This is a genomic window from Nocardioides islandensis (assembly GCF_015352455.1).
In the GTDB taxonomy this organism is placed as follows: domain Bacteria; phylum Actinomycetota; class Actinomycetes; order Propionibacteriales; family Nocardioidaceae; genus Nocardioides; species Nocardioides islandensis.
This window is the reverse complement of record NZ_JADKPN010000001.1, coordinates 1,013,861-1,109,403: the sequence shown is the minus strand read 5'-3', so window position 1 is coordinate 1,109,403 and position 95,543 is coordinate 1,013,861. Positions and strand designations below refer to the sequence as shown.

The following is a 95,543-nucleotide window of genomic DNA, read 5'->3' as shown; positions in this document are numbered from 1 at the left end:
GTGCCGGCGCCCCAGCTTCAACGCCTCCTCGAGCACGCCGTGCATGCCCATCGCCTTGGCGTCCGCGACCACCTCGGGGAGGGAGGTACGGGCCTCGTCCCGCTCACCCTCCGCCAACAGCGCGGCCAGCAAGCGCACCCGAACCGGCAGGGCCACGCCCGCACCCACGTGACTGGCCGCGTCGTACGCCGCACGCCACAGCTCCACCGAGGGCTCACCACGGTGCTCGGCCCGGAGGGCGAGCGCCACGGACGTGCTGTGTCCCAGGAAGGAACGTCGTGCGTCGCCATCGAGCCCCGTTTCCGCGCGTGCCAGCAACACGTCGGCTGCGGAGACTAGGTGGTCGGCGGAGCCGGCTCCCGTCCTCTCCGCCGCTTCGATCGCGAGGTACGCCAGGTGGGCGACCAGGCCACAGCCGACTGGGCTGTCCGACTGCTCGAACATGTCCAGCCACTGCTCGGCCGAGGTCAGGGCTTCGTCGACCAGGCCGTTGGCCAGGAGAACCTGGATGTGGGGAACCATCCACTCTCCGTCAGGGGGGATGTTCGACGATCGGATCGATCGGATGCGCTCACGATCGAGATCCAGCGCCGCGACAGCGTCTCCACGCATGAGTCGCGCCCGCACCCGGGGATACATCACCTCGAGGCCGTCATCACGCAGGTGCCACTCGTCGACTGCCACATCCAGCGCACGCTCCGCCTCGTCGAGACGGCCGGCGTGGAGGAGTCCCTCGCCCAGCTCGAGTGCCGCACGTCCGGCGCAGTACACGAAACCCTGCCTGCCACTCTCGCGCATCGCCCACTCGGCAAGGTCCCTCCCTGCCGCCCAGTCCAACCCAGCCATCATGATCTTGGCCTTGGCCAGGCTGGCGAAGTAGTGGTCAGCCAGCACCCGGGACCGTGACACGGTCCGCGAGACACCGTCCATGCAGGCGGCCGCTTCGCGGAGGTCGCCCATCATCATGGCCAGCCACCCGCGTCCGAACCACGTGTAGCCCTCGATGACCGGCAGGTCGAGCGCGGCTGCCATCTCACCCGACCGCACCCGAGCCGCGTGGCTCAGCGCCATGTGGTGGAAGCGGTAGTGCCACTCTCCCAAGACGCAGATCGCGTAGGCCAGGTCACGGCTGGGCTCGTCCCCCAGGAGCTCGATGGCCCGCTCGATGGCCCGAGCCTGCGTGATGTACCCGTCCAGCGCGTCGTACAGCCCGGCGTACGTCGTGTAGACGCGGGCGGTCACGACCGGGTCGGACTCATCGGCCACCAGGTCAAGGGCCTCGCGGATGGCCGCCATCGGCCGGGCACGGTCGAGCTCCTCGACACCGGCCCGCGCCAGCTGGCGAAGGAGGTCGGCCTTGGCCGGCTCCTCGTCGGGCGGTAGGTGGTCCCGGAGCTCGATGGCGCGTTCCAAGAGGGCGATCGCGTCGGGCAGGCCGAGTGTGAAGGACGTGGTCCCGGCCCGGCTCGCCGCACGGCAGGCGCGGGCGACGTCGTGAGCCGCATGCCAGTGGAACGCGAGCAGGCTGAGCTCGCTGATCCCTGGGTCGTCACCGGCGAGACGTTCGAGTGCCTCGGCCAGGAGCGCGTGCGACTTCGTGCGCTCCCCTGGCAGCAGGTCGTCGTACACCGCTTCCCGCACCAGCCCGTGCCGGAAGTCGAGGCGTTCGCCCGCGCGGCGCACGACATGCGCCTCGATTGCCTCGGCCAGGACCTCGTCGAGGACCTCGTGGTCCAGAGCCGTCGCCTCGGCGAGGAGTGCTGGCCACAGGCGGCTGCCGTGGGCGGAGGCCAGCCGCAGCACCGCCCGCGTCCGGTCCGAGAGGGCGTCGACCCGCGCCAGCAGGAGGTCACCCAGGGCGTCGGGCAGACCTTCCCTGCCGGCGACGAGCAGCTCTTCGGCGTACAGGGGATTGCCTTCCGAGCGCGTGTAGAGCTCGTGCAGGAAGTGGCCGTCGACGCTGCCCGCCCGCGCCTCGACCAGAGCCCCGACTTCGTCGAGATCGAGGGCGGACAGCTCTGCACGCACCGAGCCCGGATGACGCACCAGCTCGGCCAGCGCGCCGCGGAACGGGTGCTTCCTCCCGATCTCGTCGCTGCGGTACGTCGCCACCAGGCAGAGCTGCCCAGTCGTGGTCCGGGCGACGGACGTGACGAGGTCGATGGTCGCCCTGTCCGCCCAGTGCAGGTCCTCCAGGACGACCAGGACAGGCTCCTCAGCGACCTGCTCGGCGATCGCGAGAGCGAGCTCGTCCACGCTGACGGCGTCCGCCTCCCCACGCAGGTACGGCGCCAGGCGTCGGGTCACCGGCGGCAGCCCCTCGTCGGGCCGGCCGGCGATCGCCTGACGCAGCGCCTCCCGCACCGGCCGCAACGCCACCCCGTCGTCGATGTCGAGGCAGTGACCCACCAGCACCCGAAAGCCACGTGATCGCGCGTGGTCGGCGACCACGCCGACCAGCGACGTCTTGCCGATCCCGGCGTCGCCCCCGACGAGGAGGACGCGCGGATCGCCGGACGCGGCAGCGTCCAAGGCCGCGTCGGCCTCCTCGATCTCGCGATCCCGCCCGAACAGCGTCGTCACTCGACCACCGCCAGGTCGCGGGCGACGGCAGCGGCCTCCGTGCGGTTGGTGACACCGAGCTTGGCCAGCAGGTTCGTCACGTGCACCGAGACGGTCTTCTCCGAGATGAACAACTTCTCCGCGATCGCCCTGTTGGTCGCCCCCGTCGCCAGCACGTCGAGCACCTCACGCTCGCGACTGGTCAGGATGTCCAGCTTCGAGGGCCGGTCGTCACCCGGTACCGGGATGCGATGGCGGCGTCCCAGCCTGATCGCGTCCTCGAGCACTCCGTTCATGCCCATCGCCTTGGCCTCCGCGACCACCTCGGGGAGCGAGGTACGGGCTTCGTCCCGCTTGCCTTCGGCCAGGAGCGCCCGGACGAGACGCCATCGGATCGGCAGCGCGACACCGTCGCCGATCGTCCGGGCTCCGTCGAACGCAGCCCTCCACCGATCCGCCGCCGGTCGGCCATGGATCTCGGCCCGCAGGGCCCGCGCGCACAAAAGCGAGAGGGACCACACCGTGATCGGCGTGAGCACGAGCGCGTCGTCCACCGATGCGAGAAGCGCATCGGCCCGCTCCACCAGGTCAGGAGCAGGGGAGCCGAGGACCCGTCCCGCCAGGGCAGACTCGTACGCCGCGTGCGCCAGCCCCGCAGCTGCCTGTGGGTTGTCCGAGCCCGCGAAGTCGACCAGGTGGTCGCGGACGACGGTGTGTGCGTCCTCGACGAGGCCGTTGGCGATGAGCACCTGGGCATGGAGCAGGAGCCACTGCAGGTCGGGGAGCACGTTCCACTGGCCGACCGCGCGCATCCGCTCGCGTTCCAGGGGCAGTGCAGCCTGGGCCCGTCCCTGGAGCAGGAGAAGCCGGACACGAGCCAGGTGACCACGGATCAGGTCCGGCGTGACGAGATCTCCGGACAACTCGTCCAACATCGACTCGGCCTGCCTCAGCTCGCCGGCACCGATGAGGCCATGGACCACCTCGAGACCGGCTCGAACGGCCTGGGCGGGAAGGCCGCGGGTGAGTGCCTCGTTGCGTGTCTCGCGAGCAAGGCGGAGACCCGCGGGGGGATCGACTCCCGAGAGGAGCATGAAGGCGCGCTCCATGTCGAAGATGAGAGCCTCGCCCTCCAGGCCGGCGCGACGGGCCGCGGCAGCCGCGGCCTCGGTGTCGGTGAGGCCACGCTGGTAGTCGCCCCGGTAGAAGTAGCCCCCTCCTCGCGCGCCCAGACCCTCGTACAAGACCTCTGGAGCATCCAGGGCGGTCGCGATCTCGATCGCGCTCTCGGCATCCGCGATGGCTGCCGTGAAGTGTTCGTGGTGCAGCTGCCACTCCGCCCTGATCGCGAACGCACGGGCGCGCTCGTGCGACGGTCGATTGCCGAGGCGCTCCAGGGCACGGTCCAGGGCGTCGAGATGGGTGAGGTGCCCGGGCAGTTCTTCGAAGAACACCGCGTAGGCCGTGTAGACACGGGCGGCCAGCTGTGGGTCGGTGTCGTCTCGCAGCTCGTCGAGGGCCTCGCCGAGCAGCCGACGCGTTCGATCGAACTCGAGATTGCGCTCACACGCGCGCGCCAACATCCACAACAAGTCGGCACGAGCCGGCTCCGCGCCGGGTACCTGAGAATGCAGCTCCAGCGCGAGGTCGAGGTGGGTGATCGCTTGGGCGATCCCCAGGGTCCGTGCTCTGAGGCCGGCCCGAACGGCCGCTCCATACGCGCGCGGCACGTCGTTGGCTGCGTGCCAGTGGAAGGTCAGCTGGCCGAGGTCTGCCATGGCGGGCCGGCTTCCGATGGTCCGTTCCAGGGCCTCCGCCAGGCGGCGGTGGGCCTTGGACCGCTCCCCCGGCATCAGGTCGTCGTACACAGCCTCACGGACGAGGCCGTGGCGGAAGTCGAGGTGGTCACCGACCCGACGGACCACGTTCGCGTCGATCGCCTCGCGCAGGCACGCGTCCACGGCATCGGCACCGAGTCCGGACGCCTCGGCCAGCAGCACGGAGTCCAACCGACTGCCGTGCGCGGAGGCCAGGCGCAGCAGTCCACGGGCCTCGTCCGACAGGGCGTCGGCCCGCGCGAGCAGCAGGGCTCCCAGCTGCTCGGGCAACCCGTCGGGACCGGCGGCCAGCAGCTCCTCGGCGTACAGGGGGTTTCCCTCGCTGCGCTCGAACACCGACCGCGTCACCTCGGCGTCGTCGAGCCCGCGGCTCGTCACGATGCCCGCGATCCCGTCGGCGTCGAGAGCACGCAGGTCCAGGCGGGAGGCGGACGGGCTGCGGCCCAGCTCCGCCAGCGCCCCGAAGAACGGATGCCGACGGGTCACCTCGTCGGCGCGGTGGGTCAGGACCAGACACAACGGACCCGTCGCGGTGCGAGCGACGGCCACGGCGAAGTCGACCGTCGACCGGTCCGCCCAGTGCAGGTCCTCGAGCACCAGCAGGATCGGGCCCTCGGCCGCCAGCTCGGCCACCACCAAGGCCAGCTCGTCCACCGTGACGGCGTCCGCCTCGCCCCGCAGGTACGGCGCCAAGCGTCGGGTCACCGGCGGAAGTCCCTCGTCAGACCGAAAGACGACGGCTTGTCGCAGCGCCTCCCGTACCGGGCGCAGCGCGACCCCGTCGTCGATGTCGAGGCAGTGACCCACCAGGACGCGGAAGCCACGTGATCGTGCGTGGTCAGTGACCACGCCGACCAGCGACGTCTTGCCGATCCCGGCGTCGCCGCCGACGAGGAGGACGCGCGGCTCACCGGACGCAGCAGCGTCCAAGGCCGCGTCGGCCTCCTCGATCTCGCGATCCCGCCCGAACAGTCCGCGCAGTGGTGTGCCCATCGATCCGCCTGCCCCGAGGGGTCTGCGCGTTACCGGGGCGCCTCAGTATGTCGCCTGTGCCCCGGCTGGGTCACCGAGTTGTCCGCCGCGCGCAGACGAGGGGCAACACGAAGGGGCCCCACCCGGGAAGGGGCCCCTTCGAGTCGGTCCCGCCTCGAGCGGGGCCACGTCTGTTGCCGGAGTCAGTCGACGAACGTCCTCCAGGTCTGGGTGACCGACCGGCCGTAGCCGCCGGCCTTCGGGACCAGCCCCTTCCAGTACCAGGAGCCGGTCCGCGGCGCGTAGACACGGGTGCGCCAGCGGCCCTGGGCGTCGGTCTCGACCTTCTTCACCAGCTTCCACTCGCAGCCCTTGCACAGCCGCTTGTAGACCTGCACGTTGCGGTGCTCCCAGCCCGGCTCCACGTCCCCCTTGAAGATCAGCCAGCCCTTGGCGTTGCGGAACACCTCGTCGTTCATGGCGCGCTTGGGGAGGTCGGCGGAGTACGCCGGGGAGAACCCGGTCACGAGAGCAGCGAGAAGCGCCGCGACGAGGAGGGTCGACGGGCGCACGACCCCCTCGTACCCGTCGCGTCCACGCCCCAAACCCGCGTCGGGAGCGATTTCTGGCGCTCGTATGCTCGCGGCGTGCCGCCGTCTCGTCAGGGCTTCCTGTTCGGACTGACGGCGTACCTGCTGTGGGGCGTCTTCCCGCTCTACTTCCCGCTCCTCGAGCCGGCCGGCGCGGTGGAGATCCTGGCGCACCGCATCCTCTGGTCGCTCGGGATCAGCGCTCTGCTCGTCCTCGGCCTGGGCAGGACGCGGCAGTTCCGTGCCCTGTTCGGCGACCGGCGGGTGTTCCTCCTGCTGTGCCTGGCGGCGGTGGTCATCACGTCCAACTGGGGCACCTACATCTACGGCGTCACCTCCGGCCGGGTCGTGGAGACGTCGCTGGGGTACTTCATCAACCCTCTGGTCACCGTGCTGATGGGCGTGCTGCTCCTGGGCGAGCGGCTCCGGCCCCTTCAGTGGCTGGCCATCGCGGTCGGCGCGCTGGCCTGCGTCGTGCTCACCGTCGACTACGGCCACCCCCCGTGGATCGCGCTGGTCCTCGCGTTCTCGTTCGGCACCTACGGGCTGGCCAAGAAGCAGGCCGGCGCGGAGGCCATCGAGAGCATGGCGCTGGAGACGATGCTGCTGGCTCCCTTCGCCGCGGCGTACCTCGGATGGCTCGTGGCACGGGGAGACTCGACGTTCGGGACCGAGGGCCCGGGCCACGCCCTCCTGCTCGCGACCACCGGACTGGTCACGGCCGTGCCCCTCATGTGCTTCGGCGCCGCGGCCATCCGGGTGTCGATGGTGACGCTCGGCCTCATGCAGTACCTGGCCCCGATCCTCCAGTTCTTCCTGGGCATCGTGTACTTCCACGAGGAGATGTCCGGTGGCCGGTGGGCCGGCTTCGGACTGGTGTGGGTGGCGCTGGCGATCTTCACCGTGGAGTCGATCCGGCACCGGCGCCGGGTGTTCCGACTGACCGTGGAGGCGGCGTCGGTCTGACACGATGACCGCGTGCCGACGTACCTGTCCTACGACCTCGCGGAGCTCGCGTACCGGGAGGAAGGCGCCGGCCTGCCCGTGCTCGTCATCCCGGGAGGACCGGCCCGCGACGCGGCGTACCTCGGCGACCTGAGCCCGCTCGCGTCGCTGCTCAGCCGCAAGCTCGTCATCCCGGACCTGCGCGGCACCGGAGCGTCGCAGCCGGACACCGACCCCGACAGCCATCGCGCGGACCGGCTCGCCGCGGACGTGGCCACCCTGGTCGACCACCTGCGGATGGCGCCGCTCGAGGTGCTGGCCCACTCGGCCGGCGCCAACGTCGCGTTGCTGCTCGCCGAACGGCGGCCCGACCTCGTCTCGCGGCTGGTCCTCGTCACGCCGGGCACCCGCCTGCTGGACCTCGGGCCCGAGGAGAGCGAGTGGGACGACGCGCTCGAGCGCCGGGCCGGCGAGCCCTGGTACGACGAGGTCCGGGCCGCCCTCGAGGCCGAGGAGCCGACGCCGGAGCAGGAGCTGCTGGGCGAGGCGCTCTTCTACGGCCGCTGGGACGCCCAGGCCCGGGCCCACGCCGCCTCCGACGGACCGCAGCGCAACCCGGAGGCCACGCGGTGGTTCCACGAGGGCGCCTACGACCCCGAGCGGTCGAGGACGACCCTGGCGCAGTCCAAGGTCCCGGTGCGCATCATCCTGGGCGAGCTCGACCCCTGGCCGAACGCCCGGGCCGGCGAGGAGCTGGCCGCGCTGTTCCCCGACGCGAAGGTGACGGTGTTGCCCGGCGCCGGTCACTTCCCTTGGCTCGACGACCCCGGCCGGTACGCGCTGGCCGTGCGTGAGGCCCTGCACGACTGAGGCGTGCTCGCGTTCGTCTGAGGTGCCCTTAGTCGCGCGCGACGTGCCGCCCGACGTCGAGGACAGTGACTTCGACCGATGTGCAGCCCCCTGCCTCAGGCGGAGCGTGGTGGTCACCGCAGCACCCGACCACCACCAGGAGCCCGAGATGAACAGCTACCACCACGAGACGATCGCCCGCCAGCGCATGGACGAGGCCGCCCGCGCCGCCCGCACGGCGTACATGTTCCAGCAGGGTGGCACCCGCCCCCGGCGCTGGTCGTTCCCCAAGGTCACCTTCCCTTCCCGGCCGCGCCCCAGGCTCACCCCTCGCCCGGTGTGACGCCTGCGCCGGATTAGGGAGTTCTGCCGATGCCGTACGGCGGTCCGTGGCGGGACAGTGGTCTCGTGCAGGACGACTCCCCCGCGCTCTTCGGGCGCGACCGCGAGCTGGCCGAGGCCGGGCAGGCCCTCGAACGCGCCCAGGACGGCACCGCGCAGGTGTTGCTGGTCGGCGGCGACGCCGGCATCGGCAAGACGACGCTGACGTCCGTGATCGCCGACGGAGCCCAGGCACGCGGCTTCACCGTCCTGACCGGGCACTGTCTCGACGTCGACCACGGCGCCGCGCTGCAGCCGGTGCGCGAGGCGCTGCGAGGCCTGGTGGCCGATCGAGCGGACGACGACCTGCCGCCCGCGACCCGACGACTGGCCCCCTTCCTCCGGGGTGGGCCGGAGACCGCGGCCCTCGACGACCTCGGGCTGGTCATCGCCGAGGCGGCCTCGGCGGCACCGGTGATGCTGGTCCTGGAGGACCTGCACTGGGCGGACCGTTCCACGCAGGACCTCGCGATCGCGTTGGCACACACGGCCGAGGGCAGGATCTGCGCGGTCCTCACCTTCCGGTCCGACGAGCTGACCCGGCGGCACCCGTGGCGGCAGGCGGCGCTGGACATCGGCCGCGGCGCGGGCACGCACCGGCTCGAGCTCGGGCCTCTCGACCGAGACGCGATCGGGGCGATCGTCCAGGCGCGTACGGGCCGCCGCGACCAGGCCCTCGTCGGCGCGCTGCTCGCCCGGTCAGAGGGCAACCCGCTGTACGCCGAGGAGCTGATCGCCGCCGGCGAGGACCGGGTGCCGGGTCCGCTCAGCGACCTGCTGCTCGCTCGCGTCGAGGCGCTCTCGGCGCCGACGCGCGACGTCCTGCGCACGGCCTCGGCGCACGGCAGCCGACTCCACCTGGCTCTGCTCGGCGAGGTGACCGGGCTGGCCCCCGGCGAGCTCGACGACCGCCTGCGCGAGGCCACCGACGCCCAGGTGCTGCGTGCCGCCGGCGACCACGTCGACTTCCGGCACGGTCTGCTGCGTGAGGCCGTGTACGACGACCTCCTCCCGGGCGAGCGCACGCGCACCCACGCGGCCTGTGCGGCGGGTCTCGAACGACTCGTCGGCGACCGGGCCACGCCGGCGGAGCTGGGGATGCTGGCCTTCCACTGGTACGCCGCCCACGACATCCCTCGCGCGTACTCGGCCGCCGTCCGTGCCGGTGTCGCGGCCAGGGCCCGGGGTGGTCCGGAGGCCATCGCCCTCCTCGACCGCGCCCTGGAGCTCTACGACCAGGTGCCGCACGACGACCCCGACGAGCCACACAAGGCCGACCTGGTGCGACTGCTGGCCGACGCGTGCCGCACCAACGCCGAGCCGGAGCGGGCCAACCAGCTCATGGCGGAGGCGCTCGACCTCGTCGCGGACCGTGTGGACCCGCGGTTGGCGGCGCGCGTGTGCACGTCGTACGCCACCTCCTGCGAGGAGCTGGACGGGTACCCGACGCACGCCGAGGCGCTCGAGGTGGCGGTGCGCCTGGTCGACGGCGAGCCGTCGGCGGAGCTGGCCCTGGCGCTGGCCGCGACAGCCGACCACCTTCTCCGGTTCTCGCGCTTCCGCGACGCGGTCGCGATGGCCGAGCGCGCCGTGGCCGCCGCGGCCGACGTCGGGGAGCTCCCCGATGTCGACGCGAGCGCCTGGCAGACGCTGGCCTGGTCGGAGTTCTCGATGGGACGGATGGGCGCCTCGGTCACGGCGTTCGGGCGCGCGGCACGGGCGGCCGTCCGGGCCGGCAACGTGGCGGAGGCCGGGTACGACGACATCGGCCTCGCCTACGTGCTCGGCGGGGGCGTCGACGTGGAGCGGGGACTGGCGCTCGCCGACGAGGCCGCCGCGCGGGCCCGCGGCCAGGGGCTGCCGCTCATCGCGCTGCGCACCGGTGGCATGAAGGTCCTCGCGCTGCTCACGGCCGGCCGTCTCGACGAAGCAGGCCTGCTGGTGGCCGAGCTCGTCGAGCAGGGGATGCATCCGCAGTCGCTCTTCCTGTTGCGGGCCCGGTCGCGCCTGCTCGTGCTGCAGGGGCGGCTGGACGCGGCGCTGACGCATGCGCGTGAGCAGCTGGCCGTCAACCAGACCATCGCCAAGCACCCCGACGCCGACGAGATCGATCTGCTCGTCGGCATGTTGCTGGCCAACGACCTGGTGGACGAGGCGAGGTCGGTCGCCGTCGAGTACGCCGAGCTGTACTCCGCCGGCGACAGCCCGCTGGCCCACGCCACGATGGCGAAGGCGCTCTACGCGGTGGCCCTGGCCGGCGGCAGCGACGACGCCGACCTGGCCGCGACCGCCGACGCCCTGCTCGCGCGAGCCCTGCACGACGTACCTCCCGACGCGACGACCCATTGGGACGCGCTCGACCTGGTGGTCGCGCCGGCCCTGCAACGGGAGGTACGGGGCGAGCCGGCCGCGGACGCCTGGGCGGCGGCGTACGACGCGGCCGTCGGCGTGGGCGCCGGTGCCGCCCTGCCCGTCCGGCTCGGACTGGTGCGCGCCCTGCTGGCCGAGGGACGACGCGACGAGGCCCGGACGGTCCTGCCGGAGCTCTGGGAGGAAGCCGCCGCCATCGGCGCGGGTGGCGTCGCGGCCGAGGCGCTCAGGCTCGGACGCCGGCACCGGATCCCGGTCGGCGACGCGCACACCTCGAGCCCGCTCGACGTGCTGACGGGGCGCGAGCGCGAGGTGCTCGACGTGCTGGCGACCGGCGCGACCAACCGCGCGATCGCGGAGCGGCTGTTCATCAGCGAGAAGACGGTGAGCGTGCACGTCACCAACCTGCTGGCCAAGCTCGGCGTCACCAACCGCACCGAGGCGGCCGCCCTGGCGCGAGATCTGGGATTCCTGCCGATGTGAGGGGTGACCCCTTAGGCGAAGAGTCGGAGACATCAGGAACCGACCCAGGAGGCCACCATGAACGACTACTCGCCCACCCCGCGCATCGCCTGGACCCACCAGCCCGTCGCCCGCCGGCGTACGACGCGCACCCACCGCCCGCTGTCGTGGCCGGCCTGGCTGCCGCGGCTCGCGCCCCGGGACGTCGCCGACGCGCCTCGGCTGAGGATGAGCGCCACGCCGACCGGCGGTGCGTGAGTGTCGGTTTCACCCGGGCGGCGGTGAGTGGTGGTCGATTGCACGGCCGGAAACCGACCTCATCCACCGCCAGCCGGGAAGAACCGACCCTCCCTCACCGCCAGACGGGCAGCAGCGAGCGCCGGTCAGGTGACGCGGGTCGCGACCAGGTCCGCGAAGCCCTCGAGGGCGTGGCGCACCGGGCCCTCGGGGAGCGCGGCCAGCAGCGCCTTGGCCTCGGCGGCCCGCGCCATCACGTAGCTGCGCGCCTCGTCCATCGCCGGGTGCGCCCGCAGCAGCGCCAGCGCCTCGGCGTGCGGGGCGTCCTCGGTGAGGTCGGAGGCGAGCAGCTCGAGCAGCCGCTGGTCCTCGGGCCGCGCGGAGGCCCGGGCCATCAGCACCGGCAGGGTGGGCACGCCCTCGCGCAGGTCGGTGCCCGGGGTCTTGCCCGAGACGCCGGCGTCCGAGGCCACGTCGAGGATGTCGTCGGAGAGCTGGAAGGCGGTGCCGACGACCTCGCCGTACGTCGTCAGCGCGCGCGTCACCTCGGGGGACGCGCCGCCGAACATGGCGCCGTACGTCGCGGACGTGGCGATCAGGGAGCCCGTCTTGCCCGCGACCACGTCCAGGTAGTGCTCGAGCGGGTCCTCATCGGGCCCGGGCTCGAGCGTCTCGAGGATCTGGCCCTCGACCAGCTTGGTGAACGTCTGCGCCTGGATGCGCACCGCGTCCGGGCCCAGCTCGGCGGTGAGCTCGGAGGACTTCGAGAACAGGAAGTCGCCGGTGAGGATCGCGACGTGGTTGTCCCAGCGCGCGTTGGCCGACGCGGAGCCGCGGCGCAGCTCGGCCTCGTCCATCACGTCGTCGTGGTAGAGCGACGCCAGGTGGGTCAGCTCGACCACGCACGCCGCGGTGATGACGTCGTCGACCTCGGGGTGGTCGCCGCACTCGGCGGCCACCAGCACGAGCAGCGGCCGGAACCGCTTGCCGCCGGCCTCCATCAGGTGGCTGGCCGCCTCGGTCACGAACCCGGCGCGGCTGCGCACGTGCCCGGTCAGCGCCTTCTCGACCTCGGCCAACCGGACCTGGAGACGTGCGGACAGCCGCTCGTCGAGGACCGGGAACGCGAGCCCGGACCCGCCACCAGCCCCCTTGTCAGTGGTCACCTGAGGAATTGTCCCGCAACCCCGGCGAGGTTCAGAACCGGGCCGGGGATGATGCCGAGCACGAGCGTCGCCGCCGCACCCACGGCGATGGTCGCCGAGGTCATCACCGACGGGTGCACGACGTACGCCGCCACACCCGGCTCCGGGTCACGGAAGAACATCACCACGATCACGTAGACGTAGATGTAGGCGGCGATCATGCTGCTGATCACGCCGACGATCACGACCGGCCACGCGCCCGAGGACATGGCGACCTCGAAGACAGCCCACTTGCCGATGAACCCGGACGTCAGCGGGATGCCGGCGAGGCCGAGCAGGAACAGGGCGAACACGCCCGCCACCAGGGGCGAGTGCTTGCCGAGGCCCGCCCAGCGGTTCAGCGCGCTCTGCTCGCCGGCCGAGTCGCGCACGAGCGAGACGACCGCGAAGGCGCCGAGTGCCGAGACGCCGTAGGTGACGAGGTAGAAGAGCACGGCCTGCATCGAGGTGAGCTGGCCCTTGCTGAGCTCGCCGGCGCTCTGCACGCCGAGCACGCCGGTGAGCAGGAAGCCGGTGTGGGCGATGGCGGAGTACGCCAGCATGCGCTTGACGTCGCGCTGGGTCACCGCGAGCACCGCGCCGACGAGCATGCTGAGGATCGCGACGACCCACATCATGGGCTGCCAGCTCCAGCGGTCCGCGCCGAAGGCGACGTAGAAGAGCCGCATGATCGCGCCGAACGCCGCCGTCTTGGTGGCCGCCGACATGAACGCCGTCACGGCGGTCGGGGCGCCCTGGTAGACGTCCGGGGTCCAGGCCTGGAACGGCGCGGCGCCGACCTTGAAGAGCAGGCCGACGGCCAGCATGCCGAGGCCGATCAGCATCAGCGTCTGGTTGGAGGCGTCGTTGCGGACGGCCTCGTTGATGTCTCCGAGGTTCATGGAGCCGGCGAAGCCGTAGGTCAGCGCGACGCCGTACAGGAAGAAGCCGGAGGAGAAGGCGCCGAGCACGAAGTACTTGAGCGCGGCCTCCTGGCTGAGCAGGCGGCGACGTCGGGCGAGGCCGCACAGGAGGTACAGCGGCAGGGAGAGCACCTCGAGCGCGACGAACATGGTGATCAGGTCCCCGGAGGCCGGGAACAGCATCATGCCCATCACGGCGAACAGCAGCAGCGGGTAGACCTCGGTGTGGTCCAGGCCCGCGGCCCGGCGCTCGGCCTCGGTGCCCGGCAGCGCGGCGGCCTGGCCGGCGAACGCCGACACCCCGCCCTCGAGCCGGCGCTCGGCGAACAGCAGGCAGCCGCCCAGCGCGAAGACGAGGATCAGGCCCCACAGGAAGACGCTCGGGCCGTCGACGACGACGGTGCCCATCGAGCCGACGATGCCGCGCGCACCGGCACCTGTACTGGCGTCGCCGTGCTCCTTGAGCTTGTAGGCGACCGCGATCGTGGCGGCCATGGTCAGCAGGACCCCGCCGATGGCGAGCGACGCCTGCACCAGGAAGCGGTGCTTGCGCGGCACGAAGGCCTCGACCAGCACGCCGAGGCAGGCGATCGCGAAGACGACGAGCAGCGGCGCGAGGTAGCTGTACTCGATCGTGGGCTTGGTGAAGTCGGTCATCAGTGAGACGCCTCCTCGGCAGGCACGGTCGGGCTGGGATCGTGCACGCCCACGTTGTCGAGGATGGTCGTGGTCGCGGGGTTGATCACGTCGAGCAGCGGGGCCGGGTAGAAGCCGAAGAGCACCAGCGCCACCAGCAGGGGTGCGAGCGCCCCGACCTCACGCCGGTCGAGGTCCCTGACCGGCTCGACGCCGGTGATGCCCGGGCCGGTGAAGGTCCGCTGGTACATCCACAGGACGTACCAGGCGGCCAGCACGATGGACGTGACGGCGATGGCGCCGACCCACCAGTGGTGCTGGAAGGCGGCGATGATCACCAGGATCTCGGAGACGAACTGCGACAGGCCCGGCAGTCCGAGGACCGCCAGGCCGGCGACGAGGAAGACGCCCGCCAGCACCGGGGCGGACTTCTCCACGCCGGTGATCGCGGAGATCGAGGCCGTGCCCTTGCGCTTCACGAGGTACCCGGCGGCCAGGAACAGCGCGGCCGTCGCGATGCCGTGGTTGACCATGTAGAGGATCGAGCCGGACGTGCCCTGGCTGGTGAACACGAAGATGCCGAGCACGATGAAGCCGAAGTGGCTCAGCGAGGTGAGGCCGATCAGCCGCAGCATGTCGTCCTGACCGATCGCGACCAGCGCGCCGTACACGATCGAGATCAGCGCGATCGTCACCACGAACGGCGTGGCCCACTGCGATGCGTCGGGGAACAGCCCGAGGCAGTAGCGCAGCATCGCGTAGGTGCCGATCTTGTCGAGGATGCACACCAGCAGGACGCTCGTGCCGGGCGTGGCCTGCTCGGTCGCGTCGGCCAGCCAGGTGTGCACCGGGAAGAGCGGTGCCTTGACCGCGAAGGCGAAGAAGAAGCCCATGAACAGCCACTTCTGGGTGTCCGGGTCGATGGTGATCTGCGAGAGCTCGCTCAGCAGGTACGTCGGGTGGCCGGCGTCGGCGGAGACGGCGTAGAGCCCGACGACCGCCGCCAGCATGACCAGGCCGCCGGCGAGCTGGAAGATCAGGAACTTCACCGCGGCCCGCGAGCGGCGCTCGCGGCCGAAGCCGCCGATCAGGAAGTAGCCGGGGACCAGCGAGGCCTCGAAGAGGACGTAGAAGAGGAACACGTCGGTGGCGGCGAAGACGCCGATCGACGCGGCCTCCAGGGCCAGTGCCCAGGCGAAGAACGCCTTGGTGTTGCCGTTGTCCGCGTCGTACCACGAGGCACCGATGACGACCGGCACGAGCACGACGGTGAGCAGCACCATGACCAGGCCCATGCCGTCGATCCCGAGGGCGTAGTGGGCGCCGAAGACGTTGATCCACTCATGGGTCTCGGTGAACTGGAAGCCGCCGGCCTTGTCGTACTGGGTCGCCATGACGCCGGCGAGCACGAGCGTGAGCAGCGAGAAGCCCAGCGAGATCTGCTTGGGACGGGCCCGGTCGCCCTCGTAGGGCATGGCCGCAGTGACCACCGCGCCGACGATCGGCACGAGGACCAGGACGGTCAGCCAGGGGAAGTCGTTCACGACAGGTTCACCGCCAGGAGGGCGAGCACCACGAGCAGGGCGCCGCCGAGGAGGGACAGGGCGTAGGAGCGGACGTAGCCGTTCTGCGCGCGGCGCAGGATCAGGCCGAGGCCGCCGATGCCGGCCGAGCCACCCTCGACCACGCCGTCGACGCCGACCTTGTCGATCGACGTCAGGCTGCGCACCAGCGCGCCGCCGGGCAGCACGACGAGGGTGTCGTTGATGGCGTCGCCGTACAGGTCCTGGCGCGCGGCCCGCGTCGCGAACGACACGTCGGTCGGTGCCGTGCGAGGCACGTCGCGCTTGCCGACGAGGAACCACGCGGTGGCCACTCCCGCCGCCACCACGGCGACGACGATGAGGGTCACCGCGATCGCCGGGATCGGCGGCTCCTCGTGGGCGGCCGTGCCGGTGACCGGGGCGAGGAAGTCGACGATCCAGTCACCCAGCAGCATCACGCCGCCGAGGACCGAGAGCGCCGCGAGCACGATCAGCGGCACCGTCATCACCTGGGGGGACTCGTGCGGGTGCACGCCCTTCTCCCAGCGCTTCTCGGTGAAGAACGTCATCAGCATCAGCCGCGTCATGTAGAACGCCGTGATGCCGGCACCGAGGATCGCCAGCACGCCGACCACCCAGTTGTCGGCCAGCGCGGTCTCGATGATCTTGTCCTTCGACCAGAAGCCGGAGAAGCCGGGGAACCCAATGATCGCCAGGTAACCCATCGCGAACGTCAGGAACGTGACCGGCATGGCCTTGTCCAGCGCACCGTAGTGGCGCATGTCGACGTCGTCGTCCATGCCGTGCATGACCGAGCCGGCGCCGAGGAACATGTTGGCCTTGAAGAAGCCGTGGGTCAGCAGGTGGAAGATCGCGAAGGCGTACCCCGCGACGCCGAGACCGGCGCCGAGCATCATGTAGCCGATCTGGCTCATCGTGGAACCGGCCAGCGCCTTCTTGATGTCGTCCTTCGCGCACCCGATGATCGCGCCCCACAGCAGCGTGACCACGGCGACGATCACCACGACCGTCTGGGCGTGCGGCGCGAGCTCGAAGATGAAGTTGCTCCGGACGATGAGGTAGACGCCCGCGGTCACCATCGTCGCCGCGTGGATCAGCGCCGACACCGGGGTCGGGCCCTCCATCGCGTCCAGCAGCCAGGACTGCAGCGGCACCTGGGCGGACTTGCCGCACGCGGCGAGCAGGAGCAGCAGGCCGAGGACGGTCAGCGTGGTCTCCGAGGCGCCGGCGGCGTTCTCGCTGATCACGCTGAAGTCGGTCGACCCGAACGTCGCGAACATGAGCGCGACGCCCAGCGACAGGCCGATGTCGCCGACGCGGTTGACGATGAAGGCCTTCTTGGCCGCGGCCGCCGCGGAGTGCTTGTGCTGCCAGAAGCCGATGAGGAGGTACGACGCGAGGCCGACGCCCTCCCAGCCGAGGAACAGCCCGAGGAAGTTGCCCGACAGGACCAGCATGAGCATCGCGGCGACGAACAGGTTGAGGTAGCCGAAGAAGCGGCGGCGCCGGGCGTCGTGCTCCATGTAGCCGATGGAGTAGATGTGGATCAGCGAGCCGACGCCGGTGATGAGCAGGAGGAACAGCGCCGACAGCGGGTCGTAGAGCAGGTCGAAGCCGACCTTGAGCCCGCCCACCTCGAACCAGTTCCACAGGTGCTGCGACACCTGGCGGTCGCCCTCGTCACGGCCGAGGAGCTGGAGGAACAGCAGCAGGCTGACGAGGAACGACCCGACGGGCAGCAGGGCGCCGAGCAGGTGGCCCCACTTGTCGACGGCGCCGCGGGTGAACGGCGCGACGGCCAGCAGCACCAGGGCGCCGAGCGCGGGCAGGGCGACGACCAGCCAGAGCAGGCCGAACGCGCCGTCCGCGGACGAAGGGTCGACGACCGGGATGGCGCCGCCTTCATGCCCGGCGAACAGCTGGGGCAACAGCTGGGGGAACATCATTCGCCTCTCAGAACTTCAGCAGGCTCGCGTCGTCGACCGAGGCCGACCGACGGGTGCGGAAGATGGTCATGATGATGGCCAGGCCGACCACGACCTCGGCGGCCGCCACGACCATCACGAAGAACGCCGCCACCTGGCCGTCGAGGTTGCCGTGCTGCTTGGCGAACGCGACGAGGGCGAGGTTCGAGGCATTGAGCATCAGCTCCACGCACATGAACACGACCAGCGCGTTGCGCCGCGTCAGCACCCCGACGCAGCCGATGGTGAACAGGATCCCGGACAGGACGACGTACTGGGTCATGTCAGGTCCTCCTGGTCGGTGACGGGCCGCTCGCCGGCCAGCTGGCGCTCGACGCCCTGAACGTCGTCGGCCATGGCGGGCGCGGACCGCACGGTGCCGCGGGCCGCGAGCACCCGCGAGACCGACGCCTCGGCGGCGGTGCCGTCGGGCAGCAGGGCCGGGGTGTCGACGGCGTTGTGCCGGGCGTACACGCCCGGCGGCGGCAGGGCACCGAGGTGCAGGCCGTGCTCGGCGTAGTCGCGGACCCGCTGGTTGGCCAGGTCGGTCTGCGACGGCTTGGGCACCAGGCGCTCGCGGTGGGCGAGCACCATCGCGCCGACGGCGGCGGTGATGAGCAGGGCGCTGGTGGTCTCGAAGGCGAACACGTAGCGGGAGAAGAGGATGTCCGCGACGGCCTGCACGTTGCCGCCCTTGTTGGCCTCGTCGAGGCCGACGACGGTGCCGAGCGTGAGCTGGCTGAGGGCGACGACGAGGACGACCCCGAGCACCAGGCCGCCGAGGATCGCCAGGACCCGCTGCCCCTTGATCGTCTCCACGACCGAGTCGGAGGCGTCGACGCCGACGAGCATCACGACGAAGAGGAACAGCATCAGGATCGCGCCGGTGTAGACGATGATCTGCACCGCGAACAGGAACGGCGCGTCGAGGACGGCGTACAGCATGGCCAGGCTGATCATCACCACGGCCAGCAGCAGTGCGGCGTGCACGGCCTTGCGGACGAACAGGATGCCGAGGGCCGCGAGAACCATGATCGGCGCGAGGATCCAGAAGGTCACGACTGGACCTCCTCGGGCGCCTGGTCGCTGTTCTGGGCCATGAACTCGCCGCGGTAGTAGGCGCCCTCGTCGTCGCCGAGACGCATCGGGTGCGGCGGCTGCTCCATGCCGGGCAGCAGCGGGGCGAGCAGGTCGGACTTCTCGTAGATGAGCTCGGCGCGGCTGCTGTCGGCCAGCTCGTACTCGTTGGTCATCGTCAGCGCGCGGGTCGGGCAGGCCTCGATGCACAGGCCGCACAGGATGCAGCGCAGGTAGTTGATCTGGTAGACGCGGCCATACCGCTCACCGGGGCTGTAGCGCTCGTCGTCGGTGTTCGACGCACCCTCGACGTAGATCGCGTCGGCCGGGCACGCCCAGGCGCAGAGCTCGCACCCGATGCACTTCTCCAGGCCGTCGGGCCAGCGGTTGAGCTGGTGACGGCCGTGGAAGCGCGGCGCGGTGGGCAGCTTCTCGAACGGGTACTGCTCGGTGACGACCTTCTTGAACATCGTCCGGAAGGTCACCCCGAACCCGGCGACCGGGTCCCAGAACTGCTCCTTGAGGGTCCTCCCCTGGGACTTGTCGTCAGCCATCGATGCGCTCCTCCATCGTGACGCCATCGCCACTGGTCGAGTCCCCCGCGACGGTCGCCGGCACCGGGTGGTCCGCCGGCCGGCCGAACTCCAGCGGTGCGGCCGCGCCGCGCACCGCGCCTCCGGTCGGCATCGCCGGCACCGGGAAGGCCCCGGCTCGCACCTGGTGGGCCTCGGCGTCCGCCGCGGCGCCCGCGTCGGCACGCTTCTCCTCGTCCTCGCCCACGAAGAACAACGCGAGGAACAGCAGGGCGAGCACGCCGATGCCGATCAGCAGGTACTTGCGGTCGATCTGGCCCTCGAGCGAGATCGAGCGGATCGTGCCGACGGCCAGGATCCACACCAGCGACACGGGGATCAGCCGCTTCCAGCCGAACGCCATGAACTGGTCGTAGCGCAGTCGCGGCAGCGTGCCGCGCAGCCAGATGAACACGAAGATGAAGAACAGGACCTTGCCGAAGAACCACAGCACCGGCCAGTAGCCCTGGTTCGCACCCTCCCAGACCTTGTCGATCCAGAACGGCGCGTGCCAGCCGCCGAGGAACAGCGTCGTGGCCAGCGCGGAGACGGTGGCCATGTTGATGTACTCGGCCAGGAAGAACAGGGCGAACTTCAGCGAGGAGTACTCGGTGTGGAAGCCGCCGACCAGCTCGCCCTCGGCCTCCGGGAGGTCGAACGGCGCGCGGTTGGTCTCGCCGATCATCGAGATCGTGTAGATCGCGAACGACGGCAGCAGGATCAGCCCGAACCACAGGTCGTCCTGCGCGGCCACGATCTCGGAGGTCGACATCGAGCCGGCGTACAGGAACACGGCGACCAGCGCGAGGCCCATCGCGACCTCGTAGGAGATCATCTGCGCGCTGGACCGCAGACCGCCGAGCAGGGAGTACGTCGAGCCGCTGGACCAGCCGCCGAGGACGATGCCGTAGATGCCGATCGAGGCGATGGCCATCACGAACAGGACAGCCACGGGCATGTCGGTCAGCTGCAGGGGCGTGCGGTGGCCGAAGAAGTTCACGACCGGTCCGAAGGGGATCACCGAGAACGTCACGAACGCCGGCACCGTCGCGATGACGGGGGCCAGGGTGAAGACGACCTTGTCGGCCGCGGTCGGGGTGATGTCCTCCTTGAGCGCCAGCTTCACACCGTCGGCCAGCGACTGCAGCAGCCCGAACGGGCCGTGCACGTTGGGGCCGATGCGGTGCTGCATCCGGGCCACCACCCGGCGCTCCCACCAGATGTTGAAGAGCGTGAGCAGCACGAGCACGAGGAAGATCAGCACGACCTTGATGAGGATCACCCACCACGGGTCGTGGCCGAAGTCCTTCACGGTCGGGCCGTCGATCGTCAGGGGGACGAGGCCCACCATGGCTGCGCTCACTCCTGGGCTCCCTTCAGGGTGACGGTGCTGCCGGGCAGGCCGACCTCGGCGAGCAGGCCGCGGCCGAAGGAGTTGCCGGGCAGCCAGACCACGTCGTCGGCGATGTCGGCCACGACGGCCGGCACGGTGACCGAGCCCCGGTCACCGGTGACCGTGACCGCCGGCCCGAGGGCGTCGTACACGGTGGCGCTGACGCGAGCGACGGGCATGCGGGCGGTGGCGCGGAGGTTGTCGTCGCCGTCCTGCATGGTGCCGAGGTCGAGGAGCTGCTTCCAGGAGGCCAGCGTGATGCCGGGGTCCGACACGTCGTGGGCCTGGACGCGGTCCAGCGACGCGCGGTCGCCGTCCCAGGGGCCCATCTCCTCCATCTGCGTGCGCGCCTCGGCGACCGTGCGGAACCCCAGCGACGTGCCGAGCTCCTCGGCGATGCCGGCCAGCACCCGCAGGTCGGGCAGCGACGTCGGCGAGGAGAAGATCGCGTCGAAGGTGCGCGGGCGGCCCTCCCACGTGACGAACATGCCCGCCTTGTCGGTGACCGGCGCGACGGGGAACACCACGTCGGCGACCTCCGTCACGGCGGACTCGCGCAGCTCCAGCGACACGACGAACGACGCGCGGTCGAGCGCCGCCCGGAACGCCGCCGGGTCGGCGGTGTCGTCGGGGTCCACGCCGCCGACGACCAGGCCGTGCAGGTCGCCGGCGTTGACGGCCGCCACGATCGCGTCGGCGTCACGGCCGGCGGTCTCGGGCAGCGAGTCGACGCCCCAGGCGGTGGCCGCGTCGACGCGAGCGGCGGCATCGGCGACGGGCCGGCCGCCGGGCAGCAGGTTGGGCAGGCACCCGGTCTCCACGGCGCCTCGGTCGCCCGCGCGTCGCGGCACCCAGGCCAGCTTGGCGCCGGTCTTGGCGGCCACCTCGGCGGCCGCGCTGAGCGCGCCGGGCGAGGTGGCCAGCCGCTCGCCGACCAGGATCACCGACGTGCCGTCGATGCCGTAGTCGGCGTGGCCGAGCAGGTCCTGCAGGGCCAGCGCCTCGCGGCCCGGCCGGGTGGCGACGAGCTGGCCGTCGAGCTTCTGCAGTCCGCGCGAGGCGAACGGCGCGATCGAGACGACGCGGGTGTGGCCCTTGCGGGTGGCCTTGCGCAGACGCAGGAAGATCGCCCCGGCCTCGTCCTCGGGCTCCAGACCCACCAGCACGACGGTCGCGGCGGCCTCGAGGTCGCCGTACGTCGCGCCCTGCCTGAGCACGACGTCGGAGGCGAGGAACGCCGTCTCCTCGGTCGACAGCGGCCGGGAGCGGAAGTCGATGTCGTTGGTGCCGAGGGCGACGCGGGCGAACTTGCTGTAGGCGTAGCCGTCCTCGGCGGTGATCCGGCCGCCGGTCAGCACGGCGGACGCGCCCGCGTCGGCCAGGCCGCGCGCCGCGACCGCGAAGGCCTCCGGCCACGACGCGGGACGCAGCGACCCGTCCTCGTCACGGACGCGGGGATAGGTGATGCGGTCGGGCGCCGTCGCGTAGTGGAACGCGAACCGGTCCTTGTCGGTGATCCACTCCTCGTTGACCTCGGGGTCGTTGCCCGCGAGTCGGCGCATCACCTTGCCGCGACGGTGGTCGACGCGGATCGCCGAGCCGCACGCGTCGTGCTCGGCGACCGACGGGGTGGAGACCAGGTCGAAGGGCCGCGAGCGGAAGCGGTACTCCGCGGAGGTGAGCGCACCGACCGGGCAGATCTGGATCGTGTTGCCCGAGAAGTAGGACTCGAACGGCTCCTTCTCGTAGATCCCGACCTGCTGGAGCGCGCCACGCTCGATCAGCGCGATGAACGGGTCGCCGGCGATCTCCTCGGAGAAGCGGGTGCAGCGGGCGCAGAGCACGCAGCGCTCACGATCCAGCAGGACCTGGGCCGAGATGTTGATCGGCTTGGGGTAGGTGCGCTTGACGCCGCCGGTCGCGGAGAAGCGGGACTCGCCGCGCCCGTTGGACATCGCCTGGTTCTGCAGCGGGCACTCGCCGCCCTTGTCGCAGACCGGGCAGTCCAGCGGGTGGTTGATGAGCAGGAACTCCATGATCCCCTGCTGCGCCTTGTCGGCGACCGGGGACGTGGCCTGGGTGTTGACCACCATGCCCTCGGCGACGGGCAGCGTGCAGGACGCCTGCGGCTTGGGGAACGGCCGGCCGTTGCCGGCGTCCGGGATGTCCACCAGGCACTGCCGGCACGCACCGACCGGCGCGAGCAGCGGGTGGTCGCAGAACCTCGGGATCTGGACGCCGACCTGCTCGGCCGCGCGGATCACGAGGGTGTCCTTGGGGACGGAGACCGCGATGCCGTCGACGGTGAGGTTGACGAGGTCGGTCTTCTCGGGGGCCTGCGTCATACGAGGGCTCCTGAGGTCGCGAAGAGGGTCGAGGCGGCGGGGTCGAACGGGCAGCCGCCGTTGGTGAGGTGCGCGACGTACTCGTCGCGGAAGTACTTGATCGAGCTCTGGATCGGGGCGACGGCGCCGTCGGCCAATGCGCAGAACGAGCGGCCGGCGATGTTGTCGCACTGGTCGAGCAGCAGCTCGAGGTCCTCCTCCGAGCCGACGCCCTGCTCCAGCTTGGCGAGCACCTGGACGAGCCACCACGTGCCCTCGCGGCACGGCGTGCACTTGCCGCAGGACTCGTGCTTGTAGAACTCCGTCCACCGCAGCGCGGCCCGGACCACGCACGTCGTCTCGTCGAAGATCTGCAGGGCGCGGGTGCCGAGCATCGAGCCGGCACCGCCGACGCCCTCGAAGTCCAGCGGGATGTCGAGGTGCTCGTCGGTGAGCAGCGGCGTCGAGGAGCCGCCCGGAGTCCAGAACTTCAGCTGGTGGCCCTCGCGGATGCCGCCGGCAAGGTCGATCAGCTCGCGCAGCGTGATGCCGAGCGGCGCCTCGAACTGGCCGGGGTTCGCCACGTGGCCCGACAGCGAGAAGATGCCGAAGCCCTTGGACTTCTCGGTGCCCATCGAGGCGAACCACCGGTGGCCGTGCTCGATGATGCTCGGGACCGACGCGATCGACTCGACGTTGTTGATGACGGTCGGGCTGGCGTAGAGGCCGGCGACGGCCGGGAAGGGCGGCCGCAGCCGCGGTTGCCCGCGTCGGCCCTCGAGGCCCTCGAGCAGCGCCGTCTCCTCGCCGCAGATGTAGGCGCCGGCGCCGGCGTGCACGACGACGTCGAGGTCGTAGCCGGAGCCGTGGATGTCCTGGCCGAGGTGCCCGGCGGCGTACGCCTCGGCGACCGCGGCCTGCACGCGGCGGATGACGTGCAGCACCTCGCCACGGATGTAGATGAAGGCCTTGTTCGCGCGGATCGCGAACGAGCTGATGATGACGCCCTCCACGAGCACGTGGGGGTTGGCCATCATCAGTGGGATGTCCTTGCAGGTGCCCGGCTCGGACTCGTCGGCGTTGACGACGAGGTACTTGGGCTTCGGGTTGTCCTGCGGGATGAAGGACCACTTCATGCCGGTCGGGAAGCCCGCGCCGCCACGCCCGCGCAAGCCGGATTCCTTGACCGCCTCGATGATCGAGTCGGGCGCCATGCCCAGCGCCTTCTTCAGCGCGCCGTAGCCACCGCGGGACTCGTACGACGGGAGGGTCCAGGCCCGCTCGACGTCCCAGTTGTCGGTGAGGACGGGGGTCAGGGTGTCCGTCACTGCTTCTCCTCCGCGGACTCGCTGGTCGAGGAAGGCGCGCCAGCGCCTGTCACGAGACCCGGTGAGCTGTCCGGGGCCTTCCAGTCGTTCTCGCGCGCGATGCCGAGACCGACCAGCGAGGCCGGCCCCGCGGTCGGGCCCTCGTCGGCCAGGCCGTCGGGGAAGCCGGCCAGCACGCGCTCGGCCTGGCGCCAGGTGACGATGCGCGGTCCCCGGGTGGAGCGCACCTCGGCTCCCGAGCGCAGGTCGTCGACGAGCCGGGTGGCCTTCTCGGGCGTCATGTTGTCCATGAACTCCCAGTTGACCGTCATCACCGGGGCGTAGTCGCAGGCGGCGTTGCACTCGATGTGCTCCAGCGTGACCTTGCCGTCGGCCGTGGTCTCGTCGTTGCCGACGTCGAGGTGGTCCTTGAGGCGGGAGAAGATGGCGTCGCCGCCCATCACCGCGCACAGCGTGTTGGTGCAGACCCCGACGTGGTAGTCGCCGACGGGACGGCGCTTGTACATCGTGTAGAACGTCGCCACGCCGCTGACGTCGGCGGCGCTGATGCCGAGGATGTCGGCGCAGGCCTCGATGCCCTCCGGAGTGATCCGGCCGTGCGCGGACTGCACGAGGTGCAGCATCGGCAGCAGGCCCGAGCGGGGCTCGGGGTACCTCGCCGCGATCTGCTGCAGCTCGGCGTACGTCTTGTCGTCGACTGCCCGATCGTTAGCCTGCGTCACCTGTCGACGCCTCCCATCACGGGGTCGATGCTGGCGATGGCCACGATCACGTCGGCGACCATGCCGCCCTCGCTCATCACGCTGGTGGCCTGGAGGTTGGTGAACGACGGGTCGCGGAAGTGCGCCCGGAACGGGCGGGTGCCGCCGTCGGAGACGACGTGCGCGCCGAGCTCGCCGCGCGGCGACTCGACCGGCACGTAGGCCTGGCCGGCCGGCACCCGGAAGCCCTCGGTCACCAGCTTGAAGTGGTGGATCAGCGCCTCCATCGACTCGCCCATGATGTGGCGGATGTGGTCGAGGGAGTTGCCCATGCCGTCGCTGCCGATGGCCAGCTGCGAGGGCCAGGCGATCTTCTTGTCGGCGACCATGACCGGCGCGCCCTCGAGCTGGCCCAGCCGCGCCGCGGCCTGCTCGACGATGCGCAGGGACTCCCACATCTCGTTCAGACGCACGCGGAAGCGGCCGTAGGAGTCGCAGGTGTCCCAGGTCTGGACGTCGAACTCGTAGTCCTCGTAGCCGCTGTAGGGCTGGGTCTTGCGCAGGTCCCAGCCGTAGCCGGTGCTGCGCAGGACCGGTCCGGTCATGCCGAGCGCCAGGCAGCCCTCGAGGTCGAGGTGGCCGACGCCCTCGAGGCGGCCCTTGAAGATCGGGTTGGCGTTGCAGAGGGCGGCGTACTCGGGGAGTCGCTTCTTCATCAGCTGGATGAAGTTCTTGATCTCATCCAGCGCCCCGCGGGGCAGGTCCTGGGCGACACCGCCGGGGCGGATGAACGCGTGGTTCATGCGCAGGCCGGTGATCAGCTCGAAGAGGTCGAGCACGAGCTCGCGCTCGCGGAACCCGATCGTCATCACCGTCAGGGCGCCGATCTCCATGCCGCCGGTGGCGATGCAGACCAGGTGCGAGGAGATGCGGTTCAGCTCCATGAGCAGGACCCGCATGACCTGGGCCTTCTCGGGGATGTCGTCCTCGATGCCGAGCAGCCGCTCGACGCCGAGCACGTAGGTCATCTCGTTGTAGAACGGGCTCAGGTAGTCCATCCGCGTGCAGAACGTGACGCCCTGCACCCAGGAGCGGTACTCCATGTTCTTCTCGATGCCGGTGTGCAGGTAGCCGATGCCGCAGCGGGCCTCGGTCACCGTCTCGCCCTCGAGCTCGAGGATCAGCCGGAGCACACCGTGCGTCGACGGGTGCTGCGGGCCCATGTTCACGACGACGCGCTCGTCGGCGACGCCCTCGTCGCTCAGGCCCTGGGTGATGGAGTCCCAGTCCTGGCCGGTGACGGTGAAGACCTTGCCCTCGGCGGTCTCCGCGCCGGGGCCGGCGTACACGTCCTGCGTCATGAGTACGACCTCCGCTCGTCGGGCGGCGGGATGGTTCCGCCCTTGTACTCGACCGGGATGCCGCCGAGTGGGTAATCCTTGCGCTGGGGGTGGCCGGGCCAGTCGTCGGGCATCAGGATGCGGGTGAGCGCCGGGTGGCCGTCGAAGACGATCCCGAACATGTCGAAGGTCTCGCGCTCGTGCCAGTCGTTGGTGGGGTAGGTGTCCACGATGCTCGGGATGTGCGGGTCGTCGTCCGGGGCGGTGACCTCGACGCGGATGCGACGGTTGTAGGTCATCGAGAGCAGGTGGTAGACCGCGTGCAGCTCGCGGCCGGTGTCGCCGGGGTAGTGCACACCGCTGACGCCGGAGCAGAGCTCGAAGCGCAGCGCCGGGTCGTCGCGGAGGGTGCGCGCGACGACGGGCAGGTCCTCGCGGCGTACGTGGAAGGTGATCTCGCCGCGGTCGATCACGACCCGGTCCACGTCGATCGTCGACTCGAGCGCGTCGGCCACCTCGTCGTACCACCCGCCGAACGGCCGCTGGGCCGCGCCGGGCAGGACGACGGGGGCGACGAGGCCGCCGTACCCCGAGGTGTCGCCGGTGCCGTGCGCGCCGAACATCCCGCGGCGTACGCCGACGGCCTGCTCCACCTGGGAGTCGGACCGGACGACGTCGGTGGACGGGTCCTGGGTCTTGGCCTCCGGCACCTGCGGCGCCTTCTCGTCACTCATCGCAGCAGGCCCTTCAGCTCGCTGGTCGGCAGTGCCTTGAGCGCGTTGGCCTCCAGCTCCTGGATCTGCTTGGCGCGGTTGGGGCCGAGCTTGCCGTGCTGCACCTGGTCGTGCAGCTTGAGGATCGCGTCGATGAGCATCTCGGGGCGGGGCGGGCAGCCGGGCAGGTACATGTCGACGGGGACGACGTGGTCGACGCCCTGCACGACGGCGTAGTTGTTGAACATGCCGCCGGAGCTCGCGCACACGCCCATCGCCAGCACCCACTTGGGCTCGGCCATCTGGTCGTAGATCTGGCGCAGGACCGGGGCCATCTTCTGGCTGACGCGGCCGGCCACGATCATCAGGTCGGCCTGGCGCGGGCTGGCGCGGAAGACCTCCATGCCGAAGCGGGCCAGGTCGTACTTGGGGCCGCCGGACGTCATCATCTCGATCGCGCAGCAGGCGAGGCCGAACGTCGCCGGCCAGAAGGACGCCTTGCGCATGTAGCCGGCGACGCCCTCGACGGTCGTCAGGAGGACGCCGGAGGGCAGCTTCTCTTCAAGACCCATCTGTCAGTCCCGCCCGTCAGTCCCAGTCCAGGCCGCCGCGGCGCCACACGTAGACGTAGGCGACGAACACGGTGGCGATGAAGACGACCATCTCGGCCAGCCCGAAGAACTTCATGGCGTCGAAGCGGACGGCCCACGGGTAGAGGAAGACGATCTCGATGTCGAAGACGATGAACAGCATCGCGGTGATGAAGTACTTCACCGGGAACCGCCCGCCGCCCACGGGCTGCGGCGTCGGCTCGATGCCGCACTCATAGGAGTCGAGCTTCGCCCGGTTGTAGCGCTTCGGTCCCGTCAGCGAGCTGACGACCACGGAGAACACCGCGAATCCGGTCGCCAGGAGGGCCAGCGCCAGGATCGGCGTGTACAGCTCCATGCCCTGCAGTCCTTCCACCAGCCTCAGCGGCTGCCCCGGTTGTGATCCCGGTCACGAGATTGTGACCTTGTGAACGGGTTCACGAGCAGCGCCGCGGCACAGTCTAGGACCCTCGCGGACCCGCCCGAAACCCGGGGTTCAGGACGCTGAGACCGGCCCTGACCTGGGCATTTAGCGCATGAGTACGTGTCGTAATTCGTTGAGTTGCGCCTCCGGTACGTCCGAGTTGCGCCCCCGGTACGACGAGGGCGTACCTGAGGCGCAGCTGACCGGTACCGGGGGCGCAACTCGCGGGTACCGGGGGCGCAACTCGCGCGTACCGGGGGCGCAACTCAACCCCGTCAGGCGGTGGCGCGGTGCAGGGCGACGACGCCGCCGGAGAGGTTGCGCCACTGGGGTGCCTGCCAGCCGGCGTCGGCGAGGAGGGCGGCCAGGCCGGCCTGGTCGGGCCAGGCGCGGATCGACTCGGCGAGGTACACGTAGGCGTCCGGTGAGGAGGAGACGCCGCGGGCGATCGCGGGGAGCGCCTTCATCAGGTACTCCAGGTACACGGTGCGGAACGGCGCGAACGTCGGGTGGCTGAACTCGCAGACCACCAGCCGGCCGCCCGGTCGGGTGACCCGGCGCATCTCCCGGAGCCCGGCGAGCGGGTCGACCACGTTGCGCAGCCCGAAGGAGATCGTCACCGCGTCGAAGGTGCCGTCCGCGAACGGCAGCTGCGTCGCGTCCCCGGCCGTGAAGGGCAGCGACGGCCGGGCCCGCTTGCCGACGGCCAGCATCCCGAGCGAGAAGTCGCACGGCACGACGACGGCTCCGCGCTCCGCGAAGGGCACGCTCGAGGTACCCGTGCCGGCCGCGAGGTCCAGCACGCGGTCCCCCGGCCCGGCGTCGACGGCCTCGAGGACGGCCTTGCGCCACCGCCGGTCCTGGCCCATCGAGAGCACGTCGTTGGTGACGTCGTACCGACGGGCGACGGCGTCGAACATCCGCTGGACGTCGGACGGCTGCTTGTCCAGGTCGGCGCGGGTCACGTCCGGAGCCTAGAAGAGCAGCCGACACAGCAACCAAATGCCCGGGATCGGCGTCTCCTCGACGTCAAGATTGAGACGTCGGGCCCTTCCCCGTTCGTCCGACCAGAAAGCGAGCAGGTCCATATCGGCCCCGTCCCACGTCCGGCGAGTCGTGGTCACCAGCATCGTCACCACCCTGCTCGCGGCCGGGACGGCGTACGGCGTCGGCGTGGCCGTCTCCAACGCCTCCCCCTCGGCGGGTCCCGAGCTCACGCCGCGAGTCGCGCGTCCGGCTCACGCCACGCCGACGGCCGACCCCACGCCGACGGCGACGCCGTCACCGGTTCCGGTCGCGCCGGTCGCGACGCCGACGCCGACCGAGACCGCCACCCCGCGGCCGCGTCCGACGCCCTCCCTGCCGACCGTCGTGCTCCGGCCGGGCGACAAGGGCGAGCAGGTCCGCGAGCTCCAGAGCCGGCTCTTCCAGCTCCAGTGGCTGCCCGAGGTCACGACCGGCACGTACGACGCCGCGACCAAGGAGGCCGTCCAGGGCTTCCAGGTGAGGCGGAAGCTGAAGCCCACCGGCGTCCTCGACCGCACCAGCTGGCGCCGCCTCAAGGCGATGACGAAGACACCGACGCACGACGCGATGTTCAACGTGTTCCACCCCGGCAAGCCGATCCTCAGGTCCGGCGACGAGGGCGACCAGGTCCGCGATGCTCAAGCGAGGTTGAAGCAGATCGCCTGGATCTTCGGCGACGTCACGGGCACGTACGACGCCGGCACGGTCAGCGCCGTCAAGGGATTCCAGGCCAAGCGCCAGATCCCGGTCACCGGCGAGATCGACCGGCGCACCCTCGACCGGCTGCACGCGATGACCGTGACGCCGAGCCACGAGGAGCTGTTCAACATCGAGCCGAAACCCGGCGAGCTGGACGCGCGCTGCCGTCACGGCCGGGTGCTCTGCATCGACAAGACCAGCCGTACCTTGCGCTGGGTGATCGACGGCAAGGTGCAGCTGACGCTGGACGCGCGGTTCGGGTCGACGATCAACGACACCCCGACCCGCGAGGGCCTCTTCCACGTGTACCTGATGGACGCCGACCACGTCTCCAAGCTCTACGGCTCGGAGATGCCGTACTCCATGTTCTTCTCCGGCGGCCAGGCCGTGCACTACTCCTCGGACTTCGCGACCGTCGGCTACTACGGCGCCTCGCACGGCTGCGTGAACATCCGCGACTACGAGGGCATCAAGTGGCTGTTCTCGCAGGTGCGGGTCGGGGACGCCGTCGTTGTCTACTGGTCGTGACGCAGTAGACAGGCCCATCGGTTCCGGTTCGCTCGGTGTCCCCGAGTAGGGTCGGCGACGTGTCGAGTCCCCTCGTCGTGCGGTCGGTCCCGCTCGACCTCTCCGACACTCTTGCGGACACCCCACTGCTCGACCTGCTGCCGCAGGACGCGCCGGTCGCCTGGCTGCGCCGCGGCGAGGGCATGGTCGCGTGGGGCGTCGCCGCCGAGGTGCGCACCCGCGGCGTGACGCGGTTCGCCGACGCCGACAAGTGGTGGACCGAGCTGGTCAGCCGGGCGGTCGTCCACGACGCGGTCGACGAGCCGGGCTCCGGCCTGGTGTGCTTCGGGACCTTCGCCTTCGCCGACGACCCGGGCGACTCCGTGCTCGTCGTGCCGCAGGTGATCGTCGGCCGCCGCGCGGGGACGACCTGGCTGACCACGATCGGCCCGGAGGAGACCACCGCACCGGACCTCGGCCTCGCAGACCCGGCCGCCGCCCCGGTCGACATCACGTTCGCCGACGGCGCCCTCGACGGTGAGCGCTGGATGGCCGTCGTGGCCGACGCGGTCGCCCGCATCAACGCCGGCGGCCTGGAGAAGGTCGTGCTGGCCCGCGACCTGATCGCCACCGCCGACGCACCGGTCGACGTCCGCTGGCCGCTCCAGCGGCTCAGCGAGCACTACCCGATGTGCTGGACCTTCCACGTCGACGGGCTGTTCGGCGCGTCGCCGGAGATGCTCGTACGACGCGAGCGCGGCCTGGTCACGTCCCGCGTGCTCGCCGGCACCATCCGGCGTACCGGCGACGACTCCGCCGACCTCGCCCTCGCCGCCACGCTCGCCCGGTCGTCGAAGGACCTCGAGGAGCACGAGTACGCCGTCCGCTCGGTCGCCGAGTCGCTCGAGCCGCACTGCTCGTCGATGAACGTCCCCGAGGCGCCGTTCGTGCTGCACCTCCCGAACGTCATGCACCTGGCCACCGACGTGGCCGGTGTCGTGCACGACGCCGCCACGGTCTCGTCGCTGGAGCTGGCGGCGTCGCTGCACCCGAGCGCTGCCGTCGGCGGTACGCCGACGCGCGTGGCCGTCGAGCTCATCGCCGAGATCGAGGGCATGGACCGGGGCCGGTACGCCGGCCCGGCCGGCTGGATGGACGCCGACGGCGACGGCGAGTGGGCCATCGCCCTGCGCTCCGCCGAGGTGCACGGCGCCACCGTCCGGCTCTTCGCCGGCTGCGGCATCGTCGCCGACTCCGACCCCGAGGCCGAGCTGGCCGAGGCGCAGGCGAAGTTCCTCCCGGTCCGCGACGCGCTCGCCGGCTCCTAGCCGAGCGTCAGTCCAGGTCCTGGCCGTCGGCCAGCCGGACGTACGACTGCGACTCCGGGAGCAGGCGCGAGAAGTGGCCGTCGACGATGCCGAGGCCGATCTCGGAGTAGACCTTGTCGTGGATGGCCAGGTTGCGCGGGGCGCCCACCAGCCGGGCGAAGTCGATGCCCTCGGCCGCCCGCATCCAGGGCGCGGAGACGACCACGCAGAGCAGGTCGACCGCCTCGTCCGGCGGGGTCAGCGCGTCGCCGGGGTGGAAGAGCTTCTGGTCTCCGGCCGTGACGACGTACCCGCTGTTGTCGAACCGCGGCAGGTCCGGGTGGATGACGGCGTGCCGCTGGCCGACTGCGCGCACCGGCAACCCGGCCGCCTCGAACGACTCACCCGGCGACACCACGGTGAGGCGCTCGGCGACGTCGGGCGCCTCCTCGCGGATCCGTTTCGTGACCGCCTCGATGGTCAGGACCGGCGCGTCGGCGCGGGCCAGGCGGCCGGGCTCGTAGTGGTCGGGGTGCTCGTGGGTGATCAGCACCGCGTCGGCGCCGTCCACCGCCTCCGGATCGGTGAACGCGCCGGGGTCGATGACCACGATGTGCCCGTCGTGCTCGACCCGGACGCAGGCGTGACCGAACTTCGTGATCCGCATGCCTGCCAGCCTAGGAGCGGGCCAGGCGCGCGACGACCGCGGTCGCGGCGTCGCGCAGCGAGTGCCCCAACGGCTCGCCGGCGCCGACGTCGTCCTGGTGCCGCCCGCCGACCAGCACCGGGAGCTCCGGGCGTACGGCGCCCAGCGCGGACACCGTGTCGCGCACGGCCGGCACGTCGTCGGCCGACGGCACGCCGATGACGACCGCGTCCGGCCGCTGGGTGGTGGCGGCCACGACCCAGCTGTCCGGGGGCAGGTCGCCGCCGACGTACACGACCTCGGCCCCCGCGCGGGCCAGCGCGATCGCGAACGCCAGGACCCCGAGCTCGTGCCGGGACCCGCGGGCCAGGCCGACCAGCACCCGGGGCGCATCGTCGGTGCCCGGGACGCCGTCGAGGACGGCCGCCAGCCGACGCTGCAGGGAGGCGCTGACGAAGTGCTCCCCCGCCACCGAGACCTCGCCCCGCTGCCAGGCCAGCCCGAGCTGCCGCAGCGCCGGCATCAGCCAGTCGTCGAGGAAGGTGTCGGCGTCGGCGCGGGCGAAGACCTCGTCGAGCTCCCGCGCCATCACGCGCGGGTCCAGGTCGCGGGCCAGTCGCACCAGGACCCCGAGGTCCCCCTCGTCCTCGGCGCCCTCGGGCATGGCCGCGTCCGAAGTCCGTCCCAGCGTTGTGCCCGAGGCGACCTGCTCGGCGGCCCGCCGCGGTGACCAGCCCGCCTCCACCAGGGCGTGCATCGCGGTGAGCCGCGCGATGGCGGCGTCGTCGTAGAGGCGGTAGCCACCTTCGCTGCGCGCCGGCGCCACCACGCCGTACCGCCGCTCCCACATCCGCAGCGTCTCGGCCGGGATCCCGGTCAGGACGGCGGCGTGCTTGACGGTGTACACGGGAGACACCCTACGCCCCACATTGGACAAAGACTGGACAAGTTCTCCTCGGCATGGTCTGATGGCCAACGTTGGACAAACATTGGACAAAGGAGTTCGTCATGACCCACTCCCGTACCCGCATCGGACTCGGGGCCATCACGCTCGTCGCCGCCGGCCTCGGCGCCGTGGCGACCGCTCCGTCCGCCTCGGCCGCGCCGGACACCGACTGCATGCGTGCCGGCATGAGCTTCCTCAAGGAGAACGGCCTCTTCGCCGCCGTGGCGAAGGGCGGCCTGCCCATTGCCACCGCGGTGTCGGTCGGCGTGACGCCTCGTGCGGGCACTGACGTCGCCTCGCTGCCCGACCCTCTGCCGCTCAGCGTGGTGCTGGCCGACCACCGGGCCGGCGACGACAGCCTCTTCCAGTACCCGTGGTGCTGATGCACCTGTCCTGACCTCCACCGGGTAAGGCGCGGCCGCCAGGGGCAAACCCCCTGGCGGCCGTGTCCTTGCTGCGGCCAGAATCACCGCGTGCTCGAGGTGCTCCTGTCCGGTCTCGTCACCGGCTGGGCCATCGCGATCCCGATCGGCGCCGTCGGTGCGCTGCTGGTCGCGCTCACGGCCCGGACCTCGATCCGCACCGGCTCGGCCGCGGCCATGGGCGTCGCGACGGTCGACGGCGGGTACGCCGCCGTCGCGGTCGTCGGTGGGGCCGCGATCGCCGACCGGCTGGAGCCGTACGACGGGTGGTTGCGCGTGCTGTCGGCCGTCGTGCTGCTGGGCATCGCCGCGCTCACCATCTGGCTCGGCCGACGCAGCACCGGCCGCAGCGCGGCGGCGCCCGCCTCGTCGCGCGACCTGTTGCCGTGGCAGGCCTTCGCCGCGTTCCTCGCGCTGACGGCCGTGAACCCGACGACGGTCATCTACTTCGTCGCCGTCATCGTGGGCAACCCGCACCTCGCCGACGGCTGGGCAGAGGGCGTGGTGTTCGTGCTCGCGGCGTTCGTCGCGAGTGCGTCCTGGCAGCTGACCCTCGCCGGCATCGGCGCCGCCCTCGGCCGCTCGGTGACCGGTCACCGCGGCCGCGTCGTGACGGCCTGGGTGTCCGGGCTGATCATCGCCGGGCTGGCCGTCCGCACCCTCCTCGGCTGAGGGCCGGCCCACAGGTGGGACACCACCCCGGCGGCTAGGCTGCCCGGCATCTCGGGTGGCGCGACCGGATCGAGCGAGGGAGTCCTCGGATGGGTTTCATGGACAAGGCCAAGGAGGCCGCCGACGACCTGCGGGCGAGCCTCGCGGGGGGCGACGCCCGCGTCTCCGAGCAGCAGTACCGCGACCTGGGCATGATCGCCTACCTCACCGCGACGGGCCGGCCCATCGACGAGGCCGACCGGCAGCGGCTGATCAACCAGCTCTGGTCCACCGAGCAGGCCGGCCGGCTGCCGGCGTTCCGGCTGCTCACCCCGCCCCCGGCACCGCCGCCGCCCGTCCCTCCTGTCCAGGCCGCCCCGCCCCCGGCAGCCCCGGCAGCCCCGGCAGCCCCGGCGCCCCCGGTACCTCCGGTGCCCGCCGAGCCGCCGGCGGCAGCCGAGCCGCCGGCCCCGGCCGAACCCGCCGAGCCACCCGCCGACGAGGAGAGGCCGCCGACCGCCTAAGCGGTCGCGTGGTGCACGTAGCACCACCGCCAGTCCTCCAGCGGCTCCGCCGACTGGATGACCGGATGGGTCGTCTCCCGGAAGTGCCCAGTGGCGTGCCGCATCACCGACGAGTCGCAGCAGCCGATGTTGCCGCAGGTCAGGCAGAGCCGCAGCGACACCCACGTCGTACCGCCGTCGACGCACGCCTGGCACACCGGCGGCGGCTCCTGGGCCACCTCCTGGACCGGCTGGGAGTCGAGGTGCTCGCAGGAGGCTCCGGTACGCCGGAGCCGTGAGTACTCCGTCTTGAGCTCCTCGCGCCGGCTTTGCGCGATGTCGATCATCGACTCCTCGACGTCGAGCATCGCGAGCACCTCGCTGACCACGTCGCTGGCCACCTGGCCGGCGTCGCGCACCTCGAGGACCCGGCCGCGCTCGGCCTCGATCATGGCCAGCCGCACGCGGGCGTACAGCTCGCTCGGCGTCTCCACGTCGGCCTGGGTGCCGAGGCGCTCCCAGGCCGCGAAGTTGCGTTGCTCGATGCGTTGCTTGACGAGCTTCACGACGCCCTGCGGGTCGTCGTACTCGAGGTCCTGGAGCACCTTGTAGCCGGCCTTGGACGCCTGCTGGAGCAGCGTGGCCCGGGCCAGCGCGTCCTCCATCGGGTCGGGTGCGGGGACCCGCAGCCGGCGCGCGAGCATCGGCAGCGACAGGCCCTGGACGAACAACGTGCCGGCCACGACGGTGAACGCGATGAGCAGCAGCACCTCGCGGTGCTCGGTCTCCTTCGGGATGACGAAGGCCGCGGCCAGCGTCACCACCCCGCGGATGCCGGCCCAGCCCAGGATCAGCGTGAAGGTCCACGGCGGCTTCTGCCCGGTGCTCGGGTCCGGCCCGGGGCGGACCAGCAGGTACCGCGCCACGAACACCCACATCATCCGCAGCACGATGCAGCCGGCGAGGACCGCGGCGCACACGCCGACGATGCGGCCGGTCGACAGCGTGCTCTGCTGGACGTCCTCCAGGATCCAGCCGGCTTGGAGGCCGATCAGCAGGAAGACGGCGTTCTCCAGGACGAAGGCGATCGTCCGCCAGTTCATCCGCTCGGCGATGCGGGACTGGGCGGTCTGCACGATCGGGGCCTTGTGACCCAGCAGCAGGCCGGCCACGACGACGGCGATGACGCCGGATGCCTCGATCTTCTCCGCCGCGATGTAGGTGCCGAACGGCACGACGAACGAGATCGCGGTGTCCAGCACCGGATCGGTGATCAGCTTGCGCAGCTTGGCGACGACGACGAACACCACGAACCCGACGGCGCCGCCACCGACGGAGGCGATCAGGAACTCCTCGCCGACGTGCATCGCCTCGACGCCCACGCCGGCGGCCGCGATGGACGTGCGCAGCGCGACCAGCGCCGTGGCGTCGTTGAGCAGCGACTCGCCCTCGAGGATGGTCACGATCCGTCGCGGCAGGCCGATGCGGCGCGCGACCGCGGTCGCGGCCACGGCGTCCGGCGGCGCGACGACCGCGCCGATCGCGAAGCAGACCGCCCACGAGATGTCCGGGATGATCGCGTGCACGATCGCGCCGACCCCCAACGTCGTGAACACCACCAGCCCGACCGACAGCAGCAGGATGGCCCGGCGGTTCGCGTTGAAGTCGACGAGGGACGTCTGGATCGCGGCGGCGTACAACAGCGGCGGCAGCAGGCCCAGCAGGACCATCTCGGGCTCGAGGTGGATCTCGGGGACGCCGGGGATGTACGAGCCGGCGACGCCCACCGCGATCAGCAGCAGGGGCGCGGGGAAGTCGACGCGATCGGCGAGCGCGGTGAACGCCAGGACCGCGACGGCCAGGGCGACGAGCAGGACCGCGATCTCCACGGTCCTTATCCAACTAGACCGCGCAACTAGGCGGGTTCGGCCACCCACCGCATGGGATCGCCCCAGCCGAGCTCCTCGACGCCGTGCTTGGCGAAGGCCAGCACGACGAGGGTGCGGCGATGCGCGGCGAAGGTGAGGACGTGGGCGATCATCCCCCCGTAGGTGAACACCTCGGCCGGCTCGCACAGCGCGTCCACGAACGTGTCGTCCACGCGGCCGTTGTCGGCGACGTCGCGCACGTGGGCGAGGTACGTCGGGCCCTCGGTCGCCAGCCGTTGGCGCATCGACGCCAGCGACTCGTGGTCCTCGACCGACCAGTCGTAGTCGCGGGTGGCCATCGCGGCGTTCCACATGCCCATCTGCCCGATGAGCCGGCTGACGAGCGAGCGGATGGACTGGCGGTCCTCGTCGACGTTCAGCTCGATCTCCTCGTCGAGCTGCTCGTCGGTCAGCCGCTCGGCCAGCCGCACCATCTCGCCGGTGAGCCAGACGTGGTGCTCGACCATCTTCGTGAGCAGCTCCATGGGCGTGACCTTGTCTCGAGCGGGCAGCCGGATGCTGCCGGGTGGGTGGAAGTGGACGTCGCTGGGAGCGGCGATCTGGATGTGCCCGGGCTTGCGCCGCCAGGTCGCCGGCGCGACGCCGTACGCCTGCTTGAACGCACGGGTGAACGCCTCGTGTGACCCGTACCCCGCCTCCACGGCGATGTCGATCAGCGGCGCGCGGGTGGTGATCATCCGGTACGCCGCCCGCTCGAGCAGGATGCGCCGGCGGAAGGCGGCGGGCGGCTCGCCCGCGACGGACTTGATCATCCGGTCGAAGTGGAAGCGGGAGAAGTGCAGGCGGAGGGCGAGCTCCTCGCCGTTCGTCTCGTGGTCGTCCAGCACGTCGGCCAGGGTGTCCACGAAGTCCGCGAACATGTCCCCACGATGCCCTGCCGGGTCACCAACGGTGGTTGCGGCGGCCATGGGTCAAAGGTCCTATCTAGGGTCACCGGCTGCTTGATCGGACTTGCTGACGAGTGCGCGGATCCTCTGGTCGAGGTCGCGGCGGTTGTCGCGGCGCACGCGCACCTCGACCACCTCGATGCCGCCGTTGGGGCTGGCCAACGCCTGCTCGAGCTCGGGCAGCGAGCCGACCGCCCAGTGCGGCGTGCGCGTCGCGGCGCAGAGACTCGCCAGGTCGACGCCGTGCGGCGTGCCGAACAGCCGGTCGAAGCGGTCCGCGTGCTCGGGCGCTCCCTGCTCGAGCGTGGCGAAGATCGAGCCGCCGTCGTCGTTGACCACCACGATCGTCAGGTCCGGCTCAGGGTCGTGCACGTCGTGCACGAGCCCGTTGGAGTCGTGCAGGAACGTCACGTCGCCCATCAGCGCGAAGGTACGGGTGGAGTCGCGGCCGAGCGCGGCACCCACTGCCGTGCTGACGGTGCCGTCGATGCCGGACAGTCCCCGGTTGGCGATGGTCTTGCGGCGGGTACCGACGTCGTACCTCGGCACCATCAGGTCCAGGTCGCGCACCGGGTTGCTCGCCCCGACGACCAGCAGGCCGCCGGCCGGAAGCGCGCGGGCAACCGCGCCGGCCACCTCGTGCGGGGTCACGCCCTCCTCGTCGGCCAGCAGCCGGTCCAGGGCGGCGGAGACCCGTGCGTCCTCGGCCTTCCAGCGGTCGAACCAGTCGCTCTCGTCGGGGGCCTGGACGCCGGCACGCGCCTCGATGTACGCCGACACCTCGAACGGCCGCTCGGCCCACGCCCCGCGGGCCGGTGCCGCCAGCACCTCGACGTCGTCGCGCTGCAGCAGCCGCGTCACCGGCCGCGACAGCGTCGGGTGCCCGAACACCACCACCCGCTCCACCTCGTCCGCGAGGGGCCCGCCCAGCAGCAGCCGGTAGGTACGGATGGCCGCGTCGCCGGTCCGGCTGCCGCTCGTCGGCTCGGCCAGCAGCGGCCACCGTGCCGCCTCCGCCAGCATCCGCGCCGGCGGCCCCGCGTCGTCCCCCGCCACCACCACGGTGTGGGGGCCACGGGGGATGGCGTTTGGGACCAATCGCCGCGTGTAAGCGCTTTCAGACTGGCGTTCCTGCCCAATCGCAGACGAATCGGGGGCCGGCACCCATCGATCCGCGGGCACCAACGGCTCGTCCAGCTGGACGTTCAGGTGCAGCGGGCCGTCGCCGAGGCCGAGGGCAGTTCGCGCCACCGCCGCCCCGTCGGGGCCGACGTCGACGTACGTCACGAGCGGTCCGAAGATCGCGACCTGGTCGGTCGTCTGGTTGGCGGACGTGCCGCGCAGTCGTGCCGGGCGGTCGGCGGTGACGGCGATGAGCCGGACGCCGGCGTGGGCGGCCTCGAGCATGGCCGGGTGCAGGTTGGCGACGGCCGTCCCGGAGGTGCAGATCACCGCGGCCGGGCTGCCGACCTTGGTGAGACCGAGGGCCAGGAAGCCGGCCGAGCGCTCGTCGATGCGGGTGTGCAGGCGCACCAGGCCGGCGGCGGCGACGTCGTACGCCGCGAAGGACAGCGGCGCGTTGCGGGAGCCCGGCGCGACGACGACCTCGCGGATGCCGGCCTCGACGAGTGCCGAGACGACGTCGCGCGCGAGCTGGACCGAGGTCACGACGGGAGATCCTTCTCCACCGCACGTACCTCGGCCAGTCGAGCGAGCCAGTGCGCCTCCCGGTCCGGCGCTGCGGCGCACCGGGCGAGGTGCTCCTCGCTGACCTCGGGGCGGTGCACGGGGACGTACCCGTCGACGGCCTGCAGCCGGTGGTCGGCCACGTCGTCGGCGAGCATCCCGACCGTCGCCAGCCCCGAGGCGTGCTCGAGCTCGGGCAGCGCTGCCGCCAGCGCGACCCCGGCCGCCAGGCCGACCGAGGTCTCCAGGGCCGACGAGACCACGGTCGGCAGCCCGATGTCCTCCGCGATCCGCAGGCAGGCCCGTACGCCGCCCAGCGGCTGCACCTTGAGGACCGCGATGTCGGCGGCCTCGAGCTCCTTGACCCGGTAGGGATCCTCGGCCCGGCGGATCGACTCGTCTGCGGCCACCCGGATGTTGGTGCGCCTCCTCACGATCGCGAGGTCCTCGACCGCGGCGCACGGCTGCTCGACGTACTCCAGGCCACCCGCCGCCCGCTCGAGCAGCGGCAGGACCGTGAGGGCGGTCTCCACGTCCCAGGCGCCGTTGGCGTCCACCCGGATCAGGCCGTCGGGTCCGAGGGCGTCCCGGACGGCCTCCAGCCGGGCCTGGTCGTCGGCCAGCGTCGCGGTCGCGTCGGCGACCTTGACCTTGGCCGTCCGGCAGCCCGATCGCGCGACGAGGGCGTGCGCGTCCTCCGGCGACAGCACCGGGACGGTCACGTTCACCGGCACCCGGTCGCGGACCGGGGCCGGCCAGTCGCCCGCCGCAGCCTCCCGGGCACACCGGAGCCACTGGAGTGACTCTCTAGAGCCATACTCTAGAAAGGGACTCCACTCACCCCACCCGGCGTCGCCGCGGATCAGCATCCCTTCACGCACGGCGATGCCGCGGAACCGCACCCGCATGGGGATCGAGAACACCCGCAGGTCAGCCACGGAGCGCCATCCGGTCCACCTTGCCGTTGGAAAGCAGCGGCAGCTCCTCGAGCAGGACCAGCTCTCGTGGCGCCCAGGACCGCGGGTGCGACGCCGCGACCCAGTCGCGGGCCTCGTCCAGGGTCAGCTCACCGACGACCCAGGCGACGACGCGGCGCCCCCACTCCTCGTCGTCGACGCCGCCGACCTCCGCGGCCCGTACTGCGGGGTGCTCACGCAGCCGGGCGGCGACGACGCCGGCCGGCACCTTGACCCCGCCGGAGATGACCATGTCGTCGAGCCGGCCGAGCACCTGGAGCCGGCCGTCCTCGTCGAACCGGCCGGCGTCGGCGGTGAGGAACCAGCCGTCGACCAGCACCTCGTCGGTCAGGTCCGGGTCGCCGTCGTACCCGTCGAACAGCACGGGCCCGGCGATGCGGACCCGCCCGTCCACCCCGATCGCGACGGCCACGCCGTCGAGCGGAAGGCCGTCGTACACGCAGCCGCCGGCGGTCTCGGCCGAGCCGTACGTCGCGACCGCACGGATCCCGGCGAGACGCGACCGTTCGCGGAGGCCCCGGTCCACCGGGCCGCCGCCGACCAGCACCGCTGAGCACCGTGCGAGTGCGGCGGAGTCCCTCGGGTCGTCGAGCGCCCGCTTCAGCTGCGTGGCGACCAGCGAGAGGTACGGCGCCTCGCCCGCGGCCGCGATCGCGTCGGCGAGCGAGGCGTGGTCGTCGAGCGGGACGGGCCGGTGGCCGGCGACCAGGGAGCGGCAGGCCACCTGGAGGCCCGCGACGTACGCCGCCGGCAACGCCAGCACCCACGGCCCGGACCCGCCGAGCCGGGCCTCCGTGGCGCGGACCGACGCGAGGACGGCCCGCCGGGAGAGCAGCACCCGCTTGGGCCGCCCGGTCGACCCCGACGTCTCGACGACCACCGGCTCCGGCTCGCCGGGTGCGGCGAGCCAGGCCTCGAGGTCGGCGACCGACGGGGTGTGCAGCACGCCCTGAACGCTAGCGAGACGCGCTCGCCTGCTTGAATCCTGGCCGTGACGACGCGCGCACAGTGGGTGGCCGGGGCCAGGCCCCGCACCCTCCCCGCGGCCGTCTCGCCCGTGCTCGCGGGCACCGGCGCCGCGGCGTACGACGGCGACGCCGTGTGGTGGAAGGCGCTGCTCGCCCTCGTGGTCAGCATCGCGCTCCAGGTCGGCGTGAACTACGCCAACGACTACAGCGACGGTGTGCGCGGGACCGACGCTGACCGCGTCGGCCCGCTGCGGCTGGTCGGCTCGGGCGTGGCCACCCCGGCGGCGGTCAAGCGAGCCGCGTTCCTGGCGTTCGGCGTGGCGGCGGCGGCCGGGCTGGTGCTGGCGGCGACCACGGCCTGGTGGCTGGTCGTCGTCGGAGCGGTGTCGGTGCTGGCCGCCTGGTTCTACACCGGCGGGTCGAGGCCCTACGGGTACCTCGGCCTCGGCGAGGTGATGGTGTTCGTCTTCTTCGGGCTGGTGGCGGTGCTGGGGACCCAGTACGTCCAGGCCGAGCGGCTCACCGCCGCCGGCTGGTACGCCGCCTGCGGCATCGGCGCGCTGGCCTGCGCGATCCTCGTCGCCAACAACCTGCGCGACATCCCCACCGACCTGGTGGCCGGCAAGATGACGCTGGCCGTGCGGCTGGGGGATGCCCGGACGCGGGCCCTGTACGTGTTCCTCGTGCTCGCCGCGCTGGTGACGCTCGTCGGCGTCGCCCTGAGCACGACCCGCTGGGCGTTCCTGGGCCTGGCCTTCCTGTACCCGGCGTTCCGGGCCGCCCAGGTCGTGCGCTCGGCGTCCGGCCGTGACCTGGTGCCGGCCCTGCAGCTGACCGGCGTCGCGGAGCTCGCCTACGGCCTCGGCTTGTTCGCCGGGCTGTTGGTGGGCGCGGCGTAGTCTCGGGGCATGGGCTTCCTCATCGTTCTCGTGCTGGTCGTGGCGGCCGTGGTCGCCTACCGCAACCGCGTCGCGCTGCTGTCCAAGATCCTCGGCCAGCCGCAGTCGCGGATCGAGCGCCGCCTCAACGGCCCCAAGCGCTGACGCTCGTCGCGATGACCCTGGTCCTCGTCGGCCTGGTGATCGTGGGCGTGATCGTGTGGGCCGTCGTCTCGGATCGCTGACGGACGCCTCAGTCGGCGTCCTCGCGCGCCTTGAGCGCCTCGAAGGCCGCCGCCGCCTTCCGCGCGCGCTCGTCGACACGCTGGGCGAACCGCTCCCGCTGCCGGTTGAGCACGAAGTACGACGCCACGCCGGACACCGCCAGCGCGATCACCAGTGCCCACATGACCGGGACGCTGCCGGCGACGGCCAGCCAGATGCCGGCCACGATCGCGAACGCCGCCACGAACATCACCAGGCGCATCAGCGTGTAGACGACGAACTCCTTCACGGGATCAGGGTAGTTGGCGACCACCCGCGGCCTACTCTGGATCCGTGCTCAAGGGATTGTTCCTCCTCGCCCTCATCGCGCTCGCGATCTACCTGGTCGTGCGGATGGCCCAGCGCGGCGGCACCTCGGGCACAGCCGTCCGCCGGCCCTCGCCGCCCCCAGCCCCGCGCCGCCCCATCGCCCCCGACGACGACCTGGACTTCTTGAGGGATCTCGAGCGCAAGCGCCGCCACCCCGACGATCCGGAGCCCTGAGCCCATCCCGCCCGGTCACCGGGTCTCGTGACAGGCGCCAGCGCGCCTTCCTCGACCAGCGACTACCCGTAGTACCGGGCGCGAGCCCGACGGTCCTTGGCCACCTGCGCCGCGAGGTCGGCGTCCGACACGACGTACCTGGCCGGGAGCGGTGCCCGGCAGGCGTCGCCGGAGCAGAGCCGGTACTGCTTCCAGAGGCGCGTGAGGTCACGGCGGACCGAGGCGTAGGCCGGGTCGTCGTACCGCGAGCGCAGCTCCAGCGGGTCGGTGAACAGGTCGTAGAGCTCCCCCTCGCCGGTGGAGTAGCGGAAGTAGGCGTACCGGCCGGTGCGCAGGCCCATCTCGGTCAGCCCCTGGGGGAAGCCGCCGGCGTGCGACCGATCGAGGTGCTGGAGTCCCTCGGTCACGACGGGCACGTCCCAGGGCCGGTCCCGGGCGAACACCGGGACCACCGACCGGCCGTCCTGGGCCGGCAACGGTGCGGCACCGGCCAGGTCGACGATCGTCGCGGTGAGGTCGACGGTCGAGATCGGCGCGTACCTGACGCCGTGCGGGATCCCGGGGCCGGCCACGACGAGCGGCACCCGCAGCGACGGCTCGTGCGGCTTGATCTTGCCGGTGCGCTGGCGGTGCTCGCCGAGGAAGTAGCCGTTGTCGGAGGTGAACACCACGACCGTGTGCTCGTACTGCCCGGTCTTCTTCAGCGTCCTCATGATCCGGCCGAACTGGACGTCCCAGGCGTACAGCGCCTCGGCCCGCTGCCTCGCCACCTGGAGCAGCCGCTGCCGCTCGACGCCGACCATCTCCGGCACCTTCTGGAGGAACTCCGGCTTGTCGGAGATGTCCTTCTCCTCCGGCCTCCCGTCCGCCCGGACGCCGGGTGCGCGGCGCAGCGAGGAGTCGAAGCGGCCCTTGACCCAGCCCGGCCGCGCCGGGGTCTGGAACCGCGACAGGTACCCGGATGCTGTCCGGTAGTTCGGGGGGTCGTCGGGCTCGCCTGGTCCACCGAAGTGCGGCGCGACCGGTGTGGCCCAGATGAACCACGGGTGGTCCGCCTTCCCGTACCTCCCGACCAGCGACCGCACCTGCTCACCGACGACGTCGGAGGAGTACCGACCACGGTTCGACACGACGCGCCCGTTCACGTTCTGGGTGAACGACGTGTAGTCGTAGGTGCCGCCGACGTACGGCGACCCCTTCGGCCAGGTGTGCTCGATGCTGACCTTCCAGTCGGTCCACCCGTCGGGAACGTAGGTCACTGACGAAGCACCGGTCACCAGTGACGGCTGCCGGCCGTAGCCGTTGAGGTACTTGCCGACGAGCGCCGTCTGGTACCCCGCCTGGTTGAGCACCGTGCCGACCGTCAGGTGGTCGTCGAACGCCCCGAACCCGTAGGGCTTCTCGTGGCTGTAGACGTGGTGGTTGTGGGAGTACATGCCCGTGAGGAACGACGCCCGCGACGGGCAGCAGAGCGGGTTCGGCGCGTAGGAGTTCTCGAACAGCAGGCCGCGCGAGGTGACGTACTTGCGCACGTTGGGTGTGTACCTCAGCTCGTCCCACCGCATGTCGTCTGTCGTGACGACCAGGATGTTCGGGCCGTCGTTGGGGCGCAGGTCCCGGGTCGCGACGAACGGCGTCGGCGCCTGCGGGACCGAGGACGCCGCCCGCGCGCGCTCGGTGGGACGGTCGCCGGCACCCGAGGAGCAGGCCGTCACCACCAGGGCGGCGGCCGCGATGGATGCCGCCAGCCGCCTCACCCGGTCAGTCTGCCTCAGCGGTGTGCGGGAGCCGCCGAGGTCAGGGCGGGCGCGCCGGACGCGTAGGAGTGCTGCGACGTCGTCGAGAAGTAGTTGATCCCGATGAAGTTGAACCACAGGGTCGCCATGCCGAGGAGGGCGAGGTACGCCGCGTTGCGGCCGCGCCAGCCGGCGGTCGCGCGGGCGTGCAGGTACGCGGCGTACACGACCCACGTGATGAAGGCCCAGACCTCCTTGGGGTCCCAGTTCCAGTACGACGACCAGGCCTGGTGCGCCCAGATCGGACCGGTGATGAGCACCGCGAACGTCCAGACGGGGAAGGCGAAGGCGTGCAGGCGGTACGCCGTCCGGTCCAGCACCACGGGCTCGGGCACGCGCGACAGGTAGCCCGAGGTCGTCGGCCCCTTGCGCTCCTTCACCAGGTAGAGGATCGAGCAGAGGCCGCCGAGCGTGAAGCCGCCCGTCGAGATCACCGCCGAGACGACGTGGATCACCAGCCAGTAGGAGTTGAGGGCCTCGGTCAGCGGGGCGACGGGCTCGTAGAGCCAGATGACGCCGACCATGAGCAGCGTCACGACGACGGCGGCGACGATCGGGCCGGCCCAGTCGAGGCCCAGCCGGCGGCGGGCGACCACGAAGATCAGCGCCACCACGAACGTGCCCGAGAGGGTGAACTCGTACATGTTGCCCCAGGGCACGCGGTTGGGGTCCGCGGCCATGCCCCGGCCGAGCAGGGCGACGAAGTGCAGCGCGCACGCGAGACCCAGCAGGATCAGGCCGAGCCGCCCGGTCATCTCGACCCGCCGCGCATTCGTGGTGGTCGAGCCGTCGCCAGCAACGGGCGACGTGTCGAGACCCGCGGCCTGCAGACCCCCGACGCCGACGCTCACGGTGGCCTTGCGGCCGACCGGCACCTTGCGCAGCGAGGCCCACTGGACGAGGTAGGAGAGCAGCGACAGGAAGTACACGATCCCGGCGGCCGCGACCGCCTGGTTGCTCAGGGTCTCCCAGGACTGGTTCGTCACGCCGGCTCCTTCTCCCCCGGGCCCGGAGGGCCGGGCTCGTTCAACTGTCGCAGGCCCTTCACGACCTCTTCCACCTCGGCCCCGACGTCACCGGCCGTCGAGCGGTCCAGCCCCGCCACCTGCACCGTGTGCCCGTCGGCACGGACCCAGACCCGGCGCGGCCGGATGAACAGCGAGAGCAGCAGCCCGACGAGCGCGGCCACCATGCCTCCGAGAGCGAGGTGCATCCCCGGGGTCCGGCTGATCTGCAGGCGCGTCCAGCGCTCGACACCCTCGAAGGTCACCGACCCTGCGCCGTTCGGCAGCTTCACGCTCTGACCCGGTGAGAGGTCCACGCGGAACATCGAGCCGTCGGCCTTGGTCACCTTGGCGGCCTTGCTGGTATCCAGCTCGTAGATCGACTGCGGCGAGCCGTCGTCGTTGCCGAGGTCGCCGACGTACGCCTCCATCGAGATCGCGGGGTTCTTCAGGTCGCCCATCAGGTTCATCGGGTTGCCGTCGACGCTGATGTACGTCGGGAAGAACCAGCCCTGGAGCCCGATCGGCGTCGGCTTCGCGTCGTAGGCCGGGACCACGCCGAACGACCGGAAGCCGGCGTCCTCGGGCAGGAACACGGTCGGCCCGCTGTAGGCGATGTCGCCGTCGCCGTCGCGGATGGTGATGACCGGGGCGTAGCCGTGGCCGATCAGGAACACCTCGGTGTTGCCGATCTTCAGCGGGTGGTTGACGCGCAGGTCGTAGGTCTGCTGCGGGGCGTCGGGGCTCTCGCGGTACTGCAGGTGGGCGTTGAAGCCCCGCGCCATCCCCTGCCGCGGCCCGGAGTCGATCCACTGCACGTCGAACTGGTCGACCTTGAACGAGAACGGCTCCATCGAGGAGGGGTCGAACAGCGAGCCCGGGTCGAAGTCGTCGTACTGCGTGAGCCCGTTGGTGAACCCGTTGCCCACGACGAGGATCACGCCGCCCTTGTAGCCGAACAGCCCGCCCATCGCGAAGCCCACCAGCACGAGCACCACCGCGAGGTGGAACAGCAGGTTGCCCGCCTCGCGCAGGTACCCGCGCTCGGCCGCCACCCACCCCTGGTCGGAGCCGTCCAGGACCCGGTAGCGCCGCTTCCTCAGCAATACGCGCGCACGCGCCAGCACCTCGGCGGGCGGGTCGGTGGCGTCGTACGACGTGTGCACCGGCAGCCGGTCGAGGTTGCGGGGGGCGGCGGGCGGGGCCGCGCGCATCGCCCGCCAGTAGAGGAGGGTGCGCGGGATGATGCAGCCCACCAGCGAGACCATCAGCAGGATGTAGATGGCCGCGAACCACGGCGAGTCGTAGACCGAGAACAGCTGGAGCTTCTCGTAGATCGGCGTCAGCTTCGGGTGGTCGGACTGCCAGCGCGATGTCTTCAGCGAGTCCACGCCGCTCTGCGGGATCACCGAACCCGGGATCGCGACGAGGGCCAGGAGGAGGAGCAGCACCAGGGCCGTGCGCATCGAGGTGAGCTGGCGCCACGTCCACCGGCCCAGCTCGCGCAGGGTGAGCTCGCCGGTGCGGCGCTCCGGCTCGGGCGCGTCGGCGTGTGCCTCGGGGAGCTTCGTCTGGCTCACACCGGCACCTCGGTGCCCAGGATCAGGTGCACCTGGAGCCAGGTGACCATCTCGCCCCACCAGCCCGTCACCAGCAGCACGCCGACCGCGATCAGCATCAGGCCCCCGAGCCGCATGACCCAGACCTGGTGGCGGCGTACCCAGGCGAACGCACCGAGCGCGCGACGGTAGAGCAGCGCGGCCAGCACGAACGGGATGCCGAGCCCGAGTGCGTAGACGCCCGACAGCAGCGCGCCGCGCTCGGCGGTGGCCTCGTTCACCGACAGCACGTTGATCGCCGCCAGCGTCGGACCGAGGCACGGCGTCCAGCCCAGGCCGAACAGGAAGCCGATCAGCGGCGCGGCGGCCAGCCCCACGGCGGGGATCCGGTGGACCCGCCACTCGCGCTGGGTGAACGGCAGCCAGCCGGCGAAGGCGAGGCCCAGCAGGATCATCACGAGGCCCAGCCCGAACGCGAGCTGGTCGCTCCACTCGACGAGCCAGGCGCCGATCGCGCCGGCCGCCAGGCCGAGCAGCACGAAGACGAGCGCGAACCCGGCCACGAACAGCAGCGACCCCGCGAGCATCCGGCCGCGGCGGCCCAGGGAGGGATCGGCACCGAGGTCGGCCCCGGAGAGGCCGGTGGCGTACGAGAGGTACCCCGGCAGCAGCGGGATCACGCAGGGCGAGAAGAACGACACCAGGCCGGCGACCAGGGCCACGGGCACGGCGAGCAGCAGCGACCCGGACAGGGCCTGGTCCTGGAACCACTCACCCATCGCGGGGCCCTCCACTGGCCTCGTCGACGACGTCCTGCGTCAGGTCGACCAGCGTCTGCTGCGAGGGCAGCTTGCCGATGATGCTGGCGGCCACCCGGCCCTCGCGGTCGAGCACCACGAAGGACGGGATCGAGCGCAGACCCAGCACGCCCCGGAAGGCCAACAGGGCCTGCCCGTCGGGCGAGTAGAACGACGGGAAGCCGAAGCCGAAGTTGCGCGCGAACGCCAGGGCCTGCGCGGTGCTGGAGTCGCGGAGGTTGATGCCGACGAACTGGACGTCGCTCCCGAGCTCGTCCGCGGCACCGGCGACCCAGGGGGCCTCCTTGCGGCACGGACCGCACCAGGAACCCCACACCGAGACGACCACGACCGTGCCGCGGTAGTCGGCGAGAGACAGGGCCTGGCCGTCCAGGTCCTCCCCGTCGTAGGTGATCGCCGGGTCGCGCTCGTCGACCGCCACCGTCGCGATCAGGCCGTCCTGGGTGACGTACCCCTTGTCGCCGGTGCCCTCGAGGTCGTTGCACGCGGTCACGCCCATCAGCAGCGGCAGACAGGCGAGCAGGGCGAGGCGACGTCTCAGGGCTTGTGCTCCTCGGGCGCTCCGCCCGCGCTGAACGCGGCGTTCTTGTCGCGCACCGGGATCAGGTCACCGGCGGGCTCCGAGTAGGAGACCCGCACCAGGCCGCTCTCGTCGAAGTGGAAGGAGGTCAGCGAGCAGAGCGTGCACTGGCGCCTGCGCGGGTCGTGCAGGAACGACCGCTTCTCCGCCGACAGCCGGGTGATCCAGATCGGCAGCTGGTGGGAGACCAGCACCGCCTCGTGCCCGTGGGCGATCTCCCGCGCGGAGAGGATCGCGCCGAGCATGCGGTCCACGACCTCGGTGTAGGGCTCGCCCCACGAGGGCTTGAGCGGGTTGCGCAGGTGCCGCCAGTTGCGGGGGTTCTTCAGTGTCGCGTCGCCGGTGCCGAACGCCTTGCCCTCGAAGACGTTCGTGGACTCGATCAGCCGCGGGTCGATGTGCACCTCGAGGCCGGTCAGCTTCGCCAGCGGGGCGGCCGTCTCCCGGGCGCGCTCCAGCGGTGAGGAGCCGATGTGCACGATGTCGCGGTCCTGCACGGACTCGGCGACCCGCTCGGCCATCCGACGGCCGAGCTCGGACAGGTGGTACCCGGGCCGGCGGCCGTAGAGGATCCCCTCCGGGTTGTGCACCTCGCCGTGGCGCAGCAGGTGGACGATCGTCCCAGGCGTTCGGCTAGCGGTCACCGACCCACCTCGGCGGCCGCGTGGGCGGCGTACGGGAGCGCCTCGAGCACGGCCTCGACGGCGGCGTCGTCGTGGGCGCTGGAGACGAACCACGCTTCGTACGCCGACGGCGGGAGGTGCACGCCGCGGTCGAGCATGGCGTGGAAGAACGCGGCGTACGCCGCGGTGTCCTGCGTCGACGCGGCGGCGAAGTCCGTCACGGTCTCGCCGGTAAAGAAGACCGAGAACATCGTGCCCGTCGCCTGGACCACGTGCGGCACGCCCGCATCCGCCAGCGCCTTGCCGGCGGCGGTGCCGAGGGTCTCGGCGACCAGGGAGATCCGCTCGTAGACCTCGTCGGTCGCCAGCCGGAGGGTCGCCAGGCCGGCGGTGGTGGCGACGGGGTTCCCCGAGAGCGTGCCCGCCTGGTAGACCGGCCCCTCCGGCGCCAGGTGGCCCATCACGTCGGCACGGCCGCCGAACGCCGCCGCCGGCAGGCCGCCGCCCATCACCTTGCCGAAGGTCATCAGGTCGGGGCGCCAGCCCTCGACGGCGCCGTCGAGGCCCCACTGCCCGAGCTTGCCGGCCCGGAAGCCGGTCATCACCTCGTCGCTGATGAACAGCGCCCCGTGCGCGGCGCAGGTCTCGGCCAGGTGTGCGTTGAACCCCGGCAGCGGCGGGACCACGCCCATGTTGCCGGGCGCCGCCTCGGTGATCACGCACGCGATGCGGTCGCCGTGGGCGGCGAACACCTCGTCGACGGCCGCGCGGTCGTTGTAGGGCAGCACGATGGTCAGCTCGGTCGAGGAGGCCGGTACGCCGGGGGTGCCGGGGATCGCGAACGTCGCGACGCCGCTGCCCGCGGCGGCCAGCAGCGAGTCGACGTGACCGTGGTAGCAGCCGGCGAACTTCACCACGACGTCGCGGCCGGTGAAGCCGCGGGCCAGCCGGATCGCGGACATGGTGGCCTCGGTGCCCGAGGAGACGAAGCGGACCCGCTCGATCGGCGTACGCCCGACGATCTCCTCGGCCAGCTCGACCTCAGGCTCGGTGGGGGTGCCGTACGACGTGCCGCGGGCGACCGCGGCGGCGATCGCCTCCTGCACCTCGGGGTGCGCGTGGCCGAGCAGCAGGGCGCCCCAGGAGCAGACCAGGTCGACGTACTCGTTCCCGTCGACGTCGGTCAGCCACGCGCCGCGGCCGGACCGGATGAAGCGGGGCGTGCCGCCGACGGCGTTGAACGCGCGGACCGGGGAGTTCACGCCACCCGGCGTCACCGCCTGGGCCCGGGCGAACAACGCCTCGGATCGTTCGGTGGGGCGGGGCGGCGGGGTCACCGGCTCATTGTCCCCAACGGTGGGTGAGAGTTCACATCGGCCTCCGCGCCGCCCGGAACAACCGTATGGTGGAACGACCTGGGTCCCTCGGTGTGACCCAGGTCACATCCAGGATTGGCCGACGTAACCCGTGGGTAACTTCCCTCGTTGGAGGGCTGCCCGCGCGGGGAGGGAGCCCCCCGGGTGTGTCGAGCGTTGAGGGAGTGAACAGATGAGTGAGGCGAGGTTCGGCCGCCTCCAGAAGGCGGCGACGCTGGTGCCGCTCGCGCTGCTGTCCGCAGCGTGGAGCGTGAGCATCGTCGGCGTCGGCCTCACCGGCAGCACCGCCACGTCCGCGGACGGCGGCACGCTGCCCGACGGCAGCACCGTCCCCGAGGAGGCCATCGAGGCCCCCGCCAGCCTCACCGGCTCCAGCAAGCTCGCGCCCGGCATCAATGGCGACCCGCAGGAGGCCGTCCTCAACGCGGCGACCAACGGCATCCCGTCCGCCGCGCTGGCGGCCTACCAGCGCGCCGAGACCGTCATCAACGCCGCCGACACCACCTGCCACCTGCCCTGGCAGCTCGTTGCCGCCATCGGCCGCGTCGAGTCCAACCACGGCAGCGTCCACGGCAGCCACCTGACCAGCGCCGGACTCGCCGCGCCACCGATCTACGGCCTCCCGCTCGACGGCACCCACGACACCACGACCATCGCGGACACCGACGGCGGCGCCCTCGACGGCGACACGGCGAACGACCGGGCCGTCGGCCCGATGCAGTTCATCCCCTCGACCTGGTCGATCGTGGGCGTGGACTCCGACGGCGACGGCCAGCGCAACCCGCAGGACATCGACGACGCGGCGCTGGCCACCGCGGTGTACCTCTGCTCCGGCAATGACGACCTCAGCACCGACGAGGGTCGCCGGACGTCGGTGTTCCGCTACAACCACAGCCAGGAGTACGTCGACCTCGTGCTCGCCTTCTATCAGGCGTACGTCGACGGCGAGTTCACCTCCGTCCCCAACGGCACCTACGGCGGCGGCGCTTCGCTGCCGCCCGGCGACCCGACCGGCGGCGGCGGTGGTGGTGGAGGTGGCGGGCACCCGACCGCCTCCCCGGAGCCGACCAAGGGCCCGACCACCAAGGCCACCCCGACCAAGAAGCCGACACCCACGCCGACCAGCGGCCCGACCGCCGGCCCGACGACCGCGTCGACGCCTCAGCCGACCGCCGGCCCGACCAGCGTCCTGCCGACCAAGACCCCGACCGTCGCGCCGACCACGGCCGTGCCGACGATCCTGCCGACCGAGCTGCCGACGGTCCTGCCGACCGAGCTGCCCACCACCATCCTCACCCCGATCCTGTCGCTGGCCGACGCGATCGTGCAGTGCACCGCCCAGGGCCTCGTCGACAACCCGCTGAACAACAACGACGCCTTCGACCAGTGCGTCGCGTCGCTCACCGGCGGCTGACCGGACGCCTTCGCGCCGAGTTGCGCCCCCGGTACGTGCGAATTGCGCCCCCGGCACGCGCGAGTTGCGCCTCCGGTACGTGCGAGTTGCGCCTCCGGCACATGCTCGGTCGTGCCCGGGACGCAACTCGGCCGTGCCCGGGGCGCAACTCGGTCGTGCCCGGCACGCAACTCGGCCGTCGGGTCAGCGGTCGAGGAGGCGGGCGGCTTCCGCGGCCCAGTACGTGAGGATCACGTCGGCGCCGGCGCGGTGGATGGAGGTGAGAGCCTCCACGATGGCGGGCTCGCGGTCGATCCAGCCGTTCGCGGCGGCGGCCTCGACCATGGCGTACTCGCCGGAGACGTTGTACGCCGCAACGGGCACGGTGACCGCGTCGCGGACCCGGCGGATGACGTCGAGGTACCCGAGCGCCGGCTTCACCATCACCACGTCAGCGCCCTGCTCCACGTCGAGCAGCGCCTCGCGCACGCCCTCGAGGGCATTGGCGGGGTCCTGCTGGTAGGTACGCCGGTCACCGATCAGCGACGACGAGACGGCCTCGCGGAACGGGCCGAAGAAGGCGGAGGCGTACTTGGCGGAGTAGGCCAGGATCCCCACGTCCTGGTGCTCGGCGGCGTCCAGGGCCGCACGTACCACGCCGACCTGGCCGTCCATCATCCCGCTGGGACCGACCATGTCGACGCCGGACTCGGCCTGGGCGAGCGCCATCTGGGCGTACGCCGCGAGGGTGCGGTCGTTGTCGACGCGCCCGTCCGGGGTGAGCACGCCGCAGTGGCCGTGGTCGGTGAACTCGTCGAGGCAGAGGTCGCTCATCACCGTCAGCGCGTCGCCGACCTCGGCGACCACGTCGGTGATCGCGAGGTTGAGGATCCCGGCCGGGTCGATCCCACCCGAGCCGGTCGCGTCCTTGGACTCCGGGATGCCGAACAGCATCAGCCCGCCCAGGCCCAACGACGCCGCCTCGTGCGCGGCCTTCAGCAGCGAGGACCGCGAGTGCTGGACGACGCCGGGCATCGACGAGACGGGGACCGGCGCGGAGATGCCCTCGCGCACGAACAGCGGCAGCACCAGCTGGCCGGGGCGTACCGCGGTCTCGGCGACCATCCGGCGCAGCGCGGGGGTCGTGCGCAACCGGCGCGGCCTGACGACCGGGGGCGTGATCCCCGTGGCGTCGGCCGGCAGGTCGCTCAAGGTCGTCTCGCTGGTCGTCTCGTTGCGCTACTTCGCCGTGGCCTTGCGCCGCGAGGCGGGCTTGCGCTCCGACGGCTTGGCGACCGGCTGGCCGGCGTCGAGCATCGAGAGCCGGCGCGCGGCGCCGAAGTCGGCGAGCGCCTCGGCCAGCACCTCGACGTCCGGCTTGGGGGCCAGGACGTCGACCCGCAGGCCGTGCTCCTCCGCGGTCTTGGCCGTGGCCGGGCCGATCACCGCGATCACCGTCGACGGGTGCGGCTTGCCGGCGATGCCGACCAGGTTGCGCACCGTCGAGGACGACGTGAACACGACCGCGTCGAACTTGCCGGCCTTGATCGCGTCGCGGGTCGGCGCCGGCGGCGGGGCCGCACGGACGGTCCGGTACGCCGTCACGTCGTCGCACTCCCAACCGAGGTCGATCAGTCCAGCGACGAGGTTCTCGGTCGCGATGTCCGCGCGCGGCAGGAAGACCCGGTTGATCGGGTCGAGCAGCTCGTCGTACTCCGGCCAGTCCTCGAGCAGCCCGGCCGCGGACTGCTCGCCCGACGGCACGAGGTCGGCGCGCAGGCCCCAGTCGGCGATGGCCTGGGCGGTCTTGTCGCCGACCGCGGCGATCTTGAGTCCGGAGAAGGCGCGGGCGTCGAGGCCGTACTCCTCGAACTTCTCGCGCACCGCCTTCACGGCGTTGACCGAGGTGAAGGCGATCCACTCGTAGCGGCCCTCGACCAGGCCGCGGACGGCCTTGTCCATCTGCAGCGGGTTGCGCGGCGGCTCGACGGAGATCGTCGGCACCTCCTCGGGCACCGCGCCGTAGCCGCGCAGCCGCTGCGACAGCGTGCCCGCCTGCTCCTTGGTGCGCGGCACCAGGACGCGCCACCCGAACAGCGGCTTGGTCTCGAACCAGGACAGCTGGTCGCGCGCGTCGACGACGTCACCGACGACGGTGACCGCCGGCGGCGACATCCGCGCGGCGCGGGCGTCGGCGGCGATCCGGTCGAGCGTGGAGACGACCGTGGCCTGCTCGGTCGTGGTGCCGGCGCGGGTCATCATGACCGGCGTGCTCGGCTCGCGCCCGGCGGCCACCAACTGCTTGGCGATGTCGGCGATGCCGCCCACGGCCGACAGCAGGACGAGCGTGTCCTGGTCGATGTACCGGCTCCAGTCGACCTTCTCGCGGCACGACACGACGGTCAGCTCGCGGTGGTCCTTGGTGGTCAGCGGGACACCGGCGTACGCCGGCACGGAACCCAGCGCCGAGACGCCGGGCACGATCTCGAAGGCGAGGCCCGCCTTGACGCAGGCGAGCGCCTCCTCGGGACCGGACGAGTAGACGAAGGGGTCCCCTGTCATCAGCCGGACGACGCGCAGACCGCGCTTGGCCTGCTTCACGACCACCTTCGCGCGGGCGGCGTGCGTGAGCGGCTGGCCGTCCTCGCCGAAGCCACCGTCGACGAGCTCGGGGCCGTCCTCGGTCGCCCCACCGGACTGGACCCCGGACCGGCCGCCGAGCACGGAGCGCACCAGCGCCTCGTGGTCGGCCGACTCGGTGATGACCACGTCGGCCTCGTGCAGGAGCTCGACGGCACGGAGCGTGAGGAGGCCCGGGTCACCCGGCCCGCTGCCCACGAAGGCCACCCATCCGCGCTGTGACGTCTGCGGGGACATCTGCGGGGGCGTCTGGTCGTTGCTGGTCTTGCCTCGCGTCATGCGTTACTGCCTTCTCACTGTTTCTGCCGGTGCGTCGGTGAGCTCGCCCGCTCCTTCGGCGAGCATGTCGCGTGCGAGCCGTGCGCCCAAATCGGCGGCCTCCTGGAGGGTTCCGGTGGCCGACATCCGGACCGCGAGCGTGCCGTCGGGCGACAGCGCGACGGCCCGGACCCACAGCTCGAGGCCGTCGTCGCCCTCGGCCACCTCGGCCATGGCGCCGATCGGCGCGCTGCACCCGCCCTCGAGCGTGGCCAAGACGGAGCGCTCCGCGGTGACCGCGGCGCGGGTGCCTGCGTCGTCGAGCACGGCCAGGTCGCTGAGCAGCTCGGTGTCCAGGGAGCGGCACTCGACGGCCAGCGCGCCCTGGCCGGGAGCGGGCAGCACCTGGAGCGGGTCGAGCACCTCGGTGGCCTCGTGGAGCCGCCCGATGCGCGCCAGGCCGGCGCGGGCGAGCACGACCGCGTCGTACTCGCCCGACCGCACCTTCCCGATCCGGGTGTCGACGTTGCCGCGGATGTCCACGATCTCCAGGCCGAGGCCGAGCGCGTGCAGCTGGGCGGCGCGGCGCGGCGCGCCGGTGCCGACGCGGCTGCCGACGGGCAGCTCGCCCAGGGTCAGCCCGTCACGGGCCACGACGACGTCGCGGGGGTCCTCGCGGGGAGGTACGGCGGCCAGCTCGATCCGCGGGTCGGGTGCGGTGGGCAGGTCCTTGAGCGAGTGCACGGCGACGTCGACGTGACCCGCGAAGAGTGCCTCCCGCAGCGCGCTGACGAAGACGCCGGTCCCGCCGATCGTGGCCAGCGACGCGCTGGACCGGTCGCCCTCGGTGGTCACCTCGACCAGCTCGGTCTCGCGGCCCAGGTGCTTCTCGATCAGGTCCGCCACCAGCCTCGACTGGGTGGTGGCCAGCAGCGAGGCCCGCGTCCCGATCCGGATCACGCCGTCGCTCATGCGAGACCCTCCGGCCGGGTGACGGCCTCCACGGCGTCGGGGTCGAGGGCGAAGAGCTCGGCGAGGGCGGCGGCGTACGACACGGCCCCTTCCTCGTTGGCCAGCTCGCGGACCCGGACGGTCGGCTGGTGCAGCAGCTTGTCGGCGACCCGGCGCAGGCTGCGCAGCACCTCGGCTCGCGTCGCGTCGTCGAGGTCGGGCAGCCGGGCCATCAGCCGCGCGAGCTCGGCGTCCACGACCCCGGTCGCCATCGAGCGCAGCGCGACGACGGTCGGGGTGACGCTCTGCTGCCGGCGGGCGGTCAGGAACGCCGACACCTCCTGGGTGACGATGTCGCGCACCGCGTCGACCTCGGCGCCCGCGTCGCTGCCGGCGAGCTCGTCGGCCAGGTCGGCGAGGGTCACCAGGGTGACGCCCGGCAGTGCGCCGACGCCGGGCTCGACGTCGTGGGGCAGGGCGAGGTCGATGACGTCCAGCGGCCGGCCGAGGCGCGCGACCATCTCGGTCGTCAGCAGCACGCCGGTGGACCCGGTGCAGGCCACGACCAGGTCGGCGTCGGCCACCTCGGCGGCCAGGTCGGCCAGCGCTGCGGCCCGCACGCCGTGCTCGGCGGCCAGCCGCGAGCCGCGGTCGGGGGTGCGGTTGACGACGACCACGTCGGTCGCGCCGCGGCGTACCAGCGTGGCCGTCGCGAGCGCGGCGATCGAACCGGCGCCGACCACGACCGTACGACGCCCCACCGCGTGCCCGACCCGGTCCAGGGCCGCGGACACCAAGGTGGGCGCGGCCTGGTCGATGCCGGTCTCGGCGTGGGCACGCTTGCCGACGCGCAGCGCCTGCTGGAAGAGCACGTTGAGGGCCGGGCCGACCGTGCCGGCCTCCTGGCCACGCGCGAGCGCGTCCCGGGTCTGGCCGAGGATCTGCGCCTCGCCGACGGCCATCGAGTCCAGCCCGGCCGCGACCTGGAAGAGGTGCGAGACGGCGCCGTCGTCGTAGTGCACGTACAGGTGCGGGAGCAGCGCCTCGGTGGATCGGCCGGCACGCTCGACGAGGAGCCCGGACAGCTCCTCGACGCTGCCGTGGAACCGGTCCACGTCGGCGTAGATCTCCAGCCGGTTGCACGTCGCGATCACCGCGGCCTCCACGACGTGCTCGCCGGCCGCGACGTCCTTGGCCAGCTGGGCCGCCCCCTCGGCGTCGACCGCCACCCGCTCCAGCAGCGCGACCGGCGCGGAGCGGTGGGAGATGCCGACGACGAGGACGCTCATGACGACCCGTCCCAGGGGGTGGCCCAGCGAGCGGCGTCCGGCGCCCGTCTGGCAAGGCGGAGGAGCGAAGCTGTAGGCGATCTCCTGCGAGTCGACGACAACGCAGCCAGGCGGGATGCCGGGCGGCGCGCAGCGGGTCTGCCCCTGGGATGGGTCGTCATTCAGGCATTGGCCTTCCGCTGCTCGTGGTAGGCGAGGATCTGCAGCTCGATCGACAGGTCGACCTTGCGCACGTCCACGCCCTCCGGGACGTTCAGCACCACAGGAGCGAAGTTGAGGATGCTGCGGACACCGGCGGCGACCATCCGGTCCGCGACGTCCTGGGCGGCGTTCGCCGGGGTCGCGATCACGCCGATGGCCACGCCCTGCGCGGCGACGATCTTCTCGAGGTCGTCGAAGGGGCGTACGTCGACGCCGGCGACCACCTCGTGGTGCCGGTCGGGGTCGGCGTCGAGCAGCGCGACCACCCGGAACCCGCGGCTGCGGAAGCCGGAGTAGTTGGCCAGCGCGTGGCCCAGGTTGCCGATGCCGACGATGACGACCGGCCAGTCCTGGGTCTGGCCGATCTCGCGGGCGATCTGGTAGCGCAGGTAGTCCACGTCGTACCCGACCCCGCGCGTGCCGTAGCTGCCGAGGTAGGACAGGTCCTTGCGGAGCTTGGCACTGTTGACGCCGGCCGCGGCCGCGAGCTCCTCGCTGGAGCAGGTGGCGGTGCCGGACTCGCTCAGCGTCACCAGGGCCCGCAGGTAGACGGGGAGCCGTGCCACGGTCGCCTCGGGGATGTCCCGGGCGCTCTCGCTGGTCGCTTTGGCCGTCACGGTCTTCTCTCCAGCCGGCGGTCGACGATCTCGCACGGCCCGATCACTGTAAGCACTTTGTGAACGTGAGAACAAACTGGACGGACGAGGTGAGACAAGCCTCACGGCGTGCGGGTGAGCGCCTCCCGGAGCCGGGTCTCGTCGACCCGCCAGAAGTCGTGGCGACGGCCGTCGACCAGCGTCACCGGGACCTCCTCGCCGTACTCCTCGCGCAGTGCCGGGTCGTCGTCGACCGAGATCTCGACCCACTCCTCCCCGAGGTCGGCGCAGACCCGGGCGATGACCTCGGCCGCCTGCTCGCAGAGGTGGCAGCCGGGGCGGCCGTACATGGTCACCCGGGGGGTGCCGCGAACCGTCACTCGAGGATCCCCAACGCCCGACGGCGCTCGAGCTGGCGCAGCGTGCCCTTGCGCACCCGTCCCGCGAGCGTGGTGGGGAGGTCGTCGACGACCTCGATCCGCGACGGCCGCTTGAACCCGGCCAGGTCGGCCTCGCACCGCCGGCGTACGGCGTCCACGACGGCATCCGGGTCGGCAGCGGGCGCGCGGACGTACGCGACGACGTCGGAGCCGCGGTCGGACGGGGCGCCGATGACGGCCACCTCCTCGACACCGGGCACTCGTGCGACGACCTCCTCGACCTCCGAGGGGTAGACCCTGAAGCCGGCGACGACCACGACCTCGGCCGCTCTGTCGACGAGGAACAGGTCGCCGCCGTCGTCGAGGAACCCGACGTCGCCGGTGGACCACCAGCCGTCGGCGCCCGGCCCGTCCGAGCCGTCGGGCCAGTAGCCGCTGAAGAGGTTGGCGCCCCGGACCTGGATCTCACCGGGGTCGCCGGGCTCGGGCTCGAGCCCGAGGTCGTCGACCAGGCGGAGGTCGACTCCGGGCAGTGCCGCACCGAGGGAGCCGGGCACGGGGTGGGTCGGGGCCAGGGTGCTGGTGACGACGGGCGCGGCCTCGGTGAGCCCGTACCCCTGGTGGACCGGCACGCCGGTCCGGGTCAGGAACTCCTCGACCACGGCCCGCGACAGCGGCGCCGAGCCGGAGAGCACCAGGCGCACCGAGTGCAGCAACGCGTCCAGGTCGGGCAGCGACAACCAGTGCGGGAACACCGCCGGCGCGACCGGCACGATCGTCACGCCGTGCTCCACGACGACGTCGAGGGTGCCCCGCGGGTCGAAGTGGTCGGTGAGCACGAGAGTCGCGCACTGGCGGAGGACCCCGCCGAGGACGGCGTTCAGCCCGTAGACGTGGAAGAGCGGGACGACGCCGAGCACCACGTCGTCGGCGCGCATCATCGGCGGGTCGACGGCCGCGGTCTGGTCGAGGTTCGCCAGCAGGGCCCGGTGGGTGAGCATCGCGGCGCGGGGCCGCTCGGCGCTGCTGCCGGTGTAGAGGAGGCAGGCCAGGGTCTCGGGCTCCGGGCGGGCGGGGATGGTGGCCGGCTCGCCGGCGCGGACCGCGTCGAACGAGAGCTCGCCGTCGAGCGGCTCGGAGTCGACGACGACCAGGGTCGGCCCGCGATCTCCGGCCTCGCGCACGATCGCGACTGCCGCGCGCGCGTCCGCCACGGTCGCCGCGTCTGCGACGACCACGCGGGCGCCGGAGTCGGCGATCATCCAGGCCAGCTCCTCGACCTTGGCCCTGGGGTTCACGGGGACCGCGACGAGCTGCGCGCGGAGGGCGGCGAGGTACGTCGTGACGAGCTCGATCCGGTTGCCCAGCACCAGCAGCACGCGCTGGCCCGCGACCAGGCCGACCCGCCCGAGACCGCCGGCCACCCGGCCGACCTCCGTCTCCAGGTCGCCCCAGGTCAGCCGCCTGCCGGACGCCTCCACGAGGGCTGCGCGAGCCCCGTCGCGAGCGGCCGCCAGGGCCACCAGGTCGGCGACCAGGTGGGGCTGCGCCCGCTCGTGGGACGGCTCCAGGGACATCCGTCCATGGTTCCACAGGGCCTCTCACGCGGAGGTGGAACCACACAGGTGAGGCCGCGCCCTGGGTACCCTTCCGGTGTGCCCGCACCGCGCCGCGTGGACCTCCAGCGACGCTCCTCGATGTCCGGGGAGGCGGCCTTGTCGAGCGCCGAGGTCGAGGACGCCCTGGCGGTGCCGCTGGACCCGCAGGCGGCGGCGTTCTTCGACGTCGACAACACGCTGATGCAGGGCGCGAGCATCTTCTACCTGGCCCGCGGTCTGTACCGCCGGCGCTTCTTCACCAGCCGCGAGATCGCCGCCGCGGCCTGGAAGCAGGCCAAGTTCCGGCTGGTGGGCGTCGAGGACCCCGGCCACGTCGCCGACGCCGAGGCCTCCGCGCTGGCGTTCATCCAGGGCCACACCGTGCTGGAGCTCGAGCAGCTCGGCGAGGAGATCTTCGACGAGGCGATGGCCGGCAGGATCTGGCCGGGCACCCGTGCCCTGGCGCAGCTGCACCTCGACCAGGGCCAGCGTGTCTGGCTGGTGACCGCGGCACCCATCGAGATCGCCCGCATCATCGCCCGCCGGCTCGGGCTCACCGGCGCCCTGGGCACCGTCGCGGAGCACGTCGACGGCGTCTACACCGGACGGCTGGTGGGCTCGATGCTGCACGGGCCCGCGAAGGCGGAGGCGGTCACCGCCCTCGCGGCGCGGGAGGGGCTCGACCTCACCCGCTGCTCGGCGTACTCCGACTCGGCCAACGACCTGCCCATGCTCTCGGTGGTCGGGCACGCGTTCGCGATCAACCCCGACGCCCGCCTGCGGGCGCACGCGCGGGCCAACGGCTGGCGGGTCTACGACTACCGGACCGGCCGGAAGGCGGCCCGCGCCGGGCTGGTGGCCGGCACCGTCGCCGGCGGGGTCACCGGGGCCGTGGCGGCCGCCGTCGCGCTGCGCGGACGACCCCGACAGGGCTAGTGGGCTGGGCCACTTCACCCCGATTCAGGTTCCCAACCGTCTCCCACCCACTTACCCTGCTTGGGGTAAGCGGTATCAGGGAAGGATCCGCGGGTGGAGCCAGTTCCGGGCACGGCGACACGGGGGCTCGAGGCCCTGCGTGCGCTCGTGCTCGCCGTCATCCGTGAGGAGCGCGGGCTGCTGGCCGGCCCCGGGTACCTCCTCATGGCCGGCGCCCCGATCGCTGAGCCGGCCAGCGGCCAGGACTTCGACGGCATCGACAACGGGGGCGACGACAGCAAGTACGCCACCTCCAACGAGGAGTCCGCGGCCGACCGGGACCGGTTGATCGCCCTCGTCGAGCTCGCCCGCAACGGCGACGCCGAGGCGTTCGGGATGCTCTTCGACCACTACCAGGGTTCGGTCTACCGGTTCGTCTTCCACCGCACCCGCTCGCAGACGCTGGCCGAGGACCTGACGTCCGAGACGTTCTTCCGGGCGCTGCGCAGCATGAGCGGGTTCCGCTGGCAGGGCAAGGACTTCGGCGCGTGGCTGATGACCATCGCGCGCAACCTGTGCACCGACCACTTCAAGGCCGGCCGCACCCGCCTGGAGCTGACCACGGAGGACATGAGCCTCCACGACGACGGCACCCACGACGGGCCCGAGGACGAGGTCCTCACCAGCATCACCAACGAGGCGCTGCTCGAGGCGCTCACCGAGCTGCCGGCCGAGCAGCGCGACTGCCTGGTGATGCGGTTCCTCCAGGGCATGAGCATCGCCGAGACCGCGGCGGTCCTGGGTCGCTCGGACGGCGCCGTCAAGCAGCTCCAGCTGCGCGGCGTGCGCAACCTGGCCAAGCTGCTGCCCGACGGGATCCGGGGCTGACATGGAGTCGCACGGGGCCGCACGGGCGGGCTGGACCAGTCCACTCTTTACTACTCGCCAGTACGCCGTAACCACGCGGTCAGCGGGCTCGTTGAGGCCAGTGTCCGGCGGGGGCGCCGGAGCCAGTGACCTGACAGGACTTCTGTGATGAGCCCGTACGCGACGCGTCGTCGCGCCGAGCAGTTCGCGGTTGTCGTCGACGGTTCGTCTGCCCGGGGGGCGCACGACGACCGGTACGACGACCTGCTGCAGCTGGTCGGCGCGCTCCGTGCCGTGCCCGAGCCAGTGGCTCGGCCCGAGTTCCTCGCAGACCTGAGGTCTCGACTGGTGGCCGAGGTCGCGGCGATGCCAGTCGTCGCCGCGGCCGAGGCCGACCGGCTGCGGCTGCGACCCGTCGACCCGGGCCGGGTTCGCAACCCGCGCGAGCGCCGGCTCGCCGTCGCTCTCGGCGGCCTCGCCCTCGTGGGTGCGACCGCGACGACGGCCGTGGTCGCCCAGGGTGCGCTGCCGGGCGACACGCTCTACCCGCTCAAGCGCGGCATCGAGAACGCCCAGGCCGGGTTCAGCGTCGGCGACGACGGCAAGGGCTCGACCGTGCTGGCCAACGCGTCCACGCGGCTCGCCGAGGTCGAGGCGCTGGCCCGCGACGGGCGTGGCGAGGACAACCCGGCCGCGGTCGCCGACACCCTCAACGACTTCACGGAGCAGGCCACCGAGGCCTCGGACCTGCTGCTCGCGGCGTACTCCGACAAGGGCGACGCGGGCGACGTGGCCAAGGTGCGCACGTTCACCGCGTCCTCGATGCAGACGCTCGCCGACCTCGACGGACAGCTGCCCGAGAGTGCCGAGGACGAGTGGGTGCACGCCGTCACCACCGTGATGCGGATCGACGACCAGGCCAGGCTCTCCTGCCCGACCTGCGCAGGCACCGACCTCGACGCGATCGCCCCGACGCTGCCCACGATCGGCACCGGCTTCGGCACGGGCGCCCTGCCGGCCGTGAACCTCCCCGACATCGTGCTGCCCGGGCTGGTCCTGCCGTCCGTGGACGCCTCCGAGCTCCCCCCGGGCAGCGTGACCAAGCCGTCGCCGACCGTGGGTCCCGGCGGCGGCCCGACGGGTGCGCCGACCGTGCTCCCGACCGGAGAGCCCACCGGCGTCCCGACCGTCGTACCCACGGGCGGGGTGCCGACGTCCGGCGTCGCCCTCCCCACCGGGGGCGTGACCACGGTGCCGGTGGTCCTGCCGACGGTCGACCTGACCCAGCTGATCAACAACCTGACCAGCGGTCCCACCCTGGTGGCGCTGCCCACCGTCGACGTCACCCAGCTGCTCGGCGGCGTCGGCAGCGCGTTGCCCACCGAGATCACCGACCCGCTCGGCGACCTGCTCCCCTGACGGGGGCTACCGCCAGACCGACTCGCGCTTCATCAGCAGCGTGTAGAGCGTCTGCTGGATGGTCTCGCGCACCTGGTCGGTGAGGTTGAAGACCAGCATCGGGTCCTCGGCCGCGGCGTCGTCGAGCTCGTCGGTGCGGATCGGCTCGCCGAACTCCAGCAGCCACTTCGACGGCAGCGGCACCATGCCGAGCGGGCCGAGCCAGGGGAAGAGCGGCGTGATCGGCACGTAGGGGACGCCGAGCAGCCGGGCCAGCGCGGGCACGTTGCCGACGAGCGGGTAGATCTCCTCGGCGCCGACGACCGACAGCGGCACGATCGGGACGCCGGTGCGCAGCGCGGCGGACACGAAGCCGCCGCGCCCGAAGCGCTGCAGCTTGTAACGCTGCTTGAACGGCTTGCCGATCCCCTTGAAGCCCTCGGGCCAGACGCCGACCAGGTCGCCGCGGCTCAGCATCCGCTCGGCGTCCTCGTTGCACGCCAGGGTCGCCCCGCCGCGCCGGGCCATCTCGCCGACGAACGGCATCCTGAACACCAGGTCCGCGCCGAGCAGGCGCAGGAACCGCCCGGTGTGGTCGTGCACCGCGACCATCGTCATCAGTGCGTCGACCGGCACCGTGCCGGAGTGGTTGGAGACGATGAGCGCGCCGCCCTCGTCGGGGATGTTCTCCACGCCGCGCACCTCGATGCGGAACCACTTCTCCGCGATCGGCCGCAGCAGGGCGAGGGTCAGCTTCTCGGTGACCTCGGGGTCGAAGCCGAACTCGTCGACGTCGTACTCCCCGGCCAACCGCCGGCGCAGCAGCGCGAGCACCTCGGCCAGCCGGGGCTCCCAGTCGTCGCCGAACACCTCGCGCGCGGCGGCCTCCAGCATCGCGAGCCACCCCGCTGGCGAGATGCCCGCGACCGGACCGCGGTCGGAGGTGGTGGTCGCCGGCCTCGGTGCTGCGGGAGGTACGTCGGTGGGTGCGGGCTGGGGCACCGCCTCGGTCGTCACCTGCTCGATCGCGTCGGGCACGGCCCGCGGCCGGCTCGTCACACGCGCGGCCTTCTTGGCGGCGGGCTTGGCTGTCGTGCGCTTGGCGGCCAGGTTGCGCGAGGCCGACGACGGCTTGGCGCGGCCGGAACCACGGCCTGCGCGACCGCGCGTGCCGATCGGGATGATCTCGGCGTCAGCCACGGGCCCCCGCCTTCTCGGACGCAGGGGGGAGCAGGTCCTGGAGGCTGCTCACGGCGCGCCCGGTCAACGAGCCGGACAGGCGCGAGGCCGCCGGCATCGAGGCGGCGAAGTCGGCGAAGGCCTCCTCGGTCGTGTAGGCCGGCTCGAACCCGAGCTCGGTGCGCATCCGCGTGGTGTCGATGCCGCGACCGAACGTCAGGAAGCTGAGCTGCTCGGGCGAGAAGTCGGCGAGCCGCATCTGGCGCAGCACGGAGCCGAGCTGGCCGACGGCGAAGCCGGGCAGCGGCAGGGTCGCGCGCTGCAGGCGGCGCACGGCCTGGGAGAGCATGAGGATGCCGTCGCCGGCGACGTTGTAGGTGCCCTCGACGTCGGAGGTGACGGCCAGCTCGAGCACCCGGTCGAGGTCGGACTCGTGCACGAACTGCATGCGCGCGTCGTACCCGAGCACGGTCGGGATGACGGGGAGCCGGAAGTACGACGTCATCGGGCTCACGACGTGCGGGCCGACGACGTTCGCCAGCCGCAGCACGGCCACCCGGACGTCCGGGCGCCGCCGGGCGAAGCCGCGGACGTACCCCTCGATCTCGGCGGCGTCCTTGCTGAACCCCGACCGGGGGTTGCGACGCGGCTGCATCTCCTCGGTGAACATCGCCGGGTCGCGCGAGCTGGCGCCGTAGACGGTCGAGGTCGACTTCACGACCAGGTGCTTGACCGACGGCGCCTTCTGGCACGCGGCGAGGAGCTGCATGGTGCCGATGACGTTGAGCTCTTTCATCGTCAACCGACCGCCGGCGCTGCCGGGGGTGGCGATGACGCTCATGTGGACGACGGTGTCGACGTCCTCCTTCGCGATCACCTTCGCGATCACGGGCGTGCGGATGTCGGCGCGGATGAAGGACATCGCGCCGACGTCGCCGCGCGGCGGGACGACGTCCACGCCGATGACGCGGTCGATCCCCTCGGTCGTGGCCAGGACGCGCGCGAACCTGCGTCCGAGGTCACGCGAGACCCCGGTGACGAGTACGACGCGGCCCATCGGGGAACCCCCGCTCCGGGCCTACTTGCCGAGCTTGCGACGCTGGACGCGCGTCTTCTTCAGGAGCTTGCGGTGCTTCTTCTTCGCCATGCGCTTGCGGCGCTTCTTGATGACGGAACCCACGCGGAAACCTTTCACCTGCTCGTCGAGCCCCAGGTCGAGTCCGTGGGACCCCGACAGCCTAACGGGCCCGCCTCAGGTGGCTTAATCCACGCCCGCACCATCGTCTCGTCGGGCGCGCCGTCGCGCCTTGGACTGACGGAGCGAGGGAGGAACGACCGAGCGGAGGAGGGAAAGGCGGGACGTTGCAGCGCGCCCGACACGCCTCGAAGCGAAGCGGAGAGGCAAATCTATCCAGCGTTGTAGAAGCTCTTGCGCAGGTACTCGTTGACGTCGTCCTCGTTGATGCGGAAGGAGCGGCCCACCTGCACGGCCGGCAGCTCGCCGTTGTGGACGAGGCGGTAGACGGTCATCTTGGAGACGCGCATGGTGGCGGCGACCTCGGCGACGGTCAGGAACTTCACTTCCGAGATGTCTCCAGGGCGGTTCTCTCCGCTGGGGGTCATGGCGCACCGTTCTCTCTTGCGGCGACAGCACCGGCTTCCCCACCGGTGACTCCACGTCCCGCGCACGGTGAACATAGCGCCTGCTGTGACTCGTGGGGAAGGGTTCGACTAGAGAAACCTGAGAGGCACGGCGTGTCGCCTTGCCATGTCTGAACCAGTCGTTCCCGGGTCACATCCATGTCATTCCCTCAGAGGTCCGGGACCAGCCCGTGCCAGGGGAAGACCTCGGTCCGCGTGGCCTCGATCGTGCGGTCCAGCCAGGCGTCCGGGTCATACCCCTCGGACCAGTCCCGGTAGGCCGGCGTACGGCCGTCGGTCATCCGGAACGGCGCCTGCCGGCCGAGCGTGGTGTGCACGTGGTCGCGCCACGCGGCCGGGGTGTCGGTGTGCGGGTCGATGGGCTGCCCGGACACGATCGCGAGCAGGTGCGTCCAGGCCCGCGGGACGACGTCGACCAGCGCATACCCGCCGCCGCCGGTGACGACCCAGCGACCGCCGCACACCTCGTGCGCGAGCTCGTGGAGGGCGAGGTACGACGCCCGCTGACCGTCGACGGACAGCATCAGGTGGGCGAGCGGGTCCTCCATGTGGGAGTCGCAGCCGTGCTGGGTCACCAGCACCTCGGGCTGGAAGGCCCGGAGCAGCGGTGGCACGACGGCATGGAACGCGCGCAGCCATCCGGCGTCGGCGGTGCCGGGCGGCAGCGCGACGTTGACGGCGGTGCCCTCGGCGCCCGGACCGCCGGAGTCGGTCGGGAAGCCGGTGCCGGGGAAGAGCATCTGCCCGGTCTCGTGGAGGGAGATCGTCAGCACCCGCGGGTCGTCGTAGAAGATCGCCTCCACGCCGTCGCCGTGGTGGACGTCGACGTCGACGTACGCCACCTTCTGGACGCCCTGGTCGAGCAGCCACTGGATGCCGACGGCGATGTCGTTGTAGATGCAGAAGCCGCTGGACCGGTCGCGCATCGCGTGGTGCAGCCCGCCGGCGATGTTGGCGCTGTGCAGGCTCTGCCCGGAGTGCACCTGGCGGAAGGCCTCGAGGCTGGCGCCCACGACGTGCGCGGCGGCCTGGTGCATGTCGGCGAACACCGGGTTGTCGTCGGTGCCGAGGCCGTGGTCGTCGAACCCGATCGACGAGGGGTCCTTGCCGGCGCGGGTGACCGCGTCGATGAGCTCGTCGTCGTGGACCGTCGCGATCTGCGCGTCGTCGGCGAACGGCGCCGGTACGACGGTCAGCCGTTCGAGGACCCCGAGCTCCCGGGCCAGCCGGATGGTGAGGTCGACGCGGAGCGGCGACATGGGGTGGGAGGGCCCGAAGTCGTACGCCGTCAGCGAGGAGTCGAACACCACGCTGGACGGGCCGGAGCACTCCATCTGCCGAACGTACCGCGTGAGCGACATACTCGGCGGGTGCGAACCCCCCGTCCCTCCTGGGTCGTCGCCCTGGCCTTCGCCCTCGTCGCGTCGCTGGCCGGGGTGGTCGCGGGCGTGGCAGGTCCCGTCCGGGCGGCCGACGCCGAGCGGGCGGCTCCCACGGTCCGCATCTCGGTGATGTCGCAGAACATCTTCTACGGCGGCGACGACTTCGACCTGGCGACCAGCGACTGGTGCCCGAAGGCGAACGCCTGTCCGCAGGCACTCCACCGGCTGGCGAAGATCATCGCCGCGAGCGGCGCGGACGTCGTCGGCGTGCAGGAGCCCGAGCGGAACACACAGCGGCTCGCGAGGCTGCTCGGCTGGTACGCCGACCCGCGGGCCCACGTCATCTCGCGGTTCCCCATCCTCGACCCCGGAGCCGCCGGCGGCCTCTACACGTTCGTGATGCCGGTGCCCGGCCACGTGGTCGCGGTGGCGAACGTGCACCTGCCGTCGACGCCGTACGGCCCGTACCAGGTGCGCAAGGGCTGGTCGCGTGACGAGGTGATGGGGCTCGAGCGCACCCTGCGCAAGAAGGCGCTCGTCGAGGTGCTGCGAGTGCTGCCCGAGCTCGCCCGGGGCGGCATCCCGGTGTTCCTCACCGGCGACTTCAACAGCCCGTCGCACCTGGACTGGACGCCGGCGGTGGCCGAGGCTCGCGCCGACGTGCCGTACGCCGTGGACTGGCCGGCCAGCCGGGCCCTGGCGAACGCCGGTTTCGGCGACTCCTACCGCGACGTCCACCCCGACCCGGTTGCGGACCCCGGGTACACCTGGTCCCCCGGGGGGCCCGAGACCAGGAAGCACGACTTCCCCGACCGCATCGACTGGGTGCTGCACGCCGGCCCGGTGACCACGGTCGACAGCCGCCTCGTGGGCGAGCGCGGCAACTCGCAGGTCGACCTGGCGTTCGCGGACCCGTACCCGACCGACCACCGCGGCGTGGTGTCGACCTTCGACGTCCGCGCGCCCACGTTCCGGCCGCTCATGTCGCCGGCCCGGCGCCGGCTGACCGCCGGACCGGGGTCGGTCCAGGTCACGTACTCGGGCCGCGGCAACGCCGACGAGAAGCTCGCGTTCCAGCGTCGTCTGGGCTCCCCGCTGCTGAACGCCCGCTCCACGAATGAGGACCCGTCGGGCGTCCTGCGGCTGTCGACCGACGGCCTGGGACGCGGTCGCTACGACGTGGTGATGTCCAGTGGCGGGCGGGTCATCTACCGGACCCCGGTCTGGGTGTACCCGCCGGGCGCGGGAGCGGCCCTGCGCACCGACCGCACGACGTACCGGGTCGGGGAGGCGATCCGCGTGCGCTTCGACGGCGCCCCCGGCACGCAGCTCGACTGGGTGGGGCTGATGCGGTGCGGCGAGGTGTGTCCGGGACCCGGCTCGTACCTGGCCTACCGCTACACGCGGGCCCGCGTGATCGGGTCGGTGCTGTTCAGCGCGGACACCTACCTCGGCGAGGGCTCGCAGTCCTGGCCGCTGGAGCCGGGGAGGTACATCGCCCGGCTGATGGACGACGACAGCTACCACGCGATCGGGAAGTCGCAGGTGTTCACGGTCATCCGCTGACGGCGTACCCTCACTGCGTGCGCACGTTCCGCTCGACCCAGTGGTGGCCCGCCTGCTAGGCGGACCACCCTCGTTGACGCACACTCAACCCACGGCCGCCTCCGGGCGGCCGTTCTGCATCTCTGCAGACGCGTGCTCCTCCGGAGGCCTCATCTCCAGGAGCACTCCCATGAACCGAAACCTCTCCCTCATCACCCCGTCCGGCCGGCTGACCCTCGGCAACTTCCTCGGCGCGTTCCGCGGCATGGTCGCCTCGGTGCAGGCCGGCGAGGACTGCTTCTACGGCGTCTCGGACCTGCACGCGATGACGACCGCGCACGACCCGCGCGTGCTGCGCGACACGATCGCGGAGGTCACGACGCTCTTCCTCGCCGTCGGCCTCGACCCCGCACGGGCGGTGCTGTTCCGGCAGTCACAGGTGGCGGCGCACCGCGAGCTCGCCTACCTGCTCGAGTGCACGGCGTACACCGGTGAGCTCGGCCGGATGATCCAGTACAAGGAGAAGGGCCGCGACAACCCGTCGACGCGGGCGTCGGTCTACACCTACCCGGTGCTGATGGCGGCCGACATCCTCCTCTACCGCCCGACGCGGGTGCCGGTCGGCGACGACCAGCGCCAGCACGTCGAGCTGACCCGCGACCTCGCCGTGCGGTTCAACAACGCCTACGGGCCGGTGTTCACGGTGCCCGAGGTGGCCACGCCGTCCGCCGGCGCGCGGGTCATGGACCTCCAGGACCCGACGCGGAAGATGAGCAAGTCGGCCGCGCCCGGAGCCGACACCGGCGTGATCCGGCTCCTCGACCCGCCGGACGTCATCCGCCGCAAGGTCGCGCGGGCCGTGACCGACTCGGACACCGGCCCGGGCGCCGTGCGGTCGTCGTCGGACAAGCCGGGGGTGTCGAACCTGCTCGACATCCTGGCGGCGTGCGGGGGGACGTCGTCGGGGATCACCACCTATGGCGCGCTGAAGGCGGCGGTCACCGACGCCGTCGTGGCCGAGCTGGAGCCGGTGCAGAAGCGGTACGCCGACCTGGCAGCCGACCCGGCGTACGTCACCGCCGTCTTCGCAGCGGGCGCCGAGCGGTGCCGGGAGGTGACGGCCCCGGTGCTGGCCGCTGCCGAGGCGGCGATCGGGCTGCGATGATCGCGAGATGACAGTGCGGCAGGACCTCATGTGGCTGGTGGTGGGCCACCGCACGACGGCGGCGATCGCGACGGCGGTCGAGCTGGGGATCATCGACGCCCTCGGCGGTGGGGCGCGCACGCCGGGAGACGTGGCCGCGGCGGTCGGCACCGATCCCGACGCGACGCACCGGCTCCTGCGCGCGCTCTCCGCGATCGGGGTCCTGGCGGCCTCGGACGGGGTGTACGCGCTGACGGAGATGGGTTCGTTGCTGCGGACGGACGCGCCCGGGTCGCTGGCGCCCCAGGCTCTGCTGCAGGCCGACCCGGCGATCTGGGCGGCGTGGGGACACCTCCGGCACAGCATCCGCACGGGCGACAACGCCTTCTCCTCGCTGCACGGCAGGGACGTCTGGGAGCACCGGGTCGAGCACCCGGACCGGGGCCGCAACTTCGACGCCCTGATGACGTCGCTGACGTCGGTCGTGGCGGGGGCAGTCGCGGCGACGTACCCGTTCCGCTCCGGCGCGCACGTCGTGGACGTCGGCGGTGGCCAGGGAGCCCTGCTCGCCGCGGTGCTGCGGGCTCACCCGACCCTGACGGGCACGGTGTTCGACCAGGCTCACGTGGTCGGCTCGGCTCCGCCGGACCTCGCCGATCGGTGGACCTCGGTGGGCGGCTCGTTCTTCGAGTCGGTGCCGTCGGGCGACCACCTGATGCTCAAGTCCGTCATCCACGACTGGCCCGACGAGGAGTCCGTCACCATCCTGCGCACCTGCGCCGCCGCCCTGCGTCCGGGTGGCTCGGTGCTGCTCGTCGAGATCGTGCTGGACCGCCCGGGGTACGAGCGGGACGCCGCCTTTTCCGACCTCAACATGCTCGTCGGCCCCGGTGGCCGGGAGCGCACCGAGGCCGAGTACGCCGCGCTGTTCGCCGCCGCCGGCCTCCGCCTCACCCGGGTGCTGGACACCGGTGTGCTGCATGCGGTCGCGGAGGGGGTCGCGGCGGGGTAGGGATACCCGCTCGAGCGGGTATCCCGGACGTTCGGCGTCGTTGCAACGACGCCGAACCGGCAGGAACGACGCCGAACCTCAGCTGGCTTCGAGCTCCCCGAACCCCGCCTCGACCATCTCGCGTACGGCGGCCACGGCCTGCGCCGCGTCGGCGCCCACCGCCGACACAGTGATCTCGACCCCCTGACCGGCGCCGAGCGTCATCAGCTCCAGCGAGCTCGACGCGTCGGCGCGACGGCCACCGGCCTCGACCGCCACGTCGGCCGAGAGGCCGCCCACCGCGGTGGCGATCTGGGCGGCGGGGCGGGCGTGCAGGCCTTGCGGGTTGACCAGCGTCAGCCGGACCGAGGCGTCCGACTCCCCTGCTGGCACGAGGGCGGCCGGCGGAGTCGCGTGCTCGGCCAGGCTGGTCACCTTCGGCACCAGCGCGGCCTCGGCCTCGCGGGACACGGTGTCCAGGTCCGCGCCCCCCGCGGCCCGGACCACGGCCGCGACCAGGCCCTCCACGAGGGGCGCGGCGCTCAGGCGGACCGGGACGTCGATCGGTCCGAGCTCCAGCGCCAGCTCGGCACTGAGCACGGCCGATCCGAGGTCCATCAGCACGAGGACGCCGTCGGGCGAGGACGCCTTCTCGAGCGCCCGACGTACCTCGGTCGCGTCGGTCCCGAACCCGCCCGCCGCACCCGCGGCCACGGCCACGACCGGTCCGGATCCGTGCACCATCTCGTCCGCCAGCGCGACCGCGGCCTCGGCCAGGGCAGGGCTGTGCGAGACGACGACGATGCCGATCATGAGAGCGCGCCCGCCAGCGAGTCGAGCAGGAGCGCCGACGACGCCGCTCCAGGGTCGATGTGCCCGATGCTGCGCTCGCCGAGGTACGACGCCCGCCCCTTGAGCGCCAGCATCGGCTCCGTCGCGTCCCGGCCGGCCGCCGCCGCGCCGGCCGCGGCGCGAGCCGCATCGGCGAGCGAGGCGCCGCCGTCCAGGGACGAGGAGAACGCCGCCAGCGCGGGCGCCAACGCGTCGTACATCGTCTTGTCGCCGGCCTCGGCCTTGCCGCGGGCCACGATCCCCTCGAGCCCGGCCTCGAGTCCGGCGAGGAGCGCCGGCCCGTCCAGCGAGGTGGCGTCGCCGGACGCCGTCGCCATGCGCAGGAAGAACGTGCCGTACAGCGGACCACTCGCGCCGCCGACCGAGGTCACCAGCGTCATGCCGACCTTCTTGAGGAGGTCACCGGTCGCCTCGGGAGGAGACGCGACCGCCGCCATCACCGCGTCCATGCCCCGGATCAGGTTGGCCCCGTGGTCCGCGTCACCGATCGCCGAGTCGAGCTCGGTGAGGTAGGCACCGTGCTCGTGCACGGCGTCGCGGAACGCGGACAGCCAGCCGACCAGGACGTCGACGGTGACGGCTTCGACCACGCTCAGACTCCCCATCGCAGGCCTGCGGTCTCCACGGGAGCATCCCACAGCCGGATGAGCTCGTCGTCGGCCTTGAGCACGGTCACGGACGCGCCGGCCATGTCGAGGGAGGTGATGTAGTTGCCGACCAGGGTCCGCGCCACCTGGACGCCGGCCTTCTCGAGCAGCGTCGCGACCTCGCCGTACATCAGGTACAGCTCGATCAGCGGCGTCCCGCCCATCCCGTTGAGCATCACGATGCTCGGCGACCCGGTGAAGTCGAGGTCGCCCAGGATCGGGTCGACGAGCTGCTCGGCGATCTCGGCGGCGCCCGCGAGGGGTACGCGCCGACGGCCGGGCTCGCCGTGGATGCCGACGCCCATCTCCATCTGGTCCTCGGGCAGGTCGAACGTCGGCTTGCCCGCGGCGGGAACCGTGCAGCTGGTCAGCGCCATGCCCATCGACCGGCCCTGGCCGTTGACGCGCTTGGCCAGGTCGAGCACGGCGTCGAGGTCGCGGCCCTCCTCGGCGGCGGCGCCGACGATCTTCTCCAGCAGCACGGTGACGCCGACCCCCCGGCGACCCGCGGTCCACGTCGAGTCCTGCACCGCGACGTCGTCGTCGGTGACGACCGTCTCGACGCGCACGCCGCTGTCGGCGGCCGCCATCTCGCCGGCCATCTCGAAGTTCATCACGTCGCCGGTGTAGTTCTTCACGATGTGCAGGACGCCGGCGCCGCGGTCGACGACCGAGGTGGCCTCCTGCATCTGGTCCGGCGTGGGCGAGGTGAACACCTCGCCGCAGCACGCGGCGTCGAGCATGCCCGGCCCGACGAACCCGCCGTGCAGCGGCTCGTGGCCCGACCCGCCGCCGGAGATCAACGCGACCTTGCCGTCCGCCTTCGGCGTCGCCCGGTAGATCACCCGGTGCTGGTGGTCGACACGGAGGTCCGGGTGGGCCGCGTCGATGCCCTTGAGGGCGTCGGCCAGCACGGCCTCGGGGCTGTTGATGAGCTTCTTCATGACTCAGACCTCCGCGGGAACAGCGGCGGCAGGAGCGGTGGCCGCGCTGGTGCGCGGGTCGTCCTGGGCCGTGTGGGCAATGAAACCGAACGCGAGGGCCGCGGCGACACCCGCGACGAGCTCGGCGATGACGTACACCGGCCACTGCTCCCACGACACCGAGCCGCCCATGATCTGCTGGACGATCATCGGGCCGGTGGTGCGGGCCGGGTTGATCGAGGCGCCGGTGGTCGGCGCGACGGGGATGATCGCGGCGAAGACGACCATGCCGATGGCCAGGCCCGCCCAGCCGGGCGCCGCCTTGCGGTAGATCACGCCGAAGACCGCGAACACCAGCAGGAACGTGCCGACGAACTCGGCGAAGAACGCCTGGTACCAGGGGATCGTGTCGCCGTACGACGCGACGCCGAGCCCGATGTCGCTCGCCTTGGTGCCCAGCACGCCGACGATCGCGAAGGCGCCCGCGACCGCTCCGGCGACCTGCGCCGCGACGTACGCCGGCACCTCCGCCCACGGGAACTTGCCGGTGGCCGCGAGGCCGAACGTCACGGCGGGGTTGATGTGGTTGCCGCTGATGTAGCCGAAGACGTAGACCGTGACGATCACGATCGTCGCGAACGCCAGCGAGATGATCCCGAGGTCCGAGCCGCTGAACGTCGATCCGTTGGCCTCGTTGACGATGAGGAGCGCCGGGACCGAGCCGACCCCCACGAAGACGAGGAAGGCCGTGCCGAGGAACTCGGCTCCGAGCTTCTGCCACCGGGTGTTTTCATCCATGCTGGTGCCCTTCCGTGTGATGCGAAGCACATTCGACAATGTCGAATACTCATCAGGAAATCGCCGTTCGTCAAGAGGATGCGCGAATTTCCTTGCCGTCGTGCCATGCTCGGCACCGTGATCCAGGCCATCGACCGTGCCGCGCGGGTCCTGGCCGCGCTCCAGGGGTCGCGGCACCTGGGCATCAGCGAGCTCGGGGTGATCCTCCAGCTGCCGCCGTCGACGGTGCACGGGATCGTGAAGTCGCTGCAGGAGCACGGGCTCGTGGTCAAGGAGCCGCACGGCCAGCGGTACATGCTCGGTCCGACGCTGCTCCAGCTCTCCAACGTCTACCTGGACACCCTCGACGTCCGGGCCCGAGCGATGCGCTGGACCGGCGACCTCAGCGAGCGCACCGGCCTGGCCGTCCGGCTCGGCGTCGAGTTCTTCGACCAGGTCATCGTGATCCACCACGAGCCCCGCCCCGACGGCACTCGCCAGATGCCCGAGACAGGGCTCACCATCCCGGCCCACGCGTCCGCTCTCGGCAAGGTGCTGCTGGCGTACCGGCCCGCGTTTCTCCAGTCCCTGTTGACGAAAGTCCCCCTGCGCAGCCTGACCGGCGAGACCCTCGTCGAGCCCGAGCTGCTCGAGAAGGCGCTGGTCGACGTGGTCGAGAAGGGGTACGCCGTGGAGGACGAGGAGGCGGTGCTCGGCGAGGCCTCGGTCGCCGTCCCCGTCGCCGACCGCGACGGCGAAGCGGTCGCGGCGATCGCCGTCGTCCTGCCGGCCAGCCAGCAGCCGTTGGCCGACTCCGCGATGACGCTCCTGCGTGAGGCGGCCCGCAACGTCTCGCGCGAGCTGGGCTCCCCCACGTGGCCGCCGGTGGTGGCCACCACGGACGACTAGAGCGGCACTCTAGAGACAGTCTCCAGTCGTGCCGGTGGATCGGTTCAGCTGCCCTCGGCGAGCGACCTCGACCGGTCGCGGGCGGCCTCCATGGCAGCCAGGAAGGCGGCCCTCACCTTGTGGATCTCCAGCTCGCGCAGGGCGGCGGCGGTCGTGCCGCCCGGAGACGTGACCTGCTCGCGCAGCACGGCCGGGTGGGTACCGGTCTCGCGCAGCATCTTGGCCGAGCCCACGACGGTCTGGACGACGAGGTCGGTAGCCGTGGCACGCGGGAGGCCGAGGTGCACGCCGGCCTCGATCATCGACTCGACGACGAAGAAGATGTACGCCGGCCCCGAGCCGCTGATCGCCGTGACGGCGTCCATCTGGCGCTCGGGCACGCGGAGCACGCGGCCGGTCGACCCCATCAGCTCCTCGGCTTCTGCGAGGTGGTGGTCGTCGCAGTGCGAGCCCGGCGCGATCGCAGCCATGCCCTCGTCGACCAGCGCCGGAGTGTTGGGCATGACGCGGACGACCGCGACGCCACTGGGAACGCGCGACTCGATGAACGCCGTCGTGATGCCAGCGGCCAGGGAGACGACCAGCTGGCCGGGACGCAGCTCCGGGGCGATCTCGTCGAGCAGGTCGCCCATGTCCTGGGGCTTGACGACGAGCGCCAGGGTCTCGGCCTTGCGCGTTGCCTCGATGTTGGAGACGACCGTGACGCCGTACCGCTCCTCCAGCTCCTTCGCGCGCTCCGGTCGCTTCTCCCCGACGAGCAGGTCGTCGACGCGGCGGCCCGCGCGCACGAGGCCGGAGAGCAGGGTCTCGCCCATCACGCCGGCGCCGAGGATGGCGGTCTGGGCCATGACACCGTGCCCTTCCGTTGAGCCTTTACTTCTTGGAGATGAGGGACTTCACGAAGAATGACAGGTTCTGCGGTCGCTCCGCGAGACGTCTCATGAGGTACCCGTACCACTCCTGGCCGTAGGGCACGTAGACGCGCACCGTCTCGCCGGCCTTCGCCAGCCGGCGCTGCTCCTCGGGGCGGATGCCGTACAGCATCTGGAACTCGTAGGACCCCTGCGCACGGCCGAAGCGGCTGGCCAGGGTCGCCGCGATGTCGACGATGCGCGGGTCGTGGCTCGCCACCATCGGGTACCCCTGCCCCCCGAGCAGGATCTTCAGGCAGCGCACGTAGGAGCGGTCGACGTCCAGCCGGTCCTGGTAGGCGACCTCCTCGGGTTCGTTGTACGCCCCCTTGCACAGCCTCACCCGCGAGCCCTCGTAGGCCAGCGCCCGGCAGTCGGCCTCGGTGCGGTGGAGGTAGGCCTGCAGCACCGCGCCGGTCTCGGGAAAGTCCTTGCGCAGCTCGCGCAGGATCGCCAGCGTCGAGTCGGTGGTGGTGTGGTCCTCCATGTCCAGCGTCACCGTCGTACCCGCGTTGCGTGCGGCCCGACAGATCGTCCGGGCGTTCTCGAGCGCGGTCTTGTGGCCGACGTCGGGCAGGGCCTGGCCGATCGCGGACAGCTTGACGGAGACCTCGGCGCTGCGGCTCAGGCCTTGCGCCGAGAGCTGCTTGAGGAGGTCGACGTACGCCGCCACGGTGGCGTCGGCCTGCTCGACGTCGAGCGTGTCCTCGCCGAGGAAGTCGAGGGTCACCTTGAGGTGGTCGTCGACCAGCGTGCGGGTCGCCTCGACGGCGGCCTCGTTCGTCTCGCCGGGCACGTAGCTCTTCACGATCCCCGCCGACACCGGCATGGTGCTGACGAGCTTCTTGACCATCCCGCTGCGTGAGAGCAGGAGGAGCGGTTCGCGGAGCAGGGCCATGCCTGCAGGCTAATCCTTGGGCTAGGGGGTGCGCCGCCTCAGGGTGGCGGCGCCAAGTGCCAGGGCAGCGAGCGCGAAGGCGGCCACGACGCCGACGTTCTGCCAGACGTCCCCGGTGCTGGTGGTCCGCGTCAGCGTCTGCATCGCGTCGGTGGCGTACGACAGCGGCAGCACGTCGCTGACCTTCTCCAGGACCGTCGGCAGCTGGTCGCGGGCGACGAAGAGTCCGCACAGCAGGATCTGCGGGATCACGAACGCCGGCATGAACTGCACCGCCTGGAACTCCGTCGTCGCGAACGCGCTGACGAACAGCCCCAGGGCGCTGCCGAGCACGGCATCGGCGATCGCGACGACGGTGAGCAGCCACACCGGTCCCTGGACGTCGAGGTCGAGCACGCCGACCGCGAGGAGCACCGCGAGAGCGGACTGGACGGCGGCCACGACGCCGAACGCGATGGCGTAGCCGAGCAGGAAGTCGAGCTTGCCCATCGGCATCGCGAGGAGGCGCTCGAGCGTTCCCGAGCTGCGTTCGCGGAGCGTGGTCACGCTCGTCACCAGGAACATGATGGTGAACGGGAACAGGGCGAGCAGGCCCGGGCCGAGCCGGTCGAAGACGACGCCCCCGCCGGTGTCCTTGAACATCCACCACAACAGGGTGATCAGCAGGCACGGCAGGACGAGCAGCATCGCCGCCGTGCGGTGGTCACGGCGGATCTGGGTCAGCACCCGCGTCGCGACGGCGAAGGTGATGCGGGGGTTCATGCCATCTCTCCTGCCTGGTCTCCGGTGCCCTCGACGAGGGCGAGGAACGCGCTCTCGATGTCGTCGGTGCGTGTCTTCTCGCGGATCCGCTCGGGGGTGTCGTCGGCGATGATCACGCCCTCGCGCATGAGCAGGAGGCGGTCGCAGCGGTCGGCCTCGTCCATCACGTGGCTGGAGACGAACACCGCGGCGCCGCGCTCGGCGATCTCGTGGAACAGCTTCCACAGGTCGCGCCGCAGCACCGGGTCGAGGCCGACCGTCGGCTCGTCGAGGACGAGCAGGTCGGGATCGCCGAGCAGCGCGACCGCGAGGCTGGCCCGGCTGCGCTGGCCGCCGCTGAGGTGACCGACGACCGCGTCCTTGTGGCTGACCAGGTCCACCGCGGCGATGGCCTCCTCGATCCTCGCCCCGTCGACGCCGAGCACCTGGGCGAAGAACTTGAGGTTCTCGGTCACGCTGAGGTCGTCGTACACGCTGACCTCCTGCGTGACGTACCCGATCCGGTGCCGCAGTGCCTTGCTGCCGGCCTCCTCGCCGAACACCTCGACCGACCCGCTCGCGAGCTGCTGGACCCCGACCAGGGAGCGCATGAGCGTCGACTTCCCGCACCCGCTCGGTCCCAGGAGCCCCATGACGCTGCCCTCCGCGATCGTGAACCCGATCCCCTTCAGGACCTCGCGCCCGCCCCGGCGTACGACCAGGTCCCTCACCTCGACCGCGTTTTTCATCATGTGTTGAATTGTGGGGGATCCAGAGCGCCGGCGTCAAGCCATCCACAGGGCTGGGGGACGGCATTTCCGGGTCGGGGATTTCTCGGTAGCGTCGTCGACGACGTCGGCCCGACTCGGGAGGTGGCTCGTCGTGAAGCGTCTGCTCGCCGCTCTGGCGTGCGCTCTCGTCCTCACCGCCTGCTCCGACGACTCGTCGTCCACCGCCGACCCGCCCACTCCCACGACCTCGGCCCCCTCGGACCCGACCTCGTCGCCGACGGAGGAGGCGGAGAGTCCCGAGGAGTTCGTACGTCGTTGGGTGGATGTCGATCGCGAGATGCAGAACTCGGGGGACACCAGGGAGTACCGGCGCATGACCAAAGGCTGCGAGGCATGCAAGGGAGTCGCCGATCAAGTCGACGACATCTACAGAGCCGGTGGCTACGTCAAGACAGATGGCCTTCAAGTCAAGAAGATCCGGGCTGGCGACGCCGACTCGAATGGCGAAGTCGAGGTTCAGCTTGACGTGGAATCGAGTCCAACTGAGTACGTGGAGTCTGCCGGCGGGGAGATCCAAAAGCTCCCCGGAGGCCCCGTGAGCTACTTGTTGACACTGCATCAGTCGACGAACTCGTGGCTATTGGTTCTGCTTGAGCGACTAGCGGCATGAGACGCGTCCTGGCCATCCTCGCAGCGATCGCGGCGACCGCCCTGTGGTTCAGCAGTCCATCCTGGGCTGACGGCGATCCACCACCGTGTCCCCCCGCAACGAATCTCACGGACATTCATGTCTTCTGTCACTACAGCGGCGAGCAGTTCCAGGTGATGGTCAGCGGTCACGTCGAGGGCATCAGCTACTCGCTCCAGCCCATGTGCGTCGAGACCCAGATCGCCGAACCGTCCTGCATCAACCAACAGCAGTGCCAGGAACCGCCGGACACGTGGAAGTTCGAGGTGTACCGGACTTCTCCCGGCCATCCCAACGAGCCATGGGGCACGGTGTGTCTCGACGTCGACACCGCCGAGCACTTCGACGTGATCACCCCGGGGCGGGTGTTCAAGGCCATGAAGACACTCGACTGGCCGACGGCCGAGCTGGTCATCCAACCGCCTGATGGCCGAACTCTCGTGAACCTGAAGACCAACTTCCTGACGACCACCACCGAACCCACCACCAAGACCGTGTCGCTCCTCGGGCACAGCGTCGACATCGAGGCGACTCCCGTGGGCTACACCTGGCACTTCGGGGACGGGACCGAGCAGTCCGGAACCGATCCGGGGGCGGAGTACCCGGACCTGCGGATCACGCACGTGTACGACAAGGCCGGGGTGACGGTCGCGCCGAGCGTGGACGTCACGTACCACGGGCGGTTCCGCGTGGACGGCGGCGCATGGGCCGACATCCCCGACGAGCTGACCGTCGCGGGGACGCCGGTCGACCTGCAGGTGCTCACCGCCACGCCGCACCTCGTCGGCTAGGTCGAGTCCGCGACGTACCTGGTGCGGTGCGGACTCGAGCTAGGGCAGGTCGCCGGTCAGGTAGCGCTGGATGGTGGGCGCGAACGTCGCGATGACCCGGTCGCGGGGCATGGAGGCGAGGGGCTCGACGGCCAGCACGTACCTCATCAGGATCAGGCCGATCACCTGGGACGCGACGAGCGGCATCCGCAGGTGGGGGTCGGAGATGCCGAGGGCGACGCCGATGGGCTCGATGACCACCGGCAGCAGGCCGTTGCTCACCAGCCTTGTCGCGGACGGGTCGAGCATGCCGCGGGCGAAGGACAGCAGCGACGGCTGGATCTCGGGGTCGTCCCAGACCGACAGGAAGACACCGAGGAAGCGCTCGGCCGCCTCCTCGACCGGGCCCGCGACGGCCGGCCCGATCAGCGCCCGCGGGTCGACGGGCAGCTGGAGGGCAGCCAGGAACAGCTCGTCCTTGGTGCCGAAGTAGTGGTGCACCAGGGCCGCATCGACGCCGGCGGCGGAGGCGACGGCGCGCATCGTCGTACCGGCGTAGCCATGGGCCGCGAACGACGACCGGGCCGCCTCCAGGATCGCCGAACGGGTGTCGGGCGACCCGCGCCGCCGGCCACGCGGCGAGGCGGAGGAGGCCGCGCGCTCAGCCATGCGACGAACGGACGACGAAGTGCTCGCGGGCGAACTCCAGCGACTCGACCAGGTCCCGCTCCCGCTCGTCGCGCGAGGAGGACTTGCGGGTGTTGATCTCCAGCACGATGTGGCCGCCGAACCCCGTCGACGCCAGGTGCTCGAGGAAGCGCGACGCCTCCATCACGCCGCGACCCGGCACCAGGTGCTCGTCCTTGGCCGAACCCGAGCCGTCGGTGAGGTGGATGTGCCGCAGGCGGTCCCCCATGCGCGAGGCCATCGCGACCACGTCGGACCGCGCGATCGCCGCGTGCGACAGGTCGATCGTCATGTTGGCGTAGGTCTCCTCCGAGGGGTCCCAGCCCGGCACGTACATCTCCACGCCGCGGTCGGCGCCCCGCCGCGAGGAGGCGCGCCACGGGTACATGTTCTCGACGGCGAACGCGAGGCCCGTCTCCTCCTCCAACCGGGCGATGCCCTCGACGAACCCGGCGGCGTACTCGCGCTGCCACCGGAACGGCGGATGTACGACGACGACCTCGGCGCCGACCGCCTCCGCCATCTCCGCCGAGCGCTGGAGCTTGCCCCACGGCTCGGTCCCCCAGACCCGCTGGGTGAACAGCAGGCACGGCGAGTGCACGGCGACGATCGGAAGAGCGTGGTGCTCGGAGAGCTGTCTGACCGCCGACACCTGCTGGCTGAGCGCGTCGATGCCGACCATCACCTCGACGGCGTCGTACCCCAGCCGGGAGGCGTACGCGAAGGCGTGCGCGGTCGACTCGGGGTAGACCGAGGCGGTGGAGAGAGCGACAGCTGTCGGCACGTCAGCCCAGGAGGGGGTTGGCCAGGACGGGGATCTTGTCGATGCGCTCCAGGATGACGCCCTCCCGCAAGGCCCACGGGCAGATCTCGAGCTCCTCGAGCTCGAAGATGTCCATGCACGCCTCGGCCACCAAAGCGCCCGGCACGATCTGGTGGCTGCGTGACGGCGAGACGCCCGGCAGCACCGACAGCTCCTCGGGAGCCATCGAGACGAGGAGCGGGATCCAGTACGACAGGTCCTTCATCGGCAGGGTGCGCGGCACCAGCGCACCCTCACCGGCCGGCGCAGCGCCGCAGATGCGGGCCAGCGAGCGGAAGGTCTTCGACGTCGCGGCGGCCTTGTCGGCCCGGCCGGCGCGGATCAGCTGGCCCGCGTCACGCGCGATCTCGGCGCGGATCTTGCGCCGCAGCTTCTTGAGGTCGTCCTCGTCCGGCCGGCTCTTCGCGAAGTACTCCCGGGCCAGCCGCGCCGCACCGAGCGGCACCGACCACGCGACGTCCGGCGACTCGTCCGCCCCACCGGCGATCTCCAGCGAGCCGCCGCCGATGTCGAAGACCGACAGCCGGCCGGCCGACCACCCGAACCAGCGGCGTACGGCGAGGAACGTCAGCCGCGCCTCGTCCTCACCCGACAGCACGTCGATGCGCACGCCGGTCTTGGCGGCCACGTGGTCGAGGACCTGCTCGCTGTTGCCCGCATCGCGCACCGCCGACGTCGCGAACCCGACGATCTCCTCGCAGCCCTTGTCCTCGGCCACCACCACCGAGGACGCCACGAAGTCGGTGAGCGCGGCGCGGCCCTTCTCGGTGACGTCGCCGACCTCGTCGAGGTGCTCGGCCAGGCGGAGCGGCTCCTTGTGGGAGTACGCCGGGAGCGGTGCCGCGCCGTCGTGGGCGTCGAACACCAGCAGGTGCCCCGTGTTGGAGCCGATGTCGAGGACGCCGAGGCGCATGGCCCCACGATAGAGCCCACGCAGTCGCACGTACCCTTGCCGCGTGCCCGAGGTCGACCTGGTGTTCCCCCGCGCGTACGTCGAGTTCGTCGACCCTGCCGACGGCGACCAGGTGTTCAGGTGCGACCTGACCTGGCTGACGTCGAGCTTCATGTGCATCTTCGGGCAGGGTTGCCAGGGCATCTACAAGGAGTCGCCGGACACCGGCTGCTGCACGCTGGGCGCCCACTTCGCCGACAAGGACGACGAGAAGCGCGTCGCCACGTTCGTCGACCAGCTCACGCCCGAGCTCTGGCAATTCCACCCCGGCCGCGAGAACGGACGACGTACCCGCAAGAAGGACTGGGTCACCACCGACGAGGAGGGCGCCAAGAAGACACCGGTCATCGAGGTGGACGGCCAGTCCGCGTGCATCTTCCACAACCGCCGCGACTTCCACCTCGGCGCCGGCTGCGCCCTCCACGCGCTGGCGCTCGAGCAGGGGCGGCACCCGCTCGAGACCAAGCCGGACGTCTGCTGGCAGCTGCCGATCCGGCGCACCTTCCGCACCGTCGAGCGCCAGGACGAGACGTCGTACACCGAGATCACCATCGGCGAGTACGACCGCCGGGGCTGGGGTCCGGGCGGGCACGACCTCGACTGGTACTGCTCGGGCAACACCGAGGCGCACGTCGGCGTCGAGCCGGTGTACGTCGAGAACCGGGCCGAGCTGACCGAGCTGATGGGCGAGGCGGCGTACGCCGAGCTGGCCCGGCACTGCGAGGCGCACCTGCGGTCACGGTCGGCGCTGGCGCTGCATCCCGCCGACCCGCACTAGGGCTCGTGCGACCCGTGGTTGAGCGGTTGTGGTGGTCAACCAATGGTCTCTCGACGTCAAGAGAAGCCGACCCCCGTGTCCGGCGACTCTGAGAGAGAGATGAGAATGACCGGCATGCGCTTGGACCACCTCTCCTACGCCGCCGGGCCCGATGGCCTCGCCGCGACAGCCCAGCGCATCGGGGGACTGCTCGGGAAGTCGTTCGCCGATGGGGGCATGCATCCGCGGTTCGGGACCCGCAACATGATCCTGCCGCTGGCGGACCACACCTACCTCGAGGTCGTCGAGGTGCTGGACCACCCGGCGTCCGACAAGGCGCCGTTCGGCCAGGCCGTCCGCGCGCGGTCGGCGCTCGGCGGCGGCTGGCTCGGCTGGGTCATCGCGGTCGACGACATCGAGGCCGTGGAGCGACGGCTGGGCCGCGAGTCGGCGCCCGGCAACCGCTACCTGCCAGACGGCACCGAGCTGACGTGGCGCCAGATCGGCGTCAACGGCCTGATCTCCGACCCGCAGCTGCCGTTCTTCGTGCAGTGGGACATCCCCGACTCGCTGCACCCGAGCACCGGCGCCACGGGTGACATCTCCCTTGCTGCGCTGGAGATCGCGGGCGACCCCCAGCGCGTCAGCGAGTGGCTCGGCGAGACCGTCGAGGCTCCGTTGGAGGACGTGAAGGTCGACTGGGTCGCCCCCAACGGCACGCCCGGCATCATGGCCGTCCAGTTCCAGACTCCCCAGGGCCTGGTGCGGATCTGAGCGATCCGCGGCTCCCGCGCGGAAGCATCCCCAGCCCGAACATCTGGCACCACACCGCCACCTACGAGCTGGAGAACAAGGCGTTCGACCCGGACGACCTGGTGTTCGCCGCGATGCGCGAGCGCGTCTCCTGGGACGGCCGCGTGGTGCTCGACCTCGGGTGCGGCACGGGGTTCCACCTGCCGCGGTTCGCCTCGACGGCTGCGCGGACGGTCGGCGTCGAACCGCACCCGGACCTGGTCGCCCTGGCCCGGCGGCGTACCCGCGCGCTCGACAACGTCGAGGTGCTCGCCGGCGCCGCCCAGGAGATCCCGCTGCCCGACGCGTCGGTCGACGTCGTGCACGTGCGCTGGGCGTACTTCTTCGGGCCGGGGTCCGAGCCGGGCCTGAAGGAGATCGCCCGCGTCGTACGCCGCGGCGGCACCGCCCTGGTCGTCGACAACGACGGCACGCGGTCGACGTTCGGGCGGTGGTTCTCGCTGGGGTACCCGAAGATCGACCACGCCGCGGTCGAGCGCTTCTGGGCCCGCCACGGCTGGTCGCGGACTCCTGTCCTGACCAGGATGTCGTTCACGTCCGAGGCGGACCTCGAGGCGGTGGTGCGGATCGAGTTCGACCGCGAGACGGCCGACGCCATCATGCGCGAGCGCCCCGGGACCGAGGTCGACTACGCCGTGAACGTCTGGTCGCGCGACTTCTAGCCGGTCTCGCGGACCGCCAGGGTCGGGGTCAGCAGCACCCCGGGCGAGACGACCGGCGGGTGGCCGAGCAGGCCCTCCAGGGCACGGACGACCTCGACGGCCACCTCCTCGAGCGGCTGGCGTACCGAGGTGAGGCCGGGCTGGATGACCTGCGCGACCTGGGAGTCGTCGAACCCGACGACCGAGATGTCCTGGCCGGGCTGGAGCCCGCGGTCGCGCAGGGTGTGGAGCACGCCCATGGCCAGGGTGTCGGAGGCGCAGACGAACGCCGACGGCGACGCCTCGTCGAGCAGCACCGCGGAGGCCTCACGGCCGGAGGACACGGTGTCCTCGGTGCGCGACGCCAGGCCGGTGGTGGACAGGTGCCGGCCGTGCATGGCGCGGGTCCAGCCCGATCGCCGGTCCTCGCCGATGCGCGAGTCCTTGCGCCAGCCGATCCAGGCGATCCGCTCGTGGCCGCGGTCGAGCAGGTGCGTGGTGGCCAGGTCGACCCCGGCGGCGCCGTCGACGTCGACCCACGGGTGGTCGGCGGCGTCGTCGTCCCAGGGCCGGCCGAACGCGACGAACGGCGCGCGCCGCTGGCGCAGCCAGGTGGCCTGCGGGTTGCCGAGGTAGGTGTCGGTGACGATGAACGCGTCGACGGCCGTGGACCGCAGCAGGTCGTCGTACCCGCGCAGCGCCTCGTCGTCCTCCTCGCCGACCGCGAACAGCAGGATGTGGTACCCCGCCCCGCCGGCTGTCTCCACGAGCGAGTGGACGAACCGGTCCATCGCGGCGTTCGCGGTGCCCTCTTGGGCCGGGCTGAACTTGAGGCCGATCAGGTGCGAGGCGCGGGTGCGCAGGTTGCGGGCGGCGCGGTTCGGGGAGTACCCGAGCTCGTCGATCGCCTCCTGCACGCGGGTCAGGGTGTCGGCGCGCAGCAGGTCGGGGTTGTTGATGGCGTTGGACACGGTCTGGCGCGAGACGCCCGCGCGCTCGGCGACGTCGGCGAGCGTGGGCGGCGCCACCGGGTATCGGATCGTCATCGGTCACCTCCCCGCTTGATCGTTCCAACCCTCGTGGCGTCAGCATAAGTGAGGGGTACGCCGCGGACCCCCACCGGCTTCTCCCCAGGGCGCCGCGAGCCGTCCCCGGACTGTCGGTGGGCTCACATAGCGTGACCGCCATGCCGAAGACGCCACGAGCCGCCCATCGCTGCACCGAGTGCGGCTGGGAGACCGCCAAGTGGGTCGGTCGCTGCGGCGAGTGCCAGGCCTGGGGGTCCGTCGTCGAGGCCGCGGCACCGGTGCTGCGGGCGGCGGCCGGACCGGTCACCAGGCCCGCGGTGCCGATCAGCGAGGTGTCGGTCGAGGACTCGGCGTTCCGGTCCTCGGGCGTGCCCGAGCTCGACCGGGTGCTCGGCGGTGGGCTGGTCCCCGGCGCGGCGATCCTGCTGGCCGGGGAGCCGGGCGTCGGCAAGAGCACGCTGCTGCTCGAGGTGGCCGCCCAGACCGCGCGGGTGCACCGGCGCACGCTCTACGTCACCGGCGAGGAGTCCGCGTCGCAGGTGCGGCTGCGGGCCGACCGCACCGGCGGCGTCCAGGACGAGCTGTTCCTGGCCGCCGAGACCGACCTCGGTGCGGTGCTCACGCACATCGAGGAGGTGCGGCCCGCGCTGCTGGTCGTCGACTCGATCCAGACGATCTCCGCCCCCGGCCTCGACAGCACCCCGGGCGGGGTCAGCCAGGTCAAGGAGGTGGCGGCCGCGCTGATCCGGGTGGCCAAGACCCGCAACATCACGACCGTGATCGTCGGCCACGTCACCAAGGACGGCTCGATCGCCGGCCCGCGGGTGCTCGAGCACGTCGTCGACGTGGTGCTGCACTTCGAGGGCGACCGCAACTCGCGGTTCCGGATGGTGCGCGCGATGAAGAACCGCTTCGGCCCGGTCGACGAGGTCGGCTGCTTCGACCTGTCGTCGGAGGGCATCTCCGCGGTCACCGACCCGACCGGCCTGTTCGTCGAGCACCACGGCCGGCAGGTGCCGGGCACCTGCGTGGCCGTCTCGATGGAGGGCCGCCGGCCGCTGCTGGCCGAGGTGCAGGCGCTGGTGACCCCGTCGTCGAGCGAGCGTCCGCGGCGTACGACGTCGGGCCTGGACGGTTCGCGCATCGCCATGGTGCTCGCGGTGCTGCAGCAGCACTGCGGCCTGCGCCTGCACATGCACGACGTGTTCGCCTCGACGGTCGGAGGGGCCAAGGTGACCGAGCCGGCCAGCGACCTGGCGGTGGCGGTCGCGGTGGCCTCGGCGACCCGCGGCGTCCCGGCCCCGCTGGGCGTGGTGGCGATGGGCGAGATCGGCCTCGCCGGCGAGCTGCGGAAGGTCCGTGACCTGCCGCAGCGCATCGCCGAGGCCGCGCGGCTCGGGTTCGCCGTCGCGGTGGTGCCGGGCGAGCGGCGCGAGCAGGGCGTCGCCTCGGTGCCGCGCACGGTCGAGGGGATGCGGGTGATCGAGGTGCCCGACGTCGCGTCCGCGCTGAAGCTGCTGGGCGTCGTGAGCCAGGGTGGGCTCAACCCGCATGCTGAAGCGGTCTGACCTGCGTTGACACCCTAGGATCGGCGCGTGGCGGGGATCGAGCGGTCGGACGACGTGATGCGCCTGCGCGCGACGTTGGCCCTGATCGCGCCCGGCACCCCGTTGCGTGACGGGCTCGAGCGGATCCTGCGCGGTCGGACCGGCGCGCTGATCGTGCTCGGCAACGACCGCACGGTCGAGTCGTTGACGACGGGCGGGTTCGTCCTCGACGTACCCTTCACCGCCACAGGCCTGCGCGAGCTGGCCAAGATGGACGGCGCGATCATCGTCGACAAGGACCTGACGCGGATCCTGCGCGCGGCGGTGCACCTGATGCCCGACCAGCGGATCCCCACCGACGAGACCGGCACGCGACACCGCACCGCCGACCGCGTGGCCAAGCAGACCGGGCACCCGGTGATCTCGGTGTCGCAGTCGATGCAGATCATCGCGGCGTACGTCGGCGAGACCCGCCACGTGCTCGAGGACTCCGGCCAGATCCTGTCCCGTGCGAACCAGGCGCTGGCGACCCTGGAGCGGTACAAGCTGCGGCTCGACGAGGTCTCCACGACGCTGTCCGCGCTGGAGATCGAGGACCTGGTGACCGTCCGCGACGTGGCCGTGGTCGCCCAGCGGCTGGAGATGGTCACCCGCATCGCCCGCGAGATCGAGGACTACGTCCTGGAGCTCGGTACGGACGGGCGCCTGCTCTCCCTCCAGCTCGAGGAGCTGGTGACCGGCGTGGACGCCGAGCGCGAGCTGGTGATCCGCGACTACGTGGGGACGGGGCGCAAGGCCCGCTCGGCCCAAGCGCTGCTGGCCCACCTCGAGTCCCTCTCCCCCACCGAGCTCGTCGACCCGCTGGCCGTCGCCAAGGCCCTGGCCCTGGGCGAGCACCTCGACGCGGCGGTCGCGCCGCGCGGGTACCGCCTGCTGGCCAAGGTCCCCCGCCTGCCGGCCCCCGTCGTCGACCGGCTCGTCGAGCACTTCGGCACCCTGCAGAAGCTGCTCTCCGCCGGCGTCGACGACCTCCAGGCCGTCGAGGGCGTCGGCGAGCTGCGCGCCCGCTCGGTACGTGAGGGCCTCTCCCGGCTGGCCGAGTCGACGATCCTCGAGCGGTACGTCTGAGGTTCGGCGTCGTTCCTGCCGCTGTGGCGTCGTTGCAACGACGCCGAACGTCCGGGATACCCGGTCAACCGGGTATCCCAACCCCGGCTCCCCTCAGCCCTGGTTCTTCGGCTTCTTGGTGTGCTCGGGCGGGTCGGGGGTGACCGTGGAGGTGACCGTCGTGGGCAGCGGGGCGGCGAGCTGGAACTGCTCGTCGGCGGGCTCGCCGCCGAGCGCGGCGACGGTCACGTGGTACCAGCCGGGCAGCGCCCAGGTCGTCAGCCGCGAGCAGGTGGAGTCGGAGCGCTTGCCGTTCCAGGTGACGTAGACGTACGTCGCGATGTCTCGGCGTACCACCACGTTGGTCGTCGGCATCGCGGCCGGGCACTGCCGGGTCGACCAGATGTAGTCGTGGCCGGAGGTGATGTTCATGGTGACGCTCTTGGACGACACGTCGAAGGTGCACGCCGCGGCGATCAGCGTGTGGAAGCTCAGCGCCACCACGACGTCGCTGCCGCCGATGTTCGAGCGCACCTCGGGCGTCACGACGACGTCCTGCGGGGTGCACGGCCCACTCGGCTGGGCCAACGGGGTGGGCTTGGGCTCGCGCGACTTCTTGGGCAGCTTGGTGCCCTTCTTGGGCAGGATCACGGTCGGGCCCGTGCTCGACGGCGTCGGCGAGAGCGTCGCGGCGGCCTGCACGGCGCCCGGGTTCGCCGCCCCGGAGTCGGCGGCGTCGCTCGACCCGGTCAGCAGCCGGCCGACCGCGAACACCATCAGGGCCGCCGTCGCGAGCACCGCCAGCCGCCGCACCCAGTAGACGCGCGCGGGTAGACGCCTTCCCCGACCCATGCCAGAACGCTAGACAGCGACCCGCCCCGCGCCGGGGAGCCACACCGGCCCGCCTACGATCACCCGCGATGAGTGAGCTCCACGAGCCGTTGCTGGCCTGGTACGACGCCCACGCCCGTGATCTCCCCTGGCGCGGCGACGGCGCGACGCCCTGGTCGGTGATGGTCTCGGAGTTCATGCTCCAGCAGACGCCGGTGACCCGCGTCGAGCCCGTGCACCGGCTCTGGATGGAGACCTGGCCGACACCGGCCGACCTCGCCGCCGCCCCGAGCGGCGAGGCCGTGCGCGCGTGGGGCCGGCTCGGGTACCCCAGGCGGGCCCTGCGCCTGCATGCCGCCGCCACCGCGATCGTCGAGCGGTACGCCGGCGAGGTGCCCTCGTCGTACGACGACCTGCGCGCCCTCCCCGGCGTCGGCGACTACACTGCCGCCGCGATCGCCACCTTCGGGTACGGCCGGCGGCACGCCGTGCTCGACACCAACGTCCGCCGGGTGCTGGCCCGGCTGGTCTCCGGCGTGGAGCTGCCGCCGGTCGCCGCCACCGCCGGCGAGAAGCGACTGGCCGAGTCGCTGCTGCCCCACGACGAGGGCGACGCGGCCACCTGGTCGATCGCCCTCATGGAGCTCGGTGCCCTCGTCTGCACCGCGGCGAGGCCGCGCTGCGAGGCCTGCCCCGTGGTCGGCGAGTGCGCCTGGCGGGCGGCGGGCTACCCGGCGTACGACGGCCCGCCCCGCAAGGGCCAGACCTGGGCGGGTACCGACCGCCAGGTACGTGGCCGCCTGATGGCCGTCGTCCGCGAGGCCGAGGGTGCCGTCCCGAAGCCCCGCCTCGACCGCGCCTGGGACGACGACACCCAGCGGGACCGCGCCCTCGCCTCCCTGCTCACCGACGGCCTCCTCGTCGAGACCCCCGACGGCTACGCGCTGCCGGGATAGTCCGGTGTGAATGAGCTCCCATCGACCCGGATCGACGACCCATTCACACCGGACTATCCCGATGTCAGCGCTTGAGGAACCCACGGAGGCCCGAACCTCCGGAGGACGAGGCGGCGACGCGGTCGAGGATCTTGCGTACCTGGTCCGGCGACGTGCCGTGGTGGAACGGGCGCTTCTTCTCGGGACGTACGGCGGCCAGCAAGGTCGCGAGGGAGTCGTCGGGGAGGGCGGCCGGCTGGTGGGGGCCGGCGAGCGGGTCGACGTGCTCGAGGAGGCCGAGGTCGCGCAGCGCGTCGAAGTCGTCCTCGGTGGTGCGCTCGAAGATCCGCATCAGGTAGGGCTCGGCCTGCTCCGGGGTGAGCCCCTTCGAGATCAGTGTCTGCAGCGCGACCGCCGTCGGCTCGCGGCCGGGCCGGAAGGCCGGCTTGGGGCCGGCGGCCAGGATCGAGGTCCACTTCCGGACGAAGTCCTCGCCGGAGTACGACTCGTAGTGCAGCAACCGCAGGTCGGGGTGGGTGAAGGCGGAGACCTCGTCCTTCTCCTCGTCCACCACGTGGTGCAGCGTCAGCCACAGGTCCAGCGTCGGCCGGACGCCGGACTTGCCCTCGACGTGGCCGTGGAAGTACGCGCCGTTGGCCGGCCGGTCGATGACGCCGAGGGTCTTCAGCAGGACCAGGTCGGGCTCGTCGAGCAGCCGCTTGAACCAGGTGGGGTCGCCCTCCCAGTGCTTGCGGGAGACGGCCTCCAGCGGTGCCAGGCTCACCGCCGCCCGGGAGGACGGCACGGAGGACAGCACCGCGCGCGGGATCTGCACGATCTCGTCGGCGTCGACGTGGAACACCCAGTCCGCCCACGAGACCGTCGAGAGCAGCGCCTTCACGACGTTGGCGTTCACCCGCTGGCGGGTGTTGAGCTGCTCGGGACGCTTGTCGGTCCACCAGGTCTCGTCGGCCACCACGCACGTCGCGTGCGGGTGCGCGTCGAGGAACTCCCGGACCGGAGCGGTGGACGGATCGGCAGGGTCGTCCAGGAACACGACCAGGTGGTCGGCGCCGCCGGCGAGGTTGCCGTCGACGTACCGCTCGACGTTCGCCAGCGTGTCCTTCACCGTGCTCGCGAGAACGACGAGGCCCCCGCTCATGGAGCGGGGGCCTCATCGGTGGTCACCGGAGAAACCTAGTCGGTGCCGGTCGACTTCTCGATGTCGGTCGGGCCGGGCGTCGCGTCGTCACCCTCGCCGCGGACCGGGTCGTCGTGCACCGGGTCGGCGCCGACGTCCGCGGTCTCGAACGGCGGGAGGTCCGGCAGCACGCCGACCTTCTGGCCCTTGAACGTGAACTGGGCCGTCGGGCCCTCGCCCTCGACGCCGACGAGCACGATCTGGCCGGGGCCGACCTCGCCGTAGAGCATCTTCTCGGCGAGGACGTCCTCGATCTCCCGCTGGATGGTGCGGCGCAGCGGCCGGGCACCGAGCACCGGGTCGAAGCCCCGCTCGGCGAGCAGGTCCTTGGCGACCTGGGTGAGCTCGAGGCTCATGTCCCGGTCCTTCAGGCGCAGCTCCACGCCGGCGATCATGTTGTCGACCATCGAGATGATCTGCTCGCGCGACAGCGGCGGGAACACGATGATCTCGTCGACACGGTTGAGGAACTCGGGCCGGAAGTGCTGCTTGAGCTCCTCCTGCACCTTGGTCTTCATCCGCTCGTAGGAGCCCGCGGCGTCGCCGCTCTGGTTGAAGCCCAGGCTGACGCCCTTCGAGATGTCCTTCGTGCCGAGGTTCGTGGTCATGATGATCACGGTGTTCTTGAAGTCGACGACCCGGCCCTGCGAGTCGGTCAGGCGACCTTCCTCGAGGATCTGCAACAGGCTGTTGAAGATGTCGGGGTGGGCCTTCTCGACCTCGTCGAAGAGCACCACGGAGAACGGCTTGCGGCGCACCTTCTCGGTGAGCTGGCCGCCCTCCTCGTAACCCACGTAGCCGGGGGGCGAGCCGAAGAGCCGCGAGACCGTGTGCTTCTCGCTGAACTCGGACATGTCGAGCTGGATCAGCGAGTCCTCGTCGCCGAACAGGAACTCGGCCAGCGTCTTGGACAGCCAGGTCTTCCCGACACCGGACGGGCCGGCGAAGATGAACGACCCACCCGGACGCTTCGGGTCCTTGAGGCCCGCACGCGTACGGCGGATGGCCCGGCTGAGCGCCTTGACGGCCTCCTCCTGGCCGATGACCCGGCGGTGGAGCTCGTCCTCCATCTTGAGCAGACGGGTGGACTCCTCCTCGCTGAGCTTGACGATCGGGATGCCGGTCGCGACCGCCAGCACCTCGGCGATCAGCTCCTCGTCGACCTCCGCGACCTCGTCCATGTCGCCGGCGCGCCACTGCTTCTCGCGGTCGGCCTTCTTGAGGATCAGCTGCTTCTCCTCGTCGCGCAGACGAGCGGCGGCCTCGAAGTCCTGGCCGTCGATCGCGGCCTCCTTGCGCTGGCGCACCTCGCTGATCTTGTCGTCGTACTCGCGCAGGTCCGCGGGCGCCGTCATCCGGCGGATCCGCAGCCGCGAGCCGGCCTCGTCGATCAGGTCGATGGCCTTGTCGGGGAGGAAGCGGTCGGAGATGTAGCGGTCGGCCAGCGTCGCGGCCGAGACCAGCGCCTCGTCGGTGATGGTCACCCGGTGGTGCGCCTCGTAGCGGTCGCGCAGGCCCTTGAGCATCTCGATCGTGTGCGCGATCGACGGCTCGGCGACCTGGATCGGCTGGAAGCGGCGCTCCAGGGCGGCGTCCTTCTCGAGGTACTTGCGGTACTCGTCGAGCGTGGTCGCCCCGATGGTCTGCAGCTCGCCGCGGGCCAGCATCGGCTTGAGGATGCTCGCGGCGTCGATGGCGCCCTCGGCCGCACCGGCGCCGACGAGGGTGTGGATCTCGTCGATGAAGAGGACGATGTCGCCGCGGGTACGGATCTCCTTCAGCACCTTCTTCAGGCGCTCCTCGAAGTCACCGCGGTAGCGGCTGCCGGCGACCAGGGCGCCGAGGTCGAGGGTGTAGATCTGCTTGTCCTTGAGCGTCTCGGGCACGTTGCCCTTGACGATGTCCTGGGCCAGGCCCTCGACGATGGTCGTCTTGCCGACGCCGGGCTCGCCGATGAGCACGGGGTTGTTCTTCGTGCGCCGCGAGAGGATCTGCATGACCCGCTCGATCTCCTGCTCGCGGCCGATGACCGGGTCGAGCTTGGACTCGCGGGCGTCCTGGGTGAGGTTGCGGCCGAACTGGTCGAGCACCAGCGACGAGGACGGGGCGTCGGAGCTGGAGCTGGACGACGAGGAGCCCGACGACGCCGACTCCTTGCCCTGGAAGCCGGAGAGCAGCTGGATGACCTGCTGGCGGACGCGGTTGAGGTCCGCGCCCAGCTTCTGGAGCACCTGGGCGGCGACGCCCTCGCCCTCGCGGATCAGGCCGAGCAGGATGTGCTCGGTGCCGATGTAGGAGTGGCCGAGCTGCAGCGCCTCGCGCAGGGACAGCTCGAGCACCTTCTTGGCGCGCGGGGTGAACGGGATGTGGCCCGAGGGGGCCTGTTGGCCCTGGCCGATGATCTCCTCGACCTGGGCGCGGACCGCCTCCAGCGAGATGTCGAGGCTCTCCAGGGCCTTCGCGGCCACACCCTCGCCCTCGTGGATGAGGCCGAGCAGGATGTGCTCGGTGCCGATGTAGTTGTGGGAGAGCATGCGGGCCTCTTCCTGGGCCAGCACGACCACCCGGCGAGCTCGGTCTGTGAACCGCTCGAACATGCTCATCGCTCCTGAAAAGTCGTGGTCCCTCGCCCGGTCGCTCTGCTCGGCCGGCACTCGGGGGTACGGGAGTCGTAACTCCTCTCACAGCCTACGCGTTCCCGTGCGACAGGCACGGCGGTCCGCTGAGAGCGAACACACCCCGAAATGACGAGACGGGGCCCCGAGAACCCGGGACCCCGCGACGTCGGTGGTCGATCAGTTGGCGGCCTCGAACGCGGCGCGTACGTCGGCCGGGATCCGACCGCGGTCCGGGACGTCGTGCCCGTTGGAGCGGGCCCAGTCGCGGATCTCGCGGGCACTGGGCCCGAGGTTGGTGGACGTGGACGGCTTGCGGCCGCGACGGGCGCCGCCCACGGAACGACCGGCGCCGACGTACTGGGCGAGTGCGTCGCGCAGCTTTCCGGCGTTCTTGTCGTTGAGGTCGATCTCGTAGGACTTGCCGTCGAGCCCGAACGACACCGTTTCGGTGGCCGGGCTCCCGTCCAGGTCGTCTTCGAGGACGATATGGACCTTTTGCGCCATGGCTGGAGCTCCCTCTCAAAGGTCAAGCATCGGAATCAGAGAATTCCCCGTTCCGCAGGAGAATAGCCCTCGCGAATGGCATTCCGCTATTCGCCGCCGAAATTCCCTCATGAGTTTCTCCTGAAAGCCAGCTCCAGACCTTGCATGGTCAACCAGTTGTCAATTCTGGTGAAGCAATCGCACTCCCCGACGACGAGGGTGGAGAGATATCCGGTGGCGATCACCTGGACTTCTCCGGGCGGTTCACCGAGCTCCTCCAGCATCCGGGCGACAATGCCCTCGACCTGGCTGGCCACCCCGAACACCATGCCTGACTGCAAGGCCTCCACCGTGTTCGTGGCGATCACGTGGCGCGGGCGCACCATCTCCACCATCCGCAGCTGCGCACCGCGTCGGGCCAGTGCGTCGAGGGATATCTCGATTCCCGGCGCAATCGCACCGCCGACGTACTGCCCCGCCCTGTTCACGACATCGAAAGTCGTGGCCGTACCACCGAAATCGACCACGATGAGTGGCCCGCCGTACGCCGTGACCGCGGCGAGCGCGTTCATGATGCGATCGGTGCCCACTTCGCGAGGGTTGTCGGTGAGGACGGGTATTCCGGTACGCACCCCCGGCTGCACGACCAAGTGGGGTACGTCGCCGAAGTGCGTGGCGAGCATCTCGCGCCACACGTGCTGGACCGACGGAACCGTCGCGCAGACCGATATCCCGTCGACCTCGTCGCGGAGATCTCCGAGCAGTCCACGCAGCAGCACCGCCCATTCGTCGGCGGTCCGGTGGGCGGCCGTGGCCACCCGCCACTCGCGGCTGACCACGCCACCGTCGATCAGACCCAGCACCGTGTGACTGTTGCCGATGTCGACGGCGAGCAGGGTCATGGCAGGTCCTGGAGGTCCATGCCGATGTCGAGGACGACCACCGAGTGCGTGAGCGCTCCGACCGAGATGAAGTCGACGCCGGTCTCGGCGACCTCGCGGGCGCGCTCCAGGGTCAGGCCGCCGGAGGCCTCCAGGCTCGCGCGCCCGTCGGCGATGCGGACCGCCTCGGCCATCGTCGGCGAGTCCATGTTGTCGAGCAGGATCCGGTCGCAGCCCGCGTCCAGCAGCGCCCGGAGCTGGTCGAGGTCCGTCACCTCGACCTCGACGGGCAGGTCCGGGTACGCCGCGCGGACCGCCTCGTAGGCCGGCACCACGCCGCCGGCCGCGATCACGTGGTTGTCCTTGACCATCGCCATGTCGCCGAGCGAGAAGCGGTGGTTCACGCCGCCGCCGCACCGGACGGCGTACTTCTGGAGCGCGCGCAGACCGGGCAGCGTCTTGCGCGTGTCCAGCACGCTGGCCCGGG

At 71.6% G+C, this 95,543-nt stretch carries 93 protein-coding genes and 1 pseudogene (1 of these 94 cut by a window edge); 29 read left to right on the top strand and 65 right to left on the bottom strand.

Annotated elements, in window-relative coordinates:
* The 3 genes from ISU07_RS05425 to ISU07_RS23835 form a co-directional block, all read right to left on the bottom strand.
* A partial coding sequence (locus tag ISU07_RS05425; RefSeq protein ID WP_194705653.1) for an ATP-binding protein occupies window positions 1-2,583 on the bottom strand: 2,583 nt, incomplete at its 3' end.
* On the bottom strand, window positions 2,580-5,393 hold the full coding sequence (locus tag ISU07_RS24680; protein WP_194705652.1) for a helix-turn-helix transcriptional regulator: 2,814 nt from the start codon (window positions 5,391-5,393) through the stop codon (window positions 2,580-2,582). The genes ISU07_RS24680 and ISU07_RS05425, both read right to left, overlap by 4 nt.
* Before the next feature lie 182 nt (window positions 5,394-5,575).
* Complete coding sequence (locus ISU07_RS23835) at window positions 5,576-5,944, bottom strand: hypothetical protein (protein ID WP_228521117.1); 369 nt, start codon at window positions 5,942-5,944, stop codon at window positions 5,576-5,578.
* 75 nt (window positions 5,945-6,019) lie between these two features.
* Here ISU07_RS23835 and rarD point away from each other — a divergent pair, with 75 nt between their 5' ends.
* From rarD to ISU07_RS05395, 5 genes are all read left to right on the top strand, one after another.
* Window positions 6,020-6,928 (top strand): EamA family transporter RarD, encoded by a 909-nt coding sequence (gene rarD, locus ISU07_RS23830; protein WP_323742442.1) that lies wholly within the window; start codon window positions 6,020-6,022, stop codon window positions 6,926-6,928.
* A gap of 12 nt (window positions 6,929-6,940) precedes the next feature.
* A complete protein-coding gene (locus tag ISU07_RS05410) occupies window positions 6,941-7,777 on the top strand; it encodes an alpha/beta fold hydrolase (RefSeq protein WP_194705650.1) in 837 nt (278 codons plus the stop codon).
* 109 nt (window positions 7,778-7,886) lie between these two features.
* Window positions 7,887-8,099: a hypothetical protein gene (locus ISU07_RS05405; RefSeq protein ID WP_194705649.1), complete on the top strand. Its 213-nt coding sequence runs from the start codon at window positions 7,887-7,889 to the stop codon at window positions 8,097-8,099.
* A 65-nt stretch (window positions 8,100-8,164) separates the two neighbouring features.
* Window positions 8,165-10,990 (top strand): helix-turn-helix transcriptional regulator, encoded by a 2,826-nt coding sequence (locus ISU07_RS05400; protein WP_194705648.1) that lies wholly within the window; start codon window positions 8,165-8,167, stop codon window positions 10,988-10,990.
* 57 nt (window positions 10,991-11,047) lie between these two features.
* Window positions 11,048-11,227, top strand: coding sequence for a hypothetical protein (locus ISU07_RS05395; RefSeq protein WP_194705647.1), 180 nt, complete (start codon window positions 11,048-11,050; stop codon window positions 11,225-11,227).
* A gap of 125 nt (window positions 11,228-11,352) precedes the next feature.
* On the opposite strand, the gene ISU07_RS05390 is transcribed toward ISU07_RS05395, so the two are convergent.
* From ISU07_RS05390 to ISU07_RS05315, 16 genes are all read right to left on the bottom strand, one after another.
* Window positions 11,353-12,372 carry a polyprenyl synthetase family protein gene (locus ISU07_RS05390; protein WP_194705646.1) on the bottom strand — a complete coding sequence of 340 codons (1,020 nt, stop codon included), beginning with the start codon at window positions 12,370-12,372 and terminating at the stop codon, window positions 11,353-11,355.
* Entirely contained in the window at window positions 12,369-13,970 is a 1,602-nt protein-coding gene (gene nuoN / locus ISU07_RS05385; RefSeq protein WP_194705645.1) for an NADH-quinone oxidoreductase subunit NuoN, read from the bottom strand. Before nuoN ends, ISU07_RS05390 begins: the two co-directional genes overlap by 4 nt.
* A complete protein-coding gene (locus ISU07_RS05380; protein WP_194705644.1) occupies window positions 13,970-15,493 on the bottom strand; it encodes an NADH-quinone oxidoreductase subunit M in 1,524 nt (507 codons plus the stop codon). The genes nuoN and ISU07_RS05380 overlap by 1 nt, the downstream gene beginning before the upstream one ends.
* Window positions 15,490-17,457 (bottom strand): NADH-quinone oxidoreductase subunit L, encoded by a 1,968-nt coding sequence (gene nuoL, locus ISU07_RS05375; RefSeq protein ID WP_194705643.1) that lies wholly within the window; start codon window positions 17,455-17,457, stop codon window positions 15,490-15,492. Before nuoL ends, ISU07_RS05380 begins: the two co-directional genes overlap by 4 nt.
* Before the next feature lie 10 nt (window positions 17,458-17,467).
* Window positions 17,468-17,761: an NADH-quinone oxidoreductase subunit NuoK gene (gene nuoK / locus ISU07_RS05370; RefSeq protein ID WP_194705642.1), complete on the bottom strand. Its 294-nt coding sequence runs from the start codon at window positions 17,759-17,761 to the stop codon at window positions 17,468-17,470.
* Entirely contained in the window at window positions 17,758-18,510 is a 753-nt protein-coding gene (locus tag ISU07_RS05365) for an NADH-quinone oxidoreductase subunit J (RefSeq protein ID WP_194705774.1), read from the bottom strand. The genes nuoK and ISU07_RS05365 overlap by 4 nt, the downstream gene beginning before the upstream one ends.
* A 23-nt stretch (window positions 18,511-18,533) precedes the next feature.
* The gene (nuoI, locus tag ISU07_RS05360) at window positions 18,534-19,109 is read right to left on the bottom strand and encodes an NADH-quinone oxidoreductase subunit NuoI (RefSeq protein WP_194705641.1); all 576 of its coding nucleotides are present in this window, start codon (window positions 19,107-19,109) and stop codon (window positions 18,534-18,536) included.
* Window positions 19,102-20,478 (bottom strand): NADH-quinone oxidoreductase subunit NuoH, encoded by a 1,377-nt coding sequence (nuoH, locus tag ISU07_RS05355; RefSeq protein ID WP_194705773.1) that lies wholly within the window; start codon window positions 20,476-20,478, stop codon window positions 19,102-19,104. The genes nuoI and nuoH overlap by 8 nt, the downstream gene beginning before the upstream one ends.
* Before the next feature lie 8 nt (window positions 20,479-20,486).
* Complete coding sequence (locus tag ISU07_RS05350; RefSeq protein WP_194705640.1) at window positions 20,487-22,865, bottom strand: NADH-quinone oxidoreductase subunit G; 2,379 nt, start codon at window positions 22,863-22,865, stop codon at window positions 20,487-20,489.
* Entirely contained in the window at window positions 22,862-24,172 is a 1,311-nt protein-coding gene (nuoF, locus tag ISU07_RS05345; RefSeq protein ID WP_194705639.1) for an NADH-quinone oxidoreductase subunit NuoF, read from the bottom strand. The genes ISU07_RS05350 and nuoF overlap by 4 nt, the downstream gene beginning before the upstream one ends.
* Window positions 24,169-24,894: an NADH-quinone oxidoreductase subunit NuoE gene (gene nuoE / locus ISU07_RS05340; protein ID WP_194705638.1), complete on the bottom strand. Its 726-nt coding sequence runs from the start codon at window positions 24,892-24,894 to the stop codon at window positions 24,169-24,171. Before nuoE ends, nuoF begins: the two co-directional genes overlap by 4 nt.
* Window positions 24,891-26,234 carry an NADH-quinone oxidoreductase subunit D gene (locus ISU07_RS05335; RefSeq protein ID WP_194705637.1) on the bottom strand — a complete coding sequence of 448 codons (1,344 nt, stop codon included), beginning with the start codon at window positions 26,232-26,234 and terminating at the stop codon, window positions 24,891-24,893. Before ISU07_RS05335 ends, nuoE begins: the two co-directional genes overlap by 4 nt.
* Window positions 26,231-26,947, bottom strand: coding sequence for an NADH-quinone oxidoreductase subunit C (locus ISU07_RS05330; RefSeq protein WP_194705636.1), 717 nt, complete (start codon window positions 26,945-26,947; stop codon window positions 26,231-26,233). Before ISU07_RS05330 ends, ISU07_RS05335 begins: the two co-directional genes overlap by 4 nt.
* A complete protein-coding gene (locus tag ISU07_RS05325; RefSeq protein WP_194705635.1) occupies window positions 26,944-27,498 on the bottom strand; it encodes a NuoB/complex I 20 kDa subunit family protein in 555 nt (184 codons plus the stop codon). Before ISU07_RS05325 ends, ISU07_RS05330 begins: the two co-directional genes overlap by 4 nt.
* Window positions 27,499-27,514: 16 nt before the next feature.
* The gene (locus ISU07_RS05320; protein WP_194705634.1) at window positions 27,515-27,874 is read right to left on the bottom strand and encodes an NADH-quinone oxidoreductase subunit A; all 360 of its coding nucleotides are present in this window, start codon (window positions 27,872-27,874) and stop codon (window positions 27,515-27,517) included.
* A 341-nt stretch (window positions 27,875-28,215) separates the two neighbouring features.
* The gene (locus ISU07_RS05315) at window positions 28,216-28,905 is read right to left on the bottom strand and encodes a demethylmenaquinone methyltransferase (protein ID WP_194705633.1); all 690 of its coding nucleotides are present in this window, start codon (window positions 28,903-28,905) and stop codon (window positions 28,216-28,218) included.
* A 151-nt stretch (window positions 28,906-29,056) separates the two neighbouring features.
* Here ISU07_RS05315 and ISU07_RS05310 point away from each other — a divergent pair, with 151 nt between their 5' ends.
* Both ISU07_RS05310 and ISU07_RS05305 read left to right on the top strand, forming a co-directional pair.
* Window positions 29,057-30,193, top strand: coding sequence for a L,D-transpeptidase family protein (locus ISU07_RS05310; RefSeq protein WP_194705632.1), 1,137 nt, complete (start codon window positions 29,057-29,059; stop codon window positions 30,191-30,193).
* A 59-nt stretch (window positions 30,194-30,252) separates the two neighbouring features.
* A complete protein-coding gene (locus tag ISU07_RS05305; protein WP_323742441.1) occupies window positions 30,253-31,500 on the top strand; it encodes an isochorismate synthase in 1,248 nt (415 codons plus the stop codon).
* A gap of 7 nt (window positions 31,501-31,507) precedes the next feature.
* Here the strand turns inward: ISU07_RS05305 and ISU07_RS05300 are convergent, their stop codons facing one another.
* Entirely contained in the window at window positions 31,508-32,146 is a 639-nt protein-coding gene (locus ISU07_RS05300; protein WP_194705630.1) for an MBL fold metallo-hydrolase, read from the bottom strand.
* Window positions 32,147-32,156: 10 nt separating this feature from the next.
* Window positions 32,157-33,032: a MerR family transcriptional regulator gene (locus ISU07_RS05295; RefSeq protein WP_194705629.1), complete on the bottom strand. Its 876-nt coding sequence runs from the start codon at window positions 33,030-33,032 to the stop codon at window positions 32,157-32,159.
* A gap of 101 nt (window positions 33,033-33,133) precedes the next feature.
* Here ISU07_RS05295 and ISU07_RS05290 point away from each other — a divergent pair, with 101 nt between their 5' ends.
* The 3 genes from ISU07_RS05290 to ISU07_RS05280 all read left to right on the top strand — a co-directional run bounded on the left by ISU07_RS05290 (window position 33,134) and on the right by ISU07_RS05280 (window position 34,668).
* On the top strand, window positions 33,134-33,454 hold the full coding sequence (locus ISU07_RS05290) for a hypothetical protein (protein WP_194705628.1): 321 nt from the start codon (window positions 33,134-33,136) through the stop codon (window positions 33,452-33,454).
* Window positions 33,455-33,544: 90 nt separating this feature from the next.
* Window positions 33,545-34,165 (top strand): LysE family transporter, encoded by a 621-nt coding sequence (locus ISU07_RS05285; RefSeq protein ID WP_194705627.1) that lies wholly within the window; start codon window positions 33,545-33,547, stop codon window positions 34,163-34,165.
* A gap of 98 nt (window positions 34,166-34,263) precedes the next feature.
* The gene (locus ISU07_RS05280; RefSeq protein WP_194705626.1) at window positions 34,264-34,668 is read left to right on the top strand and encodes a hypothetical protein; all 405 of its coding nucleotides are present in this window, start codon (window positions 34,264-34,266) and stop codon (window positions 34,666-34,668) included.
* Here ISU07_RS05280 and ISU07_RS05275 read toward each other — a convergent pair.
* From ISU07_RS05275 to ISU07_RS05255, 5 genes are read right to left on the bottom strand one after another with little or no spacing between them, the layout of a single operon-like run.
* Window positions 34,665-36,536, bottom strand: a complete 1,872-nt coding sequence (locus tag ISU07_RS05275; protein ID WP_194705625.1) for a Na+/H+ antiporter — start codon at window positions 36,534-36,536, stop codon at window positions 34,665-34,667. The two genes, ISU07_RS05280 and ISU07_RS05275, sit on opposite strands and share 4 nt — an antisense overlap.
* A 26-nt stretch (window positions 36,537-36,562) precedes the next feature.
* On the bottom strand, window positions 36,563-37,456 hold the full coding sequence (locus ISU07_RS05270) for a helix-turn-helix transcriptional regulator (protein WP_228521114.1): 894 nt from the start codon (window positions 37,454-37,456) through the stop codon (window positions 36,563-36,565).
* Window positions 37,457-37,516: 60 nt separating this feature from the next.
* Window positions 37,517-39,151 (bottom strand): 2-succinyl-5-enolpyruvyl-6-hydroxy-3-cyclohexene-1-carboxylic-acid synthase, encoded by a 1,635-nt coding sequence (gene menD, locus ISU07_RS05265; RefSeq protein ID WP_194705623.1) that lies wholly within the window; start codon window positions 39,149-39,151, stop codon window positions 37,517-37,519.
* On the bottom strand, window positions 39,148-40,098 hold the full coding sequence (locus tag ISU07_RS05260) for an o-succinylbenzoate synthase (RefSeq protein WP_194705772.1): 951 nt from the start codon (window positions 40,096-40,098) through the stop codon (window positions 39,148-39,150). The genes menD and ISU07_RS05260 overlap by 4 nt, the downstream gene beginning before the upstream one ends.
* Window position 40,099: 1 nt before the next feature.
* Window positions 40,100-41,092, bottom strand: a complete 993-nt coding sequence (locus tag ISU07_RS05255) for an AMP-binding protein (RefSeq protein WP_194705622.1) — start codon at window positions 41,090-41,092, stop codon at window positions 40,100-40,102.
* A gap of 45 nt (window positions 41,093-41,137) precedes the next feature.
* Here ISU07_RS05255 and ISU07_RS05250 point away from each other — a divergent pair, with 45 nt between their 5' ends.
* Window positions 41,138-42,013 carry a 1,4-dihydroxy-2-naphthoate polyprenyltransferase gene (locus ISU07_RS05250; protein WP_194705621.1) on the top strand — a complete coding sequence of 292 codons (876 nt, stop codon included), beginning with the start codon at window positions 41,138-41,140 and terminating at the stop codon, window positions 42,011-42,013.
* Between the two features lie 9 nt (window positions 42,014-42,022).
* The gene (locus ISU07_RS24420) at window positions 42,023-42,157 is read left to right on the top strand and encodes a hypothetical protein (RefSeq protein WP_267238873.1); all 135 of its coding nucleotides are present in this window, start codon (window positions 42,023-42,025) and stop codon (window positions 42,155-42,157) included.
* 88 nt (window positions 42,158-42,245) lie between these two features.
* Here ISU07_RS24420 and ISU07_RS05245 read toward each other — a convergent pair whose 3' ends face one another.
* Window positions 42,246-42,506 carry a DUF4229 domain-containing protein gene (locus ISU07_RS05245; RefSeq protein WP_323742440.1) on the bottom strand — a complete coding sequence of 87 codons (261 nt, stop codon included), beginning with the start codon at window positions 42,504-42,506 and terminating at the stop codon, window positions 42,246-42,248.
* A gap of 44 nt (window positions 42,507-42,550) precedes the next feature.
* Here ISU07_RS05245 and ISU07_RS05240 point away from each other — a divergent pair, with 44 nt between their 5' ends.
* Window positions 42,551-42,760, top strand: coding sequence for a hypothetical protein (locus ISU07_RS05240; protein WP_194705776.1), 210 nt, complete (start codon window positions 42,551-42,553; stop codon window positions 42,758-42,760).
* A 62-nt stretch (window positions 42,761-42,822) separates the two neighbouring features.
* Here the strand turns inward: ISU07_RS05240 and ISU07_RS05235 are convergent, their stop codons facing one another.
* The 7 genes from ISU07_RS05235 to hemL are packed head-to-tail and all read right to left on the bottom strand — an operon-like array spanning window position 42,823 to window position 50,477.
* Complete coding sequence (locus ISU07_RS05235) at window positions 42,823-44,517, bottom strand: sulfatase family protein (RefSeq protein ID WP_194705620.1); 1,695 nt, start codon at window positions 44,515-44,517, stop codon at window positions 42,823-42,825.
* Window positions 44,518-44,531: 14 nt separating this feature from the next.
* Entirely contained in the window at window positions 44,532-45,542 is a 1,011-nt protein-coding gene (ccsB, locus tag ISU07_RS05230) for a c-type cytochrome biogenesis protein CcsB (RefSeq protein WP_194705619.1), read from the bottom strand.
* Window positions 45,539-47,140 (bottom strand): cytochrome c biogenesis protein ResB, encoded by a 1,602-nt coding sequence (gene resB, locus ISU07_RS05225; protein WP_323742439.1) that lies wholly within the window; start codon window positions 47,138-47,140, stop codon window positions 45,539-45,541. The genes ccsB and resB overlap by 4 nt, the downstream gene beginning before the upstream one ends.
* Window positions 47,137-47,898: a cytochrome c biogenesis CcdA family protein gene (locus tag ISU07_RS05220; RefSeq protein ID WP_194705618.1), complete on the bottom strand. Its 762-nt coding sequence runs from the start codon at window positions 47,896-47,898 to the stop codon at window positions 47,137-47,139. The genes resB and ISU07_RS05220 overlap by 4 nt, the downstream gene beginning before the upstream one ends.
* Complete coding sequence (locus ISU07_RS05215; RefSeq protein WP_194705617.1) at window positions 47,891-48,436, bottom strand: TlpA family protein disulfide reductase; 546 nt, start codon at window positions 48,434-48,436, stop codon at window positions 47,891-47,893. Before ISU07_RS05215 ends, ISU07_RS05220 begins: the two co-directional genes overlap by 8 nt.
* A gap of 38 nt (window positions 48,437-48,474) precedes the next feature.
* Window positions 48,475-49,161, bottom strand: a complete 687-nt coding sequence (locus ISU07_RS05210) for a histidine phosphatase family protein (protein WP_194705616.1) — start codon at window positions 49,159-49,161, stop codon at window positions 48,475-48,477.
* Window positions 49,158-50,477, bottom strand: a complete 1,320-nt coding sequence (gene hemL, locus ISU07_RS05205) for a glutamate-1-semialdehyde 2,1-aminomutase (protein ID WP_194705615.1) — start codon at window positions 50,475-50,477, stop codon at window positions 49,158-49,160. Before hemL ends, ISU07_RS05210 begins: the two co-directional genes overlap by 4 nt.
* Before the next feature lie 211 nt (window positions 50,478-50,688).
* Between hemL and ISU07_RS05200 the strand changes: the two genes are divergently transcribed.
* The gene (locus ISU07_RS05200; RefSeq protein WP_194705614.1) at window positions 50,689-51,930 is read left to right on the top strand and encodes a lytic transglycosylase domain-containing protein; all 1,242 of its coding nucleotides are present in this window, start codon (window positions 50,689-50,691) and stop codon (window positions 51,928-51,930) included.
* A 183-nt stretch (window positions 51,931-52,113) separates the two neighbouring features.
* On the opposite strand, the gene hemB is transcribed toward ISU07_RS05200, so the two are convergent.
* The 7 genes from hemB to ISU07_RS05165 form a co-directional block, all read right to left on the bottom strand.
* Window positions 52,114-53,034 carry a porphobilinogen synthase gene (gene hemB, locus ISU07_RS05195; RefSeq protein WP_456093960.1) on the bottom strand — a complete coding sequence of 307 codons (921 nt, stop codon included), beginning with the start codon at window positions 53,032-53,034 and terminating at the stop codon, window positions 52,114-52,116.
* Window positions 53,035-53,148: 114 nt separating this feature from the next.
* Window positions 53,149-54,828, bottom strand: a complete 1,680-nt coding sequence (locus ISU07_RS05190) for a bifunctional uroporphyrinogen-III C-methyltransferase/uroporphyrinogen-III synthase (RefSeq protein WP_194705613.1) — start codon at window positions 54,826-54,828, stop codon at window positions 53,149-53,151.
* Window positions 54,829-54,831: 3 nt separating this feature from the next.
* Entirely contained in the window at window positions 54,832-55,779 is a 948-nt protein-coding gene (gene hemC, locus ISU07_RS05185; protein ID WP_194705612.1) for a hydroxymethylbilane synthase, read from the bottom strand.
* Window positions 55,776-57,047 carry a glutamyl-tRNA reductase gene (locus tag ISU07_RS05180; RefSeq protein ID WP_194705611.1) on the bottom strand — a complete coding sequence of 424 codons (1,272 nt, stop codon included), beginning with the start codon at window positions 57,045-57,047 and terminating at the stop codon, window positions 55,776-55,778. The genes hemC and ISU07_RS05180 overlap by 4 nt, the downstream gene beginning before the upstream one ends.
* 161 nt (window positions 57,048-57,208) lie before the next feature.
* Window positions 57,209-57,865 carry a redox-sensing transcriptional repressor Rex gene (locus ISU07_RS05175; protein WP_194705610.1) on the bottom strand — a complete coding sequence of 219 codons (657 nt, stop codon included), beginning with the start codon at window positions 57,863-57,865 and terminating at the stop codon, window positions 57,209-57,211.
* Window positions 57,866-57,966: 101 nt separating this feature from the next.
* Window positions 57,967-58,224 (bottom strand): glutaredoxin family protein, encoded by a 258-nt coding sequence (locus ISU07_RS05170; RefSeq protein ID WP_323742438.1) that lies wholly within the window; start codon window positions 58,222-58,224, stop codon window positions 57,967-57,969.
* The gene (locus tag ISU07_RS05165; protein ID WP_194705609.1) at window positions 58,221-59,801 is read right to left on the bottom strand and encodes a class I adenylate-forming enzyme family protein; all 1,581 of its coding nucleotides are present in this window, start codon (window positions 59,799-59,801) and stop codon (window positions 58,221-58,223) included. The genes ISU07_RS05170 and ISU07_RS05165 overlap by 4 nt, the downstream gene beginning before the upstream one ends.
* Window positions 59,802-59,879: 78 nt before the next feature.
* Here ISU07_RS05165 and ISU07_RS05160 point away from each other — a divergent pair, with 78 nt between their 5' ends.
* The 3 genes from ISU07_RS05160 (at window position 59,880) to ISU07_RS05150 (ending at window position 63,023) form a co-directional block, all read left to right on the top strand.
* The gene (locus ISU07_RS05160; protein ID WP_407671366.1) at window positions 59,880-60,758 is read left to right on the top strand and encodes an HAD family hydrolase; all 879 of its coding nucleotides are present in this window, start codon (window positions 59,880-59,882) and stop codon (window positions 60,756-60,758) included.
* Between the two features lie 93 nt (window positions 60,759-60,851).
* Window positions 60,852-61,625, top strand: coding sequence for a sigma-70 family RNA polymerase sigma factor (locus ISU07_RS05155; protein ID WP_323742437.1), 774 nt, complete (start codon window positions 60,852-60,854; stop codon window positions 61,623-61,625).
* A 147-nt stretch (window positions 61,626-61,772) separates the two neighbouring features.
* Window positions 61,773-63,023: a DUF5667 domain-containing protein gene (locus tag ISU07_RS05150; RefSeq protein WP_194705607.1), complete on the top strand. Its 1,251-nt coding sequence runs from the start codon at window positions 61,773-61,775 to the stop codon at window positions 63,021-63,023.
* A gap of 6 nt (window positions 63,024-63,029) precedes the next feature.
* Here the strand turns inward: ISU07_RS05150 and ISU07_RS05145 are convergent, their stop codons facing one another.
* The 5 genes from ISU07_RS05145 to ISU07_RS05125 all read right to left on the bottom strand — a co-directional run bounded on the left by ISU07_RS05145 (window position 63,030) and on the right by ISU07_RS05125 (window position 67,177).
* Entirely contained in the window at window positions 63,030-64,202 is a 1,173-nt protein-coding gene (locus ISU07_RS05145; RefSeq protein WP_194705606.1) for a lysophospholipid acyltransferase family protein, read from the bottom strand.
* Window positions 64,195-65,238, bottom strand: coding sequence for an NAD-dependent epimerase/dehydratase family protein (locus ISU07_RS05140; protein WP_194705605.1), 1,044 nt, complete (start codon window positions 65,236-65,238; stop codon window positions 64,195-64,197). The genes ISU07_RS05145 and ISU07_RS05140 overlap by 8 nt, the downstream gene beginning before the upstream one ends.
* 21 nt (window positions 65,239-65,259) lie before the next feature.
* Window positions 65,260-65,361, bottom strand: a complete 102-nt coding sequence (locus ISU07_RS05135) for a 30S ribosomal protein bS22 (RefSeq protein ID WP_008356322.1) — start codon at window positions 65,359-65,361, stop codon at window positions 65,260-65,262.
* Between the two features lie 227 nt (window positions 65,362-65,588).
* Window positions 65,589-65,804, bottom strand: coding sequence for a helix-turn-helix domain-containing protein (locus tag ISU07_RS05130; protein ID WP_194705604.1), 216 nt, complete (start codon window positions 65,802-65,804; stop codon window positions 65,589-65,591).
* A 188-nt stretch (window positions 65,805-65,992) separates the two neighbouring features.
* Window positions 65,993-67,177, bottom strand: coding sequence for an acetoin utilization protein AcuC (locus ISU07_RS05125; RefSeq protein WP_194705603.1), 1,185 nt, complete (start codon window positions 67,175-67,177; stop codon window positions 65,993-65,995).
* A 36-nt stretch (window positions 67,178-67,213) separates the two neighbouring features.
* Between ISU07_RS05125 and ISU07_RS05120 the strand changes: the two genes are divergently transcribed.
* The 3 genes from ISU07_RS05120 to ISU07_RS05110 all read left to right on the top strand — a co-directional run bounded on the left by ISU07_RS05120 (window position 67,214) and on the right by ISU07_RS05110 (window position 70,926).
* Window positions 67,214-68,791, top strand: coding sequence for an endonuclease/exonuclease/phosphatase family protein (locus ISU07_RS05120; RefSeq protein ID WP_194705602.1), 1,578 nt, complete (start codon window positions 67,214-67,216; stop codon window positions 68,789-68,791).
* Window positions 68,792-68,960: 169 nt separating this feature from the next.
* Entirely contained in the window at window positions 68,961-69,935 is a 975-nt protein-coding gene (gene trpS / locus ISU07_RS05115) for a tryptophan--tRNA ligase (RefSeq protein ID WP_194705601.1), read from the top strand.
* A 7-nt stretch (window positions 69,936-69,942) separates the two neighbouring features.
* Window positions 69,943-70,926 (top strand): methyltransferase, encoded by a 984-nt coding sequence (locus ISU07_RS05110; RefSeq protein WP_194705600.1) that lies wholly within the window; start codon window positions 69,943-69,945, stop codon window positions 70,924-70,926.
* Window positions 70,927-71,004: 78 nt separating this feature from the next.
* On the opposite strand, the gene ISU07_RS24675 is transcribed toward ISU07_RS05110, so the two are convergent.
* The 5 genes and pseudogenes from ISU07_RS24675 to ISU07_RS05090 all read right to left on the bottom strand — a co-directional run bounded on the left by ISU07_RS24675 (window position 71,005) and on the right by ISU07_RS05090 (window position 74,125).
* Window positions 71,005-71,298, bottom strand: coding sequence for an HPr family phosphocarrier protein (locus ISU07_RS24675; protein WP_323742444.1), 294 nt, complete (start codon window positions 71,296-71,298; stop codon window positions 71,005-71,007).
* A gap of 27 nt (window positions 71,299-71,325) precedes the next feature.
* Window positions 71,326-71,718: pseudogene (locus tag ISU07_RS24670) on the bottom strand (PTS-dependent dihydroxyacetone kinase phosphotransferase subunit DhaM); the annotation flags it as partial.
* On the bottom strand, window positions 71,715-72,362 hold the full coding sequence (gene dhaL, locus ISU07_RS05100; protein ID WP_194705598.1) for a dihydroxyacetone kinase subunit DhaL: 648 nt from the start codon (window positions 72,360-72,362) through the stop codon (window positions 71,715-71,717). The pseudogene ISU07_RS24670 and the gene dhaL, both read right to left, overlap by 4 nt.
* The gene (dhaK, locus tag ISU07_RS05095) at window positions 72,350-73,348 is read right to left on the bottom strand and encodes a dihydroxyacetone kinase subunit DhaK (RefSeq protein WP_194705597.1); all 999 of its coding nucleotides are present in this window, start codon (window positions 73,346-73,348) and stop codon (window positions 72,350-72,352) included. Before dhaK ends, dhaL begins: the two co-directional genes overlap by 13 nt.
* Window positions 73,349-73,351: 3 nt before the next feature.
* Window positions 73,352-74,125, bottom strand: coding sequence for an MIP/aquaporin family protein (locus ISU07_RS05090; RefSeq protein ID WP_194705596.1), 774 nt, complete (start codon window positions 74,123-74,125; stop codon window positions 73,352-73,354).
* A 105-nt stretch (window positions 74,126-74,230) separates the two neighbouring features.
* On the opposite strand from ISU07_RS05090, the gene ISU07_RS05085 reads away from it, so the two are divergent.
* Complete coding sequence (locus ISU07_RS05085) at window positions 74,231-75,013, top strand: IclR family transcriptional regulator (protein ID WP_228521112.1); 783 nt, start codon at window positions 74,231-74,233, stop codon at window positions 75,011-75,013.
* Between the two features lie 44 nt (window positions 75,014-75,057).
* Here ISU07_RS05085 and proC read toward each other — a convergent pair whose 3' ends face one another.
* From proC to ISU07_RS05065, 4 genes are read right to left on the bottom strand one after another with little or no spacing between them, the layout of a single operon-like run.
* Window positions 75,058-75,861 (bottom strand): pyrroline-5-carboxylate reductase, encoded by an 804-nt coding sequence (proC, locus tag ISU07_RS05080; protein ID WP_194705595.1) that lies wholly within the window; start codon window positions 75,859-75,861, stop codon window positions 75,058-75,060.
* Between the two features lie 25 nt (window positions 75,862-75,886).
* Window positions 75,887-76,822: a proline dehydrogenase family protein gene (locus tag ISU07_RS05075; protein ID WP_228521111.1), complete on the bottom strand. Its 936-nt coding sequence runs from the start codon at window positions 76,820-76,822 to the stop codon at window positions 75,887-75,889.
* 21 nt (window positions 76,823-76,843) lie between these two features.
* Window positions 76,844-77,584 (bottom strand): ABC transporter permease, encoded by a 741-nt coding sequence (locus tag ISU07_RS05070; RefSeq protein WP_194705594.1) that lies wholly within the window; start codon window positions 77,582-77,584, stop codon window positions 76,844-76,846.
* Complete coding sequence (locus ISU07_RS05065) at window positions 77,581-78,315, bottom strand: ABC transporter ATP-binding protein (protein ID WP_194705593.1); 735 nt, start codon at window positions 78,313-78,315, stop codon at window positions 77,581-77,583. Before ISU07_RS05065 ends, ISU07_RS05070 begins: the two co-directional genes overlap by 4 nt.
* Window positions 78,316-78,445: 130 nt before the next feature.
* Between ISU07_RS05065 and ISU07_RS05060 the strand changes: the two genes are divergently transcribed.
* Window positions 78,446-78,964, top strand: coding sequence for a hypothetical protein (locus tag ISU07_RS05060; protein ID WP_194705592.1), 519 nt, complete (start codon window positions 78,446-78,448; stop codon window positions 78,962-78,964).
* Window positions 78,965-79,116: 152 nt separating this feature from the next.
* Window positions 79,117-79,773: a PKD domain-containing protein gene (locus ISU07_RS05055; RefSeq protein ID WP_194705591.1), complete on the top strand. Its 657-nt coding sequence runs from the start codon at window positions 79,117-79,119 to the stop codon at window positions 79,771-79,773.
* Between the two features lie 39 nt (window positions 79,774-79,812).
* Here ISU07_RS05055 and ISU07_RS24415 read toward each other — a convergent pair whose 3' ends face one another.
* From ISU07_RS24415 to ISU07_RS05040, 3 genes are read right to left on the bottom strand one after another with little or no spacing between them, the layout of a single operon-like run.
* The gene (locus tag ISU07_RS24415; RefSeq protein WP_194705590.1) at window positions 79,813-80,421 is read right to left on the bottom strand and encodes a TetR/AcrR family transcriptional regulator; all 609 of its coding nucleotides are present in this window, start codon (window positions 80,419-80,421) and stop codon (window positions 79,813-79,815) included.
* Entirely contained in the window at window positions 80,414-81,223 is an 810-nt protein-coding gene (locus ISU07_RS05045; protein ID WP_194705589.1) for a sugar phosphate isomerase/epimerase family protein, read from the bottom strand. The genes ISU07_RS24415 and ISU07_RS05045 overlap by 8 nt, the downstream gene beginning before the upstream one ends.
* Before the next feature lies 1 nt (window position 81,224).
* Complete coding sequence (locus ISU07_RS05040; protein ID WP_194705588.1) at window positions 81,225-82,175, bottom strand: Ppx/GppA phosphatase family protein; 951 nt, start codon at window positions 82,173-82,175, stop codon at window positions 81,225-81,227.
* Window positions 82,176-82,218: 43 nt separating this feature from the next.
* Between ISU07_RS05040 and ISU07_RS05035 the strand changes: the two genes are divergently transcribed.
* The 3 genes from ISU07_RS05035 to ISU07_RS05025 all read left to right on the top strand — a co-directional run bounded on the left by ISU07_RS05035 (window position 82,219) and on the right by ISU07_RS05025 (window position 84,446).
* Window positions 82,219-82,992 (top strand): hypothetical protein, encoded by a 774-nt coding sequence (locus ISU07_RS05035; protein ID WP_194705587.1) that lies wholly within the window; start codon window positions 82,219-82,221, stop codon window positions 82,990-82,992.
* 114 nt (window positions 82,993-83,106) lie between these two features.
* Window positions 83,107-83,745, top strand: a complete 639-nt coding sequence (locus ISU07_RS05030; RefSeq protein WP_194705586.1) for a VOC family protein — start codon at window positions 83,107-83,109, stop codon at window positions 83,743-83,745.
* Between the two features lie 113 nt (window positions 83,746-83,858).
* A complete protein-coding gene (locus ISU07_RS05025) occupies window positions 83,859-84,446 on the top strand; it encodes a class I SAM-dependent methyltransferase (RefSeq protein WP_323742436.1) in 588 nt (195 codons plus the stop codon).
* Here the strand turns inward: ISU07_RS05025 and ISU07_RS05020 are convergent.
* Complete coding sequence (locus ISU07_RS05020) at window positions 84,443-85,471, bottom strand: LacI family DNA-binding transcriptional regulator (protein ID WP_194705585.1); 1,029 nt, start codon at window positions 85,469-85,471, stop codon at window positions 84,443-84,445. The genes ISU07_RS05025 and ISU07_RS05020 overlap by 4 nt on opposite strands.
* A 140-nt stretch (window positions 85,472-85,611) precedes the next feature.
* Between ISU07_RS05020 and radA the strand changes: the two genes are divergently transcribed.
* Together radA and disA are read left to right on the top strand one after the other, a co-directional pair.
* Complete coding sequence (gene radA / locus ISU07_RS05015) at window positions 85,612-87,021, top strand: DNA repair protein RadA (protein WP_194705584.1); 1,410 nt, start codon at window positions 85,612-85,614, stop codon at window positions 87,019-87,021.
* Between the two features lie 57 nt (window positions 87,022-87,078).
* Window positions 87,079-88,128 carry a DNA integrity scanning diadenylate cyclase DisA gene (disA, locus tag ISU07_RS05010; protein WP_194705763.1) on the top strand — a complete coding sequence of 350 codons (1,050 nt, stop codon included), beginning with the start codon at window positions 87,079-87,081 and terminating at the stop codon, window positions 88,126-88,128.
* Window positions 88,129-88,221: 93 nt separating this feature from the next.
* Here disA and ISU07_RS05005 read toward each other — a convergent pair whose 3' ends face one another.
* Entirely contained in the window at window positions 88,222-88,959 is a 738-nt protein-coding gene (locus ISU07_RS05005; RefSeq protein WP_194705583.1) for a hypothetical protein, read from the bottom strand.
* Between the two features lie 68 nt (window positions 88,960-89,027).
* On the opposite strand from ISU07_RS05005, the gene ISU07_RS05000 reads away from it, so the two are divergent.
* The gene (locus tag ISU07_RS05000; RefSeq protein ID WP_194705582.1) at window positions 89,028-89,894 is read left to right on the top strand and encodes an A/G-specific adenine glycosylase; all 867 of its coding nucleotides are present in this window, start codon (window positions 89,028-89,030) and stop codon (window positions 89,892-89,894) included.
* 64 nt (window positions 89,895-89,958) lie between these two features.
* On the opposite strand, the gene ISU07_RS04995 is transcribed toward ISU07_RS05000, so the two are convergent.
* The 5 genes from ISU07_RS04995 to nadC all read right to left on the bottom strand — a co-directional run.
* Complete coding sequence (locus ISU07_RS04995) at window positions 89,959-91,035, bottom strand: glycosyltransferase family 2 protein (RefSeq protein WP_194705581.1); 1,077 nt, start codon at window positions 91,033-91,035, stop codon at window positions 89,959-89,961.
* A gap of 35 nt (window positions 91,036-91,070) precedes the next feature.
* Window positions 91,071-93,671 carry an ATP-dependent Clp protease ATP-binding subunit gene (locus ISU07_RS04990; RefSeq protein ID WP_228521110.1) on the bottom strand — a complete coding sequence of 867 codons (2,601 nt, stop codon included), beginning with the start codon at window positions 93,669-93,671 and terminating at the stop codon, window positions 91,071-91,073.
* 198 nt (window positions 93,672-93,869) lie between these two features.
* On the bottom strand, window positions 93,870-94,196 hold the full coding sequence (locus tag ISU07_RS04985; protein WP_194705580.1) for a histone-like nucleoid-structuring protein Lsr2: 327 nt from the start codon (window positions 94,194-94,196) through the stop codon (window positions 93,870-93,872).
* 107 nt (window positions 94,197-94,303) lie between these two features.
* On the bottom strand, window positions 94,304-95,077 hold the full coding sequence (locus tag ISU07_RS04980; RefSeq protein WP_194705579.1) for a type III pantothenate kinase: 774 nt from the start codon (window positions 95,075-95,077) through the stop codon (window positions 94,304-94,306).
* On the bottom strand, window positions 95,074-95,543 hold the 3' portion of the coding sequence (gene nadC / locus ISU07_RS04975; protein ID WP_194705578.1) for a carboxylating nicotinate-nucleotide diphosphorylase. The gene runs 439 nt beyond the window's last position; 470 of the gene's 909 nt are visible here — the last part of the coding sequence; its start codon lies beyond the right edge, outside the window — the gene reads right to left on this strand; the stop codon is at window positions 95,074-95,076. The genes ISU07_RS04980 and nadC overlap by 4 nt, the downstream gene beginning before the upstream one ends.

Coding starts and splice junctions, on each gene's coding strand:
- ISU07_RS05300 (WP_194705630.1), bottom strand. CDS start 32,146: ATGCGGATCACGAAGTTCGGTCACGCCTGCGTCCGGGTCGAGCACGAC.
- ISU07_RS05350 (WP_194705640.1), bottom strand. CDS start 22,865: ATGACGCAGGCCCCCGAGAAGACCGACCTCGTCAACCTCACCGTCGAC.
- ISU07_RS05165 (WP_194705609.1), bottom strand. CDS start 59,801: ATGTCCCTGGAGCCGTCCCACGAGCGGGCGCAGCCCCACCTGGTCGCC.
- nuoH (WP_194705773.1), bottom strand. CDS start 20,478: ATGGTGGGCCTCGTCCCCCTGACGATCGACGGCCCGACCGTGAAGGAC.
- ISU07_RS05130 (WP_194705604.1), bottom strand. CDS start 65,804: ATGACCCCCAGCGGAGAGAACCGCCCTGGAGACATCTCGGAAGTGAAG.
- ISU07_RS05290 (WP_194705628.1), top strand. CDS start 33,134: ATGACCCACTCCCGTACCCGCATCGGACTCGGGGCCATCACGCTCGTC.
- ISU07_RS05005 (WP_194705583.1), bottom strand. CDS start 88,959: ATGGGTCGGGGAAGGCGTCTACCCGCGCGCGTCTACTGGGTGCGGCGG.
- ISU07_RS05200 (WP_194705614.1), top strand. CDS start 50,689: ATGAGTGAGGCGAGGTTCGGCCGCCTCCAGAAGGCGGCGACGCTGGTG.
- ISU07_RS05125 (WP_194705603.1), bottom strand. CDS start 67,177: ATGGAGTGCTCCGGCCCGTCCAGCGTGGTGTTCGACTCCTCGCTGACG.
- ISU07_RS04995 (WP_194705581.1), bottom strand. CDS start 91,035: ATGAGCGGGGGCCTCGTCGTTCTCGCGAGCACGGTGAAGGACACGCTG.
- disA (WP_194705763.1), top strand. CDS start 87,079: ATGCGCCTGCGCGCGACGTTGGCCCTGATCGCGCCCGGCACCCCGTTG.
- proC (WP_194705595.1), bottom strand. CDS start 75,861: ATGGCCCAGACCGCCATCCTCGGCGCCGGCGTGATGGGCGAGACCCTG.
- ISU07_RS05320 (WP_194705634.1), bottom strand. CDS start 27,874: ATGGAGCTGTACACGCCGATCCTGGCGCTGGCCCTCCTGGCGACCGGA.
- dhaL (WP_194705598.1), bottom strand. CDS start 72,362: ATGGGGAGTCTGAGCGTGGTCGAAGCCGTCACCGTCGACGTCCTGGTC.
- hemC (WP_194705612.1), bottom strand. CDS start 55,779: ATGAGCGACGGCGTGATCCGGATCGGGACGCGGGCCTCGCTGCTGGCC.
- ISU07_RS05020 (WP_194705585.1), bottom strand. CDS start 85,471: ATGACGATCCGATACCCGGTGGCGCCGCCCACGCTCGCCGACGTCGCC.
- ISU07_RS04980 (WP_194705579.1), bottom strand. CDS start 95,077: ATGACCCTGCTCGCCGTCGACATCGGCAACAGTCACACGGTGCTGGGT.
- ISU07_RS05075 (WP_228521111.1), bottom strand. CDS start 76,822: ATGGCCCTGCTCCGCGAACCGCTCCTCCTGCTCTCACGCAGCGGGATG.
- ISU07_RS24415 (WP_194705590.1), bottom strand. CDS start 80,421: ATGGCTGAGCGCGCGGCCTCCTCCGCCTCGCCGCGTGGCCGGCGGCGC.
- ISU07_RS05280 (WP_194705626.1), top strand. CDS start 34,264: ATGGACAAGGCCAAGGAGGCCGCCGACGACCTGCGGGCGAGCCTCGCG.
- nuoL (WP_194705643.1), bottom strand. CDS start 17,457: ATGTTCCCCCAGCTGTTGCCCCAGCTGTTCGCCGGGCATGAAGGCGGC.
- ISU07_RS05090 (WP_194705596.1), bottom strand. CDS start 74,125: ATGGATGAAAACACCCGGTGGCAGAAGCTCGGAGCCGAGTTCCTCGGC.
- ISU07_RS24680 (WP_194705652.1), bottom strand. CDS start 5,393: ATGGGCACACCACTGCGCGGACTGTTCGGGCGGGATCGCGAGATCGAG.
- nuoK (WP_194705642.1), bottom strand. CDS start 17,761: ATGACCCAGTACGTCGTCCTGTCCGGGATCCTGTTCACCATCGGCTGC.
- ISU07_RS04985 (WP_194705580.1), bottom strand. CDS start 94,196: ATGGCGCAAAAGGTCCATATCGTCCTCGAAGACGACCTGGACGGGAGC.
- radA (WP_194705584.1), top strand. CDS start 85,612: ATGCCGAAGACGCCACGAGCCGCCCATCGCTGCACCGAGTGCGGCTGG.
- ISU07_RS05085 (WP_228521112.1), top strand. CDS start 74,231: ATGCTCGGCACCGTGATCCAGGCCATCGACCGTGCCGCGCGGGTCCTG.
- ISU07_RS05040 (WP_194705588.1), bottom strand. CDS start 82,175: ATGCGCCTCGGCGTCCTCGACATCGGCTCCAACACGGGGCACCTGCTG.
- nuoN (WP_194705645.1), bottom strand. CDS start 13,970: ATGACCGACTTCACCAAGCCCACGATCGAGTACAGCTACCTCGCGCCG.
- ISU07_RS05025 (WP_323742436.1), top strand. CDS start 83,859: ATGCGCGAGCGCGTCTCCTGGGACGGCCGCGTGGTGCTCGACCTCGGG.
- ISU07_RS05065 (WP_194705593.1), bottom strand. CDS start 78,315: ATGATGAAAAACGCGGTCGAGGTGAGGGACCTGGTCGTACGCCGGGGC.
- ISU07_RS05220 (WP_194705618.1), bottom strand. CDS start 47,898: ATGGGTGAGTGGTTCCAGGACCAGGCCCTGTCCGGGTCGCTGCTGCTC.
- ISU07_RS05190 (WP_194705613.1), bottom strand. CDS start 54,828: ATGACGCGAGGCAAGACCAGCAACGACCAGACGCCCCCGCAGATGTCC.
- trpS (WP_194705601.1), top strand. CDS start 68,961: ATGAACCGAAACCTCTCCCTCATCACCCCGTCCGGCCGGCTGACCCTC.
- ISU07_RS05335 (WP_194705637.1), bottom strand. CDS start 26,234: ATGACGCAGGACGTGTACGCCGGCCCCGGCGCGGAGACCGCCGAGGGC.
- ISU07_RS24420 (WP_267238873.1), top strand. CDS start 42,023: ATGGGCTTCCTCATCGTTCTCGTGCTGGTCGTGGCGGCCGTGGTCGCC.
- ISU07_RS05070 (WP_194705594.1), bottom strand. CDS start 77,584: ATGAACCCCCGCATCACCTTCGCCGTCGCGACGCGGGTGCTGACCCAG.
- ISU07_RS05365 (WP_194705774.1), bottom strand. CDS start 18,510: ATGGTTCTCGCGGCCCTCGGCATCCTGTTCGTCCGCAAGGCCGTGCAC.
- ISU07_RS05000 (WP_194705582.1), top strand. CDS start 89,028: ATGAGTGAGCTCCACGAGCCGTTGCTGGCCTGGTACGACGCCCACGCC.
- ISU07_RS05215 (WP_194705617.1), bottom strand. CDS start 48,436: ATGGGCGTGACCGCGTGCAACGACCTCGAGGGCACCGGCGACAAGGGG.
- ISU07_RS05150 (WP_194705607.1), top strand. CDS start 61,773: ATGAGCCCGTACGCGACGCGTCGTCGCGCCGAGCAGTTCGCGGTTGTC.
- ISU07_RS05030 (WP_194705586.1), top strand. CDS start 83,107: ATGCGCTTGGACCACCTCTCCTACGCCGCCGGGCCCGATGGCCTCGCC.
- ISU07_RS04990 (WP_228521110.1), bottom strand. CDS start 93,671: ATGTTCGAGCGGTTCACAGACCGAGCTCGCCGGGTGGTCGTGCTGGCC.
- ISU07_RS05325 (WP_194705635.1), bottom strand. CDS start 27,498: ATGGGTCTTGAAGAGAAGCTGCCCTCCGGCGTCCTCCTGACGACCGTC.
- dhaK (WP_194705597.1), bottom strand. CDS start 73,348: ATGAAGAAGCTCATCAACAGCCCCGAGGCCGTGCTGGCCGACGCCCTC.
- ISU07_RS05270 (WP_228521114.1), bottom strand. CDS start 37,456: ATGTTCGCGGACTTCGTGGACACCCTGGCCGACGTGCTGGACGACCAC.
- ISU07_RS05110 (WP_194705600.1), top strand. CDS start 69,943: ATGACAGTGCGGCAGGACCTCATGTGGCTGGTGGTGGGCCACCGCACG.
- ISU07_RS05395 (WP_194705647.1), top strand. CDS start 11,048: ATGAACGACTACTCGCCCACCCCGCGCATCGCCTGGACCCACCAGCCC.
- ISU07_RS05330 (WP_194705636.1), bottom strand. CDS start 26,947: ATGAGTGACGAGAAGGCGCCGCAGGTGCCGGAGGCCAAGACCCAGGAC.
- hemB (WP_456093960.1), bottom strand. CDS start 53,034: ATGGTCGCCGAGACCGCGGTACGCCCCGGCCAGCTGGTGCTGCCGCTG.
- ISU07_RS05140 (WP_194705605.1), bottom strand. CDS start 65,238: ATGGGCCGCGTCGTACTCGTCACCGGGGTCTCGCGTGACCTCGGACGC.
- ISU07_RS05180 (WP_194705611.1), bottom strand. CDS start 57,047: ATGAGCGTCCTCGTCGTCGGCATCTCCCACCGCTCCGCGCCGGTCGCG.
- nuoI (WP_194705641.1), bottom strand. CDS start 19,109: ATGGCTGACGACAAGTCCCAGGGGAGGACCCTCAAGGAGCAGTTCTGG.